The following is a 114,357-nucleotide window of genomic DNA, read 5'->3' on the forward strand; positions in this document are numbered from 1 at the left end:
CCCGCCGGCGCGATCAGGTACTGGACCTGCACGCCGAGTCCGAGCGCCCCCACGTACGCACCGCGCTGGTCGGCCGGCGGCAGGGTGGCGGTGAGCCCCCAGGCGCCCGCCGACTCGATCAGCTCGGCCAGGATCAGCAGCAACGCGGCGGCTACCAGCACCACCACTGTGAGCGTGCCCCGAGTGACGCCGGAAATCGGCAGGACCAGGCAGAACAGGGCGATCAGCAGTCCACCCCGACGGGAGGCCCGAGCCGCGCCCGCAGCGGTGTCCGCGCCCCGGCTGACGCGCACCTGGAGCAGCACGATCAGGATCGTGTTGAGCAGCACCAGCCCGGCGATCACCGTCTTCGGGGCGTCGGTGTGGGTGAGGATCCACAGCGGCAGGACCGTCAAGTAGAGCACCCCGTGCGCGGTGAGCAGCCCGGACACCACTGACACCGCCATGAACGGCCGGTCCCGGAGCACGGCGAGCCGACTCATCGGCTCCGCCGGTCGGGTCACCTGCGGCAGCCGGGGCAGTCGCCGCACGAAGAGGGCCGTCACGAGGAAAACCGTCGAGATGAACCAGACCATCCCCCGGTACGCCGTGATCGTGTCCACCGCCAGCACCAGGCCGCTGATCACCGCGCCGAGCCCGAAGCCGACGTTCAGCGACGAGCGCTGGTACGCCATCGCCGTGACCCGTTCGGCCGGCGGGAGCGCGTTGATCGAGTAGACCTGCCGGGCCACGCCGACAGCGGCGTCCACCGCGGCCAGCGCCACCACCACGGCGAGGAACCCCACGAAGCCGCCCACGAACGGGTAGGTCGCGAACAGCACCGCGTTCAGCACCAGCCCCACCACCCACACCCGCTGCGGCCCGTACCGGTCGGTGAGCCCACCCAGCGGCACGGTGCCCAACAGCGACACCCCCGCCGCGATGGACAGACCCAACCCGACCTGGGCGGCGCTGAGCCCGAGCGCCCGGGTGAAGAAGACGGCGCTACCGGCGTGGAACAGGCCGCTGCCGACGGCGTAGACCATGGCCTGCACGGCCAGGGCGCGGGTCAGCCCGGCCGGCGGTACGACGTCTCGAACGGCGGTCCGGATGGTTTCTCTGGTCCCCATGTCCGGGGAGTGAATCGGGTCCCCATGACCTCGGTCGAGTCTTTTAGGCTGGACCGAATCCTGCTCCTGGGGGGCGTGTGTCCGAGTTGCGGTTCAGCCTGGCCGACGTTGCGGGAGTGCGGCTCGCCGTGTCACCCGCAAACGAGACGGTCATGAGCATGTGGGCGCTGGCCAACCCGGTCCGCTACGCGGTGCACCTGCCCTGGATCGACCGGGCCCGGGTGACGTTGCGTCGTCCCGAGGTGGCCGACCGGGTCCGACCTCTGGTGGGGTTGGTAGTGCCGGGTCGCTGGCTGCCCGACTTCCTCACCCCGGCGGCCCGACCGAACGTGGAGATGGCCGAGCAGCTCGACCAGATCGCCGCGACACCGCCGGCCGTGGTGGTCCAGGACCTGCTGGCGACCACCTGGCAAAAACCGCTGAGCCCGTTCGGGCGGGCGCTGCTCGCCGACCCCGGCGGGCTGCTGCCGCAGGTCGTCGACGCGGTGCGGGTCTGGTACGACGAGGCGATCGCCCCGGACTGGCAGCGGATGCGGGCCCTGCTCGACGCCGACGTGGCGTACCGGGCCGCCCAGCTCGCCGAAAGCGGCGCCGGGCAGTTCTTCGAGCAGCTCCACCCGAGCCTGCGTTGGCACGGCGACCGGGTGATCAGCGACGACACGTTCGAGCGGGACTTCGACCTCCGCGGTCGTGGGCTGGCGCTGAACCCGACGGTGTTCACCGAGCAGCACGTGCTGTGGAACCTGCTGGAGGATTCGCTGCCGGTCGGCGCGTACCCGGTCCGTGCCGTCGGGACGCTCTGGGAGACGACCGCGCCGCCGCCCGGCGACCCACTGGCACGGGTGATCGGGCCGGGCCGGGCCGCGCTGCTGCACCTGCTCGAGACGGCGCTGACCACCACCGACCTGGCCCGACTCACCGGGATGTCCGCCGGAAACGTCTCCCAGCACCTGGCCGCGCTGCACGGCGCCGGCCTGGTGTCCCGGTCCCGCGAGGGCCGGCACGTGCGCTATCGCAACACCGATGCCGCGGCGGTCCTCCTCCGGGCCAGCCGGGGCGGGTGACCCGCGCTCGATCAGCGCAGCAGAAGCTCGGCGACCGGGCGGCGGTGCCGCAGGCCGGTCTCGCGGGCGTGCAGGTCGGCCGGGAGGGCGAACGGGTCCCCGAGCCGGCCGACGGCGGCGACCACCAACGGGCGGACGCCGCCGGGCAGGTCGAGTTCGGTGGAGAGGCCGACCCGGTCGAACCGGGTGAGCTGGTGCACGTGCAGGCCGAGCGCTGTGGCCTGCACTGTCAGGTGGGCTATCGCCTGCCCCAGGTCGTAGGCGGCCCGCTCGGCGTCGAGGCCGGTGTGGGCGCCGACCACCAGGGTCGCGGCGTGCCGGATCCAGATCTGGTCGTCGACCGGAAGGCTGATCAGGATCCGTTTCCAGGTCTCGTCGTCGCGGTGGCCGAGGGCGAACCGCCAGGGCTGCCCGTTCTCGGCCGACGGGGCCCAGCGCGCGGCCTCAAGCAGCGAGGCGGACTCCTCCGGGGTCAGCTCGGCGTTCGGGTCGAAGGCTCGTGGACTCCAGCGGTAGGCGAGCAGCGGGGTGAGGTCGGCCATACACCGGATCGTCCTGTATGGGTGATTCGCCCCTCAGGATGGGGTGGCTGAATGTGGGCAAGAGCACCCGTAACGGGACGAAGATCAGGGCGTTCCCGCGCCCGGGCTCTCCGACGGGTCCGGGGTCGGCGGCGCCGCGGTGTCGAGCGGCTCCCGGTCGATCACCACCGGGCCGGCCAGCTGCACGGTGGCCGGTGCCGGGCCGGGTGCAGCGGCCAGCCGCAGCGTTCCGGCCCCGGTCCGGACGCCGGTCGGCGTGCCGTCCTGGTCGTAGCAGTAGATGCCCACATCCAGCGGGGCGTTGAGCGACGCCGAGGTGGAATCCACCGAGTAGCAGGTGCCGGTGAGTCCCTCGGGCGCGTCGGCCGGGGCGACCGCCAACGGCGCGCGTCGGTCGGTGAGCACGTCCAGCCAGTCGGTGAGCAGGTGCTGGACCCGGGGGTCCGACCGGCGTGGGATCGCGTCGTCGCGATCACCCAGGCGTACGCAACTCGCCGACTCGGTGTGACCGGCCGACGGCAGGGCGCACTGGAACAGCCCGTCGGCAGTGCTGGCCATCGAGACGTCGGCTGCGCCACCCAGGGCGCCCCCCGGCACGTCCACCCGCCAGGTGCCGTCGTTCGCGCTGGTGAACACGATGGTGCGGTCCGGTTGACCCGCCTGGCTGTAGACGTACTGGGCCACCAGGTGACGGTCCTGAGCCGCCGCGGCAAGCGCGGCCAGCTCATCCCGTGCGGCCTCCACCTCGACCGGCCCCGGATCCACGGGCGGCGGAGTCGGAGGCTGCGCACTGGTGCAGGCGACCAGGAGGGCCGGCAGGGCGAGGGCGAGCGGCCCGAGCACACGGCCGGCCGAGCGGATGAGGACGGGCACCGGCCCATTCTGGTGGGTGCGGGCGGTCGGCGGGTGCCGGCCGCGTACCGGGCTCGTCCCGGCGTGTCGGGCGAGGCGTTCCGGCGTACCCGTCCGACCTGGTGGGACCGGTCTCGCCGGTCCCGGCCGGGCCGGATGGTGGGATCACCTGACCCGGCTTCGTTATCCGCCGGATACCCTCATGGGGTCTGACACGCGCCGCCGGCCCCGGTTCCGGCGGCGTCGGCACGCTCAGGGTCGCTGGGAGGGAGTGCACCGTCGTGGCACTCGTGGTGCAGAAGTACGGCGGGTCCTCCGTCGCCAACGCCGAGCGGATCAAGCGGGTGGCAGAGCGCATCGTCGCCGCCCGCAAGGCCGGCGACGACGTGGTGGTGGTGGTCTCCGCGATGGGCGACACCACCGACGAACTGCTCGACCTGGCCAACCAGGTCAGCCCGCTGCCGCCGGGCCGCGAGCTGGACATGCTGCTCACCGCCGGGGAGCGGATCTCCATGGCCCTGCTGGCCATGGCCATTCACAACCTGGGGTACGAAGCCCGCTCGTTCACCGGTTCGCAGGCCGGCGTGATCACCACCTCGGTGCACGGCCGCGCCCGGATCATCGACGTCACCCCCGGGCGGCTCAAGGGCGCGCTCGACGAGGGTTCCGTGGTCATCGTGGCCGGCTTCCAGGGTGTCTCGCAGGACACCAAGGACGTCACCACGCTGGGCCGCGGTGGTTCGGACACCACCGCCGTGGCGCTCGCCGCCGCCCTGCACGCCGACGTCTGCGAGATCTACACCGACGTCGACGGCATCTTCACCGCCGACCCGCGGATCGTGCCCAACGCCCGACACATCCAGCACATCACCTACGAGGAGATGTTGGAGCTTGCCGCGTGCGGCGCGAAGGTGCTGCACCTGCGTAGCGTGGAGTACGCCCGGCGGGCGGGGTTGCCGATCCACGTCCGTTCGTCATACTCGACCAACACCGGCACGATGGTCACCGGATCGATGGAGGACCTTTCCGTGGAGCAGGCACTGATCACCGGGGTCGCGCACGACCGCAGCGAGGCCAAGATCACGATCGTCGGGGTGCCCGACGAGCCGGGTGCCGCCGCGCGGATCTTCGACACCGTCGCCGGCGCCGAGATCAACATCGACATGATCGTGCAGAACGTCTCCACCGAGGGCACCGGCCGGACGGACATCTCGTTCACCCTGCCCAAGGCCGACGGCCCCACCGCGATGGCAGCGCTCAGCAAGATCCAGGAGCCGGTCAAGTTCAAGGGCCTGCTCTACGACGACCACGTCGGCAAGGTCTCACTGATCGGCGCCGGCATGCGCTCGCACCCGGGGGTGGCGGCCGGCTTCTTCGCCGCGCTCGGCGCGGCCGGGGTCAACATCGAGATGATCTCCACCTCCGAGATCCGGGTCTCCGTGGTCTGCCGGGACACCGACCTCGACGCCGCCGTCCGCGCCATTCACGACGCGTTCGAGTTGGGCGGCGACACCGAAGCCGTGGTCTACGCGGGGACGGGTAGGTAGCGCCGATGACGGCGCTGCCCACCCTCGCCGTGGTCGGAGCGACAGGTGCCGTCGGCACCGTGATGTGTGAGCTACTCACCGGGCGACGCAACGTCTGGGGTGAGATCCGGCTGCTCGCCTCCGAGCGCTCCGTCGGGCGCCGGGTGCGCTGCCGGGGCGAGGAGCTCGTCGTCCAGGCGCTGACCCCCGAGGCGTTCGACGGGGTCCAGGTGGCCATGTTCGACGTGCCCGACGAGGTCTCCGCCGAGTGGGCGCCGATCGCCGTCGCCCGCGGCGCGATCGCTGTCGACAACTCCGGCGCGTTCCGGATGGACCGCGACGTCCCGCTGGTCGTTCCGGAGATCAACCCCGAGCAGGTCCGCAACCGCCCCCGGGGCATCATCGCCAACGCCAACTGCACCACCCTCGCGATGATCGTCGCCGTCGCGCCGCTGCACAGCGAGTACGGCCTACGAGAGCTGGTGCTCGCCTCCTACCAGGCGGTCTCCGGAGCCGGTCAGTCCGGCGTCGACATCCTGCACGACCAGCTCACCAAGGTCGCCGGCGATCGGGCGCTCGGCTCGCGCACCGGCGACGTACGCCAGGCTGTCGGCGACGACCTGGGCCCGTTCCCGGCACCCATGGCGCTCAACGTGGTCCCCTGGGCCGGCTCCCCGGCGGACAGCGGCTGGTCATCGGAAGAGATGAAGATCCGCAACGAGTCGCGGAAGATCCTCGGCCTCCCCGACCTCAAGGTCTCCGCCACCTGCGTCCGCGTGCCGGTGGTCACCGCCCACTCGGTCGCCGTGCACGCGGTCTTCGCCACCGAGGTCGACGCCGAGGGCGCCCGTGAGGCGCTGCGCAACGCACCCGGGGTGATCCTGGTCGACGACCCCGCGGCCGGGGAGTTCCCGATGCCGATCGACGCCGTCGGCACCGACCCCTCCTGGGTCGGCCGGATCCGCCGCGCCCTGGACGACCCCCGCGCCCTCGACTTCTTCGTCACCGGCGACAACCTCCGCAAGGGCGCGGCCCTCAACACCGCCCAGATCGCCGAACTCCTGGCCAAAGAACTCCGCACCCCCTGACCCCGCACCGCGCTGCCCCCGTACCCCCCGCTGCGGCGATCTTGCAGTTTCTGTGCCGGCATAAGGGGCTAGGACGACAAAACGACAACCGAAAGTGCAAGATCGGCGGGACGTGGGGACGTGGGGCGGGGGCGGGCGCGGTTACGCGGCGGAGAGTAGGACGCCGTCTCGGCCTTGGCGTTTTACCGCGTAGAGGGCCTGGTCGGCTCTCTTCAGGGTGCGGTCGGGGGTTTCGCCGGGGCGGGGTAGTGCGACGCCAACGCTGATCGTGCGGCCGATGCGCCGGGCCGCCTCGGTGAGCCGTTCGGCGATCCGGACCGCCTCCTCCGGGCGGCTCACCTCGATCACCGCGACGAACTCGTCGCCGCCGATCCGGTACAACTCGTCGCCGTGCCGAAGCGCCCCCTCCAGCGCCCGGGCCAACCCGACCAGCACCCGGTCGCCGGCCTGGTGGCCGTACGTGTCGTTCACGGTCTTGAAGCCGTCCACGTCGATCGCCAGCAGGGCCGTACGCCCGGGGGTGGCCGCAGCGATCCGTTGCCCGAACGGGCCGGTGTGCCGCAACCCGGTCAGCGGGTCGGAGCTGGCCTGCTCCCGCAGTCGGGCCAGCGTGCGCAGCCGGTCCACGCTCGTCCAGGCCTGCCCGGCGAGCAACTCCATCAGGCTGACAGTGGTCGGGTCCGGGCGCAGCGCGCGTTCGTCGGCGACCAGCAGCACCCCGGCGGCGTCCGTCGGCCCGACCGGCACGGCGACCAGCGTGCGGACCCCCGCCCGGGTCAACGGACGGTAGTCCTCGGTCGGGGGATGCCCGGCCTCGCCCAGCGTGTACCCGGCGCCGTACCGGTGCGCCCGCTCGACCATCCGGTCCAGGGCGGCCGGACCCGCCGCGGCCAGCTCGCCGCGGATCCGGGTCTCCAGGTCGCTCGGCGTCGCCGGGGACGGGCCGAGCTGGCCGCCGATCAGCAGTAGTGCGGTGGAGAGGGTGGAGACCTCCCGGGCGGCGCGGGCGGCCGCCCCCATCACCTCTCCCTCGGTCGGCGCGGAAGAGAGCGCGGCCGCGTGCCGGAGCAGCTTCTCGCTGCGGCTCTCCGCCGGTGGGCCACCGAGGGCGGCGATCCGCGCACCGAGCCCGTCGGCCAGCCGCTGCGCGGTCTCCCGCCACGGCTCCAGGTCGGTCGGCTCAATCCACTGCAGGTCGAGTACGCCGATCGCCCGGCCCGTCGGGTCCAGCACCGGTACGCACAGCTCGGCTGTCACATCCGGGCGCACCGGCAGGTAGTCCGGGTCGACGGTGACGTCCGGGACGACGGCGGGAGCGCCGGTCGCGTACACCCGGCCGACGATGCCGGTCCGCGCCGGCACGGTGGCGAAGACCTGCCAGGCCCCGGTCGCGGCGACGCAGCGCAGGCGGTCGTGGACCGCGAGCAGCACGGAGATGGTCGCCGGGGTGTGGCGGGACAGCGCGGTGACCGTCCACCGACACGCCTCCGGCGTGCTCGACGCCATCGGCAGGCGGACGGTGACGTCACGGATGACTCGCTGATGATCCACTCGCACGTCGTTCCAGGTAGGGGAGGGGCCCGGCCGACGCCGAACCGCTCGATCAAGCGTACTCACGGTGGCGGGGACCGGTCGGGCTTCGTACACACGTGCTATCCACAGGCTGTGGACGCAGCCTGTGGACGCATGCCCCCGGGACGCCGCGCCTGCCGATAGCGTGAAGCCTCCCGGCGCCGAGGAGGCGAGCCCATGCTCATCGCCCAGCTCAGTGACCCGCACCTGACCACCGGCCTGCTCGCCGCCGAACCGGCCGCCGGGTTGCACCGTGCGCTCGGCCGGGTGCTGGCGTTGCGACCCCGACCGGACTGCGTGGTGATCAGCGGCGACCTGACCGACCACGGCCAGCCCGACGAGTACGCGGCGCTGCGCGAGGTGATCGGCCGCTTCCCGCTGCCGGTGCACCTGACCACCGGCAACCATGACGACCGGGAGTCCCTGCTCGACGCGTTCGGCGGCACACCGTGGCTCGGCGGCGGCTTCTCGGCCTACTACCACGTCGACCACGAGGCGGCGTCCGTCGTGGTGCTCGACTCGCTCGTCCCCGGCAGCGACGGCGGCCAACTCGGCGAGGAACAGCTCGGCTGGCTCGACGGGGTGCTGGCCGGGCGGCCCGAGGTGCCCGCCGTGATCTTCCTGCACCATCCGCCGGTCGCGGTCGGCATCCCCGTCGCGGACTCCATCCGGCTGGCCGACGGTGACGCGCTCGCCGAGGTGATCGGCCGGCACCGGCACGTGGTGCGGGTCGGCGCCGGCCACCTGCACCGCCCGGTCACCTCGGCGTACGCGGGCACTGTCCTCACCGTGGCGCCCAGCACGTGGAAGCAGAGCACGCTCACCATGAGCGCCGACGAGCAGATCGGTTGGGTCAACGAGCCCACCGCCTTCCTGCTGCACTCGGTCGAGGCCGGCGGCTGTGTGACCCACACCGTGCAGGTGAGCCACTCCGCCGGGCAGACCTGCGGCTTCTGAGGGTCGTCGTGCTGGCCTGGTACGTCTCGTACGGATCGAACATGCACGCCGCCCGGCTGGGCTGGTACATCGCTGGCGGCTGCCCACCCGGCGGGAAGCGGACATACCCGGGCTGCCGCGACCGGCGTCCACCCAGCCGGTCGGCACCCGTGTCGCTGCCCGGCGGCATCTACTTCGCCGGCGAGTCCGGTGCCTGGACCGGCGGCATGGCCTTCTACGACCCGCACCTGCCGGGCGAGGCCGCGGCCCGCGCCTACCTGGTCACCCTGGAGCAGTTCACCGACATCGCGGCGCAGGAGATGTACCGCACGCCGGGCGACACGACCGAGCTGATCCCGGCGACCGGCGCGGCCATCGACGCCGCCGTCACCAACGGACGGGCCACGCTCGGCCCGGGGCGGTACGAGACGCTGATCTGCCCGGGCAGCCGCGACGGTGTTCCGATGCTCACCTTCACCGCCCCGGAGGGGGCGTCAGCCGTGCCGTGCCGACCTCCCGCGCCGGTCTACCTCGGCATGATCGCCCGAGGGCTGCGCGAGTCGCACGGCTGGCCCGCCGAGCGGATCGCCACCTACCTGGCGGCCCGGCCCGGCGTGGCGGGCACCTGGCCACCGGACGCCGTCGCCGCCCTGGTCGACAAGGCGCTGGCCGACGGCTGACCCACCGGCTCGCAACCCCGTCGGCCGCTGGTGCGGTCAACCGAGCAGGAACTCGCGCAGCGCGGGGGCCAGCGTCGTCGGCGGCACGTCGTGGTAACCGCCGTCGAGGCTCACGGACCGTCCGCCCGGCACGGCCTCGGCCGCCGCCCGACTCGCGTCCCGCAACCACTGTGGACTGCCGGTGCTGTCCACCGCGAGCGTGGGCGCGGTGATGGCCGCCAGCCGCTCGACGGGGAGGCGCCCTCCGGCGGTGACGATCGAGTCGTACACCAGGGTGTGCGCGACCGCCGTCAGCCCACCCCACATCGGTTGCGACCGCATCCCGGTGATCTGCTCGGCCGGCAGCCCCACCGAGGCGCTGAGGAAGGTCTCCACCGCGCCGTCCCGGTCGTCGGCGGCGATCAGCTCGATGAGCTGCGGGGTGATGTCCTTGCGGACGCCCACGTGCGGGCCGACCTGGAACGGTGGCTCGAACATGACCAACTTGGTGACCGGCAGACCCTGTGCGGTGGCGAGGGCGGACAGGACAGCCCCGGAGGAGATGCCGTAGACGGCGGCTGAACCACCCGCCGCCGCGATCAGGGCGGCCAGGTCGTCGATCTCGCGGCCGATCTCGTACGGCGCGGTGTCGCCGCTGTAGCCCCGACCGCGACGGTCATAGCTGAAGGTGGTGAAATCCGGCGCCAGTGCCGCACCCAGGTCGCGGGTCGCGTTGCGATCGCTGAACGCGCCGCCGACGAGGACGACCGCCGGCCCGGCACCGGACCGCTCGAACGCGATGGGTGTGCCGTCGACCGACCGCACCTGCTCCGCCACGGGTGTCGTTCCGCTCACGATGCCGCCCCCATTCCTCGTAGGCTGTCCCGTCCTTTCTAGACCCTGGGTCCGACGTTGTCCGGCAGACCGCGTTAAACGATGATCGATAGCGGCCTCGGCGTACGCGCTGCTCCGATGCGCTGCCCGGGTCGACCGGTGGGCGTCCGGATGAGAGGCTGTCGGGGCGGGGGCCATGCTCAACCACCGTCATCCGCGACCCCTTCGACGGCGTCCGTCGGCGGCCCCGGTCGACCCAGAGGCCGGGCACCGTACGCGCCGATTCTCACAAGGAGATCCATGTTCATACCCGGGATGCGTCGGGCCGCTGTTGCCCTGACCGCGCTCGCGGTGGCCGCTTTCGGCGCGGTCGCCACCAGCCCTGAGCAAGCCGACGCGCGGCCGAAGCCGGTCGACGTCACCCTGCTCGCCCTCAACGACTTCCACGGCAACCTCGAACCGCCGAGCGGGTCCAGCGGCACCATCGCCGGGCAGACCGCGGGTGGCGTCGAGTTCCTGGCCACCCACCTTGCCGAGCTGCGCGCCGCAGCCAAGAAGAAGAACACCATCACCGTCGCCGCCGGTGACCTGATCGGTGCGTCCCCGCTGCTCTCGGCCGCGTTCCACGACGAGCCGACCATCGAGGCGCTGAGCATGGCCGGGCTGGACTACGCCAGCGTCGGCAACCACGAGTTCGACGAAGGCGCCGCCGAGCTGCTGCGAATCCAGAACGGCGGCTGCCACCCGGTGGACGGTTGCATCGACGGCACCCCGTACCGGGGGGCCGGCTTCCAGTACCTGTCCGCGAACGCGTTCAAGACCGCGACCGGCAAGCCGCTGATGGCGCCGTACGCGATCCACAAGGTGGAGGGCGTCAAGGTCGGCTTCATCGGCATGACCCTGGAAGGCACCCCCCAGATCGTCAGCCAGCAGGGCGTCGCCGGCCTCAGCTTCGCCGACGAGGCGGACACCGCCAACCGGTACGCGCGCGAGCTGCGCCGCAAGGGCGTACAGGCGATCGTCGTCCTGCTGCACGAGGGTGGCACCCAGGCCGCGACCGGCGGGATCAACGACTGCGTCGGCATGAACGGCCCCATCGTGGACATCACCAACCGGATGGACCCGTCGATCGACGTGGTGGTCAGCGGGCACACCCACCAGGCGTACAACTGCGACATCAACGGCAAGCTGGTCACCAGCGCCAGCTCGTTCGGTCGCCTGGTCACCGACATCGACCTGAAGATCGATCGCCGGAGCGGGGACGTGATCTCCGCCGCCGCGAACAATGTCGTGGTCACCCGCGACGTCGCCAAGGACCCGAGGCAGACCGCGCTGATCAACCGGTACAAGACCGTGCTCGGCCCGGTCGCCGGACGCCAGGTCGGCGTGACCAACGAGGCGATCACCCGGAGCCAGGAAACCCTATTCGGTACGAGCCTGGGCGAATCGCCACTGGGCAACCTGATCGCCGACGCGCAGCTCGCCGCCACCGACGACGAACAGAACGCCGTCGCCGCCCTCATGAACCCGGGCGGGGTCCGGGCCGACCTCGACGCCGGCCCGGTCACCTACGAGGAGGCGTTCACGGTCCAGCCGTTCGCCAACAACCTGGTGACACTGGACCTCACCGGCGCGCAGCTCTACTGCGTCCTGGAGCAGCAGTTCGTCACCGGCCGGACGCTCTACCCGTCGGCCTCAGTGGGCTACGTCGTCGACCCGAACGGCACCACCGGTACGGTCGCCGACCCGTGCGCCGGCACCCGCGTGGTCAGGGGCAGCCTCAGCCTCGGCGGCACCACCGTCGACACCGCCGCCACCTACCGGGTGACGGTGAACAACTTCCTGGCCGGCGGAGGCGACGGCTTCAGCGCCCTCACCGGCGGCACGAACCTGGTCACCGGCCAGATCGACCTGGACGCCTTCGTCGACTACCTGACCGCCCAGTCGCCGGTCTCCGCACCGACGCTGGACCGGATCCGCACCACCGCCGAGGTCCCCGCCGCCTGACGGCCGACCCCCGCGACATCGGGCCCCGGAGCACCAGCTCCGGGGCCCGACCCGTCCCAGACCCCGCCTGCTCGCGCCGCGCCTGCCCGCTCGCGCCCCTCCGGGCAAGATCAATGGCGAGGCCAATGAGGAAGATCCGCGCAACTTCCCCCATGTTGCTGGCTCCCGCGTGCCCGAGGCACCAACTTCCGGGAAGTTGCTCGGATCTTGGTGCGGGGTGCGGGGTGGCGTGCTTGGTGTGGCGCCGGATGCGTGCATGTCGCGGGCGGTGCGGCGGGGTCTTCGAGGTCAGGCGGGGGCGGGCGTGGGGGTGGGAGATGCCGGGGTGGTCGTCGCGAGGCCGTCCTGCTCCGTGGTGAGCAGCCGGCGCAGGGACAGCGCGACCAGCGAGGCGACCAGGCAGCCGCCGACCACCGTCGCCACCCAGACCATGCCGTTGGCGGCGCCGATGAGTGGGCCGGCGGTCACCGGGCCGATCACACCGCTGATTCCGAAGATCATCGAACTCATCGCGTTGTACCGGCCGCGCAGTTCGTCAGTGGCCAGCGCGTTGGTCAGTGCGGGCATCACCGGGGACAGCATCGTCTCGCCGAAACCGAAGATCGCCGAGCAGAGCACCACGCACAGGGCGGCCAGCACGGCGTTCTCAGCTTTGACCAGGCCGGCCGCGCCGAGGACCAGCCAGGCGGCGGCAAACACCGCTCCCACCACCGCCAACGCCCGGGTGCGGCTGCGCCCCTCGATCCGGCGGATCACCAGCAGTTGCGCGAGCACGATCATCACGGTGTTGGCAGCTAGTGCCCATGCCACGACCCGGGGGTTCACCTCGGCCACCCGCACCGCGTACGCGGCGAAGCCCACCTCCACCTGCGCGTAGCCGCAGGTGGTGAGGATCAGCCCGAAGATCACCAGCCGCCGGAACGGGCGGTCGCGGAGCACCGTCAGGTAGCCACCGGGCGACGGCTCGTCGACGCCTCGACGTTTGCCGAGTCGGTGGCCCACGCCGGGCAGGGTGAGCAGGATCAGCGCCGGCATCAGGTAGGTCACCGCGTCCAGCAGGTAGATCGCCTGGAAGGTGCCGGGCCGGGCGGTGTCGACGATCGCGCCGGAGGTCATGCCACCGATGCCGATGCCGAGGTTGAGCAGGGCGAAGTTCAACCCGAAGACGCGTTGCCGCTCATCGTCGTCGGTCAGCGACGCGAGGATGGTGTTCTGCCCGGACCAGATCGCCGAGCTGCCGATGGCGACCACCGTCATCACCAGCAGGGCCGAGCCCGTCGAGTGGACCAGCGCCAACGAGCCGGTGCCGATCGCCTCGATCAGCAGGCAGGGCACCACCACCCGGCGGGCGCCGATTCGGTCGATCAGCGTCCCGCCCAGCGGCGACAGGGCCAGGGTGACCACGCCGTACCAGCCGATGACGAGCCCGGCGCGGGTGTCGGTGAGCCCGCGTACGTCGGTCAGGTAGATGAACAGGAACGGCAGGGTCAGACCCCGCCCGATCGCCGACAGCAGTGTGCCGAGGAGGATCCGGCGAGCTTCCGAACGGCGGGGCAGGGCACGACGCAGCATGCCGGCATTGTGTTCGGTGGGTCTGACGCAGCGCGAACCGTTTTGGCCACGCCTCACGGTCACCGGGACCGACTGGTGACCAATCCCACGTTGATCCACTCGCTCTGATCGCGGTCGGTCGGTGTCCGCCGGGTCTGCGATGCTGGCGCGATGACCGGCACCTGGCGACATCTGCCCGCTACCGCCCGCGCCATCGCGTTGACCGCAACGACGGCCGTCGCCGCCGCCCAGGCACGCGACGGTCAGGCGTACGACGAGGCGGTCGGCGGTCTCGCCGCGGACGAGCGTTCCGGCCTGGTGCTCGGCGCGGTGGTCCGGTTGCTGCTGGAGGAGAGCCATCCGGACGGGTTGACCGGCGACGACATCCGCCAGGTGTTGACCCACTGCGTGCAGGAGTCGACTCGGTGGCGAACGGATGTCGACCCGCACGTGGTGCTCGTCCTGCTGGCCGGCGCGTTGGGTGTGTACGACCCCGACGGCGACGAGTCACCGCCGGACGCGTCGGTGCTGGCCCGACACGCTCCGCTGCTGGTGGCCGACCTGTTGGCGGCGACCGGCGTGCCGTTGGACGACTACCTTGCCGCCGCGTTCGCGGAGATCGAGCGCACCGAGCGGCAGGACTGAGGTCGCGCGCACCGAGCGGCAGGACTGACCGGCCCGCGCCACCTCGAACGGGGTGGCGCGGACGGGCGTCAGGCCGGGTCGGGGGTCCGCCGCGCCACGACCTCCAGGTACTCCGCCGGGATGCGGACCGTGGCGTCGGTGGCACGGTTGTGGGTGCGGGCCAGCTCCACCAGATCGGCGTGCAGGGCCGGGCGTCGCTCCTCGGGCAGCGCCTCGAACGCCTTCAACGTCGGCCCGTAGTTGACCCGGAAGAAGTCGGCGAACTCCTCCGGTGTGCCGAAGCGGAAGACGAACTCCCGGCGTACCGCCCGCAGTTCACCCACGGCCGCGCCGAGCAGTTCGCGGACCCGGTCCTCGTCGCCCCACTCGACCGGCGGGCGTAACCCCGCCGGTGGTGGCACATGCCGCCCCACAGTGCGGAACAGGTCGCCGATGAAGCCCTGCGGCGTCCACGACGCCAGCGCCACAGTGCCGCCGGGCCGGCAGACCCGGACCAGCTCGGCCGCCGCCCGCTCCTGGTCCGGCGCGAACATCACCCCGACGACGGAGAGGACCGCGTCGAAGGACCCGTCGGCGTACGCCAGTCGTTCCGCGTCGCCGGTCACGAACGTGACCGGGAGTCGTTCCGCGGCGGCGCGGGCCTGGCCGCGTTCCAACAGTTCGGGTACGTAGTCGACGCCGGTCACGACGCACCCGCAGCGGGCTGCGGCGATGGCGGCGTTGCCGGACCCGGTCGCCACGTCGAGTACGCGGGCGCCGGCCGACAGGTCGGCGGCGGTCACCAGAAGCTCGGAGATCGGGTGGATGAGCGCGGCGACCGCGCCGTAGTCACCGCTGGCCCACGTCACCTGCTGGCGTGCCTTCACGGCGATGAGATCGGGTGCGATGGTCATCGGTGGTCTCCCTCGGACAGTGTGGTGTGCCACTGACGCTAGGGGCGGCAGCCACTCGAGGGATCGGTAGAAACACCTATACCAGCAGGTGAAGGCTGTCAGGGCGGTGTCCGAAAGGCGTCACGTGCCGGCGGCCGTCGCGGGGCAGTCACTCCTCGTTCCAGGTGTCGGTCTCGGTTGTCCGTTGTGCACCCTGCTTGGACACCTGACCGCTGGCAATCGTCCCGCCGGATGCGTCGAGCGCCTCCACGACAAGGCCCGCGGTGGGGCGGGGCACCTGCATGGCCGTCCCGGAGCCGCTGACGGCGCTCCTCGCCACCTCCTGCCCGTCGCGCAGGACGCGCACGGTGGTGGCGGCTGCCGGCGTCACCACGAGCAGGATCTGCTGGCCCTCGCTGCCGCCGGTGTCATCGTCGATGGACACGGCCAGCACGCCACCGGGATCGGTCGGGTCGGCGGTAGCGGTGAAGGAGGTGCCAGTGCTGAGCACGCCGTCGGACCGTGGCTGATCGGGGGCGATCGACACCTCGCCGACCCAATCGCCGCCCACAGCGGGAGCAGCCAGGACCGTCACCTGGGCGTCCTCCACCGACGGCTCTGTCGCGCTGGGCGACCCGTCGGCCGGGCTGATAGGGAGGCCAGCGAGGTGCCCGCCCCACACCACGCTCGGAAGGGCGGTCAGACGGTAACCTCCTGACTGTGCCCACTGGTACACCAAATCCCGGGCACGTTGCTGCTCGACACTGCCGCGTACGCGGGACATCGCCGTCGCGAGTTGAGCGTCGGTGATCGGCGTGGAGGCCAGCGAACCTGGACCGGGCGTTATCTTGCGAGTCACCCCGCCGCAGTCGACCCGCCACCACTCGGGCCGCTGGGCCCGCGCGGTACGGACCAGGTAGGACCCGGTCGGCTCCGGGGCCCACCTGAAGGTGTCGCCGTCGGGCAGCGGTGAGCTGAGGAAAACGCAGCCGGCCGGGGCGATCGCCACGTGTGCCGCCTTCGGACCGTCCACGGACAGGCTCTCGTAGGGTTCCAGAGCGTCGCTTACCCCCCTGACGGAGGCGGTGCTGGCCAGTTCCTGGGCACTGGCACCCTCGTCGGCGACCAGCCACACCGCGGCGCTCGGCCAGCCGGTGACCGGATCGGGCTGGTTACGGACGAAGGCGGCGAGGGCGATACGGTGGCCGTCCACGTCGTCGGCGAAGAGGACTTTCACCCCGCTCACCGGCACCGTCAGGCGGGAGAACTCTCCTCGGCGTTGGGCGGCCAACAACTGTTCAGAGAGCTGACGTACGTAGCTGTCGTCCCCGGCGACGGCACCGCGCGGCGGCGACTGGAGGAGTCGGTCCGACCACGCCAGCACGGGTGCGATGGACTCGGACGGGTCGGCCGGTAGCTGCGTGGTCCGGCCCGGGCTGGCGATGGCGAAGGCCGTGCTCCCAACGGAGACTGCGAGGACCAGAACCAGGCCGCCGACGCGTCGCTGCCGGCTCCGTCGGTATCGCGCCGTCGCTCGGCCGTACGGGTCTGGCTGCGGGGTCAGTGTCCGGCTCAACTCGGCCAGGGCCCGGCTCAGCTCATCGTCGACCGTCATGGTGCTACCCCCGTCATCTTCGTCGTCCCGGTCGGTGCTGGATCAGCTGCCAGCGCCAGACGCAGGCGAGCCAATCCTCGTGATGCGCGGCTCTTGACCGACCCGACCGAGCAGCCGAGAGTGGCCGCTACCTCCGCCTCCGGCAGATCGACCACGTACCGGAGCACGATCACCGCACGGGTACGAGGTGTCAGCTCCTGCATCGCCTCGTAGAGAGCGCGCCGTTCGGCAACCGTCTCGGTCATGTCCCGGGTGGGCCGCTCGGGAAAGAAGAACGTCAGCACCTCGTGCATCCGGTGGCGACGCCAGACGCTGATGTGGTGGTTGATCATGACTCGTCGCAGGTAGGCCATCGGATCGTCGACCCGCCGCCACCGACGCATCACCTTCACCAGCGCGGCCTGCACCAGATCCTCTGCATCCTGGGTCGAGCCGGTGAGGTGGTACGCCACGCGCAAGAGATCCACGTAGCGCGTCTCGACGAACTTTCGAAAATGCTCGTCGTCAACTGCCATGAGCCCCCGCCTTGATTGGTTACCTCTCACGACTCTGGCGAGGGTCAGAAGGTTGAAGGCGAGAGCCGGTTGCTACGAATCGGTACTCGCGGTCGTTGACACCCAGATCAGGAACACGATCGTCGCGACGACTCCGGTGACCGCGACCAGACCGGCCGCCAGGGCCGCACGAGGCGAGTTGCGCCCGCGCAACTCGAAAGCAGCGGTGATGGTGAACAGCAACGCGAACACTTCACCTGCGGCGAGACCCAGCAGTCCGATAAAGCTCAGCAGACCCTCGACCATGTCCCGGCCAAGGAAGATCAGCCGGGCGCTGTACGCCGCTCCCGCCCAACACACCGTCGCCAGGCCCGCCAACACGTACACGGCCAGAAAGGAGACGGGGGTGGCGCGGCTGGCCTGCGGGGTCGCAAGGGGCGCCCCTGCCGGGCCGTCGGGCGGGATCCACGGCGCAGGCGTCTGAGGGTGGGTCATCCAGGCGGACGCTAGCCACGCAGCCGTCGCACGGGAATCGGTCGACAGGGCTTGCCGGGGCAAACAAAAAGGCCAGGTGAGAGAAGATCTCACCTGGCCTTTTACCTCTGGTCGGGGTGGCCGGATTCGAACCGACGACCTCTTCGTCCCGAACGAAGCGCGCTACCAAGCTGCGCCACACCCCGAGGCGTGCCGACAAATAGTAGCCCACCCGCTCCGATGGTCAAACTCGGTACCCCCGCCGCCCCGGCCCCGCCCAGGGTGGCCAAGATCCGCACAACTTCCGGGATGTTGCTGCCTCACGACGCGCCGAGGCAGCAACATCCCTGATGGTGCGCGAATCGTGAAGCGGCCGGCCGGGCAGCGGGACGGTCAGCGGGGGATGAGGGTCAGGATGCTGGCCTCCGGGGGGCAGGCGAAGCGGATCGGGGCGGTCGGGTGGGTGCCGAGGCCGGCGGAGACGTGCAGCCAGGAGTCCGAGCCCGGCCACCGGTGCAGGCCGCGCGCCATCGAGCGGGGCAGGCCGCAGTTGGTCACCAGCGCCCCGAAGCCCGGTACGCAGACCTGACCACCGTGGGTGTGCCCGGCCAGCAGCAGCCCGAAGCCGTCCGCCGCCATCTGGTCGAGCACCCGTGGCTCGGGTGAGTGCGTCAGCGCGATGGAGAGGTCCGCCGAGGACGACACCGCGCCGGCGACGGAGGGGTAGTCGTCCCGGTCGATGTGCGGGTCGTCGACGCCGACCAGGTCGAGTTGTCGCCCGCCAGCCTTCAGCGTGGTCCGGGCGTTGTTGAGGTCTGCCCAGCCGGAGCCGGTGAAGACCTGGCGCAACTCCTCGTAGGGCAGCTCGACGCCCTCGGTGTACTCCCGGTCGGGCAGGAAGTAGGTGAAGGGGTTCTTCAGCACCGGCCCGGTGTAGTCGTTCGAGCCGAACACGAACGCGCCCGGGTAGTCCAGCAGTGGTTGCAGGGCCCGCAGCACCCCGGGCACCGCGCCCGGGTGCGCCATGTTGTCGCCGGTGACCACCACCACGTCGGGGTCGAGGGCGGCCAGCGATGCCACCCAACGCTGCTTGCGCGCCTGGTCGGGCATCATGTGCAGGTCCGACAGGTGCAGCACGCGCAGCGGCTCCGCGTCGGCCGGAAGCACCGGCACGTCGTACCGCCGGAGGGTGAACATGTTGCGCTCGACGAGCGACGCGTACGCGAGGGTGGCCGCGCCGATCGTGGCGGTTCCGGCGGCGAGCCGGAATAGTGTGCGCTTTCGCATGGCGTTCAGGGTAGTTTGACCGTCCATGAGCACGCTGAAGGACCGCCTCACTGCCGACATGCGTACCGCGCTCAAGGCGCGTGACGAGCTGACCACCTCCACGCTGCGGATGGCCCTGGCCGCCGTCGGCACCGCCGAGGTCGCCGGCAAGGCCAAGCGCGAGCTCACCGATGACGAGGTGCTCGCGGTGCTGACCAAGGAAGCCAAGAAGCGTCGGGAGGCGGCCACCGCCTTCGCCGACGCCGGGCGCGCCGAGCAGGCAGCGAAGGAGAGCGCCGAGGGTGAGGTGTTGGACCGCTACCTGCCCAAGCAGCTCTCGGACGCCGACCTGACCGAGCTGGTGTCGGGGGCGCTCGCCGCCGGCGGCTTCACCGGCAAGGCTCAGATGGGCCCGGCGATGAAGGCGGCCCAGGCCGCGGTGGCGGGCCAGGCCGAGGGTGGCCGGGTGGCCGCCGAGGTACGCCGACAGCTCGGTCTCTGACCCGGCGGGGTCAGCGGGGCGGCATGACGTTGTCGTAGCCGCTCCTGGTCCGGACAGAAGAAACGGGCGGGCACCCGAGGAGGGTGCCCGCCCGTTTCGTCCTACTGGTCGGCTCAGCCGTTCGGACGGCCGTTGCCGGGTCGTCCGGGTTGGTTGCCGGGTTGGCCGCCCGGAGTGCCGTCGGTGTTGCCCGGCGTACCGCCGCCCCCACTGCTGACCTGGATGGTGACCACACCACCCTTGATCGTGCGTCCGTCCGGGCTGGTGCCGGCCGCGTCGCCCGCCTTGCAGGAGGACGGCACCTTCGCGCTGGAGACGACCGGCTCGAAGCCGGCGCCCTTGAGCCGGGACTTTGCCTGATCCACCGAAACGCACTTCACGTCGGGGATGCTGCGCTGGTCACCCTCGGAGATCTTCTGGCCCGGCGGCTCGAACTTGATCCGCGGTTTGCCCTTCATGGCATCCCGCAGCGTCTCGTACACCGGCGGGTTGATGCCGTCCTTCTGGGCGTGCTTCATCTTGACATTGGTCTGCGGCCAGTCCGGGTCGGCCATGATGCCGGCCACCGAGTACTGCTTGGTCATGGCGACCAGGGCGGCCGTCTTCTCCGAGTCGGTGGTGCCGGACTTACCGGCCACCGGCGCGTCGACGATGCTCTTCACGACGCCGGCCGTGCGGCTGCCACCGCACTTGCTGGTGCTGGAGTTGTCGCCGACCGGGCAGCGGGCGGCATCCACGGCGGCGCGGGCCACCTCGGTGCTGAACCGCTTCTCGCAGCGCGGGTTGGCGATGTCCAGCTTGTTGCCCTCCGGGTCCCGGATTTCCTGCACCGGGATCGGCTCGCAGTACTTGCCGTCCGCCGCGAGAGTCGCGTACGCGTTGGCCAGGTCGAGCGGGGTGGTGGAGGACACACCCAGGGTGAAGGCGCCCCACTGGTGGGCGGCTTCCTTGGTGGCGGCGAACTTGGCGTCGTTGCTCGCCCGGAACTGGATGCCGGCCCGCCGGGCGGCGTCGACCACGTTCTCCGCGCCGACCTGCTGTTGCAGCGGGACGAAGTAGGTGTTGATCGACGCGCTGAAGGCGCTCCACATGTTCTGTACACCGCCGGCCTTGAGGCCGGAGTTGGTCGGGCAGTAGAAGTGGGTGCCCTTGCAGGCCGCCGGGCTGCTGCTGTCGATGATGTATTCCGACTTGAACTGCTGCGGCGCGTTCATCGTGTAGCCGAGCGGGATGCCCTTCTCCAGCGCGGCGACGATGCTGAAGATCTTGAAGGTCGAGCCGGCCTGGTAGCCGGTGATGCCGTTGCCGCCGGTGAGCAGCGGGTTGACCGTCGCCGGGTAGTTGCCCCGGATCTTCTTCTTGCTCTTCGCGGGGTCGCTGGAGAGCTTGTTCTTCGGGTTCTTCGGGTCGTCGAGCTTGAACTGCCGGTTGACCGCGAGCGCCCGAACCCGGCCGGTGCCCGGCTCGACGACCGCGACCATTGCCGCTTCCTTGCTGTTCACGCTCTTGGCCTTACGGACCGCCTTGTCCGCGCCCCGCTGCGCCTGAACGTCGATCGAGGTCACGACGGTGTAACCGCCGCTCTTCAGTCGGCGCTCCCGGTCGTACGTGGTCGAGCCGAACGTCTCCTGATCCATCCACCAGCGGTAGAAGTAGTCGCAGAAGAAGCCCCACTCGTTGACGTTGGCGGCGACGCAGCCGTTCGGAGTGCGCTTGTCCTTCACGACCAGCTTGGTCGCCTTGGCGGCGTCGGCCTCCTGCTGGGTGATGGCCTTGATGTCGACCATGTTCTGGATGACGTAGTTGCGTCGATCCAGCGCGAGCGGGTAACCGGCCTCGGTGGTCGGGTCGTTCGTCGTCGGCGCCTTGACCATGCCGGCCAGCAACGCCGCTTCCTCGATCTTCAGCTTGCTCGGCGGCTTACCGAAGTAGACCTGGCTGGCGGCGTAGATGCCGTACGCGCCGTTGCCGAACGAGGCGAGGTTGAGGTAGCGGGTGAGGATCTCGTCCTTGGAGAATTCCTTGTCGACCTGGAGGGCCAGCCGCATCTCGCGCAGCTTGCGGGCGCTGGTGTCCTCGGTCGCCGCGACGACGTCCGCCGGGTGGGTGGCCGAGTAGGCGATGGCCAGTCGGACGTACTGCATGGTCAGCGTCGACGCGCCCTGCCGACCCGAGCCTTCGCTCTGGTTGTTGACGAACGCGCGGGCGACACCGTTGATGTCGACGCCGTTGTGCTTGTAGAACTCATGGTCCTCGGCCGCGATGATGGCCTTCTGCATGGCCGGCGAGATGTCGGGGAGCTTGACGTCCCGTCGGTTCTCGTCGTACATCGTCGCCAGCGGTGTCTTGCCGTCCGATGCCAGCAGGTAGCTGATCTGTGGCGCACGGGCCACCGTCAGCTCCGTGGGCAGGGCACCGAATGTCTCGGCGCCGGCCTTCGCGGCCAAGCCGGACATCGCTACCGCGGGGAAGGCCGCCGCAGCGACCACCACGCCGGCCAGCAGGCCACACACGGCTAGCGATGCGGCGTTGGTCAGCACATTGTGGTCACGTTTCCGCATCCAGGTCACCTCGACAGGGTACGCGAGTAGGGAACGAGGGGCGCTGGGGCGTTCTTTCCCCATTTCCTGCGCGCGCTGCCCTCGTTGTGCTAAACGCACGACCCCCGGTGCTTGGTTGCGTGTGACCTGGCGTGAGTCTCCTCCGATTCAGTGAGGTGGCGCAGCGTTATCGCTGACCTCGGCGGGGTAACCGGCGGTCGAAGGCCCGGGAAGCCGGGAGTGTCCGGAATGATGGATTTCGTCGACAACGTTGCGTAATCAGTCGACTACAGAGCATGATGGGGGCGGCGACAGCGCCACATGTCGTCCGCGCCGCCTTGGGGAAGGCAGGCCGGGCGATCGGGGGGAATTGCCGGCTGACGTGCATCGACGAGGTCGGTAGGTACTGCAAGGGGGGACGTGTACACATGGGCATGATCACTGACTGGCCGTCGCTGGCGGCATGTCAGAACGGGGACCCGGACGCGTTGTTCGTACAGGGCGCCGAACAGAACGTGGCGAAGCGGATCTGCCGGAGCTGCCCAGTTCGGTACGAGTGCCTGGCCGACGCGCTGGACAACCGGATCGAGTTCGGTGTGTGGGGCGGCATGACCGAACGCGAACGGCGGGCGCTACTGCGTCGTCACCCCCAGGTGACGAGCTGGCGCAAGATGTTCGAGGCCGCGATGAAGAAGAACAGCAAGGACAAGACCGGCAAGGACAAGATTCTCGTCAGCGCGGCCAACTGATGCCGGTCACGGCCGGCTGATCGCCGCGCCGATCGTCCGTAGCCCGTCGACGTCGTGCACGTCGGCGGGCTGCGCCGTGACCGAAACCGCCGGCACGGCCGGGAACGCCTCGGTGAAGCGCGCGGCGACCTGCTGCTCGCGTACCGCCTGACGAGCCAACGCCGCGTGCGCCCGCAGCACGTCGGCGGTGGCCTCATGCCCACCCAGCTGGGTCAGCCGCTCGGCGGCGACCCGGCTCTGCTCGGCGTCCAGCTCCGGGACCGTCGGGCGGTGCACCCGGTTGAGCACCAGGCCGGCCAGCGGCATCCGCTCGTCCCGCAACCGGCCCGCGAAGTAGGCGGCCTCCCGGACCGCGTCCGGCTCCGGCGTCGCGACCAGCAGAAAGGCCGTCTCCCGCGCCTGCAGGATGCGGTACGTCTGCTCGGCGCGCTGCCGGAAACCACCGAACATCGAATCCAGTGCCGCCACGAAGCCGGACAGGTCGGTGAGCAGTTGCGCGCCGAGCACCTTCTGCACCACCTTCGAGAACATCCCGAACGAGGCCGTGACCAGGCTGAACATGCTCCGCCCGCCGCTGCGCGCCGGGGCCAGCAGCAGTCGCAGCATCCGGCCGTCGAGGAAACGGGAGAGCCGAGCCGGCGCATCCAGGAAGTCCAGTGCCGAGCGGGACGGTGGAGTGTCCACCACGATCAGGTCCCATTCGCCCCGGGCGTGCAACTGACCCAGCTTCTCCATCGCCATGTATTCCTGTGTGCCGGCGAAGGTCGAGCTCATCGCCTGGTAGAACGGGTTCGCGAAGATCTCCGCGGCCTTCGTCGGGTCGGTGTGCTGCAACACCACGTCGTCGAAGGTGCGCTTCATGTCCAGCATCATGGCGTGCAACTCGCCGCCGCTGCTCTCGACGTCGATCCCCTTGACCTGGCGAGGGGTGTTGTCCAGCTCGGTCAGGCCCAGCGACTGGGCCAACCGGCGAGCCGGGTCGATGGTGAGCACCACAGTGCGTCGGCCGTGATGCTCGGCCGCCCGCAGCGCCAGCGCCGCGGCCGTGGTCGTCTTTCCCACTCCGCCGGCACCGCAGCACACGACGATCCGCACGCCTGGGTCGGCGAGGATCTGGTCGACGTCCAGCTGCGGCGCCGCGTCTTCGGAAGGCACCAATCGAGCGTATCGGGCCGGTGGGTCCGCGCGCCCGTGCTGCGCTCAGGTGTGAGTCATTCGGCGCGGACGAGGGCCTGGGCCAGCGTCGCGAGCCCCGCCCGATCAACCCCGTCGGGCAGCAACGGCAGCTCGATCATCGGCAGCCCCAACTCCACCAGGTCGGCGCGGAGCGAATCTTCCAGTTCGCGCCGGATGAGCTGGTCACGCGCCTCATCGTGCAACCCGGCCACGATGTCCCGATCGGCCGGCAGCCCGGCGGCGACCAGTCCGCGCTTCAACTCCGCGGCGGTGACCGCCGCTCCGGCGGGCACCGGCGGTCGGACTCCGTTGACGAGCACCTTCCCGACGCCGAAGCCGAGGGCGGTCAGATCGGCGATCGCGTCGACAGTCTCCTGGATCGGCATCTCCTCCAGCAGCGTGACCACGTGCACCGCCGTCATCGGGGACCGCAGCAACGCGGCGACCCCCTCGCTCTGGGTCTTGATCGGGCCCACCTTGGCCAGCCGGGCGGTCTCCGCCGTCACGTTGAGGAACCGGCCGATCCGCCCGGTCGGCGGGGCGTCCAGCACCACCGCGTCGTACGCGCGCCGCTGCCCGGTGGTGCGGGTGGTGGCCTCCTTCACCTTGCCGGTGAGCAGGACGTCCCGCAGGCCGGGCGCGATGGTGGTGGCGAAGTCGATGGCGCCGAGCTTGCGTAGTGCCCGGCCCGCCGCGCCCAGTTTGTAGAACATGTCGAGGTACTCGAGCAGCGCCTCCTCGGCGTCCACCGCGAGTGCGCGCACCTCACCGCCGTCCGGCGCGTCGGCGAGGTGCCGCTCCTCGTAGGGCAGCGGCTCGATGCCGAACAGTTGGGCGATGCCCTGCCGCCCCTCGACCTCGACCAGCAGGGTGCGCCGGCCGCCGGCGGCGAGCGCGAGGGCCAGCGCCGCCGCCACGCTGGTCTTACCGGTGCCGCCCTTGCCGGTCACCACGTGGAGACGGGCGGGCCATCCGGTACCGGCCGGATCGATCGGACGCTCAGCTGCACACACCCGTCGAGCCTATCCAGGCTGGGCGGTCAGGCGACCTCGCAGACCCACCAACCCGTCTTCTGCACCACAGTGAAGCGCAACTCCTGGTCGGCCACCTTCTCGTCGGCGGTGGTCATGGTGAGCCGGGTGGAGACGGTGGCCCGTTCCCCGGTCTGGTTGTCAACCTTCGGGGTGGTCCAGCGGAAGCGCGGGTTCTGGTAGGTGGCGGCGTACTTCTCCACCTCGGCAACCTTCGCGGCGATCTTGTCGTCGTCGCGGGAAGCGGCGCAGACGTGACCGGCCGCCTTCGTCGCGTCGCGATCCTTGTAGACAGCGGTGAGGAACTCGTCGACGGCGACCGCCGGCTCCTTGGCACCCTCGCCGGTCTCGACGTCGCGCAGGGTCAGGAAGGCCACCACGCCACCCCCCACGCAGAGCACCATGATCACGACCAGGGCGATGGCCGCGATCAACAGACCGCGCTTCTTCTTCGGCCCGGCCGTGCCGTGGTAGGGCGGATAGGCGGGCGGGGCCGGGGGGATCGATGAGGAGTTCGGGGCACCCGGCTGCGTGGGTGCGGCGGCCGAGGTGGGGCCGCCAGGCCCTGTCGGCTGGCTGGGGCCGCCAGGCTGCCCCGGGACGGCCGGCTGGCCGGGGCCGCTGTGCTGCCCCGGGAAGGCCGGTGAGGTGGGGGCGGCGGGGAGAGCGAGCTGCCCGGGCGGCGTAGCGGGGGTCGACTGGCTGGGGATGGTCGGCGCGCCGGGCTGACCGGCGGGATCCGGGTGGTGGACCGGCGGGTGAGCGGGTGTGCCGGCCTGGTCGCCGCTGGGCGGGTGGGTCATGTCGTTCCCCCAGGGGTGCGGCGCCCGCCGCCACCCCTGGCGCCGAGCGTGATCGAGCGGGCGGCCGGGCGCAGCGCGACCGTCCGACCGGAAGGGTAGCGGTCGATGAGCGGATCGGTGTCGCCCCTGCCTGCCGAGCGGGCCAGCGATCCGGTGAGCGGTACCCGCGTCGGTTTCGGTGTCGGGCCCCCGACCTGCGGTGTGTCGCATATGTGACTGTTGGTGACCTCTTGTGCGCGTCCTGTTGGCGGGACCGTTGCCACAGACCTACCTTCGTCCCGGTGCGGGGGCCGGAACGGACGAATGGGTCCGGACCGGAAGCATGGTCCGAGAGGTACGACCGGAGGCAGTACATGCGCGACGCGGACAACATCCCTCGCACCCAGTTCCCGACGAACGACCGGCCTCGCCGGCCCGGGTCCGTGGTCGAGGCCGGCGGGCAGGTCACCAACCAGCCGATCAACGAACGGTCGTACCGCCGGATGCCGGAGCAGGCGGAGACGGCCCGGGTGCCGAGCCAGCCCGCCGAGCGGACCCGCGAGGACGACGAGCCGGGCTTCGTCATCCACCTGCCGATCCGGGTGCCGAACCTGGCGGCGGCGACCGTGCTGGCCGGCCGGGTCGCGGTGTCCCTGGGTTTCCTGCCCGAGTTGGACGCCGGCGAGACGACCGTCTCCAACGCCGACGATCAGAACAACCGGCACCGGGTCTTCTGTGACCTGTTGCTGCCCGACCGGTCCCGCTGCCCTCAGGGGTACGAGCACGAAGGGCGCTGCGGGGAGCTGCCGGCCGCGCCGGAGCAGCGTCCCGTACCTCGTCCGGCCAGCGGACCGTAGGCTGTCCCTCGAACAATTCCGCACCGAGAGGGAGCCCTTCAGCGATGCAGAAGTGGGAATACTCCACGGTCCCGCTGCTGGTCCACGCGACCAAGCAGATCCTCGACAACTGGGGCGAGGACGGGTGGGAGCTCGTCGCCGTGGTCCCCGGCCCGAATCCGGACCAGCTGGTCGCCTACCTGAAGCGGCCCAAGGCGTGAGCAACGGTCCGCACGCGAAGCTCGCCGAGCTGGGTCTCGACCTGCCCGAGGTCGTGCCGCCGGTGGCCAGTTACGTCCCGGCCGTGCAGTCCGGGCAGCACGTGTACGTTTCCGGCCAGTTGCCGATGGCCGAGGGCAAGTTGCTGGCGACCGGCAAGGTCGGCGCCGGGATCTCCGCCGAGCAGGCGAAGGATCTGGCCCAGCGGTGCGCGCTCAACGCGCTGGCCGCTGTCGACTCGCTGGTCGGTCTGGAGAACGTGGTCAAGGTGGTCAAGGTGACCGGGTTCGTGGCCTCCGCGCCCGGCTTCACCGGCCAGCCCGCCGTGATCAACGGTGCCTCGGATCTCTTCGGCACCGTCTTCGGGGAGGCCGGCCGGCACGCGCGCAGCGCGGTGGGTGTGGCCGAGTTGCCACTGGACGCCCCGGTGGAGATCGAGCTGATCGTCGAGGTCGCCTGACGCGTCCCCATCGCCCCCCGATCTTGCACTTCCTGCTCGGACGAAAGCCCTGAACCGGGATGAATCAGGGGCCGCAAGTGCAAGATCGTGGGGTGTGGCGGGCGGGGTCGTACGATCGCAGCCATGAGCGGGCACGTGACGGGGGCGGTGGCGGCGCTTGCCGACGAGTTGCCCCGCTGGGTTTCACTGCTGCGTGCGCCGAACCCGGGGCCGATGACCCTCGACGGCACCAACACCTGGGTGCTGCGCGCCCCGGCGGCCGAGTCCGGCATCGTGGTCGACCCGGGGCCGGCGGACGAGGGGCACCTGACCCGGATCGCCGAACACGGTCCGGTCGGGCTGATCCTGATCACCCACGGCCACCCCGACCACACCGAGGGCGCGGCCCGGCTGAGTGAGCTGCTCGGCGGCGTGCACGTGCTCGCCGTCGACCCGGCGCACACCATCGGCGGCGAGCCGCTGACCGAGCCGGGCGAGCACTTCGGCGGCTTCGGTCTGCAGATCAGTCTGTTGGAGACGCCAGGGCACACCGCCGACTCGGTCTGCTTCCTGGTCGAGCACGGCGACGAGCGGGTGGTGCTCACCGGTGACACCATCCTCGGCCGGGGCACCACCGTGGTCGCCCATCCCGACGGTCACCTCGGTGACTATCTGAGCAGCCTGGAGCTGCTTTCGGCGTACCGGGGGATCCCGGCGCTGCCTGGACACGGCCCGGCACTGGCCGACTGCGCCGCCGCGGCCGACTTCTACCTCGCCCACCGCCGGGCCCGGCTCGACCAGGTCCGGGCGGCGGTCGCCGCTGGCGCCCACACCCCCGCCGACGTGGTGGCGACGGTCTACGCGGACGTGGACCGCTCACTCTGGTGGGCAGCCGAATGGTCGGTCCGGGCGCAGCTGGAGTACCTGGGCGTCGACACCGGGGAATCCGCGCCCGGGGTCAGTGGGTTGGAGCACATGTGACCTGCCCCGTGTGTGGAACCGTTGCCGTTCCCGGCGCGCGGTTCTGCCACAACTGTGGCGCCGCGCTGCCGGCCGCCGCCACGTTGCCGGCGGCCGAGCGCCGGGTGGTGACAGTGCTCTTCGGCGACCTCTCCGAGTTCACCTCCTGGTCGGAGGATCTCGACCCGGAACGCGTCGGCGCGGTCACCGACCGGGTGCTCGCCGCCCTCGCCGGTGCGGTGAAGACGTTCGGCGGGCACGTCGACAAGCTGACCGGTGACGGCATCATGGCGGTCTTCGGCGCCCCGGTGGCGCACGAGGACGACGCCGAACGTGCCGTCCGGGCCGCACTGTCCATGCAACGGGCCGTCCGCCGGGTGCTCGACGACGAGCGGGGCGGCGGCGCGCCGCTCGGGCTGCGAGTCGGGCTGAACACCGGCGACGTCATCGCGGGCATCCAGGCCGCCATTGAATACACGGTCATCGGCGACACGGTGAACACCGCGGCCCGGCTCGCCGACGCCGCCGCCGTCGGGGCCGTCTACGCAGGTGGTCGTACCGCCGCGGCCACCAGACACGTCTCCTCCTGGCGGGCGCTGCGCCCGCTGCGGCTCAAGGGAAAGCGTGAGCCGGTCGAGGCGTACGAGCTGCTGGGTCTGCTGGACGCGCCGGGCACCCGCTCGGGGCTGGGCGACGAGGCGCCGTACGTCGGCCGGGAGACGGAGATCGGTCGGGTCGCCGGCCGGCTCGCCGAGGTGATCGACCAGGGCGACCCGCGGGTGCTGCTGATGACCGCCGAGGCGGGCATCGGCAAGTCCCGGTTCGCCGCCGAGGTGGAGCGCCTCGCCGCCGGGTACGACGTCGGTGCTGGCCGGTACGCGGCGCACACCGGGGCCCGGGTGCTCTCGGTGCGCTGTGCCGCGTTCGGTGAGCGGCGACGGCTCGCGCCCCTGGCCGATCTGGTGCGGGCCGCCGTCGGTCTGCCCAGCGACGCGTCCACAGCGCTGACCCGCCCGGCGGTCGAGGAGCGGCTGCGCCGGCTCGGGCAGCGGCTCGCCCGCTCCGGTGCGGAGACACCGCCGATCTCCACGGAGCAACTGCTGGCCCTGCTCGGCTACGCCGAACTCCCGGCGCACGGCGGCAGCGACAGCGGTGAGTGGGGTGGATCGGGCACTCCGGCCGCGGACGCCGAGGTGGTGCCGAACGCTGTCGCCGACCTGCTCAGTGGGCTCGCCTCGGAGGCGCCGCTGGTGATCGTGGTGGACGACCTGCACGATGCCACCGCCGAGACGATCAAGGCCCTCGGGTTGACCCTGTCCAGGCTCACCGGCCCGGTGCTGGTGCTGCTGCTCGGCCGGCCCGAGTTGGTGCGTACCGCTGGCGCGCTGACCCGGGTCGCGGACGCCGAGGTGCACTCGCTGCCGCCGCTGCGCGGTGCCGACGCGGCCCGGCTGCTCACGACTTACCTCGGCGGCGGCAAGCTGCCGCAGGCCGACACCGACAGGTTGCTCGCCACCGCGCAGGGCAACCCGTTCTACCTGGCTGAGCTGGTCACCCTGCTTATCGAACGGGGCGCGCTCACCACGGAATCAGTGCGCGGCGCCGCCTCGACGCGGGGTGCCACGGTGGATCGGTCCGGCTCCGGCGAGCGGGAGCAGAGCGGGTCGACCGGCTGGCGGCTGGTACCGGGCTCGCTGGGCAGTCGACTGCTCTCCCGGGACCTCGCCGCCGTGCTCGCGGCCCGGATCGACGCGTTGCCGCCGGACGCCCGGTCGGTGCTGCGCGACGCCGCGGTCACCGGTGACACGGTGCCGACCGGCGCGCTGGAGGCGATGCGGGAGCAGCGTGGCGGTCGCGACGGCCGGCCGTCGGCAGTGGTCGCGGTCGAGCTCGACCGGGCGGTCGAGGAGTTGCTGCAACGCCGCATGCTGCACCGCTCGCGGGCCGGCTACTCGTTCGCCACACCGCTCATGCGCGAGGCCGCGTACGCCGGGGTGAGCAAGGCCGAGTTGGCCGAGCGACACGCGGCGCTGGCCCGCTGGGCGGCTCCGGCGGACGAGACCACTGCCAGCACTGTGGGCGGGTTCACCGACGAGGCCCGGGACGACTTCGTGGCGACGCACGTCGAGCGGGCCGCCACGCTCGCCGACGCGGTGAAGCTACGTCCGGACGCGCCGGCCCGGGCGGTGGTTCCGCTCGGCGTGGCCGCGCTCGGCCGGGCCGCCCGCCGGTCGCTCTCCGCCGGTGAGCCGGCAATGGCCGTCGAGTACGCCGAGCGCGCCACCGAACTGGCCCGCGACGGGGTGCCGGCAGCCGATCGGGTGGTGCACGCCCGAGCGTTGCTCCAGGTCGGCCGGGTCACCGACGCGTTGGCGTACGCCGAGAAGATCGCCGCGAACGCGGGGGACGAGGTCACCCGGGTCAGTGCGCTGCTGTTGGCGGGGCAGGCCCAGGAGACCCTCGGCGATCAGGGCCGGGCGGTGACCGCCTGGCAGGAGGCGTTGCAGGTGGCCACCGAGGGGCGGCTGCCCACGCAGCGGGCCACAGCGATGCGCCGGCTCGGCATGGCCGACTTCGTGGCGGGGCGGCTGAGTCAGGCGAGCAGCCGGTTGGCGGCCGCGTACCAGGTCAGCCTCGGTGCGCAGGACCGACGTGGGCAGGCGTGGTCCCTGCAGAACCTGGCCTGGGTGACCACCACCCGGGGTGACTTCGCCGGGACCGACGCGGTGCTCGGCCGGGCCGCCCGGCTCTTCGCCGAGCTGAAGGACCCGTACGGGCGGGCCTGGCTGCGTGGCACCACGGCGTTCGCCCGGCTGCTCGCCGGTCGACTGCGCGAGGCGTGTCGGATGGCGCAGGTGTTCCTGCCGTTCGGCGAGCGGGTCGGTGAGGCGTGGGCGGTGGGCACGTTGCGGGCGGTGGCGGCGTTCGCCACGGCCGAGCTGGGTGACCTGGCCGAGGCGGACCGGGAGGCCCGGCGGGCGTACCGGGAGTTCGCCGCCGCGTCCGACGACTGGGGGCGTGGGTTCGCCCTGGTGGTCCGGGCGGTGGTGGCGCGTGGCCTGGGCGAGCCGGAGCACGCTGCGGACCTGCTCACCGACGCCCTGGCGTACGCGGAGCGCACCTCGCATCCGCTGCTCACCGGGATGGCCGGCACACTGCGCGGCTTCGTCGCGTTGGACATGGGCGACTGCGAGACGGCCGAGCGGGTGGCCCGCGCGGTGCTGACCGCAGTGGAGCCGCACAACCCGCAGGCGCCGGCGCAGGTGGCGCCCCGGGTGTTGCTGGCGACGGCCCGTCTCGCGGCCGGCGACTCGGCGACAGCGGTCGGGCTGCTGGCCCCGGTGGCCACGGCCGCCGCGAACGCCCCGTCGCTGCTCTTCTCCCGCCGTCAGACGATGGCCCAGTACGCTGCGGCGCTGCTCGCTCACGGTCAGCGGGAGCAGGCGTTGGACTGGGCGCGCCGGGCGGTCACCGCGCCGGCCGAGGACGTGCGCAGCCAGGTGATCGCGGCGAGTGTGCTGGCCGAGGCGTTGGCCGCCTGCGGTCGCCCGGCGGAGGCGCTGTCGTGTGCGCAGGAGGCGGTCCGCCTGGCGTACGCCACCGAGCAGCGCAGCGAACGAGCCGCAGCCGACGCCCTCCACACCCGCCTAACAACCGCCCAGCCCTAACCCCCTAACCCCTGCCCCCTCACCCTCCGCTGTTGATCAAGAGGTTTGGGTCAGAATTCGGGCCGCCGATGACCGAAAGCTCTTGATCAACGCGACCCTGGGGGTGGGGGTGCAGGGTTTTGCCGGTTCCGGGGATGTGGTGGTCGGGGGGAGCGGCTAGCGTGTCACCACCGCGTACGGGTCCACAGTGGTGACCGTCGCCGTGCCTGGGGAGGCCCTTCATGAAGCTGCCGCGATCCATCGCGGGCTGGACCATCGCGGTCTTCGGCGTGTTGGCGCTGGTGATGGGCGCGGTTGGGCTGCTCTGGCCGGAGGCGCAGCTGCGCATGCTCGGGTTCGAGGTGCCGGCGACGCGGGCCGTCGGTGATCACACCGGGACGTTCCTGCTGGCGTCCTCGATGGCGGCCTTCAACATGGGCGTCTACTACCTGCTCGCCACGGTGACCGAGTGGCGGGCGTTCTACCGGTTCACAGTGGTCTTCCGGCTGGTCACGTTCACCGTGTTCACCATCGCGGTGCTGGCCGACATCGCTCCCGAGCGGTTCTTCGGGGTGGCGGCGTGGGAAGGGCTGGGCGCCGTGGCCACCGCCATCGGTCTGCGTCTGGACGCCCGGCGGGGCATCCCGGCCGGCGGGGTCGGATCGTCCGAGGGTGCCGGGACGACTGCGGTCGCCGAGGAGGGTACCGGTCCCACCGGTGCGGCTCCGGCGGACGCGGTGCGCTGAGCCATCGGTCGGGTTGGGTATTTTCGAGCGGTGACCGACACCCCGACCGGCGGCCTGCCAGTGCCGATCGTGCCCGGCCTGACCGATTTGCGGGTCTTTGCCCGGGGCGGGTACGCGACCGTCTACCAGGCCACCCAGATCTCGGTGGGTCGCGAGGTCGCCGTCAAGGTGGAGAACCGGACGCTGGACAGCGAGCGCGATCAGGCCCGCTTCCTGCGCGAGGCGCGGGCGGCCGGCCGGATGTCGTCACACCCGCACGTGGTGGACCTCTTCGACGTGGGGGTCACAGTCGATCAGCACCCCTACCTGATCATGGAGCTCTGCGACGGCTCGTACGCCGAACGGATGCGCACCTCGCCGCTCGGCCCGGTGGAGGCCCGTGACCTCGGCATCAAGATCGCGGACGCGCTGGCCCACTCGCACGCCGCCGGGGTGCTGCACCGCGACGTGAAACCAGCGAACATCCTCTACTCGCACTTCAACTCGGCGGTGCTCGCCGACTTCGGGCTCGCCGTCCTCGCCGAGCACCGGGACGCCTCGGTCACCCTGGAGGTGCTCACCCCGGCGTACGCGCCGCCGGAGATGTTCAGCCACAGCCCGCCGTCGCCGGCCGTCGACGTGTACGCCCTCTGCGCCACCCTCTACGCGGTGATGCACGGCCGGCCACCGCGCTGGCAGTCCGAGCGCAACCCGAGCCTGGTCACCGTGCTGGAGATGTTCAACCAGCCGCTCCCCGCCCTGCCCGGGGTCCCGGACGAGCTGATCGACGTGCTGCGCGTCGGCATGGCCAACGACCCGGGCGAGCGTCCCTCCGCCCTGGAGTTGCACGACCTGCTCAGCAACCTGCCACTCGGCTCACCAGCGGCACCGGTCAGCGGCGCTCCGGTCGGCGGCGCCGTCACGCTCTCCGGCCCGTACGCGGCCAGCCAGCCGGTGCCCCGACCGCCCATCGAGGACACTCAGCGAAGCGACCCCGCCGGTCGACGGTGGCGGCGCTGGCTCTTCGGCGGCGCCGGGGTGCTCGCGCTCGCCGCCTCCGCGACCGCCGGGGCCTGGGTCGCCGACCGGGCGCCACCAACCCCCCCATACCCGTCGGCCACGCAGATCGCCGCACCGGCGACCGGGCCGTTGCCCGGCTGCGCGACCGGCACCGGTGCGCCCACCGCCCTGCCCGAGGGTGCCCGGTGCCTGCCCGAGTTGGAGTGCTTCGGCCCGATGCGGATACGCGGCAGCCGCGCCGAGGCGGCTCGGCTGTCCTGCGCCGGCCGGCACACCTGGGAGACGTACGCCGAGGGCATCCTGCCGGTGTCGCTGGTCGGCGCCGACTACGACGAGGTGGCCGCCGCTGAGCCGGTGCGGCAGGTGTGCAGCGCCAGGACGTTCCGGTTGACCACCGGGATCGCCGAGGCGACCGGCTGGCACCTGGAGGTCCTACCGCCGGTCGACGGCAGCATCGACCGGACCTACCGGTGTCTGGCGGGGCGCGGCGTGGACGCGCTCTCCGCGCCCACGCTCACCGGCCGCTGAGCCCGTTCGACCCGCGTCGGCGGTCACGCACCGCACGCAACGCGTCCCTGGGGTCCAGAGCGTCGAGGGTGTCCGCGTCGATTCCGTACGGCATCAGCTCGGGCGGCCCGACGACTGCCGACCGGTCCGCCGGCTCCGGATCGTCGACCTGACGGGCGGCGGAGACCGCGACCCCGGCGACCATGGTCATTAGCACGCAGAGCAGCGCGAGAACCACGCCGAGGAGGTCCTGTCGGCGCCACACGACCAGCATGACCAGCGGCGCTAGGGCCCCAAGCGCCGCGAGCACCGCCACCGTGCGCGCATCGGGTCTGGACAATCGGCTCACCCGTCCAGCATGTCGCGACTGGGCCGGCTGTCAACCGCAGAGCCCGACCGCCGCGCCGATCGACGTCGATCCGAGCCACCCGCTCGACAGGGTCCACCGCGCCCACACGGATTGGACAAGAACGGCTACTCTCGGTGTTCCGCAGGCCCTTCCGGTAGCGAGGTCGCCCATGAACTCAGGCAGTTCGCAGTCCCGGCTCCGCTCGATCGCGTCGACGCTGGCGGTCGCTCTCACTCTCGTGCTCGCCGCCGCGGCCGGTTGCGACAGCCGGAAGGAACCGGACCTGCCCTCCGTGCAGGAAAAGATGCGCGAGACGCACATCTACGGTCAGTCGAAGCTCCGGATCGGTGTCGCCACCAACGAGCCGCTGATGGGTGAGTTGCGGAACGGCCAGCACGTCGGGTTCGACGTCGAGATCGCCCGGTACGTCGCGGCCTCCCTCGGCTACGAGGGGGAACAGCGGCTGGAGTTCGTGTCGGTCGCCACCGAGGACCGCATCCCGTCGCTGCAGGGTGGCACCGTCGACCTGGTGGTCTCCAGCTTCTCCATGACGGAAGACCGCAAGCAGTTGGTCAGCTTCGCCGGGCCGTACTTCGTCACCACGCAGGAGGTGATGGTGCCGGTTCGACTCAAGGACAAGATCCGCACCATTGAGGATCTGCGCGACCCGGCGTACAAGGTCTGTACCAGCGGCGGCTCCACCACCGAGGCCGAGTTGGAGAAGCACCAGGTCAAGACGTTCGTGGTCAAGGACGTCGGCGACTGCGTCGATGGCATCCGCAAGGGCCGGTACGACGCGGTCAGCTCCGACGAGTCGATCCTCGCCGGTTTCCTGGCCAGCTTCCCCAAGGAGTTCGAGATCGTGGACATGCCGTTCGGCACCAGCGAGTTGCTGGGCGTCGGCGTGCCGATCGGTGATCCCGCGCTGCGCGACCTGGTCGCGTTCTTCCTGCAGAAGAGCTACGTGCAGGGCCGCGACGGAGATGCCAGCCCGTGGCAGACCGCGTACAACCGGACCCTGGGCCCCTGGCTGAAGGCCGAGAAGCGCCAGCCGCAGCCGCTGGAGGTGCCGAAGCTTGTCGACTTCGACGACAAGGCGCCCGCGAAGTGAGCGCGGCACCGACCGCCACCAGCGGCGACGGCCCGGTCCCGCCGCCCCGCACGTCAGTGCCCCACGGCGACGAGGCGCCGGCGATCGACGGTACGGCCGCAGCACCGCCGGCCGTCGATCGGCCAGCGACCGGCGCGGAAGGTGACATTGCCTGGCCGGCCGGAGTGCCGGTCGCCGAACCGGCCGACCCGATCGTCGCCGACGTCGAGCCGGGACGGGTCCGCTGGGATCCGGCGGAGCGGCGCGCCCGCGCCAGCCAGTCGTTCTGGACGGCCGTGGTGGGCGTACCAGCGATCTTCTCGGTGCTCCGCCTCGGCGTGGAGGCCGGCGGTGAGCTGCAGACCACGCTGCTGCTGGTGGCCAACGTCGGGCCGGTCAACCTGCTCGCCGGTTTCCTGACCACCGCGGCCCGGCTGCTCTCCACCGGGCTGGTCGCGGTCTTCGCGCTCGGCGCGGTGCTGGCCGTCAGCGCGGATCGACTTCCGCCGGGCACCCGCCGCCGCCCGCTCTTCGCTCGCTGGGCCGACATCACGCCGGCCTGGGTGGTGCTGGCCAGCTTCCTGCTCGCCCTGATCACCTGGCCGTTGCTCTATCTGCCGTTGCTGTTGCCGGCGTTCGTGGCCGCGTTCCAACTGCGTCCGGCGCGGCTGCACGAACGGGTAGTGCCTCGGGTGCTGCTGATGGGCGCGCTGCTCGCCGGGTACGGCTGGCTGATGCTGCCGACGATGCGCGACGCGATGCGGCAGGGCGACGAGTGGCTGGTGCTGGCGCTCATCGTGGTGCCCCCGCTGCTGGCGCTGTTCGTCGCGGGGCCGTTGCCGGGCATGGTGATCCGACCGCTGGCGTCGGTGACCGAGGTGGCGGTGCTGGCCACCCTGATCTGGGCCGCCGTGCCGGTGATCACCACACCGGTGTTGCCGCTGACCGTCACCACGGTGGGCCCGGAGAGCGGGCCCACCGAGGACGTACGCGGGCACGTGGTCACCACCGACGACGTCAACATGGTGATTCTTCAGGAACGGGGCGGCGTCCGGTACGTCCCGGTCGGTCTGGTCCGCGCCCAGGTGCTCTGCCCGAGCGAGGAGGAGTTGCCCCGCCACCAACTGCGCATTCACGACTTCCACGTCGAGGATTCACTGTTGGAGGGCATGGGCCGTCGGGTTCGCCCGGTCCACCGCATCGACGCCGCCTGCCGTACCCCGGCCTGACGGCCCCACCGGCGTCGGCCCGTGGCTGATCGACTCGGTTCTCAGGAAGTCGGGGCATCGCTGGTCCTCGGACACCGCGAGTTCAAGAAAACCGAGTCGATCACGCAACGCCGGGCGCGGGGCGGGCAGCCGGGGCGGGCGTCAGTACGACTTGTCCTGGCCGAGGACGTGTTGGGCCACGAAGTTGAGGATCATCTCGCGGCTGACCGGGGCGATCCGGCCGGCCCGGACGGCGCCGAGCAGGGTCGCCACCCCGTACTCGGTGGTCATGCCGGCCCCGCCGAGCACCTGCACGGCGGTGTCCACGGCGAGCGCGGCGGCCTCCCCGGAGGCGTACTTGGCCATGTTGCCGGCCACCCCGGCCTCCAGGTCGCGACCGGCGTCGTACAGGGTGGCCGCCTTCTGGATCATGAGGCGGGCCAGTTCCACCTGCACCGCCGCGTGTGCCAGCGGATGCGACACCCCCTGGTGGGAGCCGATGCTCCGACCACCCCAGACCTTGCGGGTGACGGTGTACTCACTGGCCCGCTCGATGGCGTACCGGCCGGTGCCGGCGCCCATCGCGGCCACAGTGATCCGCTCCGGGTTGAGCCCGGCGAAGAGCGCCGGTAGCCCGGCGTCCAGCGACTCACCGAGCAGCGCGTCGGCGGGCACCCGCACGTCGTCCAGGTAGAGCAGGAACTGGTTCTCCGGGGACACGATCTCCATGTCCAGCTTGGACCGGGTCAGCCCGGCCGCGTCGGTCGGCACCAGGAACAGCGCCGGCTTGAGCTTCTGCGGAGACGCATCCGCTGAACCGGCTGGGCCGTCATCGACGGCGACACGGGCCACCACCAGCACGTGACCGGCCTCGTCGACTCCGGAGATGTAGCACTTGCGGCCGTTCAGCAGCCAGCCGTCGCCGTCGCGGCGAGCCACAGTGCCGAGTCGGTGGAAATTGGAACCGGCCTCCGGCTCGGTGATCGCGAAAACGATCTTCTGGGAGCCGTCGGCGAGGCCCGGCAGGTGCCGCTTGCGCTGCTCCTCGGTGCCGTGCCGACTGAGCACTGTCGCCGCGATGGCGGGGGAGACCACCAGCAGCAGCAACGGGCAGCCCGCCGCCGCCAACTCCTCGCAGACGATGGCCAGCTCGGTGATGCCGCCGCCCCCGCCGCCGTACTCGGTGGGGATGTTGACCCCCAGGTAGCCGAGCCGTCCGGCCTCCGCCCACAGTTCGGTGGTGTGTTCGCCGGCCCTCGCCTTCTCGACGAAGTAGGAGTGACCGTACCGGCGGCCGAGCGCCCGTACGGCGTCGCGCAGTTGGTCCTGCTCGGGGGTGAGGTCGAAGGTCATCGGGGGTCCTTTTCGTCGACAACGGCCAACACGGCGCCCGTCTGCACCTGACCGCCGGTCGGCACCGGCAGCTCGGCGACCACGCCGTCGATCGGGGCGAGCACTGGATGTTCCAGCTTCATCGCTTCCAGCGTGAGCAGCGGATCGCCGGCCGCGACCCGTTGGCCGACCTGGACGTGCACCCGGGTCACCACGCCGGGCAGCGGCGCGAGCAGCGACCCGGCCGCCACCGCCGCGGTGGGCAGCGGGAGACGCGGCAGCTCGGCCAGGCTCGCCGCCCCGTCCGGCCCGTCCACGAAGACAGCCGACCCCACCCGGTGTACGCGGTACGCGCGCCGAACCCCGTCGACGTCGAGCACCACCCGGTCCGGGGTGGCCTCGACCAGCGCCACTGTGGGTGCCGTCGGCCGCTCGGCGGACTCCTCGGCCGCCGACGTGCGGGACCAGTCGGCGAGCCGGCCGGTCCGGTCCAACCGGTAGCGGATCTCGATCTCGTCGCCATCCGGCCCGACGAAGCCTGTGGTCTGGGGAACGGCGGGCACGTTGCGCCAACCGGAGGGGAGCCCGCCCAGCACCGGTGCGGTCGCCCTGCGGTGCGCGGCACCCGCCAGCGTGGCGGCGAGAGCGGTGATCGGCAGCCGGTCGGCGGGGAGCAGCGGGGCGAAGACCTCCGGGTGCCGGTCCAGGAAACCCGTGTCGATATCCACGGCGGCGAACGCGGGGCTGCGCAGCACCTGGACCAGCAGGTCCCGGTTGGTGGTCACCCCGTGCAGCTCGGCCCGGGCCAGCGCGCCGGCCAACAACCGGGTCGCCTCCGCGCGGGTACGACCCCAGGCGATCAGCTTCGCGAGCATCGAGTCGTAGTGCACCCCGACCACCGAGCCGGCCACCACACCCGAGTCGAGCCGCAGACCCGGCCCGGCCAGCCCACCGAACTCGGCCGCCACCGCGCCAACGCTGAACCGGTGCAGGGTCCCGGTGGCCGGCCGCCAACCCGCCGCCGCGTCCTCGGCGCAGAGTCGTACCTCGACCGCGTGCCCCGTGCTCGCCGGCAGGACCGCCGGTAGCGGCTCACCCTCGGCGACGAGCAGTTGCAACCCCACCAGGTCCAGCCCGGTGCACAGCTCGGTGACCGGATGCTCCACCTGAAGTCGGGTGTTCATCTCCAGGAAGAAGACCTCACCGCCCGGGGCGAGCAGGAACTCCACAGTGCCCGCGCCCAGGTAGTCGACAGCACGTCCGGCGGCCACCGCGGCCTCGTGCAACGCCGCCCGCACCCGCTCCGGAACGACCGCCGGTGCCTCCTCGACGATCTTCTGGTGCCGGCGCTGGATCGAGCACTCCCGGTCACCGAGGGCCACCACTCGACCGTGGGCGTCACCGAAGATCTGCACCTCGACGTGCCGGCCGCGTTCGACGTACCGCTCGATGAAGACAGTGCCGTCGCCGAACGCGGCGGCCGCCTCGCGGCGTGCGGAGGTGACGGCCTCGGCCAGTTCGTCGGCGGTCCGGACGATCCGCATGCCCCGGCCACCACCGCCGGCGGACGCCTTCACCAGCACGGGGAAGTCCGTGATCTCGTCGGTGTCGGTCCAACTCGGCAGCATCGGCACGCCCGCCTCGGCGAGCAGCGCCTTCGCCGCCAGCTTGTCGCCCATCGCGGCGATCACCTTGGCCGGCGGGCCGACCCAGGTCAGACCGGCTTCGGTCACCGCCGCCGCGAACTCGGCGTTCTCCGCGAGGAACCCGTAGCCGGGGTGGACGGCGTCCGCGCCGCTGCGCCGGGCCGCGTCCAGGATCAGGTCGACCCGCAGGTACGTCTCGGCCGGCGAACTCCCCGGCAGGCGTACGGCCTGGTCGGCCTCGGCCACGAACGGCGCGTCGGCGTCCGCGTCCGAGTGCACGGCGACCGTCTCCACGCCCATCGCGCGGCAGGTGGCGAAGACCCGACGGGCGATCTCGCCCCGGTTGGCCACGAGCAGTCTGTTGATCATGAGTGGCCCCTCTACATCCGGAAGACGCCGAAGCCGTCGGCGCCCTTCACCGGTCCGTTGTGGATCGCCGAGAGGCAGAGCCCGAGGACGGTCCGGGTGTCCCGGGGGTCGATCACCCCGTCGTCGTAGAGCCGGCCGGAGAGGAACAGCGCGCCGGACTGCGACTCGATCTGCTGCTCGACCATCAGACGCATCGCCGCGTCGGAGTCCTCGTCGTAGTCGCGCCCCCGTGCGGCAGCCGCCTGCCGGGCCACGATCGACAGCACCCCGGCGAGCTGAGCCGGGCCCATCACCGCCGACTTGGCGTTCGGCCAGGTGAACAGGAACCTCGGCTCGTACGCCCGGCCGCACATGCCGTAGTTGCCCGCCCCGTAGGAGGCGCCCAAGTTCACAGTCAGGTGCGGCACCGTCGAGTTCGACACCGCGTTGATCATCAGGGCGCCGTGCTTGATGATGCCGCGCTGCTCGTACTCGGTGCCCACCATGTAGCCGGTGGTGTTCTGCAAGAAGATCAACGGGGTGTCCGAGGCGTTCGCGAGCTGGATGAACTGGGCCGCCTTCTGCGCCTCCGCGCTGAACAGCACCCCTCGGGCGTTCGCCAGCACCCCCACCGGGTACCCGTGCAACTCGCCCCAACCGGTGACCAGCGCGTCCCCGTACGCCGGCTTGAACTCGTCGAAGTCGCTACCGTCCAGGATCCGGGCCAGCACCTCCCGGGGGTCGAACGGCACCTTCAGGTCGGCGCTGGTGATGCCGAGCAACTCCTCCGGGTCGTACTTCGGTGGCTGCGGCACCGCCGTCCGCGGCGACGGGCCCTGCTTGCGCCAGTTCAACCGGCGGACGCACTGCCGGGCCAGCCGGATGCCGTCCCGCTCGTCGGCGGCCAGATAGTCGGCCAGCCCGGACGTGCCGGCGTGCATCGCCGCGCCACCCAGCGACTCGTCGTCGGTGACCTCGCCGGTCGCCATCTTCACCAGCGGCGGACCGGCCAGGTAGACCTGTGACCGGTCCCGAATCATGATCACGTGGTCGGACATCCCCGGCACGTACGCGCCACCGGCCGTGGCGTTGCCGAAGACCACGCTGACAGTGGGGATGCCGGCCGCCGAGAGCCGGGTGAGATCACGGAACACCCGACCACCGGGGATGAAGATCTCCGCCTGGGTGGGCAGGTCCGCCCCGGCGGACTCCACCAGATTGACCATGGGCAGTCGGTTGGCCAGGGCGATCTCGCCGGCCCGCCGGGTCTTGGCGAGCGACCACGGGTTGACAGCGCCGCCGCGTACCGTCGGGTCGTTGGCGACGATCAGGCACTCCACGCCCTCGACCACACCGATGCCGGTGACCACGCTGGCCCCGACCGGGAAGTCCGAGCCGTACGCGGCGACCGGCGACAACTCCAGAAACGGGCTGTCGGCGTCCACCAGCAGCTCGATCCGCTCCCGGGGGAGCAGCTTGCCGCGCGCGTGGTGCCGGGTCACGTACTTCTCGCCACCACCCTCCCGCGCCTGGTCCAGCGCGGCGTCCAACTCGGTCAACCGCTCCAGCAACGCCGCCCGGTTCGCCAGGTACGAGGGTGCGGCCGGGTCGACCGTGCTGTCCAGTGTGGTCATAGGCCCATGCCCTTCGCGATGATCTCGTTCATGATCTCGGTGGTGCCGCCGCCGATGCCGAGGATCCGCGCGTCGCGGTAGTGCCGCTCCACCTCGGCGTCGCGCAGGTAGCCGAACCCGCCGTGCAGCTGCAACGCCTGGTCGACGACGTGGTCGCAGGCGGCCACCGCCAGGTTCTTCGCCATCGCCACCTCGGTCACCACCGGCTCGCCGGCGACCACCCGACCCGCGACCCCGTGCACGTACGACCGGGCCGCCTCGGCCCGGGTGTGCATCTCGGCCAACCGGTGTCGGACGAGCTGCCGGCTGGCCAGCGGACGCCCGAAGGTCTCCCGGTTCCGGCACCAGCGCACCGCCAACTCGACGCAGCGCTGCGCGGTCGCGTACGCCTGGGTCGCCAGGGACAGTCGTTCCGCCGCGAAGTGCTGCATGATTGCCAGGAAGCCGGTGTTCTCCGCGCCGATCCGGTTGGCGACCGGCACCCGCACGTCCGCGAAGGACAGCTCGGCCGTGTCCGAGCAGTGCCAGCCCAGCTTCTCCAACCGGCGTCCGACTGTGAACCCGGCCGACCCCTTGTCGATGACCAGCAGGGTGAGTTCGCCGCTGCCGGGGAAGTCGGTACACACCGCAGTGGTCACGAAGTCGGCCCGGTGCCCGCTGGTGATGTACGTCTTCGACCCGTTCACCACGTAGTGGTCGCCGTCGCGGCGGGCGGTCGTACGGATGCCGGCCACGTCCGAACCGCCGTCCGGCTCGGTGATGGCCAGCGCGCCGATCATCGTGCCGGACAGCGTGGGCCGCACGTACCGCTCGATCAGACTGTCGTCGCCCGGGGACGAGACGCCACCGAGCCGACCGCCCAACGAGCCACCGGTACGGGCGCCGGCCGCCGCGACCATGTGCGGCAACGCGATTCCATGCGTGAACAGGGCCGCCACCAGCCCGGACGAGCCGCCGGAGCGGATCAGCTCCTCGGTCACGATGATCGAGTCGAGCAGGTCACCGCCGCTGCCACCGACCGACTCCGGGAAGCCGATGCCGAGCAGGCCGAGCTTCGCGGCGGTCGCGTGCAGCGCCCGGGGCACCTCGCCGGCCCGCTCCCAGTCGTCCAGGTGCGGCAACACCTCCCGGGTCACGAACGCCCGGGTCAGCTCGCGTAGTTGCCGGCGCTCCGGGGTGTCCACGATGCTCACCGCGCCACTCCTGCCGGCAGGTCGACGATCCGGGCGCGCAGCAGCTCGCCGAGCGCCTTGGCCTGCGGGTCGAACCGGGTGGACGCGGCCACCCCGGCGCCGAGCAGGCCGTCGATCACGAAGTTGACAGCACGCAGGTTCGACAACTCGTAGCGCCGCACCGGCAGCGGCGCGGTTTCCGGCACCAGCTCGGCCAGCCGCTCGACTGTCAACCAGGTCCGCAGCCACGCGTACCCGGCGTCGGAACGCGCCCAGACACCGAGGTTGGCGTCCCCGCCCTTGTCCCCGGAGCGTGCGCCGACCACCTCGCCGAGCGCCCCGCGCCGGGTCGGGCCGTCGATCGCCGCGTCGCCACCCGGGGCCGACTCGTCCTGCGAGGTGGGCGCGGTGCGGATCGGCGGGGCGATCGGCACCCGCTCGCCACCGGGTAGCACCGCGACGTGCGCCACCGCGTCCTGCGGCACCGCGTCGGCGGTGAAGACGCCGTACGGTGTCGCGTCACCGGGCAGTGTGGTCAGCGTGCAGCCCGGGTACGAGGCCAGGGCCAACTCCACAGCGGCGGCCGAGAACGCCCGCCCGGCCCGCGCCTTGTCGCCGTCACGCAGGTGTACGTGCAGCAGGGCGCTGGCCGTCTCGGTGTCGACGGCGTCCAGATGGTCGGTCCGGGCCAGCGTGAACTCCAGCCCGTCCTTGCCCACCGCCTCCTCGACCTGCCCCCGGACCAGTGCCGCCTTCGCCTCGATGTCCAGCCCGCACAGGACGAACGTCATCGAGTTGCGGAAGCCGCCGAGGTTGTTGACGCCCACCTTCAGCGTGGACGGTGGCGGCGTGCCCCGCACACCGGAGACCCGGACCCGGTCCGCCCCGTCGGGGCGCAGAGTCACCGTGTCCAGTCGGGTGACCACGTCCGGCCCGAGGTACGCGGGCCCGCCGATCTCGTAGAGCAGTTGGGCGGTGACCGTCTCCACCGTGACAGCGCCGCCGGTGCCCTGATGCTTGGTGACCACCGAGGAACCGTCGGGGTGCACCTCGACGATCGGGAACCCGGGCCGATGACCGCCGTCGGGCAGCTCGGTGAAGAAGCTGAAGTTGCCGCCGGTGACCTGCGCGCCGCACTCGACGAGGTGCCCCGCGACGGTGGCCCCGGCCAGCTCGTCGAGGTCGTCGCGGCCCCACCCGTACCGGGAGATGGCCGGGCCGACCACCAGCGACGCGTCGGTGACCCGCCCGGTGACCACCACCTGCGCGCCGGCGTCGAGGCAGGCGGCGATCCCGAACGCGCCGAGGTAGGCGTTGGCGCTCAACGCGTCCGGTCGCTGGACCGTGTCGCCCTCGACATACCCGACCTGTGTCGGCAGGCCGAGCCGGTCGGCGAGCTTCTCGATGGCGGCGGCCAGGCCGGCCGGGTTCAACCCGCCGGCGTTCGTCACGATCCGCACCCCTCGGTCGAGGGCGGTGCCGAGGCAGGTCTCCAGTTGCCGCAGGAACGTCTTCGCGTAGCCCAGGTCGGGGTCGCGCATACGGTCCCGGGCAAGGATCAGCATGGTCAACTCGGCGAGGTAGTCGCCGGTCAGCACGTCCAGCTCACCACCGTCGAGCATCTCCCGCCAGGCGGTGAACCGGTCGCCGTAGAAGCCGGAGGCGTTGCCGATGCGGATCATGCCCGTACCCCGATCCGGCCGGCCGGCTGCCGGCCGTCACCCGGCGGCCCGGCGAAGGCCTGCGCCACGTCGAGCCACTCGTCGGCGACCGACCCGGTGGCGACCAGGGCGAGGTCCGCGCGGTGTCGGCGCTGGGTGACCAGCAGGCAGAAGTCCCGAGCCGGGCCGGTGACCCGGTCGGCGGCGTCCGCCGGACCCCAGCTCCAGGCACCCCCGCCCGGCCCGACCAGCTCGACCCGCACCGGCGCCGTCGGTGCCTCCCGGCCGTGCGCGGTGAAACCGTGCCCGAGGGTACGCACGCCCAGGTGCGCCACGTGCCGGAGTCGGTCGCTGTCGGGGCGGACCACGTCGAGGGCGTCGGCCACGTCCGCGCCGTGCGCCCAGGTCTCCATGATCCGGGCGGTGGCCATCGAGGTGGCCGACATCCGGGTGCCGTACCAGGGCAGTTTGCCGCCGGCCGGAACGGCGGCCAGCGCGTCGACGAGCGCGGTGCGCCCGGACCGCCAGCGGGCGAGCAGCTCGGCCGGCGGGGCGAGGAACTCCTCGGCGCCGACGTCGACGAGTCGGGTCACGTCCGGCGCGGCGGTGACAGTTGCGTAGAACGCCTCGGGGTCGGTCGCGGCCAACAGCGCGACGTGGTCGGTCCAGGCGAGGTGGGCGATCTGATGCCCGACGCTCCAGCCCGGCGCGGGGGTCGGCCTCGCCCAGTCGGCCACGGGCAGGGGCGCCACCAGGGCGTCCAATTGGGCGGACTCGTCGGCCAGGTCCGTGAGCAGGTCGCTGAGGTCGACCATGGTGCCTCCGGTCGGTGGTGGCCGGTGCGGCCGGCGGTCAGGGCGTGAGCAGGGTGGCGAGCTGGCGCTTCCAGGTGGTCAACAGGGCGGCCCGACGGGCGGAGTCGTCGCTGAGCAGGTTGGCCACCCCGAGCCCACGGAGCAGATCGAGCGTGGCCTGCACCGCTTCGCGGACACCGGGTCGACGCTCGTCGACACCGAGCAGGGCGACGGTGAGCCGGTGCATCTCCCGCCCGACAGTCGCCTCCAGCGGCACCAGGGCGTCCCGCAGCTCCCGATCGGTGCGGGCGGCGACCCAGAGCTCCAGCGCGGCCACGAACAGCGGCCCGGTGAACGCCACGGCGAGCAGGTCGACGACCCGGTCCAACCGCTGCGGGCCGGCCGGCAGCGCCTCGGCCTCGGTGCGCAACTCGTCGGCCCGGCGCTCGGCCAGATGGGCCACGGCGGCCGTCACCAGCGCCGCCTTCGTCGGGTAGTGGTGCAGCTGTGCCCCCCGCGAAACACCGGCCCGCGCCGCGACGACTGTTGTCGTGGTGCCGGACCAGCCGTGCTCGATCAGACAGTCGACGGTCGCCTCCAGCAGCCGGGCCTGGGTGGCGCGGCTGCGTTCCTGCTGAGGGACACGCGTCGATGAGGTGGGCACGGAGACAGCCTGCTGCCTACGAAACAAACAGTCAAGACTGACTTTTTCCGAGCCCGCGACGCTCGGGTGGACACGGGTGGGCTTACGACTGCTCGCTCAGCGCCCGTCGCGGGGGCCGAAGGCGGTCAGCGCGTCGACGTCGCTGTGCTGGGAGCGCAGGTACTCGTCGGCCCAGGCGGCGGCGTCGGGGAAGGCCGACTCGGCCGCCACCCGGGCGCAGGCCGCGTCCACGTCGAAGGCGGTGCGGCGCAGTTGGACGCCCGGCCCGAGCAGTGCCCACCACGCGCCCGCGCCCCCGTACGGCATCCCGATGCTGCCCGGGTTGACCACCAGACGCCGGTCGATCAGCCGGGTGAAGGGCATGTGCGTGTGGCCGCAGACCACCGTGGTGACCTCGGCGGGCAGACCGTCGAACACCTCCGCCCAGCGCGCTATCCGGGAGTCGACGAGCACCACCTCCTCGTCATCGCGGGGGGTGGCGTGACAGAACAGCGTCGGCCCGAGGCCGTCGATCTCCAGCGTCGCCGTCGCCGGCAACGCGGCGAGCCGGGCCACCTGGTCGCCGCGCAGCTGCCCGGCGGCCCAGTCCGACACCTCGATCGACGCAGGGCGGCCGGCCCGGGCCTCGACCAGCTCCCGGTCGGCATTGCCGCCTACCCAGCACACCCGGTCGCCCAGGCCGGCGAGCACGTCCAGCACCTCGACCGGCTGCGGGCCTGCGGCGATGTCACCGGTGAGCACGATCAGATCGGCGGCGGCGACGTCCGGCTCGGCCAGTACGGCCTCCAGCGCCGGCAGGACACCGTGGATGTCGGAGAGCACCGCCACTCGGTTCACCATGGGCCCCACCCTCACCGCCGGCACCGCCTCCAGGCCAGCGATTCTGCGTCAGGCAGACGGCAAACACGTCCCCGCCCACCGTCGGTGACGGCGGGCGGGGACGTTCGGGTGCTACTCAGACGCGGGCGCGACGGGCCAGGCGCTCCGGGTCCAGAATGATGATGCTCTTGCCGTCCAACCGCAGCCAGCCGCGCGAGGCGAAGTCGGCCAGCGCCTTGTTGACGGTCTCCCGGGAGGCACCGACGAGCTGGGCGATCTCCTCCTGGGTGAGGTCGTGGGTCACCCGCAGAACGCCGCCGTCGCGGGTGCCGAAGCGGCCCGCCATCTGGAGCAGGTTCTTGGCGACCCGGCCCGGCACGTCCGTGAAGATCAGGTCGGCGAGCGAGTCGTTGGTCCGGCGCAGCCGCCGGGCGAGCACCCGCAGCAACTGCTCAGCGATCTCCGGGCGGTTGTTGAGCCACGGCCGCAGCGCCTGCTTACGCAGCCGCACCAGCCGGGTGTCGGTCACCGCGGTGGCGGTCGCCGTACGCGGACCCGGGTCGAAGAGCGACAGCTCACCGACCATGTCCGACGGCCCCATCACCGCGATCAGGTTCTGTCGGCCGTCCGCTGCGCGGCGACCAACCTTGATCTTCCCGGACAGCAGGATGTAGAGGCTGTCACCGGGCTCGCCCTCATTGAAAACGATCTCGCCCTTGCGGACCTCGATCGTCTCCATCTCCTTGGCGAGCGCCTCGGCAGCTTCCGGGTCAACACCCTGGAAGATCCCGCTGCGGGCCAGTACCTCGTCCATTGCGCACCTCCGGTTGCGCGTGCCGTCCGTCGGCCGGGGCCGCCGTCCGCTGATCCCCTCGCGCGCCGCCAAGTCTAGGCGCACGTGAGCATGAATCAGAGGTCGCCCCTGGAATCTTGATCGGTGGGCGTAACCTGCCCGACGTGCTAAGCGAGCCGACTCTGACCAGCCGCGCCGAGGACGGGCGGCACGTCCCGCTGCTCGTCTGGCGCGCGGACGTGCCTCTGCGGGCGGTCAGCAGTGCCCCGCTGGGCGGTGGCATCGGGGTCCGGCGATGGGTGTTGAACGCGACAGTGCCGATGTCGTACGACCGGGAGGACCCCGCGGCCCACCTGGCCTCGCTCGCCGCCGAGCTGGCCCTCGACGGGCCCGGAATTGGTCTGCTGACCGGCGTCGATGTGGCCGAGGTGGTGGCGCGAACCGACGCCGGGGTGCGGGCCTGGGCGACGGTCGGGCTCGGCACGCCGGTGCCCGCGGCCGCTCCGACGCCGGCCGCGCTCACCCCACGCGTCGGCACCGTCAACATCGTTGTTTACGTGCCTGCCCGGCTCGCCGACTCGGCGCTGGTCAACGCTGTGGCCACCGCGACCGAGGCGAAGACCCAGGCGATCACCGAGCTGGGAATGCCGGGGACCGGCACACCCACCGACGCGGTCACAGTGCTCTGCCCGGTGGACGGACCCGAGGCCGCGTACGGCGGGCCGCGTTCCACCTGGGGTGCCCCCCTCGCCCGAGCGGTGCACGCGGCGGTGCTCGCCGGTGGTTCCCGGCCGGTCGTGCCGTGGTCCGACCAGCTCAGCGGCGCAAAGTCCAACCGATCGGCTGTCGTCGGCGCGTTTAACGACCGGTAGGGTCGCGGGCGATGTACGCTCCCGCCCCCCTCGCGTCCCGCCCGCGCCGCCGCGTCGCCCTCGGCCTCGCCGCGCTGCTGGCCGCCCTCCTCGTGGCCGGCTGCGCCGACCCCGGTGGTGAGGCACCCGTCTGGCAGCCCGGCGCGGGAGGTGGTGGCACCGGCGCGCCGGTCTCCACGGCCGGCCCGAAGGCCACCGGGCCCGCATCGTCCGGTCAGGGTGGCGCGATCTCGCTCTCCGCCACCGGCGACATCATCATGGGCAACGCGCCCAGTCGGCTGCCCACAGCCGGCGGGAAGGGCTTCTTCAACTCGGTCACCGAGGCGCTCAAGGCCGACCTGGTGATGGGCAACCTGGAGGAGCCGCTGACCGTCGACACCGGCACCGGCAAGTGCGGGGCGAACTCCACCCGCTGCTTCCAGTTCCGCGCCCCGCCGGAGTACGCCGCCCACCTGCGCGACGCGGGCTTCGACCTGCTCAACCAGGCCAACAACCATGGCTACGACTACGGGCCCAAGGGCTACGAGAACACCCAGAAGGCGCTGAAGAAGTACGACCTGGAGCACACCGGCGCACCGAACGAGATCACAGTGGTCGACGTCAAGGGCGTCAAGGTCGCCGTCGCCGGCTTCTCGTCGTACGTCTGGTCCAACAGCCTCGTCGACATCGACAAGGCGAAGGCGGTGGTCGCCAAGGCCGCCACCATGGCCGACCTGGTAGTGGTGCAGGTGCACATGGGTGGCGAGGGCGCCGACAAGACCCGGGTGAAGCCGGGCACCGAGATGTTCCTGGGCGAGAACCGGGGCGACCCGGTGAAGTTCTCGCACGCCATGATCGACGCTGGCGCCGACCTGATCGTCGGGCACGGCCCGCACGTGTTGCGCGGGATGGAGTTCTACAAGGGGCGCCTGATCGCGTACAGCCTGGGCAACTTCGCCGGCGGCGGCAACTCGCTGAGCAACGACGGCCGCCTCGGCTGGGGCGGGGTGCTGAAGGTGTCGCTCAAGCCGGACGGCAGCTGGGCCGGCGGCTCGTTCACCTCCACGTACATGAACTCCGCCGGCAAGCCGACCATGGACCCGGACGACCGGGGTCTGGGCCTGGTCACCGAGTTGAGCCGCACCGACTTCCCGAAGGGCGGTGCTCGCCTCGACGGGCAGGGAAAGATCTCGCCGCCGACCGCCGGCTGACCCGACGGGGAGCGTCCGGGGTGCGACGTAGGCTGACCGTCGTGACCAGTAGCCCTCCCGGTGCCAGCGAGACCGATCTCGGGCGCAAACGCCGTGCCCGCAAGATCGGCCGGGTGCTGGCCGAGACGCATCCCGACGCGCATTGTGAGCTGGACCACTCCAACGCTCTGGAGCTGGCCGTCGCCACGATCCTGTCCGCGCAGTGCACGGACAAGAAGGTCAACGAGGTCACCCCGAAGCTCTTCGCCCGCTACCCGAGCGCTGCCGCGTACGCCGGCGCCGACCGGGGCGAGATGGAGGAGCTGATCCGGCCCACCGGCTTCTACCGCAACAAGACCGACTCACTGCTCAAGCTCGGTCAAGCCCTCCTCGACCGGTACGACGGCGCGGTCCCGGGCAAGCTCGTCGACCTGGTGACGCTCCCCGGCATCGGCCGCAAGACCGCCAACGTGATCCTCGGCAACGCCTTCGACGTCCCGGGCATCACAGTCGACACGCACTTTCAGCGACTGGTCCACCGGTGGCGGCTGACCACCGAGACCGACCCGGTCAAGATCGAGCACGCGATCGGCGCGCTGTACGACAAGCGCGACTGGACCATGCTCTCGCACCGGATCATCTTCCACGGGCGACGGGTCTGCCACGCCCGCAAGCCGGCCTGCGGCGCCTGCACGCTCGCCAAGCTCTGCCCTTCGTACGGCACCGGCCCGACCGAGCCGGCAGCCGCCGCCAAGCTGCTCAAGGGCCCTCGGGCGCGCGACCTCGCGGTGGCTGCCGGGGTCGACCCGGAGTTGGTGCCGGCGCAGGCGATCACGGCGGAGGTGCCGTGAACCGCCGCCTCGCCCTCGCCGTCCTGCCGCTGCTGCTGGCGGTCACCGGTTGCACCAGCGGCACGGCCGACGACGAGCCGGCTCCCCGCCCGGCCGCCGCCGAGCGACCATCCCCGTTCCGCGACTGCGCCACGCTGAGCACGGCGCCCACGGCAACGTCGCCCGGCTCCGGCACGGCGACCCCCGCAACGGCTACCCCCGGCACGTCCGGCCCGACGGCCCGCGCCACTGGCGGGTCGGCGCTGCCGGAGCTGACGCTCTCCTGCTTCACCGGCGGTGCACCCGTCGTGCTACGGGAGGTGGCCGGGCCGGCGGTGATCAACGTGTGGGCTTCCTGGTGCCCGCCGTGCCGCAAGGAGCTGCCCGCCTTCCAGCGCCTCAGCGAGCGGGCCGCCGGTCAGCTCCAGGTGGTCGGGGTCAACAGTCGGGACAGCCGGGGCGGTGCCCAGTCCATCGGTGAGGACTTCGGCGTCCGGTTCCCGATCCTGGTGGACCAGGGCGAGGCGCTGCAGCGCGAGCTGAAGCGCAACGCCATTCCGCTGACCATTTTCGTCGACGCCGACGGTCAGGTCCGGCACATCGACGCCAGCGGCGCTCTCGACGACACCAAGCTCGCCAAGCTGGTCCGCCAGCACCTCGGTCTGGCGGTGCCGGCGTGACCCGTCGGCCCCCCGAATGGATCGATCCGTTGCTGACCCGGCTGGGCACCGCCCGCGCCGAGGACTTCACCCGGCTGACCACGCCGGCCGAGGGCGGTCGGGAGAGCGCCGTGCTGGTCCTGCTCGGCGAGCAGCCCGGCGCCGGTCCCGACGTGCTGGTCCTGCAACGCGCCGCCACCCTGCGCAACCACGCCGGCCAGCCCGCCTTTCCCGGGGGTGCGGCAGACCCGGAGGACGCCGACGTCCGCGCCACCGCCCTGCGCGAGGCGAACGAGGAGGTGGGCCTCGACCCGGCCAGCGTGACAGTGCTGGCCGAGCTGCCGAAACTGTGGATCCCGGTCAGCGACTTCGTGGTCACGCCGGTGCTGGCCTGGTGGCACGACCCGCACCCGGTGCACCCACGTGAGCCGGCCGAGGTGGCACACGTCGCCCGCCTGCCGGTCAGCGAGCTGGTCGATCCGGCCAACCGACTGCGGGTCCGGCACCCGAGCGGCTGGATCGGGCCGGCGTTCTCGGCTCGCGGGATGCTCGTCTGGGGCTTCACCGCCGGGGTGCTCGCCACCCTGCTCGAGATGGGCGGCTGGGCCCGTCCGTGGCCGCGCGGCCGGGTGGTGGAGCTTCCGCCGACCGGGGCGACACCGGCCCCGTCCGCCGGCACCGACGAGGCAGACGAGAACGCCCTGCGCTGAACGCACGGTCACCATCCGCAAGCGATGGTCATCCGGTGGGCACACTGCCCGTACGCTTGACCCGTGTCCGTCGTGGATCTCGTCCTGCTGCTGCTCATGCTCGTGTTCGCGATCAGCGGATACCGCCAGGGTTTCGTCATCGGCGTCACGTCGTTGTCCGGCTTCTTCCTGGGTCTGCTGCTGGGTCTCCAGCTCGGGCCGCTGTTCGCCAGACAGTTCGTGGACGCCGGCACCCGTGTGTTGATCTCGCTGGTGGCCATCTTCGGGCTGGCGGTGGTCGGGCAGGCACTCGCCGGTTGGCTCGGCTCGCACCTGCGTAAGACGATCACCAGCGACGTGGGCAAACGGGCAGACGACGTCGGTGGGGCGCTCGTCTCGCTGTTCGCGGTGCTCCTGCTCGCCTGGCTGGTCGCGGTGCCGCTCGGCTCGTCCTCGGTGCCCTGGCTCGCCGCCTCGGTCCGCAACAGCGCGTTGATCACGGTGGTCAACCAGGTCCTGCCGGAGCGGGCCCAACAGCTTTCCACGGCGCTGGAGGACACCGTCGACACCGACGGGTTCCCGGACGTCTTCGGTGACCTCGCGCCCACCCGGGCCCGGCAGGTCGACCCACCGGACCCGGCACTGGCCGGCTCGCAGGTGGTGGTCAACGGTCAGCAGTCGGTCGTGAAGGTGCTCGGCTCCGCGCCCAGCTGCTCACGCCGGATCGAGGGTTCCGGCTTCGTGTACGCGGACGACCGGGTGATGACCAACGCGCACGTCGTCGCCGGCACCCGCTCGGTAGCCGTGGAGCTGGGCGGTGAGCGGTACGACGGCAAGGTAGTGGTCTACGACCCGAACCGGGACCTCGCGGTGCTGCTCGTGCCCGGGCTGCCCGGGCCGTCCCTGCGGTTCGCCGCCGGCAACGCGGGCAGTGGCTCCGACGCCATCGTGCTCGGCTTCCCGCTCGACGGCCCGTACAACGCGCAGTCGGCGCGGGTCCGCGACGTCGACCGGATCAAGGGCCCGGACATCTACTCGTCCACCGAGGTGACCCGGGAGATCTACACGATCCGGGCGCTGGTGCGCAGCGGCAACTCGGGAGGTCCGCTGCTCTCCGCCAACGGCCTGGTGCTCGGCGTGATCTTCGCGGCGGCGTCCGACGACCCGAACACCGGCTTCGCCGTGACGGCGGCCGAGGCCCGCCCGGTGGCGTTGGCCGGTGCCGAACGCAACCGGCAGGTCGCCACCGGCGAGTGCACCTGAGCGTCGCCGCAGGGTCGGCTCAGCTCCTCAGGCCGCTCCCGGCTGCCGCTCGACCTCGGGAGCGACGCCGTCGCGGGTCGGCCGGACTGGCCGCAGACCGGTGTGTGCCCGCCAACTGGTCAACGCGGCGGTGGTGGCCGCGACCACTGCCACACCGAGCAACCATCCACCCACCACGTCGCTGGTGAAGTGCACGCCGAGGGCCACCCTGCTCAGCCCGGTCACCACTGTGAGCAGGACCGCCGCCACCCAGAGCGCGGCCCGCGCCGCCCCCCGCCCGGTGTACGGCAGGAGCACCAGCAGCAGCACCCCGGCGGCCAGGGTGGCGTTCAGCGCGTGCCCGGAGGGGAACGAGTAACCGGCGGCCCGGGCCACCGGGTCCAGCAACTCCGGCCGGTCCCGGCCGACCAGCAACTTGAGCAGCGGACCTAGCAACCCGCCGACGACCATGGTGGTGGTCGCCCAGAGGGCCAGCCGGCGGGCTCCCCGGCGCAGCAGCCAGACCACCAGGAGCAGGGCGACCGCGCGCAGTGGCATCGGTGCGAACACCTCGGTCCAGACCCGCATCAGCACGACCCACGCCGGGTGATCCTGGGCGTAGCGGTGCAGCGCGTCGGTGACCGCCGTGTCCAGCCGGTGCAGCGGTGCCCAGGCGCCGAGCACCAGCAGTGTGAGCAGCGCGAACGGCACCAGCACCAGGAACGCCGCCGTCGCGGCGAGAGTGAGCCGCAGACCCAGCGCATGGTCCGGGTCGAATCGGCGGTGCCGCCAGGACGGCTGGCCGGTGGGGGCGAGGGTGGGCGCCTGGTGCGTACTCATGGGTCCGTTCTACCCGGCCGGGCAGCCGGTCAGGCCTGGCGGCCGGTCGCGATCAACGGGTCCGCTGACGCAGCCGGCGCACCATCAGGGCCGCACCGCCGACCAGAGCGACGAGGAGCACGACAACGGTCCACAGTTGCTCCGGCGCGGAGGTGTCCTGACCGCCGGCCGCCCGAGCCGTCCAACGGCTCTGCTGACCGGATGCGGCGAGACCGAGTGGATCGCTACCGGCACCGGCCACCGGATCGTCGTCGACCGAGCCGGGTGCCGGACCGAAACCGGTCACGCCCGGCGACGTCTGGTCGTCCAGCGGGTTGGCGGTCACCGGCGGCACCTGAGCGGTCAACGCGGCCACCGGGTCGACCACCCCGTACCCGAAGCGGTCGTCCCGCCCGGTCGGGCCCAGGTCCCGGGCGGTGGCCAACAACCGGTTGACCACCTCACCCGCGGGCATCTGCGGATAGCGGGACCGGACCAGCGCGGCGGTCGCCGCCACCAGTGGCGCGGCGAAGCTGGTGCCCTGCACCCGCCAGTACCCGCCGGGAGGCTTGGCGCCGACCAGCCCGCTGGCGGGAGCGGTGAGCACCGTCGCGCGGCCGGTGATCGAGCCGGACCACAGGTTGTCGCTGCTGCGTTCGAGACCCGACACCGCGATCACACCCGGCTCACGAGCCGGGTACCAGACCTTGGTGCTGGTGGAGGTGGCCAGGTTGCCGGTGCAGGCGATCACGACCACGTCCCGGACGAACGCGTAGTCCAGGGCCGCGGCCAGGGCTGGGCTGTCGCCGCTGCCGCCCAGCGACAGGTTGATCACGCGGGCGCCGTTGTCGACAGCCCAGCGGACCCCCTGGGCGACGATCAGCGCGTCGTCGTAACGGTTCTCCTCGTCCAGCACGCGGACCGGCAGGATCCGGGCGTCCGGTGCCAGGCCGACCACGCCCCGCTTGTCGTCGCTGCGCCCGGCGATCAGGCCGGCGACAGTGGTGCCGTGACCCACCGGATCCGGGCCCGGGGCGCCACCGGGGCCGACCAGGTCCTTGCCGGGCAGCACCTGGCCGACCAGGTCGGGATGGTTGCCGTCCACTCCGGAGTCGACCACCGCCACTGTTACGCCCCGGCCGGTCGAGCTGCGCCACGCCGTCTCGGCCTGCAACTCGTCGAGCTGCCACTGCTCGTCGCGGACCTGATCGGTGCGGGCGACGGCGTCACCGGGGGCGAACGCCATCGGCGCGCCGGCGAGCTGTCCACCGTTCGTGGGCGTGGCGACGGGCACGGCTGCCGCGGTCGGGGCCACGACGGCAAGCGCCGCGGCCACGCCGAGCAGCGCCCGGCCGGTCGCTCGTCGGGCCGCTGACGGACCGCTGTACCGCACCCCAGTCACATCCTCAGCCATTCATCCCGACGGAACCATGACGATCGGAGATTACCGGTTTCCCCACCCGTCACGGGAAGAACCGGCGAGTCAGCTCATTGCGGCGGCAGTTGTGCCAACTGAACAAGGCGTACGCCCTCCCGCCGGGTGACCAGTCGACCACGCCCCGGCGGCAGCGGCCCGGGTCGCACCGGCCCGACGAGTGCGCCCTCCTCAGGGCTGCCCGCCATCACCAGGCCGGCCGTGGACAGCTCCCGCAGGCGCTGCACGATCGGCTCGTACTGGGCCCGGCTCGCCCCGCCGGAGCGGCGGGCCAGCACCAGGTGCAGCCCGATGTCCCGGGCGTGCGGCAGGTGCTCCTCCAGTGCGCGCAACGGGTTCGCCGGCCCCGCCGCCACCAGGTCGTAGTCGTCCACCAGCACGAACAGCTCCGGCCCGGACCACCAGGACCGGTCCCGCAGCTGCTGCGGGGTGACCTCCGGCCCGGGAGCCCGCCGCTCCAGGTAACCGGCGGCCGACTCGACCAGGTCGGCGGTGTGTGCCGCAGCGGTGCCGTACCCGATCAGGTGTGGCGTCTCGATGGCGCCGAGCAGGCTGCGCCGGTAGTCGACGAGGATCACCCGGGCCTGCTCGGGAGTGAACCGGGTGATGATCGACGTGGCCAGCGCGCGCAGGAACGACGACTTGCCGCACTCCGAGTCCCCGAAGACCACGAAGTGCGGCTCGGTGGCGAAGTCGAGCAGGACCGGACGCAGGTCCGCCTCCGCGATCCCGATCGGCAGCCGCAGCCCGGTCGTCGAGGTGAGGTCCAGATCGGCGTACGGCAGCACCGGCGGGAGCAGCCGCACCCGGGGCGCCGGAGCACCCGCCCACCCGTCGGCGGCCCTCTTGACCAGGTCGGCGGTGTCTCCACCGGCGGTACCGAGCTGGGGCAGCGCGGTCAGGAAGTGCAGGCCCTCCGCGGTCACCCCTCGGCCGGAGCGCTCCGGCACGTTCGCGGCCGCACGCCGGGCCACCAACGAGTCGGCCGGGTCACCGAGGCGCAGCTCCAGCCGGGAGCCGAACAGGTCCCGGATCGCCGGGCGGAAATCCAGCCAGCGCAGCCCGGTGGCGACCACGTGCAGCCCGTACGACAGACCCCGGGTGGCCAGGTCGGTGACGAGTGGCTCCAGGTCGTCGTACTCGCCGCGGATGGTGGTCCACCCGTCGATCACCAGGAACACGTCGCCGTACGGGTCGGTGCCCGGCTGGCCCACCGTCCCCGCTGCCGCCCGCCGCTGGCGGTACGCGGCCATCGACTCCACGCCCAACTCGGCGAAGCGGCGTTCCCGGTCGACCAGCAGGGTGGTCATCTCGCCGACGGTGCGTCGTACGGCGGTCGGGTCGGCGCGGCCGGTCACCCCGCCGACGTGCGGGAGGTCGCGCAGCGCGGCCAACCCGCCGCCGCCGAAGTCGAGGCAGTAGACCTGCACCTCGGCCGGTGTGTGGGTGAGTGCCAGCGCGCAGATCAGCGTGCGCAGGGCGGTGGACTTGCCGCTCTGCGGCGCACCGACCACCGCGACGTGCCCGGCAGCGCCGTCCAGCGCCAGCCAGAGCAGGTCCCGGCGCTGCTCCAACGGCTTGTCCACCACCGCCATCGGCACGCCGAGTGTCCCGTGCAGCTCCGGGTTGCCCACTGTCAGCCCGCGTTTCGGGTGCACCTCGACCGGACCGAGCAGCTCGTCCAGGGCCGGCGGTTGGCCGAGCGGCGGGAGCCAGACCTGGTGCGCCGGCGGGCCCTGCCCGACGAGCCGGTCCACCAGCAGGTCGAGCAGCGTCCTGGTGCCCTCCTCCTCCGCCACGACGGGCACGACCGGGGCCGCCGGCTCGGGCACCGGTACGACGTGGGTGGTGAAGGTCAGCAGCCGCGCGCCCCCCTCGGCGGCGACGCCGCCCGGCGCGGCCCGACGGCGGACGGCACCGGAGACGTACGCGGCCTTGAACCGGGCCAGCGGGTCGGTGCCGGCACGCAGGTAGCCGTGGCCCGGTGAGCGGGGCAGCTCGTGCGCGTCCGCCACGCCGAGCACCGTCCGGGACTCCAGCGCCGAGAAGGTGCGCAACCCGATCCGGTACGAGAGGTGGGTGTCCAACCCGCGGAGTCGGCCCTCCTCCAGGCGCTGGCTGGCGAGCAGCAGGTGCACGCCGAGCGACCGGCCCAGCCGGCCGATCTGCACGAACAGGTCGATGAAGTCGGGCTTGGCGGAGAGCAGCTCCGAGAACTCGTCGCAGATCAGCAGCAACGACGGCAGCGGGGCGAGGGGGCTGCCGGCCGCCCTGGCCCGCTCGTAGTCGCGCACGCTGGCGAAGTTGCCGGCCCGCCGCAGCAGCTCCTGGCGGCGGACCAACTCCCCGTTGATCGCGTCCACCATGCGATCGACCAGGGGCAACGCGTCGGCCAGGTTGGTGATCACGGCCGCGGTGTGCGGCAGCCGGTCGAACGAGGTGAAGGTGGCGCCACCCTTGAAGTCGACGAGCACGAAGTTGAGCTGCTCGGAGCTGTGCGTGGCGGCGAGCCCCAGCACCAGCGTGCGGAGCAGCTCGGACTTGCCGGAGCCGGTCGCCCCGATGAGCAGGCCGTGCGGGCCCATGCCGTCCTGGGCGGACTCCTTGAGGTCCAGCTCGATGGCGCCGCCGTCCGCACCCACCCCGATCGGCACCCGCAACCGGTCCCGTGCCGAGCGCGGCAACCAGCCCTGTTCCGCAGTGAAGCTCTCCGGGTCACCGAGACCGAGCAGCTCGGGGAGGCCCAGGTCGGCCTGGAGCGGGGCGTCCGGCCCTCTGGCCGCGCCAGCGAGCCGCAGCGGTGCCAACCGTCGGGCGACCGCCTCGGCGTCGGCCAGGTCCAACTGGTCGGCGGTGCCCACCTCGGCGTACCCGTCGGACGACCGCGAGTGCAGCCGCCGGCCGTGCAACTCCAGCAGCAGCGCGTACCGGTCCAGCAGTCGGGGCGGAGGGGTGTCCAGGTCCAGCACTGTGACCGCGTCGATGCCGCCGTCGCCGGTCAGGTCACTGGCACCGGTCAGGTCGCCGCCGTCGAGGACCACCACCACGTGCGGGCCGTCGGTGGCCGGGCCGGCCGGGCTGAACCGGGACCGGGTGGCCAGCACGTCGGCCAGCAGCGACTCCAACTCGGCGGCCGAGCTGGTGACCAGGCGTACCGGGCCGAGCGCGTCGGTGCGACCGGGGTGGTGGGCGTGCGGGAGCCACTTCACCCACTCCCAGCAGGCGCGGCGCTCGGGCCCGGCGCAGACCGCGACGAGCAGCTCGTCGGGGGCGTGGAAGACCGCGAGCTGGGTCAGCACGGCCCGGACCAGGGCCTGCGCCGCCGGGTCACCGGTGGGTGGCCCACCGGTGGTCGGGGTGGTCGCCCTGCCGCGGCCGGCGGGTCGCACGTGCACCCGGGCGAAGCTGCGCAGCGACAGCGCCACCGGCAGGTCCGGCACCACGGAGTACGCGTCCAGGAAGCGGCGAAGCGCGCCGGCGGTCATCGGCTCGAGCTCCTCCAGCGGCCGGGTGACCGGTGGGATCAGTGGGGTGGCCAGTGTCTGCGGCCCGACGGCGACCCGCACCACGGCGAAATCGGGGTCGGCGGGGCGCCGCTCCCAGACCCGGTGGCTGTCCACCGTCGACCAGAGCCGGCCCGGATCCGGGTGCCGGTAGTAGAGCCCGGCCCGTTGCTGGCCCGCGGTCCGCCGGACCCGCCGCCGCAGCGTGGCCAGGTGGCGTAGGTACTCCCTGCGGGCGGCCATCATCTCGGACTTCTTCGGGGTGCCGGAGGCGCTGCCCCAGGACGTCACGAGCATCGCCAACGAGGAGAGCCCGAACATGCCGCCCACCACGTACGAGTAGGCCCCGCCGCCCCGGCCGAACATCATCGCCATCGCGACCGTGCCGCCGAGCATGGGCAGCAGCATGAGCAGCTGCTGCCACCGCCCGCCGGTCACCACGGGGATCTCCGGCGGTGCGTCGACCGACAGCTCACCGGCGGGAATCTCCGGCGCTGGTCGGCGCGGTGGGCGCTTGATGACGACGGTGGACACTCGGCCTCCTGACAGCGCTGGGTAACCCGAGCCTGGCTCATGGTAGGTAAAGTCCTGTCGTCCGCGCAGCCTCCGATCCCAGTCGATATGGAGACCAGTCGATGACTACCGGGCTGGCACGCGTCACCATCAGCGCGCCGCAACGACGGGTGGACGTCGCCCTGCCGGAGCAGGTGCCCCTGGCCGAGCTGCTGCCCGACGTGCTCCGGCACGCCGGTGTCGGGCTCGCCGACGACGGCGAGCAGCACGGCGGTTGGGTGCTCCGCCGCACCGACGGGGCGTTGCTGGTGACCGCACAGGCGCTGCTGCCGCAGGGGGTCCGCGACGGCGAGGTGCTGCACCTCGTGCCGGCCCGCGCGCACTGGCCCGAGTTGGAGTACGACGACGTCATCGAGGCGATCGCCGACGGCGCTCGCCGCCGGGGCGGCGCCTGGTCGCCCACCGCCACCCGGGCAGCCGGTCTGGCCGGTGCCGCCGTACCGCTCACGGTCGGGCTGCTCGCCCTGCTCGCCGGTGGCCCGACGCAGCGGGCCGGTTGGCTGGCGGCCGTCGCGGTGGCGCTGGTGCTCACCGTGGCCGCCACTGTCGCCTCCCGTGCCAACGGCGACGGCGCCGCCGGGGCGACGCTCGGCGGCTACGCGCTGCCCTACGCGTTCACTGCCGGTGCCCTGGCCGTCGGCTCCGGCGACCCGGTCGGACCGTTCGGGCCGGCCCGTTGGGTGGGCGCTCCCGAACTGCTGGCCGGCTCGGTTGCGCTGCTGCTGGCGGCATTGATCGGTCTCCTCGGGGTGGCCAGTCGGCTGCGGGTCTTCGTGGCCGGTGTCACTGTCGGCCTGATCGGTGCGGAGGCCGCGCTCGGTGGGCTGCTGATGACCACGGCCGGTACGGCGGCGGTGCTGCTCAGCGCACTGGTCTTCGCCGTCGGCGTGATCCCGCTGCTGGCCATCCGGCTGGGCAAGCTACCCCTGCCGCCGATCACCCTGCCGGCCGCCACCTCCGCGGAGGAGCCGGAGCGGGTCCGGGACCTGCCGGACCGGGGCCGGGTGCACGCCGCGGTGATCCGCACCGAGGAGATGCTCACCGGAATGCTGATCGGCCACGCGCTGCTCGTGGTGGCCACCGCTGTCGTACTCGTGGCCGCCGGTGGCACGGCCGGTCGGGTGCTGGTGGCGGTCACCTCGGCCGTGCTGCTGCTGAGGTCGCGGCTGTTCGTGGCGCTGCGACACCGGGTGCCGACGGTGCTCGCCGGGCTGGCCGGCTACGCGGCGCTGGGTGCGGTGCTGGTCGGTCGAGCCGACGAGACCGGGCGGCTGGTGCTGGTCCTGGGCGGGGCGGCGCTGGCCCTGGTGGCGGTCGCCAGCGGCACCGGGTACGCCCGCCGGCCGGTCTCGCCGTACCTCGGGAGGATCGCTGACCTCACCGACACGGCCCTGGTGGTCGCCGTGGTGCCGATCGCCTGCGCGGTGCTCGACCTGTACGACCGGGCCCGAGGGCTGCTCGGTTGAGCGGCCCTCGGGCCCGGTGCGTCAGCGGTCGTCAGTGGGTGGATTCGCCGCGCGCCTCGGCGTCGCGGGCCCGCTGGTAGGAGGCGTGGATCTCGGCCTCGGCCTCGGTGCGGCCGACCCAGGTCGCGCCCTCCACCGACTTGCCGGGCTCCAGGTCCTTGTACACCTCGAAGAAGTGCTGGATCTCCAGGCGGTCGAACTCGCCCAGGTGGTGGATGTCGCGCAGGTGCTCCTGGCGGGGGTCCTCGTAGGGCACGCAGAGGACCTTGTCGTCCCCGCCCTTCTCGTCGGTCATCCGGAACATGCCGATGGTGCGGCAGCGGATCAGACAACCCGGGAAGGTCGGCTCGGGGACCAGCACGAGGGCGTCCAGAGGGTCGCCGTCCTCGCCCAGCGTGCCCTCGATGAACCCGTAGTCGGCCGGGTACTGGGTGGAGGTGAAGAGGGTGCGGTCCAACCGGATCCGGCCGGTCTTGTGGTCCACCTCGTACTTGTTCCGGTGACCTTTGGGGATCTCAACCGTCACGTCGAAATCCATCTGCACGCTCCCTCGTCTGCCCACGCTGGCTAACGGAACCAATGGCGGCCCTCCGGACAGGTGAATGCCCACCCGCCGACTCCGGCCGCCGCATAGTCTTCGGACCGAAGTAGTGTCACCCAAGCCGATTTTCGCTGGGGGAGGAGGGGGTCGTGGGGAGGGAAGATTCACACTACCGCCCGGACGGGGGCTCCGCGCACGGTACCGGACGATCCGGCTCCGGCAGTGCCAAGGGGCGGGTCCCGGTGCCGGAGGCGCACCTTCCACGGGCTCCCGACGCACCGACCCCGGCACCGGAGACGGTGCCCGAGCGACCCCCGCCGCTGCCCTGGCGCCCGCCGGCCGGGCCGGCGTCGCCCGCTCCGAACGCGGGTCACTTCCCGGTAGCCGGCGGTGAGCAACCGGTGAGCGGCCCGCCACGCGGCAGTGCCACGGTCCCGGTCAGCCCTGCGCCGCTCAGCCCGTCGTTCGGTCCCGGGCCGACCGCCCCCGGCGGCGTCCCCCCGGTGGGCCCGCCGATCTCCGCGTTGCCGGCACCCGCCAACGCCGCGCCCCCGCCCGCCGCGTCGCGCCGCCGGAAGCGGCTGCCGGTGGTGCTGGCCGCCGTGCTCCTGCTGGTGCTCGCCAGCGTCGGAGTCGTGATCACCCGTCCCGGCCCGGTCGCCGGATGGCTGGGCGACGACGCCGGGTCCGGGCCGAACGCTGTCGGCGTGACTCCGGAACCCGCCTTGTCGGACGTGCTGGGCGGCCCGGACTCGAACGCCCCGGTGCCCACCCCGGACGGGGTTCGGGCCGTGCTCGATCCACTGGTCGGCGTCGCCGCCCTGGGCGACCGGGTGAACGTCTCGGTCGCCGACGTGATCACCGGTCAGACGCTGTTCGCCAAGGGAGCGGACGACGGCACCGTGCCCGCCTCGGTGACGAAGCTGGCTACCGCTGTGACAGTGCTGGCGGCCCGGGGGCCCGGCTACCGGATTCCCACCCGTGCCGTGGCCGGCGCGAAGGCCGGCGAGGTGGTGATCGTCGGGGGCGGCGACCCGACCCTCGCGATCAACAAGAAGGGTTACTACCCGGGGGCGGCGCGCCTCGACGACCTGGCCGCCCAGGTGCGTACCGCGCTCGGCGGCACGCCCCCGACCAGTGTCACAGTCGACGGTTCGGTCTACTCCGGCCCGGTCCACGGCCCCGGCTGGGACGACGACATCCCCACCGGCGGTTCGGGCGGCGCGGTGACCGCGTTGATGACCGACGGCGCGCGTACCGACCCGGGTGTCGAGCACGGGTCCGCCCCGCGGTTCGCCGAGCCGGACCTGGCCGCCGGCAAGGCGTTCGCCCGGTTGCTCGGGGTGCCGACCGACTCCGTGAAGCGGGGTGCGGCCCCGCCTCAGGCGGCGGCCGGTGCCAGCCCGGCACCGGGTACCGAACTCGGCGTGGTGCAGTCTCCGCCGCTGATCCGGCTGGTCGACGTCATGATCAGCGAGAGCGACAACCTGGTGGCCGAGGCGCTCGCCCGGCAGGTCGCGTTGGCCCGCGGCCAGCCCGCCTCGTTCGACGGCGGCGCCGCCGCCATGGACGCCGAGGTGGCGGAGCTGGGCCTGCCCGCCGACGAGATCAGCGTCTCCGACGGCAGCGGCCTGTCCCGGCTCAACCGGATCAGCCCGTCGCTGCTGACCGATCTGATCCGCTTGGCCGCCAGCCCGGACCATCCGGAGTTGGCCGGCGTCTTCGGTGGTCTGCCGGTGGGCGGCTGGTCCGGGACCCTGAACGAGCGCTACCGCAACACCGCGGGCACCGCCGCGGGCGCGGGCAGCGTCCGGGCCAAGACCGGCACCCTGACCGGCGTGCACTCCGTCGCGGGCCTGGTCACCACCGCCGATGGGCGGCTGTTGACCTTCGCGGTGCTCACCGACAAGGTGCCGGGGGACCGGGACACCGCCCAGCCGGCACTGGACCGGATCGCCGCCGCGCTGGCCGGTTGCGGCTGCGGCTGACCGTCGCCGGTCCGGGGGGGCGACGCGGTCGCCATCGGCGTCGATCGAGGGCGCGAGCCCGGGCCGGGGTGTCGCGGCGCGGGTACGGTGGGTTCATGGCGCAGTTCGTGGACTGGGATCTGGCCGCCGCCACCGCGGGGGCGTTGAGCAAGTCTGGCCCCCGCGTGTCGTACGCGGAAGCCACCGACGTGGTCGGCGACCTGCGTCGGCTGACGGACGAGGCGGCCGGGCACGTGGCCGACTACACGGGGTTGCGGGCGCAGGTGTCGCATCCGCCGGTCCGGGTGGTCGATCGCCGCGACTGGGCCGCGACGAACATCGCCGGTCTCCGCGAGGTGATCACACCGCTGGTGAGTCGGCTCTCCGGCGACAAGCAACCGGGCGCGTTGACCGAGGCGATCGGGTCCCGGCTCACCGGGGTGCAGGCGGGGACGGTGCTGGCCTACCTCTCCGGCCGGGTGCTCGGCCAGTACGAGGTCTTCTCGGCCGACCCGGGCCAGCTGCTGCTTGTCGCACCGAACATCGTCGAGGTGGAGCGCAAGCTCGGCGCCGACCCTCGGGACTTCCGGCTCTGGGTGTGTCTGCACGAGGTCACCCACCGCACCCAGTTCACGGCCGTGCCGTGGATGCGGGCCTACTTCCTCAGCGAGGTGCAGGCGTTCGTCGACGCCTCGTCCAGCGGAAGTGAGCACCTGGTCGAGCGGTTGCGGCGCGGGGTGGCCACGTTGTCCGACGCGGTCCGTGACCCGGAGAGCCGCACCAGCGTGCTGGACATCGTGCAGACCCCGGCACAGCGGGCCGTACTGGACCGGCTCACCGCGTTGATGACCCTGCTGGAGGGGCACGCCGAGTTCGTGATGGACGGCGTCGGCCCGCAGGTGATCCCGAGCGTGGAGCGGATCCGGGCGTCGTTCAACCGACGCCGGGAGGCCGGCAACCCGCTGGAGAAGGCGATCCGCCGGCTGCTGGGGGTGGACGTCAAGATGCGCCAGTACGCCGAGGGACGCAAGTTCGTGCACGGGGTGGTGGAACGCGTCGGCATGGACGGGTTCAATTCGATCTTCAACTCGCCGCTGACCCTGCCTCGCCTGTCGGAGTTGGGTGACCCGGACGCCTGGGTCGCCCGGGTGCACGGCCCGGCCGGCACCATCCCGGCCGCTGGCTGACCACCCGCCGGTGGCCGCGCTCGCTCCGTCGGTGGCCGCGATCCGGGTGGCGGTCCGCCGCGCCCTGACCGGTCTGCCGTCCGGCGGTCCGGTGCTGGTCGCCTGCTCCGGTGGTGCCGACTCGCTCGCGCTCGCGGCGGCCACCGTCTTCGTGGCGCCGCGGCTGGGCCGCGACGCGACGCTCGTCACCGTCGACCACGGCTTGCAGGACGGTTCCGCGGAGCGCGCCGAGGCGGTGGCCACCTGGGGGCGAGGTGTCGGGTTCGCGTCGGCGACTGTGGTCCGGGTGGAGGTGGCCGGGCGTCCCGGCGGGCCGGAGGCGGCTGCCCGTGAGGCCCGCTACCAGGCGCTGACCGAGGCGGCCCGGCAGCAGAACGCCGTCGCGGTGCTCACCGGGCACACCCGGGACGACCAGGCGGAGACGGTGCTGCTCGCGCTCGCCCGGGGCGCCGGCCCACGAGGGCTGGCCGGGATGCCCGCCCGACGCGATCTGGGCGGGGTGCCACTGCTGCGCCCGCTGCTGGAGATCGGCCGGGAGCAGACGTGCGCCGCCTGCGCCGTGCTCGGGCTGAGCCCGTGGCAGGACCCGCACAACAGCGACCCGTCGTACGCCCGCTCGAGGGTGCGCGGCGACCTGCTGCCGGCGCTGGTGCGGGCGCTCGGGCCGGGCGTGGTGGACAACCTGGCGCGTACCGCCCGGCTGGTGGCCGCCGACAACGCCGCGCTCGACGAGCTGGCGGGGACGGCGCTGGCGGCGGCCCGGTGCCCCGACGGAGGGCTGTCCGTGCCGGCGCTGCTCGGCCTGGTTCCCGCCGTACGCGGCCGGGTGCTGCACTCCTGGGCCCGCGAGTTGGGCGCGCTGCCCGCTGCCCTGTCGCACCGGCACGTCGCCGCCCTGGACGCCCTGGTGACCGATTGGCACGGTCAGGGCCCGGCCGACCTGCCCGGCGGTGTCCGGGTGCTGCGCCGAGACGGCCGACTGGATTCGGTGCGCCCCACCTGACCTGCCCGGCCGGTCTCAGCCGCTGTGCGCCCGGTCCCGGAAGGTGGTCCGGTAGCTGTGCGGGGTGGCACCGACCCGGCGACTGAAGTGGTGGCGCAAGGCGGCCGCGTCGCCGAAGCCGGACTGGTCGGCGACCGCCTCCACGCTCAACGGGGTCTCCTCCAGCAGCCGCCGGGCGAGCAGCACCCGCTGGTTGGTGAGCCAGTCGTGCGGGGTGGTGCCGGTCTCGGCGCGGAACCGGCGGGCGAACGTGCGGGGCGCCATGCCGGCGCGGGCGGCCAACTCCTCCACGGTGATCGTCCGGTCCAGGTGACCCATCAGCCACTCGAGCACCGGTTCGAGGGTGGGTGCCTCGGGCGCCTTCGGGATGGGCGCCTCGACGTACTGGGACTGACCGCCGTCGCGGTGCGGCGGGACCACCATCCGCCGGGCCAGCCGGGTCGCGGTGGCCGAGCCGTGCTCCTGGCGGATCAGGTGCAGGCACGCGTCGATGCCGGCCGCCGTGCCGGCGCTGGTGAGCAACCGGCCGTCCTGGACGTAGAGCGAGTTGCACCGCACCCGGGCGCGCGGGTGTCGGCGTTGCAGCTCGTCCACGTACCGCCAGTGGGTGGTGCACTCGCGGTCGTCGAGCAGCCCGGCCTCGCCGAGCAGGAAGGCTCCGGAGCAGACGCTGAACAGATGCGCTCCGCGGGCGTCGGCCCGGCGGAGCGCGTCGAGCACCGGGCCGGGGACTGTGGTGCCCTGGCTGTGCGCGGGGATGGCCACCAGGTCGGCCTCGTCGACCGGGCCGAGGTCGGCGTGCGGGGTGAGGTGGAAGCCGGACGAGGTGCGCACGGGAGCGCCGTCCGGGCTGCACACCTGGAAGCGGTAGGCGGGGAAACCGTCGGCTGTCCGGTCGGTGCCGAACACCTCGGCGAGCACGCCGAGCTCGAAGGGAGCGACCTGGTCGAGGGCGAGGACGGCAACGGACCGCAGCATGTGACGAGGGTAACCCGACAGGTGGCAGTAAATCGATGACCGATGGCATTCCTGCCACTGTCCGGTCGCTTCGTGAGGTCGCAGACTGATCTCAGTCCGGTGCGCACCGGCGGCGAAACCGACAGCAATCATGCGAAAGCGAGCGCCGCCATGGAGTTCCTGTTCATCCTCCTGTTCCTCGTCCTCCTCGCCGCCGCCTCGGCGGCCGGCCTCACCGTCGACAGCCACGATTCGGCCGACTGGAAGCCGAGCGACGATGGCCGCCGCTGGCGGTCACGCACCAACTGATGTCGTTAGCGTTATTTGCCCGGAAAATCCTCGGCGGGACCGCGCCAAAAGGTGCGGCCCCGCCGACGGGGGCCATCCGACGTACGGCAGGCTAGGAGTCATGGCTGACGGCTCCTGGTACGACGCCGACATCGACCACGTGATCATTTCCGAGGCGCAGATCCGCGAGAAGACGGCGGAGCTGGCCAAGCAGGTTTCCGCCGACTACTCCCACGTGGGTGACGGGCTGCTGCTGGTGTGCGTACTCAAGGGCGCGGTGATGTTCATGGCGGACTTCGCCCGGGCGCTGGGCCGCAACGGCCCGCCGGCGGAGCTCGACTTCATGGCCATCTCGTCCTACGGCCAGGGCACCACATCCTCCGGGGTGGTCCGCATCCTCAAGGATCTGGACCGGGACATCGCCGGTCGGCACGTGGTCGTCGTCGAGGACATCGTCGACTCCGGGCTCACGCTCTCCTGGCTGCTGCGCTACCTCGAGTCGCGCTCGGCGGCCAGCGTCGAGGTGGTCGCCCTGTTCCGCAAGCCGGACGCGGTGAAGGTGCCGGTCCCGGTGAAGTACGTCGGCTTCGACATCCCCACCGAGTTCGTGGTCGGGTACGGCCTCGACTTCGCCGAGCGCTACCGGGAGCTGCCGTACGTCGGGGTGCTCAAGCCCGAGGTCTACGCCCGCTCCTGACGTCGGGCCCGACCCGGCACGGTGGCCCACCGGTCGACATGAGCCCTACTTGCATCGGCATCCATCAAGCCGACGTTCAGCGCGCTCTCAGCTGATGCGGTTACCGTGTAGCACGGTGGCCCGGAGGTTTCTCCGCGCTCGACCCTCTCGATCGCGTGACCGGGCGCTCGGGTGGCCGAGCCGGACTCCCCGCCACGCCGGCTTCCACCCGTACGCGGTCTTTGATGGTGCACGACTGCGGGGCTCGCAAGCTCACTCCTCGCGTGCACGGTGTACCGTCGAATGACCGCGGCGCGGTAGTTTTCGCGCCTCGGGGTCGAGGCTGGCCCGCACGGCGGCCCCGGCCGCCGCTCAACGCGGCGACACCATCAGACGGTCAGGACGTCGATCAGGAGGATGCGGGCGCCCCGGCGCTCGACAACAGTATGGAACGTACGCGTTTCTTCCGCCGACCGGTGGTCTGGATCATCCTGGTCATCCTCGGCGCCGTTGTGCTCAGTCAGCTGTTCACCAGTGGTCCCAGCTACCACCGCGTGGACACTTCCGTTGCGCTCGATCAACTGCACACCGCCAAGATCAACAAGGTGGTCTTCCAGGACAAGGAGCAGACGCTCCAGCTGGACCTGGCCCAGAAGACCAAGTTCGGCAAGACCGAGACCAACAAGATCGAGGCCCAGTTCCCGTACCAGGTCGGCGACGAGATCTGGAACGAGGTGCTGGACGCCAAGGCGAACAACCGGGTCACCGGCCCGGCCGACGCCAAGGTCTCCTCGGACAGCATCTGGGTGAGCCTGCTGGTCAACCTGCTGCCGATCGCGCTGCTCGTGCTCCTGCTGCTGTTCTTCATGTCGCAGATGCAGGGCGGCGGCTCCCGGGTGCTCAACTTCGGCAAGTCCAAGGCCAAGATGATCACCAAGGACACTCCGAAGACGACCTTCGCGGACGTCGCGGGTGCCGAGGAGGCCGTCGAAGAGCTGTACGAGATCAAGGACTTCCTGCAGAACCCGGCCAAGTACCAGGCCCTGGGCGCCAAGATCCCGAAGGGCGTGCTGCTGTTCGGCCCGCCCGGCACCGGCAAGACGCTGCTGGCCCGCGCGGTCGCCGGCGAGGCCGGCGTGCCCTTCTACTCCATCTCCGGCTCCGACTTCGTGGAGATGTTCGTCGGCGTCGGCGCCAGCCGGGTCCGTGACCTGTTCGAGCAGGCCAAGACCAACGCCCCGGCGATCGTCTTCGTCGACGAGATCGACGCCGTCGGCCGGCACCGTGGCGCCGGCATGGGCGGCGGCCACGACGAGCGGGAGCAGACGCTCAACCAGCTGCTCGTCGAGATGGACGGCTTCGACACCAAGGGCGGAGTCATCCTGATCGCGGCCACCAACCGGCCGGACATCCTCGACCCGGCGCTGCTGCGCCCGGGCCGGTTCGACCGGCAGATCCCGGTGGACGCCCCCGACATGGAGGGCCGCAAGGCCATCCTGCGGGTGCACGCCAAGGGCAAGCCGTTCACGCCCGACGTCGACCTCGACGCGGTGGCCCGCCGTACGCCGGGCTTCAGCGGCGCCGACCTGGCCAATGTGATCAACGAGTCGGCCCTGCTCACCGCTCGCAAGGAGCAGCGGGCGATCAGCAACGACTCGCTGGAAGAGTCGATCGACCGGGTGGTCGCCGGTCCGCAGCGGCGGACCCGCGTCATGAGCGACAACGAAAAGAAGATCACCGCGTACCACGAGGGTGGTCACGCTCTGGTCGCCTGGGCGCTGCCGCACGCCGCGCCGGTGCACAAGGTGACGATCCTGTCCCGTGGCCGCTCGCTGGGCCACACCCTGGTGCTCCCGACCGAAGACAAGTACACCCAGACCCGCGCCGAAATGATCGACACCCTGGCGTACGCGCTGGGCGGTCGCGCCGCCGAGGAACTGGTCTTCCACGAGCCGACCACCGGCGCCGGCAACGACATCGAGAAGGCCACCCAACTGGCCCGCGCGATGATCACCCAGTACGGCATGAGCTCCAAGCTCGGCGCGATCAAGTACGGCACCAGCGGGGACGAGCCGTTCCTCGGCCGCAACATGGGCCACGAGCGGGACTACTCGGACTCGGTGGCCGCCGAGATCGACGGCGAGATGCGGGCACTGGTCGAGCTGGCGCACGACGAGGCCTGGGAGATCCTGGTGGAATACCGGGACGTCCTGGACAACATCGTGCTCGAGCTGATGGAGAAGGAAACCCTCTCCACGGCCGACATGGCGCGGATCTGCTCCCGGGTGGTCAAGCGCCCGCCGCTGGCGCCGTACAACGGCTTCGGCAAGCGCCAGCCCTCCACCGAGCCGCCCGTGCTCACCCCTGCGGAGAAGGACAAGCTCAAGGCGCAGGCCCAGGCCGACGGCGCGCAGGCGTCGGTCGGCGGCGTCGCGCCGTCCAACAACTCGGACGGCACGCACTGAGCAACGACCCGACGGCGACGACGAGCTGGACTACGTGGCCGCGCGGCTGATCAGCGGCAAACTGACCGGCCGCCCCGTCGAGGACGCGGTCGACCTCGGCCGGATCGAGAAAGCCGTCCGCGAGATCCTGATCGCGGTCGGCGAGGACCCGGACCGCGACGGACTCCAGCAGACCCCGGCCCGGGTCGCCCGTGCGTACGCCGAACTCTTCGCCGGCCTGCGGGTCGACCCGGCCCAGGTGCTCAGTACCACCTTCGAGGCCAACCACGAAGAGCTGGTCATCGTCCGGGACATCGACGTGATGAGCCTCTGTGAGCACCACCTGCTGCCCTTCCGGGGCAGCGCGCACATCGGCTACATCCCGGGCCCCGACGGGCGGATCACCGGCCTGTCCAAGTTGGCCCGACTCGTCGAGGTCTTCGCCCGTCGTCCGCAGGTGCAGGAACGGCTCACGTCGCAGGTCGCCGACCTGCTGATGAGCAAACTCGCACCACGCGGCGTCGTCGTCGTGCTCGAATGCGAACACATGTGCATGGCGATGCGCGGCATCCAGAAATCCGGTGCCAAGACCATCACGTCGGCCGTACGCGGCATCCTGCAGTCGGACTCCAAGTCGCGGGCCGAGGCGATGGCGCTGATCATCCCCCGCTGACACCCCGACGCACCACGGTCGGCCGACACCCATCCGGGACGGCCGGCCGTTGCGTTTCCCCCACCCGCCCGGCGTCGTTCCGGCCGGGCGGCCTTCCGGCCCGACGGGTCAGCCGGCGAGCAGCGCCAACAGCAGGCCGGCCGTGGCCAGCACCGCCGGCACCAGGCACACCAGCGCGCCGAAACGCACCGTACGGTCGAGCCGCTCGGTGGGGCTGACCCGGAACAACCGGCCAATGCCGATCCAACCGGCGACGAACGCGACCGCCGGCATCGGCAGCCCGCAGATCAACGCCGCCACAGTGGCCGGTCCCACCCCCGTCGTCGCCAGAACCACGACCTGGATCAGTGGCACCAGCAGCGCGAACGGCCCGTACACCAGGAGGTTGCGCGCCCGCGCGGGCCAGGACCCGGGCCGGAACCGGCGGCGCGCGGCCAGCGCAGCGTCCGCCGCCTCGGCCCAACCACGCGCCGTCCGCAGCGCCGCCAAAACGGCCGCCGGGCCACCCGCCATCGACCGGGCCGCCTCGGTCAGCTCCGGCGGCGACGGCACCAGGGAGATCGCCGGTACGGCCAACTCGCGCAGCCGTTCCTGCTGACTCGCCAGCCCGGTACGGACCACCGTCAACTCCTCCCGGGCGGCCTCCGCCGACCGGGCCTGCTCACCGGCAGCTGTAGCCGCGCCCCGGCGTACCCCGTCCAACTGGCGGGCGGCCGCAAGATACTCCGTCCAGGCAGCGCTGGGCTCGACCGCCCGCGGCGTCGCGTCCCCGGTCGCCGCAGCTGCCCGCTGCCGCCCCGGCCCGGTCACCGTCGCGATCGGATCCACCCCGACACCCTCCACCCGCGCCACCCGATCAGCCGGCCTCGTCGGCGAACGGCACCAGGACGGTGCCCCGCTCGTCCGGGCCGTCCCAGAGCACCGCCCGGTCGGAGCGCACCTGCCACTCGACCTGCCGACCGAAGACCGCAGTGAGCTGCGCGACCGGCACGTCCAGCACGGCCACCGCCGCCAGCTTGTCGACCTCGCCCGCCGGCTCGAACAACGCGGCGAAGGGCGGCACCGCACGCCACCAGCCCAACAGATGCCGCCCCGCCGGCGGCCCGTCCCGCAGGATCGACCGCAGCCGGTCCACCGGAAGCTCCCGAGGACCCGGCCGGTCCAACCCGAAGACCACAAGGTACGTCGGCAGGTCCTCGGCCGCGTCCGCGAGCAGCCTCGGCAGATCCACCAACTCGGCCGAATGCCGGGTCGCCAGATCGGCCGTCAACGCCTCCGCCAAGGCCCGGGCGCCCGGATCCGGTGCCGACACCAGGAAGCGGGCACTGCCCGGAGTGTGGTGAGCCGACGTGCTCCGCGCCGCCGTCGCCAACAGCCCGCCCGCCGCGGCGCCCGACCCCAGCACCGCGAGGTTGCGCCCGGCCGCCGGCCCCAACGGCACGGCCACCGTCGAGCGGGCCACATCCACCGCCCGGCCCAACAGGGCGGCCGGTCCGTGCGCCTGTCCCGCCAGGGCCGCCCGGTGGCGCGGATCGTTGGCCAGCATCGGCCGGGCGTAACCCGCGAAGACCACCGGCGGCACCGACCCGGCCGGACGGGCTTCCCACAACTCGTGCCGCAGCTTCTCCACGACCTCCGGATGATCCTGCGGGTCCGGGTGACGAATCAACCGTTCGTGACCCCGGATCGCACCCCGTGGGCCGCCGAGCCCGCCGGCCGTGTTCACCACCGCACTGCCCACCGGTAGACCGGCGGCCGAGTCGTTCGTCGGCTCCAACACCGGACTGCCACCCGGCAGCGCCACCCGTACCGGAAACTGCCCAAGCACCGAATCCCGATGACCAGCATCCGCGCGCGCACTCAGCCCCAACTCGCCCGCCCCCGCCAGGACCAGGTGCACGCCGTACGCCCGACCCGCCCGGGCCAGCCCGTCCAACTGCGCGGCCACCTCGGCGGCCAGCCGGTCCCGCTCGGCGAAGAGCAGCGGCACATTGTCCACCACACAGACGATCCGGGGCAGCGGCTGGTGCTGACGCAGCTCCGCGAAGCGTTGCCCCCCGGCCCGAACGCCCGCCTCCGTGCGGCGCTGGACCTCGGCCGTCAACTCGTCCAGCAGATCCCGGACGTACTCCCGGTCGGCGGCCATCGCTGCCGCGCGCACCTGCGGAACCCACGACCGGTCCCGCTCGGTCTGCAAGAACTCCACGAAGGACTCGCCGTCGCCGAGATCCGCCAGGTAGAACGCCAGGTCGTCCGGGCCGTACCGGGCGGCCAGGCCGAGTAGCGCGGTGGTCAGGAACGCCGCCCGGCCGGCCGCAGACCGGCCACTCACCAGCCAGTGCGGGGTCAACTCGGTGAAGCCCAGCGGCACCGACCGGCCCCCGGCGTCGCCGACGGTAGTGGTCAGCCCGTCGGCCGAATCCGATTCCCACAGTCGCTCGCCCGTCGGCGGCAGCAGAGCACCCAACGCCAACCGGGAACCCGCCTCCACCTGCTCGGCGAGCCGCCGACAGACCGCGTCGACCAGCTCGGCCGGCGGGTCCGACTCGACGAAGACCGGCGAGTTCAACCCGCCCGGCGGATCGGCACCCGGCCCCGCGAACGACGCCCCCGGCGGATCGCCGAGCAGCGCGTACGCATTCCGCAGCGCCAGCGAAGTGGTGTGCGGCAGTGGTGCGCGGGCCGAGTACGGGCCGGCGGGCGGCCAACCCGCCACCACCAGGTGCAGCCCAGCGGCCGGCCCCTGCTCGGCCAACGTCTCGATGCGCGCCAGATCGGTCGGGCCGGTCGACTCCGGCAGCGCGGCCACCACCAGCAGCAGCGTCCGATCGTGACGGCGTCGCCCACTCGCCCCCGGCGTCACCCACTGCTCCGCCTCGGTCAGCACCGCGCGCAGACCCGCCACGTCCACCGCCGGCGGCGGCAACAGGCCAGCATCCGCCAGCGCCCCGAACGGCGTCAGCACCGCGCCGGTGGCATCCACCGCGCGAATCAGCAGGGCACCCGCCGGTGCCGCACCCAACAACCGCAAAAGTACGGCCCGGAGCAAACCCGCCACCCGCGGCTCCCGCGCGTCAGCGTCCACGCTCAGGTGACCGGTGCCGACAAGTGGCACCAACGCGGGGAAACGAGCGTCGTCCAACGGCGCCGCAGTACCGACCCGAACGAACGGCGGCGGACCATCACCCGCCGGCGAGTCCACGGTGAGCGAGTCCAGTGCCGCGCCCGACCAGCCCGGTGCCAGCAGGGCCGCAGCCGTCCGTAACCGATCGGCCACCTCGTACTGGCGGCGCTGATCGGCCGGAGCCGGCCGCGTCTCGTCCAGGATGCCGGCAGCCGCTGTCGCGACGGCCGCCGCCCGACGGTGCAGGGCTGCGGCGCGGTTCGTGCGAGCCTTCGGACCGGCCACCGCGTCCACCCCCTCTACCCGAGGTTGGCAACCCCTCCCCAAGCAGAGACGGTATCCCAGCCGACGGTCCTCCTCCGGGAGGTGCCTCGGCGCTGCGACGGTGTTGTCGTGGATCTCACCGGTGGGGAAGGGGTCCGTCACGATCCGCTGGATCTGAGGCATTGGCTCCGGAGCGTCCAGCCGATAACTTCAGGAGGTGGAATCAGTGCAGCCCCCCGCCGGTTCCCAGGTCTCCCGCGTACCGGCCCAGCGGACACCGTCGGAGCAGCTGCCGCCCGCCCCGGCACCGCCGGCACCGCAGCCGCCACGCCGTCGAATGCGGACGGTGCTCACCGTCGTCGCGGGCGTGCTCGCGCTGCTCTGCCTCGGCGGGGTCGCCACCGCCCTGGTTTGGTACAACCGCGCCTCAACGCCCGACCGCAGCACGCCAGACGTGGTGGTGGACAACTATCTGCGCGCGTTCCTCGTGGATCGCAATGACGTAAGAGCAGACCTCTTCACTTGCGAGAGCGGGTCGCAGTTGGAGGCGTTACACGCTCTGCGAACCGATCTACTCGAACGGGAGCAAGAACTCAGCGTCACCATTCTCGTTAGCTGGGGCAGCCTTGACGTTGAATCCCATGGTGATACCGCCTCCGTTGAGACGGCAATCCGGCGCAGTGCCACTGTGGATGGCGTACCGCAAAGCCTGACGGATAACTGGCGGTTCGACGTTGTAAAGCAGGAGGGCTGGCGCGTTTGTGGCGGCCTGAAGCTAGGCTGATTTTCACTCAATCCATAAAAGGTGAACCGGAACTTCCAAGGTGGTGGGCGACTGGCCGCGCCAGGCCCAGCGGTACCACTCCACCTCGGGTGTGACTCGCACGCAGATGTCGCCTTCGGCGCCCGAGTAGGTCTCGGTGACCGCTCGAAGGTCACGGTGCTCCAGGCCACCCTCGACGTGCACCACCCGCCGACCGGTGACCGCGTCCGCTTCGAAGACCGGTGTGGGGGTCCGGTGTGCCGGGCCGTCCAGCGAGACCAAGCGGATGCCCGTGTCCCGGGCGTCGTCCACTCCCGGACGGCTGCCGACCGTCTCCACCCAGACCCGCTCCACCGGCACCAACGGCGCGAACACCTCGACCTGGTCGGCTTCGGCCCGGTACCACTCGTGCTCGGGGATCACCGGCACGTAGGTCCGGGCACTCTGCACCACCCGGTCGTCCGCGCGCAGGTCCCCGCGCCAACCCATCCCGGGCAGCCCGACCAGCACCCGTCGACCGCGTAGCTCGATCCGCTCCGTCGCGGGGACGATGGTCAGCGGTCTCGGCGGCTGCGGTGCCCAGTCCGGCTGGTCGGCGAACGGGTCGGGTAACGGTCCGGTCATACCCGTGGTGGCCTCACTCAGCGGCGCGCAGCGGGGCACCCCGCTCGCGCATGAACGGGACCGGGTTCACCGCGCCGGAGGCGTTGCGGTCGTTGCGCAGGTGCACCTCGAAATGCAGGTGCGGACCGGAGGAGTTGCCACTGCTGCCGACCTTGCCGATCACCTGACCGGCCGTCACGACCTGATCTTTCTTGACGAAGGGCTGAACCACCATGTGGCAGTACCGGGTGATGTAGCCACCGGCGTGCAGCAGGTCGACGAACCAGCCGCAGCCACCCTTGCCGGGGAAGCCGTCCACGTTGCAGTCCTGTCGGCCGCGGCGGTCCTCGTCGCAGGTGGAGACCAGCACCCGGCCGGTCGCTGCCGCACGGATCTCGGTGCCCTTGGCCGCGCCGATGTCGACTCCGTTGTGGCTGGGTCGGCTGGCGGTGCGGAAACCGGAGCCGACTCCGCCGGGGATCGGTGCGGTCCAGCCGGAGGCAGCGATCTGGCCGCGCTCGGCCGCGTTGCACACCGCCTTGCCGTTGATCTCGACGGTGCGGGCCGCGCCGCCGGCCAGCGCGTCCACGATCCGGCTGGCCACCTCTTCGTGCTTGGCGTACGCGTCCGGGTATGCGCTGACCTGGACCCGCTGCGCGACCACGGTCAGCGGTCGTTGCTGCCAACTCCCGACCTTGACGAGCTTCTCGTAGAACTTGCGGGCCGCGTACGCGGGGTTCAACCGCTCGGCGACGGTGCCCCACCCCGGCCGCTGCTGGAACAGGCCCAGCGAGTCGTGGTCCGCGCCAACGCCCTCGTGCGGCAGAGCCAGGGACTCGGGTACGCCGCTGTTGGCCAGGTTGCGTAGGGCGGACTCCTGCATCGCGGTGGCGAGGGCGACCACCCAACCTCGCGAAGGTACGCCCATGTCCTGGCCGACCTTGATGATGATCGCGGCATTGCGGACCTGGGTGTCGCCGTACTGGGCGAATCGCGGCAGCTTGCCGGCGATGTTTACCGCTCGGACCGGCCCGCACTCCATGCCTGCCATGGTGTCGCCGTTCTCGGCGTCGTCGCCTCCGAGCCCGGTGAGGAAGAACGCCGCGGTGCCGCCGGTGCAGCAGAGCAAAAGCAGCATCCCGGTGAGGACCGAGGCGACCACACCGAGCCGGAGCGGACCCCGGCGGGTTTTGGCGCTACCAACGTCGCTCATGGCCGCTCCCAGTCCAGAACGTCGACCAGCCAACCGTCATCGGAGGTGACCAGCTCCAACCGGAGCCCGCCGGCATCAAGGGGAAGCAGCAACTCGACGAACGTCTCGGTCCGCCCTCGCATGGTTGGAGGACCGGTGACCCTCTCGGCCGGCACGCTCTCGGGTTCGACGCCGGTCAACTTCTCTCTCAGCGTCGGCGTGGAAAGTGGCCGCAGACCAGCCTGCCACTCTTCGGTGGTCATCCCGGGACGGCCCAGCCATGCCTTGGCGAAGCGGTCGGCGGTCTGTTCGGGCGTGCGGGCGCCGGGCGACGTCACGGGTGACGGCGGAGCCGCGCTGTTGAGCAGGCCGTCATCGCCGGCCGTCGGGTCCACGGTGATGATCGGCCCATCCGGACGGCTACTCAACCCATCGGCTGAATCGCCCGGGTTGGAGATCAGCCTGGCCGCCCCGAGTACACCAACGACCACCACCCCGATCACCAGCGCAACGCCCAACCGGGACCGCAGCGCCCGGGTGAAGAGGAATTCCAGCGCCCGTCGCATGACCGTCACCTCGCCTCTGATCGCACCCGAGGTCCGGTGCGATCCGGTACACGCTCGGTTGAGCCCGGGCGGTAGACCACGAACGACGGATTCTCAGCCGGAACATCCGGCTCGGTCCAGGTCGCTGGCTGTCGGCGTCGAGGCTGCGGAGCGGTTGGGCGGCTCCGACCTCTGTCCTCCTCCGCCAGCGCCTCGTCGGGCCGCTCTCGACCGTCGGGGCGCACCGCGTCTGCGCGCCGGCCCTCGGCCCTAGCGGTCGGAACCGGAGCCGGGTCCTCCCGCCGCGCCTCGGGACGTAGCCGGGTCTGCGTTGCTTCGGGCGACCGTCGACGTCCGCCCACCGGTTCGGCGGTGCCGCCCGGCTCGGCTACGTCCAGCCGTGCGGCGGTCCGCATGTCGCGGAAGAACCGGCGGTGCCAGGACCCGGCCGAACTGACCGCTTCGCTGCTGTCCTTGCCGCCGAGTTGGGTGATCCGCCGGTACGGCCGCAGCAGCAGCCATCCGACCACCCCGCAGAGCCACACCAGCACCACCTGAAGCCAACCCGGCATGGTGGGGGTACCCATGATCAGATCGACGGCGAACAGGTAGATGGCTGCCCCGGTGCCGAAGATGGCGATGTTGAACAGCGCGGCGACCACAGCGTTCGCCAACCGCCGCAGACCGGCGCTGGCCGGCCGCAGTAGACCGATGGTGCCCAGGATGGGTGCCGCGATCACCGCCCACCGGAAGATCAGGAAACCCAGCAGGACCAGTAGCGACGCGGTCAGGTCGAACATCGCAAATAGTAGGGCCGCGAGCACGGCGATGAACCCTGCGCCGACCCGATCCATATCGCGTATGCCCTGGAGATATTCGTACGCCTCTGGATCCTCGGCCTTGATCTGCTGGGCCACCCGCGCCCACTGCTGCTGCTTTGCCTTGATCGTCGCTGGCCGAGTGGCCGGGTTGGCGCGTAGCTTCTCGGCCTCCTCCCAGGAAAGTGCCTTCGCGTCGTAGAGTGCCGGACCGTACTTACGGGCGGTCTCACTGTCGGCCGAGCCGAGCACTCCCCGGAGCCAGTTCCGGTACAGCATTGTCTCGGTAGCGGTGTCGCTTGCTCGGACGGCAGGGGCTCGTAGGTCCTTGCAGCGGTCAGGATCGATGCACCGCCCCGGGTCCGGCTCCTTAGCCTGCGGCCCAACGGCGTCATGCACCACTCCGAGGCTGGTGACAAGTGCCCCGTCGGCGATGTTTGCTGACTTGACCGGCCAAGCGGCCAGTGCCGTGACCGCGACCATCACCAGCAGCGCCCAGCCCGCGGTGGTCATCGCATTGCTCATGTCTGACTGGCGGGACCGCCAGAGTAGGTAGAGCCCCACCACACACAGGGTGACGATGCCGAAGACGCTGAACACCTTCTGGTACACGGCCTTGGTCGCCTGCTCGACAAGCGGGTCAGCCCATCCCCACATCGAACCGGGGTCCCAGGCGCGCTCTCGGAGCGCATTTGATGCGCCGATGATCGCCGTGGCGGCCATGAACTCGCCATTGGCGATCGTCGTGGTGAACTTGTAGTCCGGATGAAGCACGCTTGAGGCGCAGCCACCGTCGACATCATAGGTGTTATAGCTGTAGCCACCGTAGCCATAGAGGCTGTACCGACCAGCTACTCCATTCGCAGCCTCCGTCGGCGGCGCGGCGGCGAACCAGCCGGCGAGCCCGGAGTCAGGCGTACCCGGGGTTGGTGCGTTGCGGCAGGTGACCTGGTCGTCGGCGACCGCTTCTAGCTTCGCTACGCAGGCGCGGAAGTCGGCCTGCCATTCGGCGGTCGTGCAGAGGTCGGCGCGGGCCTGGGCGGCGGGCGGTGCGGCGGCTGCGGCCTCTGCACCGATCAGCGGCCAGGTGAGGGTGGCCCCGGCCAGTACGCCAAGGGCGAGCAGGAACGACGCAGTCCTTGCCCAGGCCCTAGCCATGTCACGCCTCCAGATCCGGCAGGGGGATGCTCGGCAGGACTCCGGCCGCCGCGGCGATCGCGGCGGGCGTCGTGTCGAGGTGGTCCAGCAGCCCTTCGACGTACGAGACGTCGACGCGAACCTTCTGCACCCGGCCGTCGACGTCGCGCATCACGAACTCGCGGAAGCCGAGCCGGCTGGACGAGCTGGTGTCGGCGGCGGAGAGCGAGGCGAGGGTGGCTTCGTACCCGTCGTTCACCGGCACCCGCAGCAGCCGTAGCGCTTCGGAGGCGATCTCGGCGTCCTCGGCGATGCGACCGACGAAGACGGTGGAGACGAGGTTCTGCACGTCGAGGCCGAGGATGTCTTTGGGGTTCTGGGAGGCGACCAGTGCGGCCAGGTTCCACTTGCGGGAGTCGCGGGCGAGTCGGACCAGGAAGGAGCGCCCGGACCGCCAGCCTTCCATGAAGTGCGCTTCGTCGAGGCCGACGAGTTTGCGGGACGACATCGAGCCGCCGTAGCAGCGCCGGACGGCGAGCCGGTGCGCGGTGTGCAGCATCGGCAGGGCCAGTGCTTCCTCGGCCGACCAGTACTCGCGTTCGATCTTGAGGTCGGGCAACCGTAGCCCGGCCATGGTGATCACGGTGAGTGCCGCGTCGGCACCGAGCAGCCCTTCCGGCGGTCGGCCGAAGAAGAGCATGGCCAGTGGCATCTCGGCGGTGTCCAGCAGGAGGTTGGCCAGTTCCTTGCCGGCGTCGTCGTCGAGCCGCCCGAGGCAGCTCACCACGTCGTCAAGGGTGGAGGTCTCCTCGGCGGGGACCTGGCGGACCGCGTGCCGGAAAAGGGTGGCGGTCGACGCCTCCCTGGCGACCTGCGGCGGAACGAGCATCATGCAGATGTCCTGGACCAGCATCCGCCGCTCGGCTCGGGCGTTGGAGACCGCGATCTCGAATTCCCGGTCGCCGGCGGCCCCGGTGCCGAACTCGGAGCGCAGCGGCGTCGGGATGAGCGAGTAGGGCGCCAGGGTGCCGTGCTCCGAGCCGGTCAGGTTCAACACCCGGGAGTACGGCCGCAGCTCGGGCATCGCGCAGAGGCGGGCCAACGGGCCGGATGGGTCGAGCAGGGTCACCTGGACACCTCGGCGGGCGGCCAGGTAGCCCAGGGCGCCGAGCAGTGTGGACTTGCCACCGCCCGGTTCGGCGACGAAGACCGCGAGCCCGGAGCGTTCCCGGACCTCCATGGGGAAGTGCAGATCGAGGAAGACCGGGCGGCGGCAGGTGCCGGCGGTTCGGCCGATCAGGTCGCCCCGCCGGTCGCCGACGTTGGATGCGGCCTGGGGGAGCGCGGCGGCGAGCAACGGCACCGGCATGCGGCGCACGTAGCCGGTGTTGGCGATCGGCTCGCCGGGGATGAACTCGCGGGCCAGCCAGTCCTGGTTCTTCGGGTGCTGCAGCGAGATGCGTAGCTCTCGGGAGTAGAGCTGGATGAGCCGGCGGGCCCGCTCCAGGCATTCCTCCCTGGTCCGGCCGCCGACCGCGATCCGGTGCCAGCCGTGCGCACGGGCCGAGTCGACCGGCAGGCCGGTGGTCATCTCGTCGCCGATCACCAGGGCGCGCTTGGCCAGTCGCTCCAGCTCCGGGGGCGCGTCGATGCCGTGTTCGGCGTAGTCGAGCTGTTGCGAGCGGATCATCCGCAGCCGGTGTTCGAGATTGCGGAAGGAGTCGCCGGAGCCGAGGATGTCGACGCGGGTGGAGATTTCCATCGGCCACGGCAGTCGCTCGTGGAAGTGCAGCCAGGGCTCGTGTCGTTCCGGGATCTCCAGCGGCTCCATCCGGCCGACCGCGAGCACTGCCACGTGCCGCTCCTCGCCGGTCATCCGGTTGACCAGCTTGACCGTCGAGCCGTACGGGGTGCGGTAGCGCTCGACCTGCTCGGTCATGGCGAGCAGGTCGCCGCGCTCCCAGCGCCCGTCGGTGACGGGGGAGAGGGTGCTCGGCGGCGACATGCACAGCGCCACCGAGCGGTAGAGCAGCCATTCCAGTTCCTGGGCGGTGACCCGCCGGCCGCGCATGCCGAACGCCCCGAGCACCTCGTCGAACTGTTCCACGGTGCGGCCCAGCTTGCGGCGTTCCCCATCGGCGGTGCCCCGGCCGAAGGTGCGCAGCAGCCGCTCGGTGAGGGAGTCGCCGAGGGAACGCCGGGCGAAGGTGACACCCAGGTAGGTCTGGCCCTCGGCGTGGTTGACCGCCATCAGGTGGCGTTGGGCGGCGACCAGGTGGTCGGCCCAGCCGGTGGTGCCGGGGACATCGGGCAGTGGCGCCGAGGTGTGCGTGTCGATGGTGCGCGCCCACTCGTCGGCGGGGAACGGCCGGGTGGTGCGGCGCAGGTGCAGTCGGAAGCCGGCCAGGCCGGCGTACTGCTCGGAGATCGCCGACAGCAGCGCCTCGCGCTCGGCGTCCGGCCGGAACGCCCAGCGGACCTCGGGCAGCCAGTACCAGGCGGTGACGGTGTTCGGCGTGAAGGTCAGGTGGCCGGCGATCTCGGTGATGGCCAGCTCGACAGACGGATCTCGATCCCCGAATTTGATCTTCGGAGCGCGAACCCGGGTCGGCTTGATCGGTCGGTCCGGTCGGCTCGCCGTGCGCTGTCGGGGTGCGGCGATCTCCTTGCCGGTGGCCGCGGTGCCGGTGCTCCTGGGCCGATCCGCTTCGGTGGCCCGGCGCGCCGTACGTTCGAGAGCTGGCCGATCCGCAGCCGTGATCATGGCCGGCTGCTCCGACGGAGCCGTGGACCGGCCGGCAGCGGCCGCCGGCTGGGGCGGCGCCTGAGCCGCCGGTCGGGCCGGCGACGTCGCTGTGGGGCGGCTGCCCGGCACGGTGTTGGCGGGTCGGCGGACGGAACCGGTGGTCGCCGACGGCGACCCGCCGCCGGTGGCCGGGTAGGGCTCGTCCGGCGGACGCAGCATCGGTCGTCGATCGCCGGCCTGGTGCGGCACCCGGGACTCGCTGGCCGGGTGGCCGCCACCGTGTCGTGGCTCGACGGGTCGGCCACCGTTGCCGGGCGGGTCGGCCGGCGTCCACGGTGGCTCGAGCTCGGGAACCGCGCGGGGTGGTGCCGGGCTGGCGGTGGGTGGCGGCTGATGCGGGATCGCCGGCTGCTCGCGGGTGCTGGGGCCGGCGGTGACGGCTCGTGGCGAGGTGGGTCGCCCCCCGCCGCCGAAGAGGTCCAGGAAGGGGGAGTCGATGTCGGCGTTCTCGCCGGCCGACACGGCGGTGGGCTCGGCCGGTGGCGTCCGGCGAGGGACCGGCCGGGGTGCCTGGAAGACGCCGACGGCACCATGGCCGGGCGACGTCACCAGCGCGGGGTCGAGGGCAACCTCGTCCTCGCCCTCGGTGTAGTCGAACGAGTGCGCACGGTGACCTGCCGGCGCGCCCGGGCGGCCGGCCGGGGAGCCCGGCGTGGAGGAGCGGCTCATGCGACCGCCTCGGCGAGTGTCGGCAAACCCCTGCCCGCGTCCTGCGAAGGACCGTTCGACGTACGTCCGGTCATGCCAGCTCCTCCCTAATCCTGATCCGGCTGCCGACCAGGCGCGGATCGCGCTGCTCGACCGCCGGCTCCCGGGTGCGTCGCCAGTCGGTCAGCGCGGTGCGGATGACCACCCGCGCCGGCCGATCGGGGTCGACGTGCCGGAAGATGAACGACGTGGTCACGATGGCGAGCGCGATCTCCCAGGCTGGGAAGAGCTCGACCGTCAACGTGAACAGCCAGTGGATGAACATGTAGAGGGGGACCAGCAGCATGAAGAGCCCGTACTGGGCGTAGGGCAGGTGGACCGGAAGGGTGTAACCGGGCGGCCCGAGGTAGACCAGGCGGGCCCGGTAGATGTCGTCGTCGGTGCGCAGCCGCATCTGGTGAAGCGCCTATTCGAAGATCAGGTCGATCAGGTAATCGCCGACGAAGAAGAGTGTTGCCGCGCCCGCGATGAAGGCAAGCCCGACGATGGCGATCGCGGAGCTGGTCAGCACCTTGGAGATCTCGCCTCGGCTGGCACGGCCGATGAAGATGACGCCCAGGACGGCGAGCAGGATCGGCGCGATCTTGCTGGCGAAGAAGGTGACGACACTGTTGGTGTCGATCCCCTTCGGTGCCGGCTCCGCGAGTGGAGCCGACGCCAGGGTGGAGAGCGCGTGGGCGACGCCGGACGACGCCGTCTCCATGAGCTCGAAGGCGATCACTGGAACCTCCCCATAGCGCGGCCGGCGGTGCCGCGGCGGTGCAATAGGCAAGCCTGGCGGGAAAAGTGCTCCACAGGGCATGGCGTTCTTGACCCTGTGTTCGTTACTCACCACGGAGGGTGGCGAGGTTTGGGCGGTTTTCCCCCGCTTCGGCCCTCCCTCCAAGCTTCGCCATCTCGATGCTGGCCAATTCCAAAGCGTACGGGCCGCCCCGGATTGCGACAAGCCGCGAAGGGGCTGCCCGATACTGCCCGGATGACCGATCGTACACCTGTTCTAATCGGCACGTCAGGGGCAGTGGTGCGGGGCCTACCCGGGTCGCTGGGCGCCGCCGCCGCGACCGGTACCGTCTAGTCGTGACCGATCTGGTGCGGGCTTCGGGCCCGGTGGTGATGGGCGTCCTCAACGTCACACCGGACTCCTTCTCCGACGGCGGACGGTACGCCGACCTGGACGCCGCCGTCGGACACGGCGTCCGTCTACGCGACGCCGGTGCGCACCTGGTCGACATCGGTGGCGAGTCGACCCGTCCGGGCGCCGAGCGGATCGACGCCGCGACCGAGGCCGAGCGGGTGTTGCCGGTCATCCGCGAGCTGACCGCCGCCGGCGTGGCGGTCAGCGTCGACACCAGCCGCGCGCGGGTCGCGGAGGCCGCCCTGGCCGCCGGCGCGGCGGTGGTCAACGACGTCTCCGGTGGCCTGGCCGACCCGGACATGGCCCGGGTGGTCCGCGACGTGAACTGCCCCTGGGTGCTGATGCACTGGCGTGGGCACTCCCGTGCCATGCGCGAGTTGGCCACCTACACCGACGTGGTGGCCGACGTCCGGGCCGAGTTGGCCCAACGGATCGACACTGCGCTGGCCGCCGGGGTGGCGGCCGACCGCCTCATCGTCGACCCCGGGCTCGGCTTCGCCAAGACGGCCGCGCACAACTGGGAACTCAGCGCCCGCCTGCCGGAGTTGCTGGATCTCGGCTACCCGCTGCTCTTCGGCGCGAGCCGCAAGTCGTACCTCGGTGGGTTGCTCGCCGCCGCGGACGGCACGCCGCGACCGACCGCCCAGCGGGAGGCGGCCACAGTGGCCACCAGTGTGCTGGCGGTCGCCGCGGGCGCCTGGGGCGTACGCGTGCACGACGTGCAGGCCACCGCCGACGCGCTCGCCGTCTGGGCGGCGACCGGCAGCCCCCGCCTGGCCGTGCCGCCGCACGACAGCAAGCGGACGCAAGACGATCACGAGCAGGGGGTACGGCGATGACGGCGGACCGGATCCAGCTGACCGGCCTGCGGGCGCGCGGTCGGCACGGGGTGTACGACTTCGAGCGCGAACAGGGGCAGGACTTCGTGGTCGACGCCGTCCTGGAGTTGGACCTCGGCCCGGCCGCGGCCAGCGACGACGTCACCGCAACGGTGCACTACGGCGAGCTGGCCGAACGCCTGGTGGCGGTGGTGACCGGCGAGCCGGTCAACCTGATCGAGACCCTCGCGGACCGGCTCCTCGCGGTCTGCCTGGCAGACGTTCGGGTCGACGCGGCGACGATCACCGTGCACAAGCCGGAGGCTCCGGTGCCGCACACCTTCACCGACGTGGCCGTCACCATGACCCGGGCGCGTACCCGGTGACCCGGGCGGTCCTCTCGCTCGGCAGCAACCTGGGCGACCGCCTGGAGCACCTGCGCACGGCCGTCGCCACCCTCGGCGACGCGGTGCTCGTGCTCTCCGGGGTGTACGAGACTCCACCGTGGGGCGACACCGATCAGCCCGCGTACCTCAACGCGGTGGTCCTCGTGCAGGACGAGAGCGCGACCCCGCGCGACTGGCTGGAGCGGGCCCGCGACGCGGAGCGCGCGGCCGGCCGGGTCCGCGACCCGCAGCGGCGGTTCGGGCCGCGCACCCTCGACGTGGACGTGATCGCGGTCTGGGGCGACGACGACGAGCCGGTGTTCAGCGACGAGGAGGAGCTGACCCTGCCGCACCCCCGGGCGCACCTGCGCGCCTTCGTGCTGCGTCCGTGGATCGACATCCAGCCGTACGGTCGGCTGCCCGGTCACGGCTGGCTGACCGACCTGCTGACCACCGGCCCGGCGGCGGACGACGCGTTGGAACTGCGTCCCCGGCCGGAGTTGGCGTTAGAGTCGACGGCATGACCGAGCGGAACCGGCCGGCATGACGCAGGCGAAGCCCCCACCCCGCGGGTCGGGCCCGGACGGGTCGCGGATGGGCCCCACCCGGATCTCGACCCTGGTCGTGGCCGGCCTGGCTGCGGCGGCGGTGGCCTGGCTGCTGATCAGCACCCTCTACTACAGCGGCATTCCCCGGCTGCCCTGGCTGCCGGTGGTGACGCTGGCCGGGCTCGCCGTGCTGGAGGCGTACGCCGCCGTCAACACCCGGGGCCGGATCGAGCGCAAGCCGGGTCGGGAGCCGGTCAATCCGCTGTTGGTCGCCCGCTTCGTGGTGTTGGCCAAGGCGTCGGCGCTGGCCGCCGCGATCTTCGCGGGCTTCTACGCGGGGCTCACCGGCTGGCTCTTCGTGGAGACCACCCGTGCCGCCCTGGACGATCGACCGGCCGCCGGCGGGGGCCTGCTCGCCTCGCTGGCGCTGGTCGGCGCCGCGCTCTGGTTGGAGCGCTCCTGCCGGGTGCCGGAACGCCCCGACGACGAGCGCGAGCAGGACCCTCGGGAGAACCGCCCCGGCCAGCGCTGAGCAGGGGGTTACGCCCGGCTGCGGTCGCGGGTACGGTGCCTGCGATCGGAGAGCAAGGGCCACCCAGGGTCCGTCCGTGCGCCGGACTGGGGACGGTCGGCCACTGGGGAGGCGGCGTCATGGGGTACGAAGAAGCGGGCCGGGACCGGTCGGCCGAACCCTCGTCGGGGGTGCCGGCCGCTGTCCTGGACAACGTCTTCGACGATCCCACCCACGGTGAGCCCGGCCGGGATCGGATCGGCGTACACCTGGGGTGGGAGCTGCTGCTGCTGGCCGGGCTGGCCGCCGTGAGCTGGCTGCTCTGGCGGGAGGATCCGGCCGCGGTGCGCGACGGCAACCTGCGCACGCTGCTGATCGACGCGGTCGGGCTGGGGTTGCTCGCCCTGGCCGCCGGGCTGAGCCTGCGGACGGCCGCGCCGAACCTGGCAGTCGGCCCGATCGCGGTAGCGGCAGCCCTGCACTACGCCGAGCAGGGTGACCGGGGCCTGCCGGCGTCCCTCGGCCCGGCTGTGGCGGTCGCCGCGGTGGGGGGACTGGCGCTGGCGCTGGCCGTGGTGGTGCTGCACGTGCCGGGCTGGGCCGCCAGCCTGGCCGGCGCCGCCGCCGTGGTGGTGTACATCGAACGTCGATCGGCGCCCGTGCTGGTGCAGGGCGACTACGACCCCACCGGCAGCGCCGGTTACCTCTTCGCCGGCTTCGCCGCGGTGGCCGTCCTGGGTGGGCTGTTCGGCGCGATCCGGGCGATCCGCCGGCTCGTCGGCCGGTACCGACCGATCGCCGACCCGGCCCGTCGGCGGGGCGCGGTGGCCGCCGTGGTGACCGCCGTCGCGTTGGTCGTCTCCACGGTGTTGGCCGCTCTGGCCGGCATCCTGCTCGCCGCCAACGACCCCGGGCCGGTGGCGCCCACCTCGGGGCTGGACTGGACGGTGCTGGCCATCGGCGTGGCAGTGCTCGCCGGCACCAGCGCGTACGGCCGCCGGGGCGGTGTGTTCGGCACGCTGTTGGCGGTCGGCCTGGTCACGGTCTTTCAGGTGTACGCGCCGGAGCGCGGCTGGACGCTGAGCAACTGGGTGGTCGGCGGGGCGGCGCTCGGCGTCGGCCTGCTGGCCACCCGGCTGGTCGAGACGCTCGGGCGGCCCCGAGCGGGCAGCCCTGAGCGGGTCGAGCCGGTCGGCGACGGCACGATCAGCTCGGGCTGGACCACGCCGCAGCCGCAGTCCGTCGACAACTGGCCTCCCACGCTGCCGACGCAGGCCGCGCCGCAACCGATCGACCCGTGGCGGGATCCGCGGTGGGAGGACAGCCCGCGACGGTGGGACACCGACGAGCGGTGAGCCGCGTCGCGTCCGCCGAGCCGGAGCTGATCTCGACCGTTAGGCTCGGCGACATGACCGACTCACCTGCCGCCACCCCGGGCGGAACCTCGTTCGAGGAGCTTGACGCGCTGTCCACCGAGGAGCTGCGGGAGCGGGCGTTCGCCCGGGCCCGGGAGCATCGGGACGTGGGCTTCTTCTGGTCGGTGCTGCGCCACCTGCCGAACGCGGACGAGGCCACGGTGCTGGATGGCGCCCCGAACTCGATCGGCCCGACGATCGACGAGGCCAACGCGCTGTGGCGGGAGCTGACCGGTCACGGCTACGAGGAGTCGGCGCCGCTGCTGCGGGCCGCCTTCATCGACTACCTGATGAAGCACTGAGCCGCTCGGGGCAGCCCAGGTCCGTCCGAGCCACCGGTTCGGGGCCTGGGCGGATCGCGTCGCTCATCCACCGTTCCGGCCCGGTCAGCCGCTACGGCACGGCCGCCGGCACCGGCGCGCTCGCCGTGTTGCTGTTGGTCGGGATCTGCGGCAGTCCGGCGTACACCGGCTGGGCCGTCACACTGACCGACCCGGAGTCGGGCGGGGCGTTCTACGCGCGCCTGCTCGCCTGGCCAGCCTGGCGGCTCGACGCGGACGGGCAGGCCGGCGGGTTGTTCGCCGCCGACCTGCGAGCCGTGCTGCTGGTGGTCCTCGCGGTGGCGCTGCTCTACCTGTTGCCCGCCGCTCAGGTCGCCCGGGTGCCCGGCCCGGTCAGCCAGTTCTTCTCCGGCTGGGCCGCGTACGTGCTGGCTGGCGGGCTGGCCGCCGTGTTGGCGGCGCTGCTCGGCCCGGCACCGTCACTGCTGGGGGCCCTACAGGACGCCAGCACCGGTGCCGGTTACGGCTTCCTCACCGGGTGGATCATCGGCATCGCCAGCCTCGGCGGTCGCGCCTGACCCGGCCGGGCGCGACGGTCGTACCTGCCCCGGCCAGGGGGTCAGCTGGTCGGGCGGCCGAGGTCGAGGAGGCGCTGTCGGCTGAGCGCGCCCACCGGCTGGCCGGCGTCGGTCACGAGGAGCCGGTCCCGGCCCGAGGTGAGCAGGACCGCCAACGCGTCGTACGCCGAGCCGTCGACAGCGACGGTGGGCAGGTCCGGTGCGGCGTCCTCGGGCACCGGCTCCAGCGCCTCCCGGTCGAGCGGGGTGACCGCCAACCGGCGGATGCCCCGGTCGGCGCCGACGAACTCGCGTACGAACGCAGTGGCGGGTGCGCCGAGCAGTGCGGCCGGAGTGTCGTACTGCTCCAGGTGCCCGCCCTCGGAGAGGACCGCGATCCGGTCACCGAGCCGAACGGCCTCGTCGAGGTCGTGGGTGACCAGCACGATCGTCTTGCGCACCTCGGCCTGGAGGCGCAGGAACTCCTCCTGCAGGCGGGCCCGGACGATCGGGTCGACGGCCGAGAACGGCTCGTCCATCAACAGCACCACCGGGTCGGCGGCGAGCGCGCGAGCCACCCCGACCCGCTGCCGCTGGCCACCCGACAGCTCGTGCGGGTAGCGCCCGCCGAACTCCGCCGGGTCCAGCCCGACCAGGTCGAGCAGCTCGTCGACCCGGGCCCGGGTCTGGCCCTTGGGCCAGCGGAGCAGGCCCGGCACGGTGGCCACGTTGGCTCGCACGGTCTGGTGTGGAAAGAGACCGACGTTCTGGATCACGTATCCGATTCGACGGCGCAGTCGCACCGGGTCGACGTTCGTGACGTCCTCGTCGCCGAGCGTGATGCGACCGGCGGTCGGTTCGATCAGGCGATTGATCATCCGCAGCACCGTCGACTTGCCGCAGCCGGACGGGCCGATCAGCACCACCAGCTCGCCGGCCCGGACCTCCAGGCTGAGGTCCCGGACAGCTTCGGTGCCGTTCGGGTAGCGCTTCTGGATGCCCTCCAGGGAGATCGACGCCGCGCGAGGGGACTGGGCCACGCTGGCAGCCTCCGGGGTAACGTCCACGTATGTCCTTCCGCCTGAGCTACCGGGCCGACCCGGGTAACCCCTGGTTCTCCTGGCAGTACGTGCGGGACAACTCTGACACGATCCTCGCCGCGGTGCGCGAACACGCCTCCCTCACCGGCCGAGCGGTGTTGATAGCGGTGCTGATCGCCCTGCCGTTGTCAGTGCTGGCGTACTGGGTCCGTCCGCTCGCCGGTCCGATCCTCGCTGTCAGCGGGGTGGTCTACACCATCCCGTCGTTGGCGCTCTTCGCGTTCATCGCCCCCTACCTGGGCACCGGGGCGACCACGGTGCTGGTCGGGCTGGTCCTCTACGCGCTGCTGCTGATCGTGCGCAACGTGGTGGCCGGTCTCAATCAGGTGCCTCCGGAGGTTCGCGAGGCCGCCGAGGGCATGGGTTACGGCCGCTGGAGGCGGCTGTTCCGGATCGACCTGCCGCTGGCGCTGCCGGGCATCGTCACCGGCGTACGGCTGGCGACGGTCTCGACTGTGGCGTTGGTCACGGTCGGGGTGCTGGTCGGGCACGGCGGGCTCGGGCAGTTGATCTTCGCGGGCTTCCAGAACAACCTCTACAAGGCCGAGATCATGACGGCCGCCCTGCTCTGCGTGGCGCTCGCTGTCGTGCTCGACCTGTTGCTCATCCTGGTCGCCCGACTGGTGACTCCCTGGTCCACCCGGAGGGCACGGTGACCGTCGCGGAAAACCCGATCGGGCAGGCCATCACCTGGATCAACGACCCACTGAACTGGACGAACCCCGGCGGCATGCTGGACCGACTCGGCGAGCACCTGACGATCTCCGCCCTGGCGGTGGCGCTCGGCTGCCTGGTGGCCTGGCCGCTCGGGCTCTGGTTGGGGCACCTCGGTCGAGGTGGCGGCCTCGTGGTGCTGATCTCCAACGCGACCCTGGCCATCCCCACCCTGGCGCTGCTGACCATCCTCCCGGTCGTCTTCGCCAGCGGCTTCGGGAAGACACCGGTCGTGGTGGCACTGGCTGTCTTCGCCGTGCCGCCGCTGCTGGCCAACGCGTACACCGGGGTGCGGCAGGTGGACCCGGAGGCCCGCGACGCGGCCCGGGGGATGGGTCTGTCCGGCGGGCAGCTGCTGCGCCGGGTGGAGTTGCCGCTCGCGGTGCCCTACCTGGCGGCCGGCTTCCGCACCGCGGCGGTCCAGGTGATCGCGACCGCGGCGCTGGCCTCCTTCGTCAACGGCGGCGGCCTGGGCCAGATCATCCGGACCGGCTTCGGTATCGGTATCGCGGCCGGCGGCGGGCAGATCGTCGCCGGCGGTGTGCTGGTGGCCGGGCTCGCGTTGCTGGCCGAGGTGGTCCTCGGCGGCGTCGAACGGCTGGTCACCCCCAAGCCGCTGCGGCGCGGGCGGCAGCGCCTCGGGCGGCCCCGGGCCGCCGACGCCACCGGGAGCGCCTGACCCGTCCGGGTGAGAGCGCGGCGAGCTGACGACCCACGCCCGTCAAATCGGTGACGATGGGGTGACGAAGTCCATCCCAAGTTGTCGGTCGGTTCCGGAGCATGTTGGGTGGACATTCGCGGGCGGCCGACAGTCAGGATCGCCCGTCGGACACGCGGCCGGCCCGGAACGGGCCGCGCCGGGACACGGAAGGCGGGCACATGCGCGCACGTACACGTCTGGCGATCGGGGCGGTCAGCGCCGTCGCCGGGGCAGCACTCCTCACCGGCTGCGGTGACGCCGGCTCGTCCGGCACCGACGCACCCCAGACGAGCGCCTCCGGCGCCGGGTGCGCCCCGGTCGCCGGCCAGCAGCTCATCGCTCTGCAGGACGACAAGAAGCTCCAGAACTCCGACAACGTCATTCCCGCTGTCAACAGCAAGGCGGCGAATCCGCAGCTGATCGCCGCACTGGACAAGGTCTCCGCCGCGCTCGACACCCCGAAGCTGATCCAGCTCAACAAGGCCGTCAACGAGGACCGCAAGACCCCCAAGGTGGCGGCCGAGGAGTTCGCCAGCGCGAACAACCTCACCGCGGGCATCGCCAAGGGGCCGGGCGGTGACATCACTGTGGGCGCTGGCAACTTCGCCGAGAGTCAGATCCTGGGCGAGCTGTACCGGATCGCGCTCACCGCCGCCGGCTACCAGGTCAAGGTGCAGCAGATCGGCAACCGGGAGCTCTACGCGCCGGCCCTGGAGAAGGGCGAGATCCAGGTCGTCCCGGAGTACGCGGCGACCATGGCCGAGTTCCTCAACACCAAGGCCAACGGCCAGAACGCCCAGCCGATCTCCTCGCCGGACGTCAACACGACGGTGACCGCGCTGAAGGCCGAGGGCGACAAGGCCGGCCTCACCTTCGGCACCCCGGCCGCCGCGCAGGACCAGAACGCCTTCGCGGTGACCCAGGCATTCGCCGACAAGTACGGCGTGCGGACCCTCTCCGAGCTGGCCGCGAAGTGCTCCGGTAGCGCGACAGTGCTGGGTGGCCCGCCGGAGTGCGAGCAGCGTCCGTTCTGCAAGCCGGGCCTGGAGAAGACCTACGGGCTGTCGGTCGGCAAGTTCTCCTCCCTGGACCAGGGCGGGCCGCTGACCAAGAGCGGGCTGCGCGACGGCTCGATCAGCGTGGGTCTGATCTTCTCCTCGGATGGCGCCTTCGCCACCAGCTGAGCCCTTTCCGCACGTGCTGAGGACGCCCCCGCCCCCGACCGGGCGGGGGCGTCCGCACGTCCCGGGGACCCCGTTCCCTCCGGTGGATATCGTGGGTAGGCTGCACATCCATGCCAGCCCCGGCCACCTCTGACGCCCGGCGTCAACCACTGCTGCTGACCATGCTCTTCTGGGCGGGCGTCGCGCTCGCGCCGGTGGCGGCGCTGATCCTGCTGGTGGCCGACGGCAATGGCCCGCTGCGTTTCGCCGCGGTGCTCGCCATCCTCGCGGTGGTGCTGATCGGCCTCTCCATCGCGTTGCGGCCCGACGGCGAGGGCGCCTCGGCGCGGACCGACGAATTGCTGGACGAGATCGAGGAACTGCGTCGGGAGCTGCGCGGCGAGATCGTGGCCGCCGCCCAGCGCGGTAACCAGGCCCTCGACCAGGCGCAACGGGCCCACGAGGGGATCGCCGCGGTGCGCCGCCGTCTCGACGCCAGCGGTGCCGCCCTCGCCGGTGCCGCCCCCACTGTCGAGCCGGCGGGCGCCGGACGGGCGCGGGTGGCTGCCGTCGAGCCGCCGGTGGACGACACGCCGGTGGCCCGTAACCGTGGCGACGCGCCGGCCGGCCGAGCCCGGGTGTCCGGCCCCGACGACGCGCCCCGGTGGGGGCGCCCCGAGCACGCGGACGACGACGAGCCGGCGTACGCCCGGGAGGCCCCCGAGCCGCCGGCCGCCGCCGGGATGTACGGCGGGGAACGGCCGGCCGCCACCGCGTACGGCTCGGCCCGTCCCCGGGAGCACGACCGCCCCGAGGCCGCGCACCGGCCGGGTGGCGTGGTCCGACACACCGAGACCGTGCACGTCACCACCCGGCACACGGTGGTGGACGGTGGCCCGGCCGAGCCGGCCGGGCGCTACGGCGGCGGGTACGCCGGTCAGTGGACCGCACCCGCGCAGGAGTGGACCCGCGGCGACGCCGATCAGCCCCCGCGGCCGTCCGGCCGGGCGAGGAGCGAGCCGGAGCAGCACCCCAGGGCCGGGTACGGCGACGAGCCGGGCTGGACGGGCCGCCGCGACGAACCGGAGTGGACCGATCGGCGTGACGCCTACGCCCAGCCCGACGAGCCCGCCCCGGCGGCCCGGTCACACCGCACCCCGGAGAGACCGGCGGCGGAATCCTGGGACAGCCCTGACGACCGGGGCTGGTCGGAGCAGCGCGACCGGACGGGGGCCGCCGCACCGCAGCCCGGGCCGCCGCTGCGGGCCGACGACACCGGCGAGTACTGGTCGCAGTTGCGGGCCGGTGACCGGTGGGCCGCCGTCCGCGACGTCGAGAACGGTCGCGAGTTGCGGGTCGGCGAACGTCGGGCCGAGGTGCACGCCGACGCCACCGGCACCGAGTACCGGGTGGCCGACCGCTGGGCCGCCGTCCGTCACGAGGAGCCGCGCCGTGACGAGGACGCCGCCCGCTACGAGGAACCGCGCCGTCACGAGGAACCGCGCCGTCACGAGGAACCGCGCCGCCACGAGGACGCCGGCCGCTACGAGGAGCCGCGCCGCCACGAGGCCGCCGGCCGGTATGAAGAACCCCGCCGCCACGACGGTGGTCGACGGGTCGAGCCGGGAAGGCCCGCGCTGCCGGTGGGCGGTGTGCCGGTGCCGGACGAGTGGCGCCCACCGCGCCAACGCGGCCACCAGGCGGAACCCGCGCCGGAACGGACCGGCCGGCGGCGGGTCGACGAGCGCTACGGCTACCCGCCGCAGGACGACGTGCCGCGTGCCGGCGGCGCGCCACCCACCGACCGCTGGCGGTGACCGGTCAGGCGGCTCGGGTCACTTGTCGATGTCGCCGACCACGAAGAACATCGAACCGAGGATCGCGATCAGATCCGGGACCAGGCAGCCGGGGAGCAGGGTGGCCAACGCCTGCACGTTCGCGTACGAGGCGGTGCGCAGCTTTAACCGCCACGGCGTCTTCTCGCCCCGCGACACCAGGTAGTAGCCGTTGATGCCGAGCGGGTTCTCCGTCCAGGCGTACGTGTGCCCCTCCGGCGCCTTGAGCACCTTCGGCAGCCGGGTGTTGATCGGCCCGGTCAGCCGGTCCACCCGGTCGAGGCACTGCTCGGCGAGGTCCAGTGACGCGTACACCTGGTCGAGCAGCACCTCGAAACGGGCGTGGCAGTCGCCGGCGGTCTTGGTGACCACCGGCACGTCCAGCTCGTCGTAGGCCAGGTAGGGGTCGTCGCGGCGCAGGTCCAGGTCGAGCCCGGACGCGCGGGCCACCGGGCCGGACGCGCCGAACGCGGCGGCGTCCGCGGCGGACAGCACACCCACGCCGACGGTACGGGCCAGGAAGATCTCGTTACGCCGGATCAGGTGGTCCAGGTCGGGCAACCGGCGGCGTACCTCGCCGATCGCCGCGCGGGCCCGTCCGGTCCACCCGTACGGCACCTCTTCCTTGAGGCCACCCACCCGGTTGAACATGTAGTGGATCCGACCGCCGGAGACCTCCTCCATCACCGCCTGGATGGTCTCGCGTTCCCGGAAGGCGTAGAAGATCGGCGTGATCGCCCCGATCTCCAACGGGTACGAGCCGAGGAACATCAGGTGGTTCAGCACCCGGTTCAGCTCCGCGAGGGCCATCCGCAGCCAGGTGGCCCGCTCCGGCACCTCCATGCCCATCAGGCGTTCCACAGCGAGCACCACACCCAGCTCGTTGGAGAACGCCGAGAGCCAGTCGTGCCGGTTGGCCAGCACGATGATCTGCCGGTAGTCACGCACCTCGAAGAGCTTCTCCGCGCCCCGGTGCATGTAACCGACAATCGGTTCACAGGCGACCACGCGCTCGCCGTCGAGCACCAGCTTCAACCGCAGCACACCATGGGTGGAGGGGTGCTGCGGGCCGATGTTCAGCACCATGTCGGTGCCGAGCTGCTGATCACCGGTGCCGGCGATCAGCCCGGCCCCGGTGCCGACGGTCAGTTCACGGAGGTCCCCGGCGTCGGTGGTCATGCCCGTCATCGTGCCACGGCCGGCCCGAGCGGGATGCCGACCGGCTGGCGCAACCACCAGTGCCCGCCGAGCCCGGCCGGGTCGGTCAGTTCGGCCACCGCCGACGCGGCGGCCAGCGCCCGCACGTAGCCGACCGGGTCGGTGCCGGCCAGGCTGAGCGGTGGTCGCCCGCCGTCGGCCCCGAGCGCCCGCAGCGCCTCCCGCTGCAAGACCAGGGAGTACGCGCACCGGGCGACCGCCGCACCAGCGGAGGCCACCGAATCCATTGCCACGTGCGCGGTGACATCACTCGACCCGTCGGGAACCGGAGGCACCTGCCGTCCACCCCGGTACCCGGTCAACGTCCCGTTCACCGGCCTGCTCTCCCGCAGGTGCCCGTAGTCGACTGCCACTGCCAGCCCTCGGCTGATCTTCCTCACCGCGTCGGCCCAAGCTTCGTCCCTGGTCCGGCCGATCTCGGCTCGTCTGTGGTTGCTGTGGGGGGTTTCGGGGCCGGGCCACCAGGTGGTGAGCCAGTCGAGATCATCGGGGCTGACCAGCTCGCCAACTGATTCGGCACCGCTCTTGGAATCGACGAGCAGGTATCGCCAGCCGTCCTCGGTGTGTGCTGCGACGTCCAGCGGGACGTTGTCCAACCATTCGGTGGCGAGTAGCACTCCGGTGATCCTGTCGGGGATCTCGGCTGTCCAGTTGATCTCCTCGGGCAGGTTCTCGGGGCGGTCCGCGTACTCGACGGCTGTGAAGCGCACGCGGTCCGCGAGTGGCGGGCGGGCGGCGACCGACGACGGCTCGTCGGGCGACCGACGGACGGAGGCCGTGGGAGTCAGGGTTTCCGGGGAGCCCGCCCGCGCAGGGATCAAGCCTGACCGCCCGGAGCGGGTGGGCTCCCCGGAAACCCCCACCGCAACCCCGACGGCGGGTGCGGAAGCGACGAGCCCCAGCAGGCTTTGCAGCAGTTCCCCACGCCCAGCGCCCACGTCGACCACGTCAAGTCGCGAGGGGTGGCCGAGGGCGGCGTCCACCTCAGTGACGAGGCGCAGCAGGGCGGTGGCGAAGGCCGGGGACGCGTGCACGCTGGTGCGGAAGTGGTCGGCCGGCCCGGTGTCGGCGACGAAGAAGCCGCCCGGCCCGTAGAGGGCCCGGCTCATCGCGTCTCGCCAGGCGATCGACATCAGGTCACTCCAGGTCCAGGGTGCGGCATGCGGTGATCAGGTGATGAAAAGTAGGTCAGAAACGATCCGGGTGCCTATTTTTCATCACTTGATCAAGCTGGTCGCGGGAACGCGCTGGTGGGGGCGCTTCTGCGGTGGTCGGGGACGGTGGCGGAGGGCACTTCCGGGGGTGGTGAAGGTTTTCACACATGCTTGTCCGGGTTCGGTAGGCCGGGCGCATACTTGCGATCGACCGGTACCCCTTCTCGAGGACTGGATCGTCGTCATGAGCGCACCGTTGCGCCCGCGTCCGGCCGGCCCAACCGGGCCCGTCGTCTCGTGGGATAGCGCCGTTCCCGGCGCCCGCGCCACCTCCCGTCTGCTCACCGTCGGTGTCGTTGGCGCCGGTCGGGTTGGCGCCGTGCTGGGCGCCGCGCTCGCCGCCGCCGGGCACCGGGTGGTTGCCGTCTCCGGCAGCTCCGGAGCCAGCCGCGCCCGCCTCGCCCTGCTGTTGCCCGAGGTGCCTCGCCGCCCGGTCACCGCCGTGGCCCACGCCGCCGCCGACCTGCTGCTGATCGCGGTGCCGGACGACAAACTGGCCGGTGTGGTGACCGACCTCGCGGAGCGGGATGCGCTGCACCCGGGCCAGATCGTCGCGCACACCTCGGGAGCGCACGGCCTGACCGTGCTGGGGCCGGCCGTCGCGGCCGGCGCCCGGCCGCTCGCCCTGCACCCCGCGATGACCTTCACCGGTACGCCGGACGACCTGGCCCGGCTGGACGGCATCTCGTACGGGGTGACCGCCCCGGCGGAGTTGCGTCCGCTGGCTGCCCGGCTGGTCGCCGACCTCGGTGGCGTGCCCGAGTGGGTGGCCGAGGCGGATCGTCCGCTCTACCACGCCGCGTTGGCTCACGGCGCGAACCACCTGGTGACTCTGGTCAACGAGGCGACCGACCGGTTGCGGGACGCCGGGGTGTCCCGGCCGGAGAAGGTGCTCGCCCCGCTGCTGCGGACCGCCCTGGAGAACGCGCTGCGGCTCGGCGACGACGCGTTGACCGGCCCGGTCTCCCGCGGCGACGCGGGCACCGTGCAGCGGCACCTGGCCCGGTTGACGGCCACCGCACCGGAGTCCGTTCCCGCGTACCTGGCGTTGGCCCGTCGTACCGCCGACCGGGCGATCGCCGCCGGCCGGCTGCGGCCGGTGGACGCACAGTCGCTGCTCGGCGTGTTGGCCGACAGCGGTCGGGAGGTGGCGGCATGACCCAGGTGGTGCACACGCGCGCCGAGTTGGCCGAGGCCCGGGCCGGGCTGAAGGGCACCGTCGGGGTGGTGATGACCATGGGCGCGCTGCACTCCGGGCACGAGACGTTGCTGCGCGCGGCCCGGGAACAGGCCGACCACGTGCTGGTTACGGTCTTCGTGAACCCGTTGCAGTTCGGGCCGAACGAGGACTTCGACCGCTACCCGCGCACCCTCGACGCCGACCTGGAGGTGTGCCGGCGGGCGGGCGCCGATCTGGTCTTCGCCCCGTCGGTGGCGGACATGTACCCGGACGGTCAGCCCCGCGTACGCCTCGATCCGGGCCCGCTCGGCGCCGAGCTGGAGGGGGCCAGCCGCCCCGGCTTCTTCCACGGCGTGCTCACTGTGGTGCTGAAGCTGCTCCAGCTCACCCGGCCGGACCTGGCATTCTTCGGCGAGAAGGACTACCAGCAGCTCACCCTGGTCCGGCGGATGACCCGCGACCTGGACGTGCCGGTCGAGGTGGTCGGCGTGCCGACCGTTCGGGAGCCGGACGGGCTGGCGCTCTCCAGCCGCAACCGTTACCTGAGCGAGCCGGAGCGGGCCGCCGCGCTGAGTCTGTCCGCCGCGCTGCGGGCCGGCGCGCAAGCCGCCGACGACGGCCTGGACGCGGGGGCGGTGCTGACCGCCGCGCACGCCGCGTTCGGCGCCGGTACGCCCGGTGCCCGCCTCGACTACCTGGTGCTCACCGATCCCGAGTTGGAACCGGGGCCGGTGACCGGGCCGGCCCGGCTGGTGATCGCCGCCTGGGTGGGCGCCACCCGGTTGATCGACAACGCGGCGATCCGCCTTGCCCCGCGTCCCTGACCCGGCCGTACCACCCTCCACCGATACCGCGAAAGGCCACTCCGATGTTGCGGACCATGCTCAAGTCGAAGATCCACCGAGCCACTGTGACCCAGGCCGACCTGCACTACGTCGGTTCGGTGACTGTGGACGAGGATCTGCTCGACGCCGCCGACCTGCTCCCCGGCGAGCAGGTGGCGATCGTGGACATCACCAATGGCGCCCGGCTGGAGACGTACGTGATCCCGGGCGAGCGGGGCAGCGGCGTGATCGGCATCAACGGTGCCGCCGCGCACCTGGTGCACCCCGGCGACCTGGTCATCCTGATCTCGTACGGGCAGATGGACGATGCCGAGGCCCGGTCCTACCGGCCACGGGTCGTGCACGTCGACGCCGACAACCGCGTGATCGAGTTGGGTACCGATCCGGCTGCGGCGGCGCCTGGCACGGCCGGTAGCCCGGTGCCCAGCCCGTTGGCCGTGTCCGGAGTCTGATCCCGCGTACCGCGATTCCGGTCTGTCACCAGAAGGTCATTTCCGGTTACCCTGGGCACGCTGGCGGAAGCCGGTCGGTGGCTGGGGGAGGCCGCGATGCGCCGTGCCATGACGACCCTGTTCGCCGCTGCCGTGACGGCAGTGCTGCTGGTGGGCTGTGCCGGGTCCGGCGGCCTGGACGGTGATCTGACCGACGACTGGGCGGCGTTGCCGGCACCGTCGGCGTTCACCCCGGCCGCCGGTGTGTGTCACACCGCCGACTTCACCGATCTGGTCAGCCTGGCCAGCTATGAGCCGGTGGACTGCGCCGGGCCGCACCGCCTGGAGACCGTGCACGTCGGGGCGTTCCCGGCCGAGCGGACGGCCGCTCCGGCGGGTGGTTCGGTCGAGTTGCGGGGTGCGTTCGCCGAGTGCGACACCCGGGCGACCGGCTACGTGGGTGACGACTGGCGGTCCGGCCGGCTGCGGCTGTCAGTGGCGCTGCCCAACGGGCCGGGGTGGGCGGCGGGTTCCCGGTGGTTCCGCTGCGACCTCACAGAGCTGACCACTGTCGAGGCGGCAGCCACGGTGGTGGTCCGGTCGGGCAGTCTGCGGGACGCGTTGAAGGGCCCCACCGGGCTGCGCCTCGGTTGCCAGCAGACCCGCGGTGGCGCCGGCCGGGGTGTGCAGACGCTGACCCCGGTGGAGTGCGGCACACAGCACGACGCCGAGTTCGTCGGGGTGTGGCGCGCACCGGACCTGGCGTACCCGACCCGGGACGCCGACTGGCTGCCGCTCTACACGGGTTGTCGTAGCGTCCTGGCCCGGTACGCGGGCGTACCGGACGACACCAAGCTGCGCTTCCGCAGCGGTGTGGTGGTCCGCCCGCCGGGGGCGGGGCGCTGGAAGGTCGGTGATCGCGGCGTCCGCTGCTACCTGTGGCTCAGCGACCGTACGGTTGCCGCCTCGCTGAAGGGCGCGGGCCCGGCTGGTCTGCCGGTCCGGACGAAGTGACCACGGCCTGACGGTCGGCGCGGCGTGGCGCGCGCCGGACGGGGTCGCCCAAAACACTCGTCCCGCCCCCGCAGCCCCGGGCGAGGATGGTTCGGGTTGACTGGGGGGATGGACCTCCCGACCGTCGACCTGCCTGCCCTACCCGCGCTGCTGGCCGCGCCCGCGCCCGGCTGGGTGGAGACCACCGACGTGATCGTGGTGGGTTCCGGCGTGGCCGGGTTGACCGCAGCGCTGCACCTGCGTGAGGCCGGTCTGCACGTCACTGTGGTCACCAAGGTCAACATTGACGACGGCTCGACCCGGTGGGCGCAGGGCGGCATCGCCGCCGTGCTCGACCCGGCCGACACCCCGGCGGCGCATGCCCGGGACACCGAGGTCGCCGGGGTCGGGCTGTGCGACCCGGCGGCGGTCCGGGTGCTGGTCGAGGAGGGTCCGACCCGGCTCCGTGAGCTGATGCGGATCGGCGCCGAGTTCGATCGGCACCCGGACGGCTCGCTGATGCTGACCCGTGAGGGCGGGCACCGGGCGGACCGGATCGTGCACGCCGGCGGCGACGCCACCGGCGCGGAGGTGCAGCGGGCCCTGCACGCCGCTGTGCAGCGCGACCCGTGGATCCGGCTGGTCGAGCACGCCCTCGTGCTGGATCTCCTGCGCGCGCCCGGCGACGGTCCGGACGGGCTCGGCCCGGCCTGCGGGATCACCCTGCACGTGTTGGGTGAGGGCAGCGAGGACGGCGTCGGCGCGCTGCTGGCCCGTGCCGTGGTGCTCGCCACCGGCGGCATGGGGCAGATCTTCTCGGCCACCACCAACCCGGCGGTCTCCACCGGGGACGGGGTGGCGCTGGCGCTGCGGGCCGGCGCGGCCGTGACCGACGTGGAGTTCGTCCAGTTCCACCCGACTGCCCTGATCACCCCGTCCGGCGCGGGGGTGCCCGGGGCGGGGCACGCGCAGCAGCCGCTGGTCTCGGAGGCGTTGCGCGGCGAGGGCGCGTACCTGGTGGACGCGGACGGCAAGAGGTTCATGGTGGGCCAGCACGAGTTGGCTGAGCTGGCACCCCGGGACGTGGTGGCCAAGGGCATCCACCGGGTGCTGCTGGCCACCGGCGCGGACCACGTCTTCCTCGACGCGCGGCACCTGGGCGGCGACTTCCTGGCCGGCCGGTTCCCCACCATCGTGGCGTCCTGCCTGGCGATCGGCGTGGACCCGGCGACCGATCTGATCCCGGTGGCGCCGGCCGCCCACTACGCCTCCGGCGGGGTCCGCACCGATCTGCGCGGCCGTACCTCCATTCCCGGCCTGTACGCCTGCGGCGAGGTCGCCTGCACCGGCGTGCACGGCGCGAACCGGCTGGCCAGCAACTCGCTGCTGGAGGGTCTGGTCTTCTCCCGGCGGATCGCCGAGGACATCGCGGCCGGCCTGCCCGAGCAGGCCCAGCCGGCGGGGACCGGTGCCTGGCGTGGCGGGACGGGCTGGGTGCTGCCCGCGGAGGTGACACCGACCCTGCAACGGGCGATGACCCGGGGGGCCGGGGTGCTCCGATCCGCGGCGACGCTGGCCGGAACGGCCGGGACGTTGACCGAGCTGGGCGTTGCCCGGGGCCGGCCGAGGACCGCCGACTGGGAGGCGACGAACCTGCTCACCGTGGCGTCGACGCTGGTTGCCGCCGCGTACGCCCGTGGTGAGACCCGGGGCTGCCACTGGCGGGAGGACTTCCCGACGGCCGACGAACGGTGGCTGGGCCATCTGGTCGGGGCGGTCGGGGCGCAGGGCCGGGTGACGCAACAGTGGGAGGGGACATCGTCATGACGGAGTCGACGGAGACGGCGTTGCGGGCGGCCGGGTTGGATCCGGCGCACGTACGGCAGGTGATCGAGGGCGCGCTGGTCGAGGATCTGGGCCCGGATTTCCTGGACGTCACGAGCGTGGCCACCATTCCGGCGGAACAGACCGACACCGCCGACCTGGTGGCCCGCGCGGACGGGGTGTTGGCCGGGATGGCGGTGGCCGCCGCCGTGTTCGAGCTGGTGGGCGAGGTGACTGGCTTCGGTCGTACCGTCGAGGTGTCGGTGCTGGCCCACGACGGTGAGCGGGTGGCCCGCGGCGACGTGCTGGCGACGGTGACCGGCCCGACCCGGCTGCTGTTGACGGCCGAGCGGACGGCACTCAACCTGCTCTGCCGGATGTCCGGGGTGGCCACCCACACCCGCGCGTGGGCGGACGCGCTGGCCGGCTCGAAGGCGATGGTGCTGGACACCCGCAAGACGACGCCGGGCCTGCGGGCGCTGGAGAAGTACGCGGTGCGGGCCGGCGGTGGCACCAACAAGCGGATGGGCCTCTACGACGTGGCCATGATCAAGGACAACCACAAGCTGGCGGCCGGGGGGATCACTGCTGCCTACCGGCGGGTCCGGGAGGCGTTCCCGGAGGTGCCGGTGCAGGTCGAGGTGACCACCGTCGACGAGGCGGTGGAGGCGGTGGAGGCCGGTGCGGACTTCCTGCTCTGCGACAACATGACGCCGGAGGTGCTGGCCGGGGCGGTGGCCGCGGTGGGTGACCGGGCGGAGTTGGAGGCGACCGGCGGGCTGACCCTGGAGGTGGCCGGCCGGTACGCGGCCACCGGCGTGGACTTCCTCTCGGTGGGCGCGCTGACGCACTCGTCGCCGATCCTGGACATCGCGCTGGACCTGCGCACCGACTAGTTGTCTAGGCTGCGTGCGTGCTGCTCTGCATCGACATCGGAAACACCAACACCGTGCTGGCGACCTTCGACGGCGACAAGCTGGTGCACTCCTGGCGGATCAAGACCGATGCCCGCTCGACGGCGGACGAGCTGGGCCTGATGTTCCGGGGTCTGCTCGCCGGGGACAACGTCGAGATCACCGGTGTGGCCGCCTGCTCCACGGTGCCGGCCGCGCTGCGGTCGCTGCGCACCATGCTCAGTCGTTACTACGCCGACCTGCCGAGCGTCGTGGTCGAGCCGGGCGTGCGGACCGGGGTGCAGTTGGCGATCGACAACCCGAAGGAGGTCGGCGCCGACCGGGTGGTGAACACCCTGGCCGCGTACACCCTCTACGGCGGCCCGTCGATCGTGGTGGACTTCGGCACCACCACCAACTTCGACGTGATCAGCGAGCGCGGTGAGTTCCTCGGCGGCGCGTTCGCCCCGGGCATCGAGATCTCCTTCGACGCGCTGGCCGCCCGGGCCGCGCAGCTGCGCAAGGTCGAGGCCACCAAGCCCCGCTCGGTGATCGGCAAGAACACGGTGGAGTGCCTCCAGGCCGGCCTGTACTTCGGCTTCGCCGGGCAGGTGGACCGGATCGTCGAGCGGATGACCGAGGAGTTGGGCGAGGTGCGGGCGGTGATCGCCACCGGCGGCCTCGCCTCCCTGGTGATCAACGAGTGTCGCAGCATCACCCACCACGAGCCGATGATCACGCTGATCGGTCTGCGGATGGTCTACGACCGCAACCTGTGACCCCGGCCGCCGTCGGGGCGGCCTTCGTGCGGGCGTCAGTGCCGTCGGGCGCGCAGCACCAGCGTCCGGTACGGCAGTTCGATGGTGTCTCGGCCAGCCAGGGCAGGGTGGGTGTTCAGGAGTGCTGTCAGTTCGCGCTCGACCCGCCGCTGATCGTCGGTGGAGGCGGTGAGCCAGTACGAGCGGGTGCGGACCATGCCGAGCACCTCGTCCGGCGTGAGCGTGGTGCGGTGCGTGAACTCGCGCTTCTCGACGGCGTCGAACGCGGGGCCGAAGTCGGGGCGCTCGCCGAAGACCTGGCTGGTCGACTTGTCCCCGAAGTGGGCGATGCGACCCAGCTCGGTCACCCAGTCGACGCTGCCGTCCCGGATGTTCCAGATGGGGGCGAAGGTGCCGCCGGGGCGGAGCACCCGGGCGATCTCGGCGTGCGCGGGCTCCCGGTCGAACCAGTGGTACGCCGTCCCGACCAGCACCGTGTCCACCGCCGAGTCGGGCAGCGGCATGGCCTCGGCGCTGCCCGCCAGGGCCGTCGTGCCCGGGGTGCTGGCGGCGAGCTGCGCCCGCATCCCCGGATCGGGCTCGACCGGTACGACAGTGTGACCCAGTGCCAGCACAGCGCGGGTCAGGATGCCGGTGCCCGCCGCGAGGTCGACCACCCGGGCTTCGCTCAGCCCGTCGAGTGCCCAACGGACCGCAGCCTCGGGATAACGTGGCCGAAACCGGTCGTAATCACTCGCGGCGGCACCGAACGACAGGGCGTGAGTGTGATCGGCCATGACGGGCAGGTTATCCCGTAACGACCTCCGGACCGCTTGAGTACGCTCGGGCCTGACCCCCTGTATCTCCGTGACGAGGAAGCGTGCCGTGACCGAGCAGAACCCCGTGCCAGTGGACCCCGCCGATGACCTTCCCGAGCAGATGAAGGTCCGCCGGGAGAAGCGGGACCGGATGCTCGCCGAGGGCGTCGAGCCCTACCCGGTCGGCTTTCCCCGCACCACCACCCTGGCGCAGGTCCGGGCGGCCTACGCCGACCTGCCGACCGACACCGCGACCGGCGACCAGGTAGCGGTCACCGGCCGGGTGATCTTCGTACGCAACACGGGCAAGCTCTGCTTCGCCACCCTCCGGGACGGTGACGGCACCGAGTTGCAGGCGATGCTCTCCCTGGACCGGGTCGGGCCGGAGCGGCTGGAGGCGTGGAAGCGCCTCGTCGACCTCGGCGACCACGTCGGCGTGACCGGTGAGGTGATCACCAGCCGCCGGGGTGAGCTGTCGGTGTTGGCCCAGCAGTGGGAGATGACCGCCAAGGCGCTACGGCCATTGCCGGTGGCCCACAAGCCCCTCTCCGAGGAGGCACGCGTCCGGCAGCGTTACGTCGACCTGATTGTCCGGCCGCAGGCACGGGAGATGGTGCGCACCCGGGCCGCCGCGGTACGCAGTCTGCGCGATTCACTGCACGGGCAGGGCTTCATCGAGGTGGAAACGCCGATGTTGCAACTGCTGCATGGCGGCGCGGCGGCCCGACCGTTCGTGACCCACAGCAATGCGTTGAACACCGATCTGTATCTGCGAATCGCTCCGGAACTGTTTCTCAAGCGCGCTGTGGTCGGCGGCGTCGACCGCGTCTTCGAGATCAACCGCAACTTCCGTAATGAGGGTGTCGACTCTTCGCACTCGCCGGAGTTCGCGATGCTGGAGACGTACCAGGCGTACGGCGACTACGACACGATGGCCGAGATGACCCGCAATCTCGTGCAACAGGCGGCGATCGCGGTGAGCGGCTCGACGGTGGTGACCCACGCCGACGGGCGCGAGTTCGACCTGGGCGGCGAGTGGCGGTCCGTGACGTTGTTCGGTGTGCTTTCCGAGGCGCTGGGCGAAGAGGTCACCGTCCGCACCGAACGCTCCCGCCTGGTGGAGTACGCGGACAAGGTGGGATTGGCCGTGGACCCGAAGTGGGGCCCGGGCAAGCTGGCCGAGGAGTTGTTCGAGGAACTGGTCGTTCCCGGCCTGCAGGCGCCCACCTTCGTACGGGACTACCCGGAGGAGACGAGCCCGCTCACCCGGGCGCACCGCAGCGAGCCGGGGCTGGCCGAGAAGTGGGACCTCTACGTGCTCGGCTTCGAGCTGGGCACCGCGTACTCCGAGCTTGTCGACCCGATCGTGCAGCGGGAACGGCTGGTCGCCCAGGCGCAGTTGGCCGCCCGTGGCGACGACGAGGCGATGCGTCTCGACGAGGACTTTCTTCGGGCGATGGAGTATGGAATGCCGCCGGCCGGCGGTATGGGAATGGGAATCGACCGGCTCTTGATGGCCCTGACCGGCCTCGGAATTCGGGAAACGATCCTCTTCCCGTTGGTCCGCCAGGAGTAGTCCCGTCCGGGCGTACGCCGAGCCGTAACCGGGTCCTATTGACGCGACGAGCGGCGCGCGGGTTATTGTGCTCTCGTTAGCAGGAGCACCCTGCTCGAAAGGAATGTGGGACGTGGCCAAGCAGATCATTCACAAGCTGGTCGATGACCTGGACGGCGGGGACGCGGACGAGACCGTCAAGTTCGCCCTCGACGGCGTTCAGTACGAGATCGACCTGTCGAGCGCCAACGCCGCGAAATTGCGCGATGCATTTGCGTCGTACGTGGGCGCCGGCACCAAGGTTGGCCGGGGCGGTGTCGTGATCGGTGGGCGGGCTGCCCGCGGTCGGGGTGGCGCGACAGCCGATCGGGAACAGAACAAGGCGATCCGGGAGTGGGCCAAGAAGGCCGGCAAGGACATCTCGGACCGGGGTCGTATCCCGCAGGAGATCGTGGACGAGTTCCACGCGAAGCGCTGATCCGTCAGCAGCCTGGTGGTCAGCCGCCACCGCAGGCGACACCGACGCCGGGCCGGAGGAGTTCTCCGGGCCGGCGTCGCCATATCCGGGTGGCGTCGCCGTGCCCGTTCATGGCCGGGAAGCATTCCGGGCCGACCGACGTTGTCCACAACCAGTGGAACAGCTATCCACAGCCTGTGGACAACCTTCCCCAGGGGCCGGGCGCGGCACTCGTCGCGACCGCCGGTCCGCCCTCCGGGGCTTCCCGGAGCGCTCCCGGACCCCGGATCGGGCTTCCGTCGAGCCAGTCGGATTTCGCTCTGCGCGTAGCGACAGGGCTACCGGAACACCTCCTGAGCGCGGACGGTTGTTCAAAACGACGTGGAACCGACCCAGAGCAGAGACACACGACCTCAGCTGAGTCGGTCAACGACGATAGAGTAAGGAGGCACGGACGCCCGTCCTGGACGTTCGTGCACCGGCCCCGCCAAGATCTTGACCATCAAGGCGCACGGCACGTGAGGAGCACGAGGGCATGTTCGAGCGGTTCACCGACCGAGCGCGACGGGTTGTCGTCCTGGCCCAAGAAGAGGCCCGGATGCTCAACCACAACTACATCGGTACGGAACACATCCTGCTGGGCCTGATCCACGAAGGTGAAGGCGTCGCGGCAAAGGCCCTGGAGAGCCTCGGCATCTCCCTGGAGGGCGTCCGCCAGCAGGTCGAGGAGATCATCGGCCAGGGCCAGCAGGCGCCGAGCGGGCACATCCCGTTCACGCCGCGGGCCAAGAAGGTGCTGGAGCTGTCGCTGCGCGAGGCGCTGCAGCTCGGCCACAACTACATCGGCACGGAGCACATCCTGCTCGGGCTGATCCGTGAGGGCGAGGGCGTCGCCGCCCAGGTGCTGGTCAAGCTCGGCGCCGACCTCAACCGGGTCCGCCAGCAGGTGATCCAGCTGCTCTCCGGCTACCAGGGCAAGGAGCCTGCCGCGGCGGGCGCCGCGCCGGGTGAGGCCGCGCCGTCGACCAGCCTGGTGCTGGACCAGTTCGGCCGCAACCTGACTCAGGCCGCCCGCGAGGGCAAGCTCGACCCGGTCATCGGGCGCGAGAAGGAAATCGAGCGGGTCATGCAGGTGCTCTCCCGCCGTACCAAGAACAACCCGGTCCTGATCGGTGAGCCCGGCGTCGGCAAGACCGCCGTGGTGGAGGGCCTGTCCCAGAAGATCATCAAGGGCGAGGTGCCCGAGACCCTCAAGGACAAGCAGCTCTACACGCTCGACCTGGGCGCGCTCGTCGCCGGTTCCCGCTACCGCGGCGACTTCGAGGAGCGCCTCAAGAAGGTGCTCAAGGAGATCCGCACCCGCGGCGACATCATCCTGTTCATCGACGAGATCCACACCCTGGTGGGTGCGGGTGCCGCCGAGGGCGCGATCGACGCCGCGAGCATCCTCAAGCCGATGCTGGCCCGTGGTGAGCTGCAGACCATCGGTGCCACCACGCTCGACGAGTACCGCAAGCACCTGGAGAAGGACGCCGCTCTCGAGCGCCGCTTCCAGCCGATCCAGGTGGGTGAGCCGTCGCTGGCCCACACCATCGAGATCCTCAAGGGCCTGCGGGACCGCTACGAGGCTCACCACCGCGTCTCGATCACGGATGCCGCTCTCGTGGCTGCCGCGACCCTGGCCGACCGGTACATCTCCGACCGCTTCCTCCCGGACAAGGCGATCGACCTGATCGACGAGGCCGGTGCCCGGATGCGGATCCGTCGGATGACCGCGCCGCCAGACCTGCGTGACTTCGACGAGCGCATCGCCCAGGTGCGTCGCGACAAGGAGTCCGCGATCGACGCGCAGGACTTCGAGCGCGCCGCCCAGCTGCGCGACAAGGAGAAGCAGCTCCTCGGCCAGAAGGCTCAGCGGGAGAAGGAGTGGAAGGCCGGTGACCTGGACGTCGTCAGCGAGGTTGACGACGAGCAGATCGCCGAGGTGCTCGGCAACTGGACCGGCATCCCGGTCTACAAGCTGACCGAGGAGGAGACCTCGCGCCTGCTGCGCATGGAGGACGAGCTGCACAAGCGCGTCATCGGCCAGGAGGACGCGGTCAAGGCGGTCTCGAAGGCGATCCGGCGTACCCGGGCCGGCCTGAAGGACCCGAAGCGCCCGTCGGGCTCGTTCATCTTCGCCGGGCCGTCCGGTGTCGGTAAGACCGAGCTGTCCAAGGCGCTCGCCGAGTTCCTCTTCGGCAGCGAGGACTCCCTCATCCAGCTGGACATGTCCGAGTTCCACGACCGTTACACGGTCTCCCGGCTCGTGGGTGCCCCTCCCGGCTACGTCGGCTACGACGAGGGCGGGCAGCTGACCGAGAAGGTGCGGCGGCGGCCGTTCTCGGTGGTCCTCTTCGACGAGATCGAGAAGGCCCACCCGGACGTGTTCAACACGCTCCTGCAGATCCTCGAAGACGGTCGGCTCACCGACGGTCAGGGTCGGATCGTGGACTTCAAGAACACGGTCATCATCCTGACCACCAACCTGGGCACCCGTGACGTCGCCAAGGCGGTGTCGCTGGGCTTCCAGCAGTCGGAGGACTCCGAGTCCAACTATGACCGGATGAAGCAGAAGGTCAACGACGAGCTCAAGCAGCACTTCCGGCCTGAGTTCCTCAACCGGATCGACGACACCATCGTCTTCCACCAGCTGCGCCAGACCGAGATCCTCTCGATCGTGGACATCATGATCCAGCGGATCGAGGGCCAGCTGCGGAACAAGGACATGGGTCTGGAGCTGACCGACAACGCCAAGAAGTACCTGGCCGCGAAGGGCTTCGATCCGGTGCTCGGTGCCCGTCCGCTTCGTCGCACGATCCAGCGCGACATCGAGGACAACCTCTCCGAGCGGATCCTGTTCAACGAGCTGACCCCGGGTCAGATCGTCGTGGTGGACTGCGAGGGCGACCCGGACGACATCGACAAGTCCAAGCTCGTCTTCCGGGGCTCGGACAAGCCGGTCGAAGTTCCGGACGCCGTCCCGGCCGATCTCGGTGGCACTGCCGCTGGCACCGCCGCCGCAGGCGTGGACGAGTAACACAACCAGCAAGGGGCGGGGCCCCGGTGGCGCAAGCCACCGGGGCCCCGCCTTGTTGCGTCCCTCTCACATCACCCCGCCGCCGCCGCCCGCGCTCGCCCGCCCACTCGCAAGATCGCGCAACATCCTGGTTGTAGTGGCATCCGGCGCGGCCGACACCACTACATCCAGGATCGAGCACGATCTTGAGGTGGAAGGCGCCGATTGCCGGCCCACGGGGCCGGCGCGCAGGATGCGCCGGGTGGGCGGGTCAGGTGGTGAGATCCGCGGTTGGCAGGGACGGGCCGTCACCGACCAGGCGGAACGATTCGTCGCCGGCGGGTTCGACCAGCCCGTCCTGCACCAGCCCGGCGAGAGCGCGGGCGCGCTGCACGTCGTCGGTCCAGACCTGGTCCAACCGCTGGTGTGGGACCGGGCCGGTGCTGTCCCGGAGCACTCCGAGCAACAGACCGCGGACCTGTCGGTCGGTGCCCGCGTACCGCTGGGGTCGGCGGGTCGGCCCGGCCGGCGCCTCCTGGCCGGACGCCCGCCAGGCGCAGACCGACTCGACGGGGCAGGCGGTGCAGCGCGGCGACCGGGCTGTGCAGATCACCGCGCCCAGTTCCATGAACGCGGCGCTGGCCAGTGCCGCTGCGGCCGGTTCGGTCGGAAGCAGTTCCTCGGTGGCGACCAGGTCCGCTGGTCGGGTGACGGGCCCCGCGTCCGGTTCGCCGGCCACCGCCCGGCACACGACTCTGCGTACGTTGGTGTCGACGACCGGGTGCCGCTGCCCGTACGCGAAGGCGGCAACCGCCCGCGCGGTGTACGTGCCGACGCCGGGCAGAGCGAGCAGTTGCTCCAGCCGGTCCGGCACCTGGCCGCCGTGCCGGTCCACGATCGCGACAGCGCACTCACGCAGGCGGACCGCCCGACGGGGGTAGCCGAGGCGTCCCCACATCCGGATCGCCTCGGCTGGCGTGTCCGCCGCCAAGGCGGCCGGCTCCGGCCAGCGGGCCAGCCACGCCTGCCAGGCCGGCACCACCCGGACCACTGGTGTCTGCTGGAGCATGACCTCGCTGACCAGGATGGCCCACGGGGTGACGCCGGGCTCGCGCCACGGCAGGTCACGGGCGTGCTGCTGGAACCAGCGGCTGACCACTGTGGCGAAGTCGGGTTGAGTCATGGCGTCGTCGATGATGTCACGCCCGGCGTTCCCGTTGGGTGGGCGGCTCGGGCGGGGTGCCACGTCCTCGTTCGGTGGACGGGGGAGAATGCGCGGATGAACGAGCTCGCGATCACCGTCATCGGTCGGGACCGGCCGGGCATCGTTGCCGACGTCGCGGAGGTGCTGGCCCGACTGGGCGCGAACCTCACCGACAGCACGATGACGCGGCTGCGGGGGCATTTCGCGATGACCCTCATCTGCACCGGCCCGGCCGCCGCCGAGGTCGAGGCCGCACTGGCGTCGCTGGCCGCCGAGGGCCAGCTGCTGGCGACGGTACGCGCGGTCACCCCGGACGGTGATGTTCCTCCGGCTGGTGAGCCGTACGTGATGGCGGTGCACGGTTCGGACCGGATGGGCATCGTCGCGGCGATGACGCGGGTGCTGGTGGACGCCGGAGGGAATGTCACCGACCTGAGTACCCGGTTGACCGGTGCGCTCTACGTGGTCCTGGCGGAGGTCGAGTTGCCGGCCGGTGTTGCGGACGCTGTGCTCGACCGGCTGCACCGGACGGCTGCCGAGCTGGGCGTGGAGGTCACCCTCCGGCCGGCGGATCCGGATCTGTTGTGACCGGCGAGGAGCGCGAGCCGGACGTCGGCCTGGGTGACTGGACACCGGAGTCGCTGGACGTGCCGGGCGAGGTGCGGGCGGTGGTGTCCGCCCCGCATCCGGTGCTGAGTCGGGGCGCGGACGAGGTCGACCCCACGGCAAAGGAGACGGTCCAGCTCGCGGCCGACCTGATAGCCACGATGAAGGTCTCGCCGGGCTGCGTCGGGTTGGCCGCGCCGCAGGTCGGGGTGGGCGCCCGGGTCTTCGCCGTCGACGTGACCGGGCACCCGAAGGCGGTGACGACGCACGGCACCTTCGTGTTGTGCAACGCGCGCGTGGTGGAGGCGACGCGGTGGAAGCCGGGCCGGGAGGGCTGCATGTCGGTGCCGGACCTGACCGGGGACGTGAAGCGGGCCAGCCGGCTGGTGGTGGAGGGTGACCTGCCGGGCAGCGGCGTGCCGGTCCGGCTGGTGACCGACGGCTTCGAGGCTCGGGCGTTGCAGCACGAGATCGACCACTGTGCGGGGCTACTCTTCCTGGACCGGGTGGCCGGTGCGCACGCGGTCTATCAGCGCAAGGTCTACCTGTGATCGGGTGCCTGACCGTCCTTGATGGAGGGTCGTGCGGGCGCCCCGCAGTGGCTCCGGCGCGTCGCGCCGCACTGCCGGGTACGGCGCGGCTACGGTGGAGGGCATCATGCGTCTGACGGTCGGCCCCCTGCCACCCGCCGTGTACTGGCGGCGTCGCGCCGTCGTACTCGGAGCGGGGTTCCTGTTCCTGATTGTCCTGCTCTACTCCTGCACCGGTTCGGGTCGCTCCGGCGACAAGGAGCCCAAGGCGGGAGGTTCGCCGTCGGCGACGTCCGGTCCCGCTGGGCCGGTGCTGACGCCGCAGACCGGCGGTCCGTCGTCGTCCGCGTCCGCTGATTCGGGTGCGACGAGTCCGAGCCCGGCGATCACCAGCAACACACCGCCGCTGGGCGCGGCGGCCGGTTCGGAGGACGACGGCACCTGCACCAACGAGGAGATCAGCGTGGTCTCGTCGGCGAGCCCGACCTCGGTGCAGCGGGGCGCGGTGGTCGAGCTGCAGCTGAGGATCAAGAACACGTCGGACCGGACGTGCAGCCGCAACGTCGGCGCCGACCTTCAGGAGATCTTCATCAAGTCCGGGGCCGAGAAGGTCTGGTCGTCGGACACCTGCGGCAAGGTCGAGGGCTCGGACGTGCAGTCATTCACGCCGAACTTCGAGCGCTCCTACCAGGTGCCGTGGAACGGGCGGGACACCAGCCGCTGTGACGGCGCGCTGGCCGCCGGGCCGTTCCCGCCGGTCGGGTCGTACCAGGTGTTCGCTCGGGTCGGCACGAAGCTCAGCGACCCGGTGAAGCTCACCGTCACCGGCTGAGCCGGATCAGACGTAGCGTTCCAGAATGGATGCCTCGGCGAGCCGGGACAGCCCCTCACGGACGCCACGGGCCCGGGCGTCGCCGACCCCTTCCACGGCTTGCAGGTCCTCCACTGTCGCGCCGAGCAGACGCTGGAGGCTGCCGAAGTGCAGCACCAGGCGATCGACCACCGCCACCGGCAGCCGGGGCACCTTGGCCAGCAGTCGGAAGCCGCGCGGGCTGACCGCGGCGTCGAGCGCGTCGGACGCGGCCGGGTAGCCGATCGCCTTGGCCACCGACACCAGGTCGATCAGCTCGGTGGCACCGAGCAGGTCCAGCTCGACGAGAGCCTCGTCCAGCGTGCGTGACTTACGGCCGACGGGGAGGTAGTCCCGGATGACCAGCGTGCGGTCGGCGTCCACGCCGGCCATCAGCTCGTCGAGTTGCAGGGCGAGCAGGCGGCCGTCGGTGCCAAGCTCCACCACGTAGCCGGCGATCTCGTCGGCGATCCGGCGAACCATCTCCAGTCGCTGCACCACGGCCACCGCGTCCCGCACGGTGACCAGATCCTCGATCTCCAGGGCGGAGAGCGTGCCGGAGACCTCGTCCAACCGGAGCTTGTAGCGCTCCAGGGTGGCGAGCGCCTGGTTGGCGCGGGAGAGGATGGCCGCCGAGTCGTCGAGCACGTGCCGTTGGCCGTTGACGTAAAGGCTGATGATCCGCATCGACTGGCTGACCGAGATGACCGGATAGCCGGTCTGGCGGGCCACCCGCTCGGCGGTGCGGTGCCGGGTGCCGGACTCTTCGGTCGGGATGGACGGGTCGGGCATCAGGTGCACTGCCGCCCGGACGATCCTGGTGCCGTCGCTGGAGAGCACGACAGCGCCGTCCATCTTGCACAGCTCGCGCACGCGCGTCGCGGAGAACTCCACGTCCAGCGGGAAGCCGCCGGTGCAGAGGCCCTCGACCACCTTGTCGTAGCCGAGCACGATGAGCGCGCCCGTGCGGCCCCGCAGGATGCGCTCCAGGCCGTCGCGCAAGGCGGTGCCCGGGGCCATCAGGGCGAGATTGGCCCGTAGCGGATCTCCGGCGCTCCCGGCGGCTCCCGCAGTCACGCTCACGCTGATCGGGCGGGCGGGCGAGCCCACGGCGCCGGTGCGGGCCTGGGGCGGCGCGCCGGCTGGCTTGGTGGTATCGCGGTCGATCGGCACGGGCACAGTCTACGGACTGCCGTGCGGTGGGTGCTGTCGTGGTTACTGTGATGTGTCACGATGCCGCCCTTTCCACCGTTTCCCGCTTGCGACGTGCTGTCCGGTTTCGCCGCCCTCGTCGGCACGGTGGGTCACTCGGCGGACGCGCGGGCCGCATGGTGCAGGGCCGAACGGACGTCGGTGACCTCGGTCACCCGCATCTGCTCGGGGCCTGCGCCGGTGCTGGCCGGGCCGCAGCCGGGCGGCACCAGGGCCACCTTGAACCCCAGCCGGGCGGCCTCGGCCAGCCGGCGCGGCACCGCCCCGACCCGGCGCACCTCGCCGGTCAGCCCCACCTCACCGATCGCCACCAGGTGCGGCGCGATCGCCAGGTTGAGCCCGCCGGAGGCGACCGCCAAGGCCACCGCCAGGTCGGCGGCCGGCTCCACCACCCGGATCCCGCCCACTGTGGCGGCGAAGACCTCCCGGTCGTGCAACGTCAGCCGCTCGGTGCGCCGTTGCAGCACCGCGAGCACCATCGCCAGTCGCGCCGAGTCGAGGCCGGAGACGGTGCGTCGGGGAGAACCCGCCACTGTCGCGCCGATCAGCGCCTGCACCTCGGTGACCAGGGCACGACGCCCCTCCATGGCCACCGTCACGCAGGTGCCCGGGACCGGTTCCGCGTAGCGGGTCAGGAACAGCCCGGACGGGTCGGCCAGGCTGCTGATGCCGCCCTCGTGCATCTCGAAGCAGCCGACCTCGTCGGCCGCGCCGAACCTGTTCTTCACGCCGCGCACCAGGCGCAGCGACGAGTGCTTGTCGCCCTCGAAGTGCAGCACCACGTCGACCAGGTGCTCCAGCACCCGAGGCCCGGCCACCTGGCCGTCCTTGGTGACGTGCCCGACC

General features: G+C 71.9%; 103 protein-coding genes and 1 tRNA gene (2 of these 104 running past the window's edge). 57 read left to right on the plus strand and 47 right to left on the minus strand.

Annotation, left to right across the window (positions count from 1 at the left end):
- Positions 1–1,109, minus strand: the 5' portion of a protein-coding gene (locus KBX08_RS01775; RefSeq protein WP_210780754.1) for an MFS transporter. 163 nt of this gene lie to the left of the window's left edge; only the first 1,109 of its 1,272 coding nucleotides appear in the window; the start codon lies at positions 1,107–1,109; its stop codon lies beyond the left edge, outside the window.
- Positions 1,110–1,261: 152 nt separating this feature from the next.
- Between KBX08_RS01775 and KBX08_RS01780 the strand changes: the two genes are divergently transcribed.
- The gene (locus tag KBX08_RS01780) at positions 1,262–2,173 is read left to right on the plus strand and encodes a DUF5937 family protein (protein WP_210780755.1); all 912 of its coding nucleotides are present in this window, start codon (positions 1,262–1,264) and stop codon (positions 2,171–2,173) included.
- Positions 2,174–2,184: 11 nt separating this feature from the next.
- On the opposite strand, the gene KBX08_RS01785 is transcribed toward KBX08_RS01780, so the two are convergent.
- Both KBX08_RS01785 and KBX08_RS01790 read right to left on the minus strand, forming a co-directional pair.
- A complete protein-coding gene (locus KBX08_RS01785) occupies positions 2,185–2,715 on the minus strand; it encodes a nitroreductase family protein (protein ID WP_210780756.1) in 531 nt (176 codons plus the stop codon).
- 84 nt (positions 2,716–2,799) lie between these two features.
- Complete coding sequence (locus tag KBX08_RS01790) at positions 2,800–3,588, minus strand: hypothetical protein (protein ID WP_238690391.1); 789 nt, start codon at positions 3,586–3,588, stop codon at positions 2,800–2,802.
- 260 nt (positions 3,589–3,848) lie between these two features.
- Here KBX08_RS01790 and KBX08_RS01795 point away from each other — a divergent pair, with 260 nt between their 5' ends.
- Both KBX08_RS01795 and KBX08_RS01800 read left to right on the plus strand, forming a co-directional pair.
- A complete protein-coding gene (locus tag KBX08_RS01795) occupies positions 3,849–5,114 on the plus strand; it encodes an aspartate kinase (RefSeq protein ID WP_030489892.1) in 1,266 nt (421 codons plus the stop codon).
- Positions 5,115–5,119: 5 nt separating this feature from the next.
- Positions 5,120–6,181: an aspartate-semialdehyde dehydrogenase gene (locus tag KBX08_RS01800; RefSeq protein ID WP_210780757.1), complete on the plus strand. Its 1,062-nt coding sequence runs from the start codon at positions 5,120–5,122 to the stop codon at positions 6,179–6,181.
- Positions 6,182–6,322: 141 nt separating this feature from the next.
- On the opposite strand, the gene KBX08_RS01805 is transcribed toward KBX08_RS01800, so the two are convergent.
- A complete protein-coding gene (locus KBX08_RS01805) occupies positions 6,323–7,732 on the minus strand; it encodes a sensor domain-containing diguanylate cyclase (RefSeq protein ID WP_210780758.1) in 1,410 nt (469 codons plus the stop codon).
- A gap of 198 nt (positions 7,733–7,930) precedes the next feature.
- Between KBX08_RS01805 and KBX08_RS01810 the strand changes: the two genes are divergently transcribed.
- Together KBX08_RS01810 and KBX08_RS01815 are read left to right on the plus strand one after the other, a co-directional pair.
- Positions 7,931–8,710, plus strand: coding sequence for a phosphodiesterase (locus KBX08_RS01810; protein WP_210780759.1), 780 nt, complete (start codon positions 7,931–7,933; stop codon positions 8,708–8,710).
- Between the two features lie 41 nt (positions 8,711–8,751).
- A complete protein-coding gene (locus KBX08_RS01815; protein WP_210780760.1) occupies positions 8,752–9,369 on the plus strand; it encodes a histone deacetylase in 618 nt (205 codons plus the stop codon).
- A 36-nt stretch (positions 9,370–9,405) separates the two neighbouring features.
- Here the strand turns inward: KBX08_RS01815 and KBX08_RS01820 are convergent, their stop codons facing one another.
- A complete protein-coding gene (locus KBX08_RS01820) occupies positions 9,406–10,203 on the minus strand; it encodes an alpha/beta fold hydrolase (protein ID WP_210780761.1) in 798 nt (265 codons plus the stop codon).
- Between the two features lie 279 nt (positions 10,204–10,482).
- On the opposite strand from KBX08_RS01820, the gene KBX08_RS01825 reads away from it, so the two are divergent.
- On the plus strand, positions 10,483–12,189 hold the full coding sequence (locus tag KBX08_RS01825; RefSeq protein WP_210780762.1) for a bifunctional UDP-sugar hydrolase/5'-nucleotidase: 1,707 nt from the start codon (positions 10,483–10,485) through the stop codon (positions 12,187–12,189).
- Between the two features lie 288 nt (positions 12,190–12,477).
- Here the strand turns inward: KBX08_RS01825 and KBX08_RS01830 are convergent, their stop codons facing one another.
- A complete protein-coding gene (locus KBX08_RS01830; protein ID WP_210780763.1) occupies positions 12,478–13,761 on the minus strand; it encodes an MFS transporter in 1,284 nt (427 codons plus the stop codon).
- 150 nt (positions 13,762–13,911) lie between these two features.
- Between KBX08_RS01830 and KBX08_RS01835 the strand changes: the two genes are divergently transcribed.
- Positions 13,912–14,385 carry a hypothetical protein gene (locus KBX08_RS01835; protein WP_210780764.1) on the plus strand — a complete coding sequence of 158 codons (474 nt, stop codon included), beginning with the start codon at positions 13,912–13,914 and terminating at the stop codon, positions 14,383–14,385.
- A 68-nt stretch (positions 14,386–14,453) separates the two neighbouring features.
- On the opposite strand, the gene KBX08_RS01840 is transcribed toward KBX08_RS01835, so the two are convergent.
- The 6 genes from KBX08_RS01840 to KBX08_RS01865 form a co-directional block, all read right to left on the minus strand.
- Positions 14,454–15,278, minus strand: a complete 825-nt coding sequence (locus KBX08_RS01840; protein ID WP_210780765.1) for a class I SAM-dependent methyltransferase — start codon at positions 15,276–15,278, stop codon at positions 14,454–14,456.
- A 148-nt stretch (positions 15,279–15,426) separates the two neighbouring features.
- A complete protein-coding gene (locus tag KBX08_RS01845; RefSeq protein WP_210780766.1) occupies positions 15,427–16,872 on the minus strand; it encodes a hypothetical protein in 1,446 nt (481 codons plus the stop codon).
- Complete coding sequence (locus KBX08_RS01850; protein WP_210780767.1) at positions 16,869–17,387, minus strand: SigE family RNA polymerase sigma factor; 519 nt, start codon at positions 17,385–17,387, stop codon at positions 16,869–16,871. The genes KBX08_RS01845 and KBX08_RS01850 overlap by 4 nt, the downstream gene beginning before the upstream one ends.
- A gap of 72 nt (positions 17,388–17,459) precedes the next feature.
- Positions 17,460–17,861: a hypothetical protein gene (locus KBX08_RS01855; RefSeq protein WP_210780768.1), complete on the minus strand. Its 402-nt coding sequence runs from the start codon at positions 17,859–17,861 to the stop codon at positions 17,460–17,462.
- Between the two features lie 108 nt (positions 17,862–17,969).
- Positions 17,970–18,046 (minus strand) — tRNA-Pro (locus KBX08_RS01860).
- Between the two features lie 187 nt (positions 18,047–18,233).
- On the minus strand, positions 18,234–19,127 hold the full coding sequence (locus tag KBX08_RS01865; RefSeq protein WP_210780769.1) for a metallophosphoesterase: 894 nt from the start codon (positions 19,125–19,127) through the stop codon (positions 18,234–18,236).
- A 25-nt stretch (positions 19,128–19,152) separates the two neighbouring features.
- Here KBX08_RS01865 and KBX08_RS01870 point away from each other — a divergent pair, with 25 nt between their 5' ends.
- The gene (locus tag KBX08_RS01870) at positions 19,153–19,608 is read left to right on the plus strand and encodes a GatB/YqeY domain-containing protein (protein ID WP_210780770.1); all 456 of its coding nucleotides are present in this window, start codon (positions 19,153–19,155) and stop codon (positions 19,606–19,608) included.
- A 113-nt stretch (positions 19,609–19,721) separates the two neighbouring features.
- Here KBX08_RS01870 and KBX08_RS01875 read toward each other — a convergent pair whose 3' ends face one another.
- A complete protein-coding gene (locus KBX08_RS01875) occupies positions 19,722–22,169 on the minus strand; it encodes a transglycosylase domain-containing protein (RefSeq protein ID WP_210780771.1) in 2,448 nt (815 codons plus the stop codon).
- Between the two features lie 407 nt (positions 22,170–22,576).
- Here KBX08_RS01875 and KBX08_RS01880 point away from each other — a divergent pair, with 407 nt between their 5' ends.
- Positions 22,577–22,897, plus strand: coding sequence for a WhiB family transcriptional regulator (locus KBX08_RS01880; RefSeq protein ID WP_210780772.1), 321 nt, complete (start codon positions 22,577–22,579; stop codon positions 22,895–22,897).
- A gap of 6 nt (positions 22,898–22,903) precedes the next feature.
- Here the strand turns inward: KBX08_RS01880 and KBX08_RS01885 are convergent, their stop codons facing one another.
- Genes KBX08_RS01885 through KBX08_RS34845 form a run of 3 tightly spaced genes read right to left on the minus strand, consistent with a single transcriptional unit; the run spans position 22,904 to position 25,814 of the window.
- On the minus strand, positions 22,904–24,055 hold the full coding sequence (locus tag KBX08_RS01885) for an ArsA-related P-loop ATPase (protein ID WP_210780773.1): 1,152 nt from the start codon (positions 24,053–24,055) through the stop codon (positions 22,904–22,906).
- 53 nt (positions 24,056–24,108) lie between these two features.
- Positions 24,109–25,086, minus strand: coding sequence for an ArsA family ATPase (locus tag KBX08_RS01890; RefSeq protein WP_210780774.1), 978 nt, complete (start codon positions 25,084–25,086; stop codon positions 24,109–24,111).
- Positions 25,087–25,112: 26 nt separating this feature from the next.
- A complete protein-coding gene (locus KBX08_RS34845) occupies positions 25,113–25,814 on the minus strand; it encodes a hypothetical protein (protein WP_374101927.1) in 702 nt (233 codons plus the stop codon).
- A gap of 446 nt (positions 25,815–26,260) precedes the next feature.
- Between KBX08_RS34845 and KBX08_RS01900 the strand changes: the two genes are divergently transcribed.
- From KBX08_RS01900 to KBX08_RS01930, 7 genes are all read left to right on the plus strand, one after another.
- Entirely contained in the window at positions 26,261–26,743 is a 483-nt protein-coding gene (locus KBX08_RS01900) for a hypothetical protein (protein WP_210780776.1), read from the plus strand.
- Positions 26,744–26,787: 44 nt separating this feature from the next.
- Positions 26,788–26,943 carry a DUF4177 domain-containing protein gene (locus KBX08_RS01905; protein ID WP_007466198.1) on the plus strand — a complete coding sequence of 52 codons (156 nt, stop codon included), beginning with the start codon at positions 26,788–26,790 and terminating at the stop codon, positions 26,941–26,943.
- A complete protein-coding gene (locus KBX08_RS01910; protein ID WP_091403351.1) occupies positions 26,940–27,401 on the plus strand; it encodes a RidA family protein in 462 nt (153 codons plus the stop codon). The genes KBX08_RS01905 and KBX08_RS01910 overlap by 4 nt, the downstream gene beginning before the upstream one ends.
- A 123-nt stretch (positions 27,402–27,524) precedes the next feature.
- Entirely contained in the window at positions 27,525–28,361 is an 837-nt protein-coding gene (locus tag KBX08_RS01915) for an MBL fold metallo-hydrolase (RefSeq protein ID WP_210780777.1), read from the plus strand.
- Complete coding sequence (locus tag KBX08_RS01920; RefSeq protein WP_210780778.1) at positions 28,358–32,008, plus strand: adenylate/guanylate cyclase domain-containing protein; 3,651 nt, start codon at positions 28,358–28,360, stop codon at positions 32,006–32,008. Before KBX08_RS01915 ends, KBX08_RS01920 begins: the two co-directional genes overlap by 4 nt.
- A 221-nt stretch (positions 32,009–32,229) precedes the next feature.
- The gene (locus tag KBX08_RS01925) at positions 32,230–32,733 is read left to right on the plus strand and encodes a hypothetical protein (protein WP_210780779.1); all 504 of its coding nucleotides are present in this window, start codon (positions 32,230–32,232) and stop codon (positions 32,731–32,733) included.
- Between the two features lie 30 nt (positions 32,734–32,763).
- Positions 32,764–34,260, plus strand: coding sequence for a serine/threonine-protein kinase (locus KBX08_RS01930; RefSeq protein WP_210780780.1), 1,497 nt, complete (start codon positions 32,764–32,766; stop codon positions 34,258–34,260).
- On the opposite strand, the gene KBX08_RS01935 is transcribed toward KBX08_RS01930, so the two are convergent.
- Positions 34,247–34,588 carry a hypothetical protein gene (locus tag KBX08_RS01935; RefSeq protein WP_210780781.1) on the minus strand — a complete coding sequence of 114 codons (342 nt, stop codon included), beginning with the start codon at positions 34,586–34,588 and terminating at the stop codon, positions 34,247–34,249. The genes KBX08_RS01930 and KBX08_RS01935 overlap by 14 nt on opposite strands.
- Positions 34,589–34,757: 169 nt before the next feature.
- On the opposite strand from KBX08_RS01935, the gene KBX08_RS01940 reads away from it, so the two are divergent.
- Together KBX08_RS01940 and KBX08_RS01945 are read left to right on the plus strand one after the other, a co-directional pair.
- Positions 34,758–35,699 carry a transporter substrate-binding domain-containing protein gene (locus tag KBX08_RS01940; RefSeq protein WP_210780782.1) on the plus strand — a complete coding sequence of 314 codons (942 nt, stop codon included), beginning with the start codon at positions 34,758–34,760 and terminating at the stop codon, positions 35,697–35,699.
- Complete coding sequence (locus KBX08_RS01945; RefSeq protein ID WP_210780783.1) at positions 35,696–36,907, plus strand: hypothetical protein; 1,212 nt, start codon at positions 35,696–35,698, stop codon at positions 36,905–36,907. The genes KBX08_RS01940 and KBX08_RS01945 overlap by 4 nt, the downstream gene beginning before the upstream one ends.
- 141 nt (positions 36,908–37,048) lie before the next feature.
- Here the strand turns inward: KBX08_RS01945 and KBX08_RS01950 are convergent, their stop codons facing one another.
- The 9 genes from KBX08_RS01950 to KBX08_RS01990 form a co-directional block, all read right to left on the minus strand.
- Positions 37,049–38,239 carry an acyl-CoA dehydrogenase family protein gene (locus KBX08_RS01950; protein ID WP_210780784.1) on the minus strand — a complete coding sequence of 397 codons (1,191 nt, stop codon included), beginning with the start codon at positions 38,237–38,239 and terminating at the stop codon, positions 37,049–37,051.
- Positions 38,236–40,233, minus strand: a complete 1,998-nt coding sequence (locus tag KBX08_RS01955; RefSeq protein ID WP_210780785.1) for a biotin carboxylase N-terminal domain-containing protein — start codon at positions 40,231–40,233, stop codon at positions 38,236–38,238. Before KBX08_RS01955 ends, KBX08_RS01950 begins: the two co-directional genes overlap by 4 nt.
- A gap of 11 nt (positions 40,234–40,244) precedes the next feature.
- Entirely contained in the window at positions 40,245–41,846 is a 1,602-nt protein-coding gene (locus tag KBX08_RS01960) for an acyl-CoA carboxylase subunit beta (RefSeq protein ID WP_210780786.1), read from the minus strand.
- Positions 41,843–43,039, minus strand: a complete 1,197-nt coding sequence (locus tag KBX08_RS01965; RefSeq protein WP_210780787.1) for an acyl-CoA dehydrogenase family protein — start codon at positions 43,037–43,039, stop codon at positions 41,843–41,845. The genes KBX08_RS01960 and KBX08_RS01965 overlap by 4 nt, the downstream gene beginning before the upstream one ends.
- Complete coding sequence (locus tag KBX08_RS01970; protein WP_210780788.1) at positions 43,036–44,700, minus strand: acyclic terpene utilization AtuA family protein; 1,665 nt, start codon at positions 44,698–44,700, stop codon at positions 43,036–43,038. The genes KBX08_RS01965 and KBX08_RS01970 overlap by 4 nt, the downstream gene beginning before the upstream one ends.
- Positions 44,697–45,494 (minus strand): TIGR03084 family metal-binding protein, encoded by a 798-nt coding sequence (locus KBX08_RS01975; protein ID WP_210780789.1) that lies wholly within the window; start codon positions 45,492–45,494, stop codon positions 44,697–44,699. Before KBX08_RS01975 ends, KBX08_RS01970 begins: the two co-directional genes overlap by 4 nt.
- A 37-nt stretch (positions 45,495–45,531) precedes the next feature.
- Positions 45,532–46,137, minus strand: coding sequence for a TetR/AcrR family transcriptional regulator (locus tag KBX08_RS01980; protein WP_210780790.1), 606 nt, complete (start codon positions 46,135–46,137; stop codon positions 45,532–45,534).
- Positions 46,138–46,233: 96 nt separating this feature from the next.
- On the minus strand, positions 46,234–46,977 hold the full coding sequence (locus KBX08_RS01985) for a metallophosphoesterase (protein WP_210780791.1): 744 nt from the start codon (positions 46,975–46,977) through the stop codon (positions 46,234–46,236).
- A gap of 115 nt (positions 46,978–47,092) precedes the next feature.
- Positions 47,093–47,770: a Crp/Fnr family transcriptional regulator gene (locus KBX08_RS01990; protein WP_007466162.1), complete on the minus strand. Its 678-nt coding sequence runs from the start codon at positions 47,768–47,770 to the stop codon at positions 47,093–47,095.
- Between the two features lie 143 nt (positions 47,771–47,913).
- Here KBX08_RS01990 and KBX08_RS01995 point away from each other — a divergent pair, with 143 nt between their 5' ends.
- The 6 genes from KBX08_RS01995 (at position 47,914) to KBX08_RS02020 (ending at position 53,231) form a co-directional block, all read left to right on the plus strand.
- Positions 47,914–48,621, plus strand: coding sequence for an adenosylcobinamide amidohydrolase (locus tag KBX08_RS01995; RefSeq protein WP_210780792.1), 708 nt, complete (start codon positions 47,914–47,916; stop codon positions 48,619–48,621).
- Between the two features lie 11 nt (positions 48,622–48,632).
- The gene (locus KBX08_RS02000) at positions 48,633–49,811 is read left to right on the plus strand and encodes a CapA family protein (RefSeq protein ID WP_210780793.1); all 1,179 of its coding nucleotides are present in this window, start codon (positions 48,633–48,635) and stop codon (positions 49,809–49,811) included.
- 41 nt (positions 49,812–49,852) lie between these two features.
- On the plus strand, positions 49,853–50,641 hold the full coding sequence (nth, locus tag KBX08_RS02005; protein WP_210780794.1) for an endonuclease III: 789 nt from the start codon (positions 49,853–49,855) through the stop codon (positions 50,639–50,641).
- Positions 50,638–51,300, plus strand: a complete 663-nt coding sequence (locus KBX08_RS02010) for a TlpA disulfide reductase family protein (RefSeq protein WP_210780795.1) — start codon at positions 50,638–50,640, stop codon at positions 51,298–51,300. The genes nth and KBX08_RS02010 overlap by 4 nt, the downstream gene beginning before the upstream one ends.
- Positions 51,297–51,989 (plus strand): CoA pyrophosphatase, encoded by a 693-nt coding sequence (locus tag KBX08_RS02015; RefSeq protein ID WP_210780796.1) that lies wholly within the window; start codon positions 51,297–51,299, stop codon positions 51,987–51,989. The genes KBX08_RS02010 and KBX08_RS02015 overlap by 4 nt, the downstream gene beginning before the upstream one ends.
- A gap of 63 nt (positions 51,990–52,052) precedes the next feature.
- Positions 52,053–53,231, plus strand: a complete 1,179-nt coding sequence (locus KBX08_RS02020; protein WP_210780797.1) for a MarP family serine protease — start codon at positions 52,053–52,055, stop codon at positions 53,229–53,231.
- Positions 53,232–53,258: 27 nt separating this feature from the next.
- Here the strand turns inward: KBX08_RS02020 and KBX08_RS02025 are convergent, their stop codons facing one another.
- From KBX08_RS02025 to eccCa, 3 genes are all read right to left on the minus strand, one after another.
- Positions 53,259–54,050, minus strand: coding sequence for a phosphatase PAP2 family protein (locus KBX08_RS02025; RefSeq protein WP_210780798.1), 792 nt, complete (start codon positions 54,048–54,050; stop codon positions 53,259–53,261).
- 52 nt (positions 54,051–54,102) lie between these two features.
- Positions 54,103–55,443 (minus strand): type VII secretion-associated serine protease mycosin, encoded by a 1,341-nt coding sequence (gene mycP, locus KBX08_RS02030; RefSeq protein ID WP_210780799.1) that lies wholly within the window; start codon positions 55,441–55,443, stop codon positions 54,103–54,105.
- Positions 55,444–55,517: 74 nt separating this feature from the next.
- Entirely contained in the window at positions 55,518–59,501 is a 3,984-nt protein-coding gene (gene eccCa / locus KBX08_RS02035; RefSeq protein ID WP_210780800.1) for a type VII secretion protein EccCa, read from the minus strand.
- A 101-nt stretch (positions 59,502–59,602) separates the two neighbouring features.
- Between eccCa and eccD the strand changes: the two genes are divergently transcribed.
- Positions 59,603–61,006, plus strand: a complete 1,404-nt coding sequence (gene eccD, locus KBX08_RS02040) for a type VII secretion integral membrane protein EccD (protein WP_210780801.1) — start codon at positions 59,603–59,605, stop codon at positions 61,004–61,006.
- Positions 61,007–61,037: 31 nt separating this feature from the next.
- On the opposite strand, the gene KBX08_RS02045 is transcribed toward eccD, so the two are convergent.
- Positions 61,038–61,544, minus strand: a complete 507-nt coding sequence (locus KBX08_RS02045) for an inorganic diphosphatase (protein WP_210780802.1) — start codon at positions 61,542–61,544, stop codon at positions 61,038–61,040.
- Positions 61,545–62,071: 527 nt separating this feature from the next.
- Between KBX08_RS02045 and dacB the strand changes: the two genes are divergently transcribed.
- The 3 genes from dacB to tilS all read left to right on the plus strand — a co-directional run bounded on the left by dacB (position 62,072) and on the right by tilS (position 65,704).
- A complete protein-coding gene (gene dacB / locus KBX08_RS02050; RefSeq protein WP_210780922.1) occupies positions 62,072–63,535 on the plus strand; it encodes a D-alanyl-D-alanine carboxypeptidase/D-alanyl-D-alanine-endopeptidase in 1,464 nt (487 codons plus the stop codon).
- Between the two features lie 95 nt (positions 63,536–63,630).
- A complete protein-coding gene (locus KBX08_RS02055) occupies positions 63,631–64,701 on the plus strand; it encodes a zinc-dependent metalloprotease (protein ID WP_091403614.1) in 1,071 nt (356 codons plus the stop codon).
- 10 nt (positions 64,702–64,711) lie between these two features.
- The gene (gene tilS / locus KBX08_RS02060) at positions 64,712–65,704 is read left to right on the plus strand and encodes a tRNA lysidine(34) synthetase TilS (RefSeq protein ID WP_210780803.1); all 993 of its coding nucleotides are present in this window, start codon (positions 64,712–64,714) and stop codon (positions 65,702–65,704) included.
- Between the two features lie 15 nt (positions 65,705–65,719).
- Here the strand turns inward: tilS and KBX08_RS02065 are convergent, their stop codons facing one another.
- Entirely contained in the window at positions 65,720–66,682 is a 963-nt protein-coding gene (locus KBX08_RS02065; RefSeq protein ID WP_203121473.1) for a GlxA family transcriptional regulator, read from the minus strand.
- A gap of 42 nt (positions 66,683–66,724) precedes the next feature.
- Between KBX08_RS02065 and KBX08_RS02070 the strand changes: the two genes are divergently transcribed.
- From KBX08_RS02070 to folE, 4 genes are all read left to right on the plus strand, one after another.
- Entirely contained in the window at positions 66,725–66,970 is a 246-nt protein-coding gene (locus KBX08_RS02070) for a hypothetical protein (protein WP_210780933.1), read from the plus strand.
- Between the two features lie 100 nt (positions 66,971–67,070).
- Positions 67,071–67,646 carry a hypoxanthine phosphoribosyltransferase gene (hpt, locus tag KBX08_RS02075; protein ID WP_210780804.1) on the plus strand — a complete coding sequence of 192 codons (576 nt, stop codon included), beginning with the start codon at positions 67,071–67,073 and terminating at the stop codon, positions 67,644–67,646.
- A 425-nt stretch (positions 67,647–68,071) separates the two neighbouring features.
- Complete coding sequence (gene ftsH, locus KBX08_RS02080) at positions 68,072–70,090, plus strand: ATP-dependent zinc metalloprotease FtsH (RefSeq protein WP_210780805.1); 2,019 nt, start codon at positions 68,072–68,074, stop codon at positions 70,088–70,090.
- A gap of 34 nt (positions 70,091–70,124) precedes the next feature.
- On the plus strand, positions 70,125–70,742 hold the full coding sequence (gene folE, locus KBX08_RS02085; RefSeq protein WP_112674389.1) for a GTP cyclohydrolase I FolE: 618 nt from the start codon (positions 70,125–70,127) through the stop codon (positions 70,740–70,742).
- Between the two features lie 108 nt (positions 70,743–70,850).
- On the opposite strand, the gene KBX08_RS02090 is transcribed toward folE, so the two are convergent.
- Both KBX08_RS02090 and KBX08_RS02095 read right to left on the minus strand, forming a co-directional pair.
- The gene (locus tag KBX08_RS02090; RefSeq protein ID WP_210780806.1) at positions 70,851–71,570 is read right to left on the minus strand and encodes a hypothetical protein; all 720 of its coding nucleotides are present in this window, start codon (positions 71,568–71,570) and stop codon (positions 70,851–70,853) included.
- 28 nt (positions 71,571–71,598) lie between these two features.
- Positions 71,599–74,160: an FtsK/SpoIIIE domain-containing protein gene (locus KBX08_RS02095; protein ID WP_210780807.1), complete on the minus strand. Its 2,562-nt coding sequence runs from the start codon at positions 74,158–74,160 to the stop codon at positions 71,599–71,601.
- 196 nt (positions 74,161–74,356) lie between these two features.
- On the opposite strand from KBX08_RS02095, the gene KBX08_RS02100 reads away from it, so the two are divergent.
- A complete protein-coding gene (locus KBX08_RS02100; RefSeq protein ID WP_210780923.1) occupies positions 74,357–74,914 on the plus strand; it encodes a hypothetical protein in 558 nt (185 codons plus the stop codon).
- Between the two features lie 3 nt (positions 74,915–74,917).
- Here KBX08_RS02100 and KBX08_RS02105 read toward each other — a convergent pair whose 3' ends face one another.
- The 7 genes from KBX08_RS02105 to KBX08_RS02135 form a co-directional block, all read right to left on the minus strand.
- Positions 74,918–75,517: a hypothetical protein gene (locus KBX08_RS02105; RefSeq protein WP_210780808.1), complete on the minus strand. Its 600-nt coding sequence runs from the start codon at positions 75,515–75,517 to the stop codon at positions 74,918–74,920.
- Positions 75,518–75,530: 13 nt separating this feature from the next.
- Positions 75,531–76,709, minus strand: coding sequence for a M23 family metallopeptidase (locus tag KBX08_RS02110; RefSeq protein ID WP_210780809.1), 1,179 nt, complete (start codon positions 76,707–76,709; stop codon positions 75,531–75,533).
- Positions 76,706–77,263, minus strand: coding sequence for a hypothetical protein (locus tag KBX08_RS02115; protein ID WP_210780810.1), 558 nt, complete (start codon positions 77,261–77,263; stop codon positions 76,706–76,708). Before KBX08_RS02115 ends, KBX08_RS02110 begins: the two co-directional genes overlap by 4 nt.
- Positions 77,260–79,209, minus strand: coding sequence for an MFS transporter (locus tag KBX08_RS02120; protein WP_210780811.1), 1,950 nt, complete (start codon positions 79,207–79,209; stop codon positions 77,260–77,262). The genes KBX08_RS02115 and KBX08_RS02120 overlap by 4 nt, the downstream gene beginning before the upstream one ends.
- A 1-nt stretch (position 79,210) precedes the next feature.
- Positions 79,211–82,663: an ATP-binding protein gene (locus tag KBX08_RS02125; protein WP_210780812.1), complete on the minus strand. Its 3,453-nt coding sequence runs from the start codon at positions 82,661–82,663 to the stop codon at positions 79,211–79,213.
- A 70-nt stretch (positions 82,664–82,733) separates the two neighbouring features.
- Entirely contained in the window at positions 82,734–83,096 is a 363-nt protein-coding gene (locus KBX08_RS02130) for a hypothetical protein (protein ID WP_053654782.1), read from the minus strand.
- 12 nt (positions 83,097–83,108) lie between these two features.
- Positions 83,109–83,423: a hypothetical protein gene (locus KBX08_RS02135; RefSeq protein WP_030327982.1), complete on the minus strand. Its 315-nt coding sequence runs from the start codon at positions 83,421–83,423 to the stop codon at positions 83,109–83,111.
- Between the two features lie 356 nt (positions 83,424–83,779).
- Here KBX08_RS02135 and folP point away from each other — a divergent pair, with 356 nt between their 5' ends.
- The 7 genes from folP to KBX08_RS02170 all read left to right on the plus strand — a co-directional run bounded on the left by folP (position 83,780) and on the right by KBX08_RS02170 (position 88,374).
- Entirely contained in the window at positions 83,780–84,676 is an 897-nt protein-coding gene (gene folP / locus KBX08_RS02140; protein ID WP_210780813.1) for a dihydropteroate synthase, read from the plus strand.
- Entirely contained in the window at positions 84,673–85,041 is a 369-nt protein-coding gene (gene folB, locus KBX08_RS02145) for a dihydroneopterin aldolase (RefSeq protein WP_210780814.1), read from the plus strand. The genes folP and folB overlap by 4 nt, the downstream gene beginning before the upstream one ends.
- Entirely contained in the window at positions 85,038–85,565 is a 528-nt protein-coding gene (gene folK / locus KBX08_RS02150; RefSeq protein WP_210780815.1) for a 2-amino-4-hydroxy-6-hydroxymethyldihydropteridine diphosphokinase, read from the plus strand. Before folB ends, folK begins: the two co-directional genes overlap by 4 nt.
- Positions 85,566–85,584: 19 nt before the next feature.
- Positions 85,585–86,121, plus strand: a complete 537-nt coding sequence (locus KBX08_RS02155; RefSeq protein WP_210780816.1) for a DUF3180 domain-containing protein — start codon at positions 85,585–85,587, stop codon at positions 86,119–86,121.
- A 119-nt stretch (positions 86,122–86,240) separates the two neighbouring features.
- Positions 86,241–87,455: an ABC transporter permease gene (locus KBX08_RS02160; RefSeq protein ID WP_210780817.1), complete on the plus strand. Its 1,215-nt coding sequence runs from the start codon at positions 86,241–86,243 to the stop codon at positions 87,453–87,455.
- A 53-nt stretch (positions 87,456–87,508) separates the two neighbouring features.
- Positions 87,509–87,817 carry a hypothetical protein gene (locus KBX08_RS02165; RefSeq protein ID WP_091403607.1) on the plus strand — a complete coding sequence of 103 codons (309 nt, stop codon included), beginning with the start codon at positions 87,509–87,511 and terminating at the stop codon, positions 87,815–87,817.
- A 125-nt stretch (positions 87,818–87,942) separates the two neighbouring features.
- A complete protein-coding gene (locus KBX08_RS02170; RefSeq protein ID WP_307850426.1) occupies positions 87,943–88,374 on the plus strand; it encodes a hypothetical protein in 432 nt (143 codons plus the stop codon).
- Positions 88,375–88,415: 41 nt separating this feature from the next.
- On the opposite strand, the gene KBX08_RS02175 is transcribed toward KBX08_RS02170, so the two are convergent.
- The gene (locus KBX08_RS02175; RefSeq protein ID WP_210780818.1) at positions 88,416–89,420 is read right to left on the minus strand and encodes an ABC transporter ATP-binding protein; all 1,005 of its coding nucleotides are present in this window, start codon (positions 89,418–89,420) and stop codon (positions 88,416–88,418) included.
- Positions 89,421–89,422: 2 nt separating this feature from the next.
- Between KBX08_RS02175 and KBX08_RS02180 the strand changes: the two genes are divergently transcribed.
- From KBX08_RS02180 to KBX08_RS02195, 4 genes are all read left to right on the plus strand, one after another.
- Complete coding sequence (locus tag KBX08_RS02180) at positions 89,423–90,109, plus strand: ABC transporter permease (protein WP_091403225.1); 687 nt, start codon at positions 89,423–89,425, stop codon at positions 90,107–90,109.
- A complete protein-coding gene (locus tag KBX08_RS02185) occupies positions 90,106–90,846 on the plus strand; it encodes an ABC transporter permease (RefSeq protein WP_210780819.1) in 741 nt (246 codons plus the stop codon). The genes KBX08_RS02180 and KBX08_RS02185 overlap by 4 nt, the downstream gene beginning before the upstream one ends.
- Positions 90,847–91,046: 200 nt before the next feature.
- Positions 91,047–92,051, plus strand: coding sequence for a glycine betaine ABC transporter substrate-binding protein (locus KBX08_RS02190; protein WP_210780820.1), 1,005 nt, complete (start codon positions 91,047–91,049; stop codon positions 92,049–92,051).
- 110 nt (positions 92,052–92,161) lie between these two features.
- Positions 92,162–93,847 (plus strand): hypothetical protein, encoded by a 1,686-nt coding sequence (locus tag KBX08_RS02195; RefSeq protein ID WP_210780821.1) that lies wholly within the window; start codon positions 92,162–92,164, stop codon positions 93,845–93,847.
- An 18-nt stretch (positions 93,848–93,865) separates the two neighbouring features.
- On the opposite strand, the gene KBX08_RS02200 is transcribed toward KBX08_RS02195, so the two are convergent.
- Together KBX08_RS02200 and KBX08_RS02205 are read right to left on the minus strand one after the other, a co-directional pair.
- Positions 93,866–95,053, minus strand: a complete 1,188-nt coding sequence (locus tag KBX08_RS02200) for an NADH-quinone oxidoreductase subunit D (RefSeq protein WP_181539454.1) — start codon at positions 95,051–95,053, stop codon at positions 93,866–93,868.
- A complete protein-coding gene (locus KBX08_RS02205) occupies positions 95,050–96,216 on the minus strand; it encodes an SAM-dependent methyltransferase (RefSeq protein ID WP_247668718.1) in 1,167 nt (388 codons plus the stop codon). The genes KBX08_RS02200 and KBX08_RS02205 overlap by 4 nt, the downstream gene beginning before the upstream one ends.
- A gap of 265 nt (positions 96,217–96,481) precedes the next feature.
- Between KBX08_RS02205 and KBX08_RS02210 the strand changes: the two genes are divergently transcribed.
- From KBX08_RS02210 to KBX08_RS02240, 7 genes are all read left to right on the plus strand, one after another.
- On the plus strand, positions 96,482–97,456 hold the full coding sequence (locus KBX08_RS02210; RefSeq protein WP_210780822.1) for a Rossmann-like and DUF2520 domain-containing protein: 975 nt from the start codon (positions 96,482–96,484) through the stop codon (positions 97,454–97,456).
- Positions 97,453–98,301 carry a pantoate--beta-alanine ligase gene (panC, locus tag KBX08_RS02215; RefSeq protein WP_210780823.1) on the plus strand — a complete coding sequence of 283 codons (849 nt, stop codon included), beginning with the start codon at positions 97,453–97,455 and terminating at the stop codon, positions 98,299–98,301. The genes KBX08_RS02210 and panC overlap by 4 nt, the downstream gene beginning before the upstream one ends.
- 44 nt (positions 98,302–98,345) lie before the next feature.
- Positions 98,346–98,774, plus strand: coding sequence for an aspartate 1-decarboxylase (gene panD / locus KBX08_RS02220; protein WP_210780824.1), 429 nt, complete (start codon positions 98,346–98,348; stop codon positions 98,772–98,774).
- A 96-nt stretch (positions 98,775–98,870) separates the two neighbouring features.
- Positions 98,871–99,767 (plus strand): septum formation family protein, encoded by an 897-nt coding sequence (locus KBX08_RS02225; protein WP_210780825.1) that lies wholly within the window; start codon positions 98,871–98,873, stop codon positions 99,765–99,767.
- 108 nt (positions 99,768–99,875) lie between these two features.
- Complete coding sequence (locus KBX08_RS02230) at positions 99,876–101,573, plus strand: L-aspartate oxidase (protein WP_210780826.1); 1,698 nt, start codon at positions 99,876–99,878, stop codon at positions 101,571–101,573.
- Positions 101,570–102,466, plus strand: coding sequence for a carboxylating nicotinate-nucleotide diphosphorylase (gene nadC / locus KBX08_RS02235; protein WP_210780827.1), 897 nt, complete (start codon positions 101,570–101,572; stop codon positions 102,464–102,466). The genes KBX08_RS02230 and nadC overlap by 4 nt, the downstream gene beginning before the upstream one ends.
- 17 nt (positions 102,467–102,483) lie before the next feature.
- Positions 102,484–103,242 (plus strand): type III pantothenate kinase, encoded by a 759-nt coding sequence (locus KBX08_RS02240; RefSeq protein ID WP_091403191.1) that lies wholly within the window; start codon positions 102,484–102,486, stop codon positions 103,240–103,242.
- Positions 103,243–103,277: 35 nt separating this feature from the next.
- On the opposite strand, the gene KBX08_RS02245 is transcribed toward KBX08_RS02240, so the two are convergent.
- Entirely contained in the window at positions 103,278–104,018 is a 741-nt protein-coding gene (locus KBX08_RS02245; RefSeq protein WP_210780828.1) for a class I SAM-dependent methyltransferase, read from the minus strand.
- An 88-nt stretch (positions 104,019–104,106) separates the two neighbouring features.
- Here KBX08_RS02245 and lysS point away from each other — a divergent pair, with 88 nt between their 5' ends.
- The 3 genes from lysS to KBX08_RS02260 all read left to right on the plus strand — a co-directional run bounded on the left by lysS (position 104,107) and on the right by KBX08_RS02260 (position 109,130).
- Positions 104,107–105,615 carry a lysine--tRNA ligase gene (gene lysS, locus KBX08_RS02250; protein WP_210780829.1) on the plus strand — a complete coding sequence of 503 codons (1,509 nt, stop codon included), beginning with the start codon at positions 104,107–104,109 and terminating at the stop codon, positions 105,613–105,615.
- A 112-nt stretch (positions 105,616–105,727) separates the two neighbouring features.
- The gene (locus KBX08_RS02255) at positions 105,728–106,072 is read left to right on the plus strand and encodes an Lsr2 family protein (protein WP_036392792.1); all 345 of its coding nucleotides are present in this window, start codon (positions 105,728–105,730) and stop codon (positions 106,070–106,072) included.
- A 514-nt stretch (positions 106,073–106,586) separates the two neighbouring features.
- Positions 106,587–109,130, plus strand: coding sequence for an ATP-dependent Clp protease ATP-binding subunit (locus KBX08_RS02260; RefSeq protein ID WP_203125971.1), 2,544 nt, complete (start codon positions 106,587–106,589; stop codon positions 109,128–109,130).
- A 250-nt stretch (positions 109,131–109,380) separates the two neighbouring features.
- Here the strand turns inward: KBX08_RS02260 and KBX08_RS02265 are convergent, their stop codons facing one another.
- A complete protein-coding gene (locus KBX08_RS02265; RefSeq protein ID WP_210780830.1) occupies positions 109,381–110,292 on the minus strand; it encodes an A/G-specific adenine glycosylase in 912 nt (303 codons plus the stop codon).
- A gap of 96 nt (positions 110,293–110,388) precedes the next feature.
- Between KBX08_RS02265 and KBX08_RS02270 the strand changes: the two genes are divergently transcribed.
- The 3 genes from KBX08_RS02270 to KBX08_RS02280 all read left to right on the plus strand — a co-directional run bounded on the left by KBX08_RS02270 (position 110,389) and on the right by KBX08_RS02280 (position 112,281).
- Complete coding sequence (locus KBX08_RS02270; RefSeq protein WP_210780831.1) at positions 110,389–110,901, plus strand: glycine cleavage system protein R; 513 nt, start codon at positions 110,389–110,391, stop codon at positions 110,899–110,901.
- Positions 110,898–111,470 (plus strand): peptide deformylase, encoded by a 573-nt coding sequence (locus KBX08_RS02275; RefSeq protein WP_210780832.1) that lies wholly within the window; start codon positions 110,898–110,900, stop codon positions 111,468–111,470. The genes KBX08_RS02270 and KBX08_RS02275 overlap by 4 nt, the downstream gene beginning before the upstream one ends.
- Before the next feature lie 106 nt (positions 111,471–111,576).
- Positions 111,577–112,281: a hypothetical protein gene (locus tag KBX08_RS02280; RefSeq protein ID WP_210780833.1), complete on the plus strand. Its 705-nt coding sequence runs from the start codon at positions 111,577–111,579 to the stop codon at positions 112,279–112,281.
- A 6-nt stretch (positions 112,282–112,287) separates the two neighbouring features.
- Here the strand turns inward: KBX08_RS02280 and disA are convergent, their stop codons facing one another.
- Complete coding sequence (disA, locus tag KBX08_RS02285) at positions 112,288–113,472, minus strand: DNA integrity scanning diadenylate cyclase DisA (RefSeq protein ID WP_030327921.1); 1,185 nt, start codon at positions 113,470–113,472, stop codon at positions 112,288–112,290.
- A 131-nt stretch (positions 113,473–113,603) separates the two neighbouring features.
- Positions 113,604–114,357, minus strand: partial view of a DNA repair protein RadA gene (gene radA, locus KBX08_RS02290; protein WP_210780834.1) — the 3' portion only. 704 nt of this gene lie beyond the right edge of the window; only the last 754 of its 1,458 coding nucleotides appear in the window; its start codon lies off the right edge, out of view — the gene reads right to left on this strand; the stop codon is at positions 113,604–113,606.

The sequence above is a fragment of the Micromonospora sp. H61 genome, assembly GCF_018070325.1.
Classification (GTDB): Bacteria; Actinomycetota; Actinomycetes; order Mycobacteriales; family Micromonosporaceae; genus Micromonospora; species Micromonospora salmantinae.

What these genes read in the sequence shown, in the direction of transcription:
- KBX08_RS01985 (WP_210780791.1), bottom strand. Translation starts at nt 46,977, where the DNA reads ATGGTGAACCGAGTGGCGGTGCTCTCCGACATCCACGGTGTCCTGCCG.
- KBX08_RS02225 (WP_210780825.1), top strand. Translation starts at nt 98,871, where the DNA reads ATGCGCCGTGCCATGACGACCCTGTTCGCCGCTGCCGTGACGGCAGTG.
- KBX08_RS02270 (WP_210780831.1), top strand. Translation starts at nt 110,389, where the DNA reads ATGAACGAGCTCGCGATCACCGTCATCGGTCGGGACCGGCCGGGCATC.
- KBX08_RS01830 (WP_210780763.1), bottom strand. Translation starts at nt 13,761, where the DNA reads ATGCTGCGTCGTGCCCTGCCCCGCCGTTCGGAAGCTCGCCGGATCCTC.
- KBX08_RS02195 (WP_210780821.1), top strand. Translation starts at nt 92,162, where the DNA reads ATGCCAGCCCCGGCCACCTCTGACGCCCGGCGTCAACCACTGCTGCTG.
- KBX08_RS02070 (WP_210780933.1), top strand. Translation starts at nt 66,725, where the DNA reads ATGGCATTCCTGCCACTGTCCGGTCGCTTCGTGAGGTCGCAGACTGAT.
- eccD (WP_210780801.1), top strand. Translation starts at nt 59,603, where the DNA reads ATGACTACCGGGCTGGCACGCGTCACCATCAGCGCGCCGCAACGACGG.
- panC (WP_210780823.1), top strand. Translation starts at nt 97,453, where the DNA reads ATGACCCAGGTGGTGCACACGCGCGCCGAGTTGGCCGAGGCCCGGGCC.
- KBX08_RS02155 (WP_210780816.1), top strand. Translation starts at nt 85,585, where the DNA reads ATGACGCAGGCGAAGCCCCCACCCCGCGGGTCGGGCCCGGACGGGTCG.
- KBX08_RS02045 (WP_210780802.1), bottom strand. Translation starts at nt 61,544, where the DNA reads ATGGATTTCGACGTGACGGTTGAGATCCCCAAAGGTCACCGGAACAAG.
- KBX08_RS01950 (WP_210780784.1), bottom strand. Translation starts at nt 38,239, where the DNA reads ATGACCTTCGACCTCACCCCCGAGCAGGACCAACTGCGCGACGCCGTA.
- KBX08_RS02180 (WP_091403225.1), top strand. Translation starts at nt 89,423, where the DNA reads ATGTCCTTCCGCCTGAGCTACCGGGCCGACCCGGGTAACCCCTGGTTC.
- KBX08_RS01845 (WP_210780766.1), bottom strand. Translation starts at nt 16,872, where the DNA reads ATGACGGTCGACGATGAGCTGAGCCGGGCCCTGGCCGAGTTGAGCCGG.
- KBX08_RS02160 (WP_210780817.1), top strand. Translation starts at nt 86,241, where the DNA reads ATGGGGTACGAAGAAGCGGGCCGGGACCGGTCGGCCGAACCCTCGTCG.
- KBX08_RS01955 (WP_210780785.1), bottom strand. Translation starts at nt 40,233, where the DNA reads ATGATCAACAGACTGCTCGTGGCCAACCGGGGCGAGATCGCCCGTCGG.
- KBX08_RS01940 (WP_210780782.1), top strand. Translation starts at nt 34,758, where the DNA reads ATGAACTCAGGCAGTTCGCAGTCCCGGCTCCGCTCGATCGCGTCGACG.
- KBX08_RS02110 (WP_210780809.1), bottom strand. Translation starts at nt 76,709, where the DNA reads ATGAGCGACGTTGGTAGCGCCAAAACCCGCCGGGGTCCGCTCCGGCTC.
- KBX08_RS01850 (WP_210780767.1), bottom strand. Translation starts at nt 17,387, where the DNA reads ATGGCAGTTGACGACGAGCATTTTCGAAAGTTCGTCGAGACGCGCTAC.
- KBX08_RS01810 (WP_210780759.1), top strand. Translation starts at nt 7,931, where the DNA reads ATGCTCATCGCCCAGCTCAGTGACCCGCACCTGACCACCGGCCTGCTC.
- KBX08_RS01925 (WP_210780779.1), top strand. Translation starts at nt 32,230, where the DNA reads ATGAAGCTGCCGCGATCCATCGCGGGCTGGACCATCGCGGTCTTCGGC.
- KBX08_RS02065 (WP_203121473.1), bottom strand. Translation starts at nt 66,682, where the DNA reads ATGCTGCGGTCCGTTGCCGTCCTCGCCCTCGACCAGGTCGCTCCCTTC.
- nadC (WP_210780827.1), top strand. Translation starts at nt 101,570, where the DNA reads ATGACGGAGTCGACGGAGACGGCGTTGCGGGCGGCCGGGTTGGATCCG.
- KBX08_RS02190 (WP_210780820.1), top strand. Translation starts at nt 91,047, where the DNA reads ATGCGCGCACGTACACGTCTGGCGATCGGGGCGGTCAGCGCCGTCGCC.
- KBX08_RS02130 (WP_053654782.1), bottom strand. Translation starts at nt 83,096, where the DNA reads ATGCGGCTGCGCACCGACGACGACATCTACCGGGCCCGCCTGGTCTAC.
- hpt (WP_210780804.1), top strand. Translation starts at nt 67,071, where the DNA reads ATGGCTGACGGCTCCTGGTACGACGCCGACATCGACCACGTGATCATT.
- KBX08_RS01840 (WP_210780765.1), bottom strand. Translation starts at nt 15,278, where the DNA reads ATGACCATCGCACCCGATCTCATCGCCGTGAAGGCACGCCAGCAGGTG.
- KBX08_RS01865 (WP_210780769.1), bottom strand. Translation starts at nt 19,127, where the DNA reads ATGCGAAAGCGCACACTATTCCGGCTCGCCGCCGGAACCGCCACGATC.
- KBX08_RS01785 (WP_210780756.1), bottom strand. Translation starts at nt 2,715, where the DNA reads ATGGCCGACCTCACCCCGCTGCTCGCCTACCGCTGGAGTCCACGAGCC.
- KBX08_RS01815 (WP_210780760.1), top strand. Translation starts at nt 8,752, where the DNA reads ATGCACGCCGCCCGGCTGGGCTGGTACATCGCTGGCGGCTGCCCACCC.
- KBX08_RS02210 (WP_210780822.1), top strand. Translation starts at nt 96,482, where the DNA reads ATGAGCGCACCGTTGCGCCCGCGTCCGGCCGGCCCAACCGGGCCCGTC.
- panD (WP_210780824.1), top strand. Translation starts at nt 98,346, where the DNA reads ATGTTGCGGACCATGCTCAAGTCGAAGATCCACCGAGCCACTGTGACC.
- KBX08_RS02280 (WP_210780833.1), top strand. Translation starts at nt 111,577, where the DNA reads ATGCGTCTGACGGTCGGCCCCCTGCCACCCGCCGTGTACTGGCGGCGT.
- KBX08_RS01975 (WP_210780789.1), bottom strand. Translation starts at nt 45,494, where the DNA reads ATGGTCGACCTCAGCGACCTGCTCACGGACCTGGCCGACGAGTCCGCC.
- KBX08_RS01870 (WP_210780770.1), top strand. Translation starts at nt 19,153, where the DNA reads ATGAGCACGCTGAAGGACCGCCTCACTGCCGACATGCGTACCGCGCTC.
- KBX08_RS02105 (WP_210780808.1), bottom strand. Translation starts at nt 75,517, where the DNA reads ATGACCGGACCGTTACCCGACCCGTTCGCCGACCAGCCGGACTGGGCA.
- ftsH (WP_210780805.1), top strand. Translation starts at nt 68,072, where the DNA reads ATGGAACGTACGCGTTTCTTCCGCCGACCGGTGGTCTGGATCATCCTG.
- KBX08_RS02205 (WP_247668718.1), bottom strand. Translation starts at nt 96,216, where the DNA reads ATGTCGATCGCCTGGCGAGACGCGATGAGCCGGGCCCTCTACGGGCCG.
- KBX08_RS01800 (WP_210780757.1), top strand. Translation starts at nt 5,120, where the DNA reads ATGACGGCGCTGCCCACCCTCGCCGTGGTCGGAGCGACAGGTGCCGTC.
- KBX08_RS02165 (WP_091403607.1), top strand. Translation starts at nt 87,509, where the DNA reads ATGACCGACTCACCTGCCGCCACCCCGGGCGGAACCTCGTTCGAGGAG.
- KBX08_RS02000 (WP_210780793.1), top strand. Translation starts at nt 48,633, where the DNA reads ATGTACGCTCCCGCCCCCCTCGCGTCCCGCCCGCGCCGCCGCGTCGCC.
- KBX08_RS01900 (WP_210780776.1), top strand. Translation starts at nt 26,261, where the DNA reads ATGCGCGACGCGGACAACATCCCTCGCACCCAGTTCCCGACGAACGAC.
- KBX08_RS01855 (WP_210780768.1), bottom strand. Translation starts at nt 17,861, where the DNA reads ATGACCCACCCTCAGACGCCTGCGCCGTGGATCCCGCCCGACGGCCCG.
- KBX08_RS01780 (WP_210780755.1), top strand. Translation starts at nt 1,262, where the DNA reads ATGAGCATGTGGGCGCTGGCCAACCCGGTCCGCTACGCGGTGCACCTG.
- KBX08_RS01960 (WP_210780786.1), bottom strand. Translation starts at nt 41,846, where the DNA reads ATGACCACACTGGACAGCACGGTCGACCCGGCCGCACCCTCGTACCTG.
- KBX08_RS01990 (WP_007466162.1), bottom strand. Translation starts at nt 47,770, where the DNA reads ATGGACGAGGTACTGGCCCGCAGCGGGATCTTCCAGGGTGTTGACCCG.
- KBX08_RS02260 (WP_203125971.1), top strand. Translation starts at nt 106,587, where the DNA reads ATGTTCGAGCGGTTCACCGACCGAGCGCGACGGGTTGTCGTCCTGGCC.
- KBX08_RS02200 (WP_181539454.1), bottom strand. Translation starts at nt 95,053, where the DNA reads ATGACGGGCATGACCACCGACGCCGGGGACCTCCGTGAACTGACCGTC.
- mycP (WP_210780799.1), bottom strand. Translation starts at nt 55,443, where the DNA reads ATGGCTGAGGATGTGACTGGGGTGCGGTACAGCGGTCCGTCAGCGGCC.
- KBX08_RS02120 (WP_210780811.1), bottom strand. Translation starts at nt 79,209, where the DNA reads ATGGCTAGGGCCTGGGCAAGGACTGCGTCGTTCCTGCTCGCCCTTGGC.
- KBX08_RS02230 (WP_210780826.1), top strand. Translation starts at nt 99,876, where the DNA reads ATGGACCTCCCGACCGTCGACCTGCCTGCCCTACCCGCGCTGCTGGCC.
- KBX08_RS02245 (WP_210780828.1), bottom strand. Translation starts at nt 104,018, where the DNA reads ATGGCCGATCACACTCACGCCCTGTCGTTCGGTGCCGCCGCGAGTGAT.
- KBX08_RS01835 (WP_210780764.1), top strand. Translation starts at nt 13,912, where the DNA reads ATGACCGGCACCTGGCGACATCTGCCCGCTACCGCCCGCGCCATCGCG.
- KBX08_RS02025 (WP_210780798.1), bottom strand. Translation starts at nt 54,050, where the DNA reads ATGAGTACGCACCAGGCGCCCACCCTCGCCCCCACCGGCCAGCCGTCC.
- KBX08_RS01825 (WP_210780762.1), top strand. Translation starts at nt 10,483, where the DNA reads ATGTTCATACCCGGGATGCGTCGGGCCGCTGTTGCCCTGACCGCGCTC.
- KBX08_RS01915 (WP_210780777.1), top strand. Translation starts at nt 27,525, where the DNA reads ATGAGCGGGCACGTGACGGGGGCGGTGGCGGCGCTTGCCGACGAGTTG.
- KBX08_RS01905 (WP_007466198.1), top strand. Translation starts at nt 26,788, where the DNA reads ATGCAGAAGTGGGAATACTCCACGGTCCCGCTGCTGGTCCACGCGACC.
- KBX08_RS02055 (WP_091403614.1), top strand. Translation starts at nt 63,631, where the DNA reads ATGGCGCAGTTCGTGGACTGGGATCTGGCCGCCGCCACCGCGGGGGCG.
- folB (WP_210780814.1), top strand. Translation starts at nt 84,673, where the DNA reads ATGACGGCGGACCGGATCCAGCTGACCGGCCTGCGGGCGCGCGGTCGG.
- KBX08_RS02265 (WP_210780830.1), bottom strand. Translation starts at nt 110,292, where the DNA reads ATGACTCAACCCGACTTCGCCACAGTGGTCAGCCGCTGGTTCCAGCAG.
- KBX08_RS01970 (WP_210780788.1), bottom strand. Translation starts at nt 44,700, where the DNA reads ATGATCCGCATCGGCAACGCCTCCGGCTTCTACGGCGACCGGTTCACC.
- KBX08_RS01875 (WP_210780771.1), bottom strand. Translation starts at nt 22,169, where the DNA reads ATGCGGAAACGTGACCACAATGTGCTGACCAACGCCGCATCGCTAGCC.
- KBX08_RS02125 (WP_210780812.1), bottom strand. Translation starts at nt 82,663, where the DNA reads ATGAGCCGCTCCTCCACGCCGGGCTCCCCGGCCGGCCGCCCGGGCGCG.
- KBX08_RS01880 (WP_210780772.1), top strand. Translation starts at nt 22,577, where the DNA reads ATGGGCATGATCACTGACTGGCCGTCGCTGGCGGCATGTCAGAACGGG.